General features: G+C 42.4%; 96 protein-coding genes, 1 tRNA gene, 1 other RNA gene and 2 pseudogenes (2 of these 100 only partly in view). 37 read left to right on the top strand and 63 right to left on the bottom strand.

The genetic code is table 11. From position 1 onward, the window contains the following. The 3 genes and pseudogenes from ACNOGP_RS09990 to ACNOGP_RS09980 form a co-directional block, all read right to left on the bottom strand. Positions 1-109 (bottom strand): annotated as a pseudogene (locus tag ACNOGP_RS09990) (DNA-binding protein); its annotated part reaches 278 nt to the left of the window's first position; the annotation flags it as partial. An 88-nt stretch (positions 110-197) separates the two neighbouring features. Then, a complete protein-coding gene (locus ACNOGP_RS09985; RefSeq protein ID WP_418214699.1) occupies positions 198-1,943 on the bottom strand; it encodes an SWIM zinc finger family protein in 1,746 nt (581 codons plus the stop codon). A gap of 86 nt (positions 1,944-2,029) precedes the next feature. Continuing rightward, the gene (locus tag ACNOGP_RS09980) at positions 2,030-3,259 is read right to left on the bottom strand and encodes a YecA family protein (protein ID WP_418214698.1); all 1,230 of its coding nucleotides are present in this window, start codon (positions 3,257-3,259) and stop codon (positions 2,030-2,032) included. A gap of 150 nt (positions 3,260-3,409) precedes the next feature. Here ACNOGP_RS09980 and bla point away from each other — a divergent pair, with 150 nt between their 5' ends. From bla to ACNOGP_RS09965, 3 genes are read left to right on the top strand one after another with little or no spacing between them, the layout of a single operon-like run. Continuing rightward, positions 3,410-4,297, top strand: a complete 888-nt coding sequence (gene bla / locus ACNOGP_RS09975; RefSeq protein WP_186968021.1) for a class A beta-lactamase, subclass A2 — start codon at positions 3,410-3,412, stop codon at positions 4,295-4,297. Positions 4,298-4,346: 49 nt separating this feature from the next. Beyond that, positions 4,347-5,720: a GNAT family N-acetyltransferase gene (locus ACNOGP_RS09970; RefSeq protein ID WP_418214697.1), complete on the top strand. Its 1,374-nt coding sequence runs from the start codon at positions 4,347-4,349 to the stop codon at positions 5,718-5,720. A 33-nt stretch (positions 5,721-5,753) separates the two neighbouring features. Continuing rightward, a complete protein-coding gene (locus tag ACNOGP_RS09965; RefSeq protein ID WP_272720091.1) occupies positions 5,754-6,278 on the top strand; it encodes a hypothetical protein in 525 nt (174 codons plus the stop codon). Here the strand turns inward: ACNOGP_RS09965 and ACNOGP_RS09960 are convergent. Continuing rightward, positions 6,275-7,819: a M20/M25/M40 family metallo-hydrolase gene (locus ACNOGP_RS09960; RefSeq protein WP_418214696.1), complete on the bottom strand. Its 1,545-nt coding sequence runs from the start codon at positions 7,817-7,819 to the stop codon at positions 6,275-6,277. The genes ACNOGP_RS09965 and ACNOGP_RS09960 overlap by 4 nt on opposite strands. Positions 7,820-7,952: 133 nt before the next feature. Between ACNOGP_RS09960 and ACNOGP_RS09955 the strand changes: the two genes are divergently transcribed. After that, a complete protein-coding gene (locus tag ACNOGP_RS09955) occupies positions 7,953-8,933 on the top strand; it encodes a linear amide C-N hydrolase (protein ID WP_418214695.1) in 981 nt (326 codons plus the stop codon). Positions 8,934-9,047: 114 nt separating this feature from the next. On the opposite strand, the gene ACNOGP_RS09950 is transcribed toward ACNOGP_RS09955, so the two are convergent. Together ACNOGP_RS09950 and ACNOGP_RS09945 are read right to left on the bottom strand one after the other, a co-directional pair. Continuing rightward, positions 9,048-9,512 carry a MaoC family dehydratase gene (locus ACNOGP_RS09950; protein ID WP_004301986.1) on the bottom strand — a complete coding sequence of 155 codons (465 nt, stop codon included), beginning with the start codon at positions 9,510-9,512 and terminating at the stop codon, positions 9,048-9,050. Positions 9,513-9,632: 120 nt separating this feature from the next. Beyond that, complete coding sequence (locus ACNOGP_RS09945; protein ID WP_195475105.1) at positions 9,633-10,160, bottom strand: SGNH/GDSL hydrolase family protein; 528 nt, start codon at positions 10,158-10,160, stop codon at positions 9,633-9,635. 75 nt (positions 10,161-10,235) lie between these two features. On the opposite strand from ACNOGP_RS09945, the gene ACNOGP_RS09940 reads away from it, so the two are divergent. Next, complete coding sequence (locus ACNOGP_RS09940) at positions 10,236-11,921, top strand: pseudouridine synthase (RefSeq protein WP_418214694.1); 1,686 nt, start codon at positions 10,236-10,238, stop codon at positions 11,919-11,921. On the opposite strand, the gene ACNOGP_RS09935 is transcribed toward ACNOGP_RS09940, so the two are convergent. Together ACNOGP_RS09935 and ACNOGP_RS09930 are read right to left on the bottom strand one after the other, a co-directional pair. Further along, on the bottom strand, positions 11,918-13,279 hold the full coding sequence (locus ACNOGP_RS09935; protein WP_007765579.1) for an MATE family efflux transporter: 1,362 nt from the start codon (positions 13,277-13,279) through the stop codon (positions 11,918-11,920). The two genes, ACNOGP_RS09940 and ACNOGP_RS09935, sit on opposite strands and share 4 nt — an antisense overlap. Before the next feature lie 124 nt (positions 13,280-13,403). Next, positions 13,404-13,610, bottom strand: a complete 207-nt coding sequence (locus ACNOGP_RS09930; RefSeq protein ID WP_007750505.1) for a hypothetical protein — start codon at positions 13,608-13,610, stop codon at positions 13,404-13,406. 68 nt (positions 13,611-13,678) lie between these two features. Between ACNOGP_RS09930 and ACNOGP_RS09925 the strand changes: the two genes are divergently transcribed. The 3 genes from ACNOGP_RS09925 to ACNOGP_RS09915 all read left to right on the top strand — a co-directional run bounded on the left by ACNOGP_RS09925 (position 13,679) and on the right by ACNOGP_RS09915 (position 15,117). After that, on the top strand, positions 13,679-13,978 hold the full coding sequence (locus ACNOGP_RS09925; protein ID WP_007765573.1) for a nitrous oxide-stimulated promoter family protein: 300 nt from the start codon (positions 13,679-13,681) through the stop codon (positions 13,976-13,978). Positions 13,979-13,997: 19 nt separating this feature from the next. Further along, positions 13,998-14,729 carry an SDR family NAD(P)-dependent oxidoreductase gene (locus tag ACNOGP_RS09920; protein ID WP_418214693.1) on the top strand — a complete coding sequence of 244 codons (732 nt, stop codon included), beginning with the start codon at positions 13,998-14,000 and terminating at the stop codon, positions 14,727-14,729. Positions 14,730-14,847: 118 nt separating this feature from the next. Next, complete coding sequence (locus ACNOGP_RS09915; RefSeq protein ID WP_004301976.1) at positions 14,848-15,117, top strand: zinc ribbon domain-containing protein; 270 nt, start codon at positions 14,848-14,850, stop codon at positions 15,115-15,117. Between the two features lie 83 nt (positions 15,118-15,200). Here the strand turns inward: ACNOGP_RS09915 and ACNOGP_RS09910 are convergent, their stop codons facing one another. Together ACNOGP_RS09910 and ACNOGP_RS09905 are read right to left on the bottom strand one after the other, a co-directional pair. Continuing rightward, entirely contained in the window at positions 15,201-15,476 is a 276-nt protein-coding gene (locus tag ACNOGP_RS09910) for a GNAT family N-acetyltransferase (protein WP_195475101.1), read from the bottom strand. 82 nt (positions 15,477-15,558) lie between these two features. Continuing rightward, a complete protein-coding gene (locus tag ACNOGP_RS09905; protein ID WP_007765558.1) occupies positions 15,559-16,872 on the bottom strand; it encodes a TIGR01777 family oxidoreductase in 1,314 nt (437 codons plus the stop codon). A 131-nt stretch (positions 16,873-17,003) separates the two neighbouring features. Here ACNOGP_RS09905 and ACNOGP_RS09900 point away from each other — a divergent pair, with 131 nt between their 5' ends. Both ACNOGP_RS09900 and ACNOGP_RS09895 read left to right on the top strand, forming a co-directional pair. Continuing rightward, positions 17,004-17,984: a lytic transglycosylase domain-containing protein gene (locus ACNOGP_RS09900; RefSeq protein WP_186968013.1), complete on the top strand. Its 981-nt coding sequence runs from the start codon at positions 17,004-17,006 to the stop codon at positions 17,982-17,984. 38 nt (positions 17,985-18,022) lie between these two features. Continuing rightward, positions 18,023-18,892, top strand: coding sequence for an ion transporter (locus ACNOGP_RS09895; RefSeq protein WP_004301970.1), 870 nt, complete (start codon positions 18,023-18,025; stop codon positions 18,890-18,892). 5 nt (positions 18,893-18,897) lie between these two features. Here ACNOGP_RS09895 and ACNOGP_RS09890 read toward each other — a convergent pair whose 3' ends face one another. Further along, complete coding sequence (locus tag ACNOGP_RS09890; RefSeq protein WP_195475099.1) at positions 18,898-19,266, bottom strand: DUF2809 domain-containing protein; 369 nt, start codon at positions 19,264-19,266, stop codon at positions 18,898-18,900. A gap of 174 nt (positions 19,267-19,440) precedes the next feature. Between ACNOGP_RS09890 and ACNOGP_RS09885 the strand changes: the two genes are divergently transcribed. Then, positions 19,441-20,109, top strand: a complete 669-nt coding sequence (locus tag ACNOGP_RS09885) for an MgtC/SapB family protein (RefSeq protein ID WP_004308274.1) — start codon at positions 19,441-19,443, stop codon at positions 20,107-20,109. Positions 20,110-20,141: 32 nt separating this feature from the next. Here the strand turns inward: ACNOGP_RS09885 and ACNOGP_RS09880 are convergent, their stop codons facing one another. The 5 genes from ACNOGP_RS09880 to ACNOGP_RS09860 form a co-directional block, all read right to left on the bottom strand. Continuing rightward, the gene (locus tag ACNOGP_RS09880) at positions 20,142-20,915 is read right to left on the bottom strand and encodes a TIGR03915 family putative DNA repair protein (RefSeq protein ID WP_418214692.1); all 774 of its coding nucleotides are present in this window, start codon (positions 20,913-20,915) and stop codon (positions 20,142-20,144) included. 21 nt (positions 20,916-20,936) lie between these two features. Further along, complete coding sequence (locus ACNOGP_RS09875) at positions 20,937-22,205, bottom strand: putative DNA modification/repair radical SAM protein (RefSeq protein ID WP_004304808.1); 1,269 nt, start codon at positions 22,203-22,205, stop codon at positions 20,937-20,939. A gap of 262 nt (positions 22,206-22,467) precedes the next feature. Continuing rightward, positions 22,468-25,077: a hypothetical protein gene (locus ACNOGP_RS09870; protein WP_418214691.1), complete on the bottom strand. Its 2,610-nt coding sequence runs from the start codon at positions 25,075-25,077 to the stop codon at positions 22,468-22,470. A gap of 374 nt (positions 25,078-25,451) precedes the next feature. Continuing rightward, entirely contained in the window at positions 25,452-26,390 is a 939-nt protein-coding gene (locus ACNOGP_RS09865) for a tyrosine-type recombinase/integrase (protein ID WP_418214690.1), read from the bottom strand. A gap of 273 nt (positions 26,391-26,663) precedes the next feature. Further along, positions 26,664-26,840 carry a histone H1 gene (locus ACNOGP_RS09860; protein WP_007750534.1) on the bottom strand — a complete coding sequence of 59 codons (177 nt, stop codon included), beginning with the start codon at positions 26,838-26,840 and terminating at the stop codon, positions 26,664-26,666. Positions 26,841-26,987: 147 nt separating this feature from the next. Here ACNOGP_RS09860 and ACNOGP_RS09855 point away from each other — a divergent pair, with 147 nt between their 5' ends. The 3 genes and pseudogenes from ACNOGP_RS09855 to ACNOGP_RS09845 form a co-directional block, all read left to right on the top strand. Then, positions 26,988-27,635, top strand: coding sequence for a helix-turn-helix domain-containing protein (locus ACNOGP_RS09855; RefSeq protein WP_143868313.1), 648 nt, complete (start codon positions 26,988-26,990; stop codon positions 27,633-27,635). Positions 27,636-27,887: 252 nt separating this feature from the next. Next, a complete protein-coding gene (locus ACNOGP_RS09850) occupies positions 27,888-28,520 on the top strand; it encodes a hypothetical protein (RefSeq protein WP_007765521.1) in 633 nt (210 codons plus the stop codon). Between the two features lie 11 nt (positions 28,521-28,531). Continuing rightward, positions 28,532-29,180, top strand: a pseudogene (locus ACNOGP_RS09845) (KamA family protein); the annotation flags it as partial. 76 nt (positions 29,181-29,256) lie between these two features. On the opposite strand, the gene ACNOGP_RS09840 reads toward ACNOGP_RS09845, so the two are convergent. From ACNOGP_RS09840 to ACNOGP_RS09825, 4 genes are all read right to left on the bottom strand, one after another. Beyond that, positions 29,257-30,579, bottom strand: coding sequence for a nucleobase:cation symporter-2 family protein (locus ACNOGP_RS09840; protein WP_418214689.1), 1,323 nt, complete (start codon positions 30,577-30,579; stop codon positions 29,257-29,259). Further along, a complete protein-coding gene (locus ACNOGP_RS09835; RefSeq protein WP_418214688.1) occupies positions 30,580-31,287 on the bottom strand; it encodes a DUF5020 family protein in 708 nt (235 codons plus the stop codon). A 76-nt stretch (positions 31,288-31,363) separates the two neighbouring features. Continuing rightward, complete coding sequence (locus tag ACNOGP_RS09830) at positions 31,364-32,959, bottom strand: SusD/RagB family nutrient-binding outer membrane lipoprotein (RefSeq protein WP_418214687.1); 1,596 nt, start codon at positions 32,957-32,959, stop codon at positions 31,364-31,366. A 16-nt stretch (positions 32,960-32,975) separates the two neighbouring features. Then, a complete protein-coding gene (locus tag ACNOGP_RS09825) occupies positions 32,976-36,110 on the bottom strand; it encodes a SusC/RagA family TonB-linked outer membrane protein (protein WP_418214686.1) in 3,135 nt (1,044 codons plus the stop codon). Positions 36,111-36,219: 109 nt separating this feature from the next. Here ACNOGP_RS09825 and ACNOGP_RS09820 point away from each other — a divergent pair, with 109 nt between their 5' ends. From ACNOGP_RS09820 to ACNOGP_RS09810, 3 genes are all read left to right on the top strand, one after another. Next, positions 36,220-36,798: a uracil-DNA glycosylase family protein gene (locus ACNOGP_RS09820; protein WP_007765498.1), complete on the top strand. Its 579-nt coding sequence runs from the start codon at positions 36,220-36,222 to the stop codon at positions 36,796-36,798. A gap of 41 nt (positions 36,799-36,839) precedes the next feature. Further along, positions 36,840-37,193, top strand: coding sequence for an arsenate reductase family protein (locus ACNOGP_RS09815; RefSeq protein WP_143868307.1), 354 nt, complete (start codon positions 36,840-36,842; stop codon positions 37,191-37,193). Between the two features lie 65 nt (positions 37,194-37,258). Next, positions 37,259-37,331, top strand: a tRNA-Trp gene (locus ACNOGP_RS09810). A 104-nt stretch (positions 37,332-37,435) separates the two neighbouring features. Here ACNOGP_RS09810 and ACNOGP_RS09805 read toward each other — a convergent pair. Then, positions 37,436-39,283 carry a YfbK domain-containing protein gene (locus tag ACNOGP_RS09805; RefSeq protein ID WP_418214685.1) on the bottom strand — a complete coding sequence of 616 codons (1,848 nt, stop codon included), beginning with the start codon at positions 39,281-39,283 and terminating at the stop codon, positions 37,436-37,438. A gap of 187 nt (positions 39,284-39,470) precedes the next feature. Here ACNOGP_RS09805 and ACNOGP_RS09800 point away from each other — a divergent pair, with 187 nt between their 5' ends. The 5 genes from ACNOGP_RS09800 to ACNOGP_RS09780 are packed head-to-tail and all read left to right on the top strand — an operon-like array spanning position 39,471 to position 43,467. Then, positions 39,471-40,127 carry a CDP-alcohol phosphatidyltransferase family protein gene (locus tag ACNOGP_RS09800; protein ID WP_418214684.1) on the top strand — a complete coding sequence of 219 codons (657 nt, stop codon included), beginning with the start codon at positions 39,471-39,473 and terminating at the stop codon, positions 40,125-40,127. Beyond that, positions 40,124-41,080 carry a phosphatidate cytidylyltransferase gene (locus ACNOGP_RS09795; protein WP_418214683.1) on the top strand — a complete coding sequence of 319 codons (957 nt, stop codon included), beginning with the start codon at positions 40,124-40,126 and terminating at the stop codon, positions 41,078-41,080. Before ACNOGP_RS09800 ends, ACNOGP_RS09795 begins: the two co-directional genes overlap by 4 nt. 24 nt (positions 41,081-41,104) lie before the next feature. Continuing rightward, positions 41,105-41,761, top strand: coding sequence for a lysophospholipid acyltransferase family protein (locus ACNOGP_RS09790; RefSeq protein ID WP_195534006.1), 657 nt, complete (start codon positions 41,105-41,107; stop codon positions 41,759-41,761). A 3-nt stretch (positions 41,762-41,764) separates the two neighbouring features. After that, positions 41,765-42,334: an RNA polymerase sigma factor gene (locus ACNOGP_RS09785; protein ID WP_195533994.1), complete on the top strand. Its 570-nt coding sequence runs from the start codon at positions 41,765-41,767 to the stop codon at positions 42,332-42,334. After that, positions 42,331-43,467 carry a carboxypeptidase-like regulatory domain-containing protein gene (locus tag ACNOGP_RS09780; RefSeq protein ID WP_418214682.1) on the top strand — a complete coding sequence of 379 codons (1,137 nt, stop codon included), beginning with the start codon at positions 42,331-42,333 and terminating at the stop codon, positions 43,465-43,467. Before ACNOGP_RS09785 ends, ACNOGP_RS09780 begins: the two co-directional genes overlap by 4 nt. 9 nt (positions 43,468-43,476) lie before the next feature. Here ACNOGP_RS09780 and ACNOGP_RS09775 read toward each other — a convergent pair whose 3' ends face one another. The 5 genes from ACNOGP_RS09775 to ACNOGP_RS09755 form a co-directional block, all read right to left on the bottom strand. Beyond that, positions 43,477-44,646: a DUF418 domain-containing protein gene (locus ACNOGP_RS09775; protein ID WP_418214681.1), complete on the bottom strand. Its 1,170-nt coding sequence runs from the start codon at positions 44,644-44,646 to the stop codon at positions 43,477-43,479. Positions 44,647-44,729: 83 nt separating this feature from the next. Then, complete coding sequence (locus ACNOGP_RS09770; RefSeq protein WP_143868302.1) at positions 44,730-45,602, bottom strand: pyridoxamine kinase; 873 nt, start codon at positions 45,600-45,602, stop codon at positions 44,730-44,732. A gap of 18 nt (positions 45,603-45,620) precedes the next feature. Beyond that, on the bottom strand, positions 45,621-46,202 hold the full coding sequence (locus ACNOGP_RS09765) for a LutC/YkgG family protein (RefSeq protein WP_418214680.1): 582 nt from the start codon (positions 46,200-46,202) through the stop codon (positions 45,621-45,623). Beyond that, on the bottom strand, positions 46,199-47,584 hold the full coding sequence (locus tag ACNOGP_RS09760; RefSeq protein WP_007765470.1) for a lactate utilization protein B: 1,386 nt from the start codon (positions 47,582-47,584) through the stop codon (positions 46,199-46,201). The genes ACNOGP_RS09765 and ACNOGP_RS09760 overlap by 4 nt, the downstream gene beginning before the upstream one ends. Then, on the bottom strand, positions 47,581-48,321 hold the full coding sequence (locus ACNOGP_RS09755) for a (Fe-S)-binding protein (RefSeq protein WP_007750584.1): 741 nt from the start codon (positions 48,319-48,321) through the stop codon (positions 47,581-47,583). Before ACNOGP_RS09755 ends, ACNOGP_RS09760 begins: the two co-directional genes overlap by 4 nt. 151 nt (positions 48,322-48,472) lie before the next feature. Between ACNOGP_RS09755 and ACNOGP_RS09750 the strand changes: the two genes are divergently transcribed. Further along, positions 48,473-48,832, top strand: a complete 360-nt coding sequence (locus tag ACNOGP_RS09750; protein WP_418214679.1) for a YbaN family protein — start codon at positions 48,473-48,475, stop codon at positions 48,830-48,832. On the opposite strand, the gene ACNOGP_RS09745 is transcribed toward ACNOGP_RS09750, so the two are convergent. Next, positions 48,802-49,368, bottom strand: coding sequence for a 5'-methylthioadenosine/S-adenosylhomocysteine nucleosidase (locus ACNOGP_RS09745; RefSeq protein ID WP_143868295.1), 567 nt, complete (start codon positions 49,366-49,368; stop codon positions 48,802-48,804). The genes ACNOGP_RS09750 and ACNOGP_RS09745 overlap by 31 nt on opposite strands. A 60-nt stretch (positions 49,369-49,428) precedes the next feature. Then, on the bottom strand, positions 49,429-51,141 hold the full coding sequence (locus ACNOGP_RS09740) for an AAA family ATPase (protein ID WP_418214678.1): 1,713 nt from the start codon (positions 51,139-51,141) through the stop codon (positions 49,429-49,431). A gap of 282 nt (positions 51,142-51,423) precedes the next feature. Between ACNOGP_RS09740 and ACNOGP_RS09735 the strand changes: the two genes are divergently transcribed. The 4 genes from ACNOGP_RS09735 (at position 51,424) to ACNOGP_RS09720 (ending at position 55,488) form a co-directional block, all read left to right on the top strand. Next, positions 51,424-51,780: an acyltransferase family protein gene (locus tag ACNOGP_RS09735; RefSeq protein WP_418214677.1), complete on the top strand. Its 357-nt coding sequence runs from the start codon at positions 51,424-51,426 to the stop codon at positions 51,778-51,780. Then, on the top strand, positions 51,717-52,427 hold the full coding sequence (locus tag ACNOGP_RS09730; protein ID WP_418214755.1) for an acyltransferase family protein: 711 nt from the start codon (positions 51,717-51,719) through the stop codon (positions 52,425-52,427). Before ACNOGP_RS09735 ends, ACNOGP_RS09730 begins: the two co-directional genes overlap by 64 nt. A gap of 841 nt (positions 52,428-53,268) precedes the next feature. Next, positions 53,269-53,682: an HU family DNA-binding protein gene (locus ACNOGP_RS09725; protein ID WP_418214676.1), complete on the top strand. Its 414-nt coding sequence runs from the start codon at positions 53,269-53,271 to the stop codon at positions 53,680-53,682. Between the two features lie 6 nt (positions 53,683-53,688). Then, a complete protein-coding gene (locus tag ACNOGP_RS09720; protein WP_418214675.1) occupies positions 53,689-55,488 on the top strand; it encodes a hypothetical protein in 1,800 nt (599 codons plus the stop codon). Positions 55,489-55,663: 175 nt separating this feature from the next. Here ACNOGP_RS09720 and ACNOGP_RS09715 read toward each other — a convergent pair whose 3' ends face one another. Together ACNOGP_RS09715 and ACNOGP_RS09710 are read right to left on the bottom strand one after the other, a co-directional pair. Continuing rightward, complete coding sequence (locus tag ACNOGP_RS09715; RefSeq protein WP_195475080.1) at positions 55,664-56,323, bottom strand: hypothetical protein; 660 nt, start codon at positions 56,321-56,323, stop codon at positions 55,664-55,666. A 10-nt stretch (positions 56,324-56,333) separates the two neighbouring features. After that, positions 56,334-57,470 (bottom strand): AAA family ATPase, encoded by a 1,137-nt coding sequence (locus ACNOGP_RS09710; RefSeq protein WP_195475079.1) that lies wholly within the window; start codon positions 57,468-57,470, stop codon positions 56,334-56,336. Positions 57,471-57,671: 201 nt separating this feature from the next. Here ACNOGP_RS09710 and ACNOGP_RS09705 point away from each other — a divergent pair, with 201 nt between their 5' ends. The 6 genes from ACNOGP_RS09705 (at position 57,672) to ACNOGP_RS09680 (ending at position 62,509) form a co-directional block, all read left to right on the top strand. Beyond that, positions 57,672-57,965, top strand: coding sequence for a hypothetical protein (locus ACNOGP_RS09705; protein WP_007750603.1), 294 nt, complete (start codon positions 57,672-57,674; stop codon positions 57,963-57,965). Positions 57,966-57,979: 14 nt separating this feature from the next. Further along, positions 57,980-58,279, top strand: coding sequence for a cell division protein ZapA (locus ACNOGP_RS09700; RefSeq protein WP_007750604.1), 300 nt, complete (start codon positions 57,980-57,982; stop codon positions 58,277-58,279). 119 nt (positions 58,280-58,398) lie between these two features. Next, positions 58,399-59,934, top strand: a complete 1,536-nt coding sequence (gene rny / locus ACNOGP_RS09695; protein ID WP_007750606.1) for a ribonuclease Y — start codon at positions 58,399-58,401, stop codon at positions 59,932-59,934. A gap of 126 nt (positions 59,935-60,060) precedes the next feature. After that, positions 60,061-60,831 (top strand): copper homeostasis protein CutC, encoded by a 771-nt coding sequence (locus ACNOGP_RS09690; RefSeq protein ID WP_418214674.1) that lies wholly within the window; start codon positions 60,061-60,063, stop codon positions 60,829-60,831. Positions 60,832-61,095: 264 nt separating this feature from the next. Then, positions 61,096-61,233 (top strand): hypothetical protein, encoded by a 138-nt coding sequence (locus tag ACNOGP_RS09685; RefSeq protein WP_004301914.1) that lies wholly within the window; start codon positions 61,096-61,098, stop codon positions 61,231-61,233. 97 nt (positions 61,234-61,330) lie between these two features. Continuing rightward, complete coding sequence (locus ACNOGP_RS09680) at positions 61,331-62,509, top strand: aminopeptidase C (RefSeq protein WP_007765440.1); 1,179 nt, start codon at positions 61,331-61,333, stop codon at positions 62,507-62,509. Between the two features lie 189 nt (positions 62,510-62,698). On the opposite strand, the gene ACNOGP_RS09675 is transcribed toward ACNOGP_RS09680, so the two are convergent. From ACNOGP_RS09675 to ssrA, 5 genes are all read right to left on the bottom strand, one after another. Then, positions 62,699-63,913: an IS256 family transposase gene (locus ACNOGP_RS09675; RefSeq protein ID WP_121765586.1), complete on the bottom strand. Its 1,215-nt coding sequence runs from the start codon at positions 63,911-63,913 to the stop codon at positions 62,699-62,701. Positions 63,914-64,065: 152 nt separating this feature from the next. Then, complete coding sequence (locus tag ACNOGP_RS09670) at positions 64,066-64,767, bottom strand: DUF4627 domain-containing protein (protein ID WP_418214673.1); 702 nt, start codon at positions 64,765-64,767, stop codon at positions 64,066-64,068. 49 nt (positions 64,768-64,816) lie between these two features. After that, a complete protein-coding gene (locus tag ACNOGP_RS09665) occupies positions 64,817-66,751 on the bottom strand; it encodes a heparinase II/III domain-containing protein (RefSeq protein ID WP_418214672.1) in 1,935 nt (644 codons plus the stop codon). A 131-nt stretch (positions 66,752-66,882) separates the two neighbouring features. Continuing rightward, the gene (dinB, locus tag ACNOGP_RS09660) at positions 66,883-67,974 is read right to left on the bottom strand and encodes a DNA polymerase IV (protein ID WP_418214671.1); all 1,092 of its coding nucleotides are present in this window, start codon (positions 67,972-67,974) and stop codon (positions 66,883-66,885) included. 158 nt (positions 67,975-68,132) lie between these two features. Continuing rightward, positions 68,133-68,529, bottom strand: a transfer-messenger RNA (tmRNA) gene (gene ssrA, locus ACNOGP_RS09655). A gap of 231 nt (positions 68,530-68,760) precedes the next feature. Here ssrA and ACNOGP_RS09650 point away from each other — a divergent pair. Beyond that, the gene (locus tag ACNOGP_RS09650; RefSeq protein WP_418214670.1) at positions 68,761-71,604 is read left to right on the top strand and encodes a glycoside hydrolase family 3 N-terminal domain-containing protein; all 2,844 of its coding nucleotides are present in this window, start codon (positions 68,761-68,763) and stop codon (positions 71,602-71,604) included. Positions 71,605-71,691: 87 nt separating this feature from the next. On the opposite strand, the gene ACNOGP_RS09645 is transcribed toward ACNOGP_RS09650, so the two are convergent. The 8 genes from ACNOGP_RS09645 to ACNOGP_RS09610 form a co-directional block, all read right to left on the bottom strand. Continuing rightward, positions 71,692-74,187 carry a hypothetical protein gene (locus ACNOGP_RS09645; RefSeq protein ID WP_418214669.1) on the bottom strand — a complete coding sequence of 832 codons (2,496 nt, stop codon included), beginning with the start codon at positions 74,185-74,187 and terminating at the stop codon, positions 71,692-71,694. Positions 74,188-74,192: 5 nt separating this feature from the next. Next, on the bottom strand, positions 74,193-76,535 hold the full coding sequence (locus tag ACNOGP_RS09640; RefSeq protein WP_418214668.1) for a beta-galactosidase: 2,343 nt from the start codon (positions 76,533-76,535) through the stop codon (positions 74,193-74,195). 35 nt (positions 76,536-76,570) lie between these two features. Continuing rightward, positions 76,571-78,082, bottom strand: coding sequence for a RagB/SusD family nutrient uptake outer membrane protein (locus tag ACNOGP_RS09635; RefSeq protein WP_418214667.1), 1,512 nt, complete (start codon positions 78,080-78,082; stop codon positions 76,571-76,573). Between the two features lie 12 nt (positions 78,083-78,094). After that, positions 78,095-81,187: a SusC/RagA family TonB-linked outer membrane protein gene (locus ACNOGP_RS09630; RefSeq protein ID WP_418214666.1), complete on the bottom strand. Its 3,093-nt coding sequence runs from the start codon at positions 81,185-81,187 to the stop codon at positions 78,095-78,097. A 12-nt stretch (positions 81,188-81,199) separates the two neighbouring features. Beyond that, positions 81,200-82,570, bottom strand: a complete 1,371-nt coding sequence (locus tag ACNOGP_RS09625; protein ID WP_418214665.1) for a hypothetical protein — start codon at positions 82,568-82,570, stop codon at positions 81,200-81,202. 12 nt (positions 82,571-82,582) lie between these two features. After that, on the bottom strand, positions 82,583-84,178 hold the full coding sequence (locus tag ACNOGP_RS09620) for a glycoside hydrolase family 53 protein (protein ID WP_418214664.1): 1,596 nt from the start codon (positions 84,176-84,178) through the stop codon (positions 82,583-82,585). 106 nt (positions 84,179-84,284) lie between these two features. After that, complete coding sequence (locus tag ACNOGP_RS09615) at positions 84,285-87,566, bottom strand: DUF5107 domain-containing protein (RefSeq protein ID WP_418214663.1); 3,282 nt, start codon at positions 87,564-87,566, stop codon at positions 84,285-84,287. Positions 87,567-87,584: 18 nt separating this feature from the next. Next, positions 87,585-88,967: a sugar porter family MFS transporter gene (locus tag ACNOGP_RS09610; protein WP_007765369.1), complete on the bottom strand. Its 1,383-nt coding sequence runs from the start codon at positions 88,965-88,967 to the stop codon at positions 87,585-87,587. Between the two features lie 171 nt (positions 88,968-89,138). Here ACNOGP_RS09610 and ACNOGP_RS09605 point away from each other — a divergent pair, with 171 nt between their 5' ends. After that, positions 89,139-90,029 carry a helix-turn-helix domain-containing protein gene (locus ACNOGP_RS09605; protein WP_418214662.1) on the top strand — a complete coding sequence of 297 codons (891 nt, stop codon included), beginning with the start codon at positions 89,139-89,141 and terminating at the stop codon, positions 90,027-90,029. Positions 90,030-90,044: 15 nt separating this feature from the next. On the opposite strand, the gene ACNOGP_RS09600 is transcribed toward ACNOGP_RS09605, so the two are convergent. The 14 genes from ACNOGP_RS09600 to ACNOGP_RS09535 form a co-directional block, all read right to left on the bottom strand. Beyond that, positions 90,045-90,710 (bottom strand): B3/4 domain-containing protein, encoded by a 666-nt coding sequence (locus ACNOGP_RS09600; RefSeq protein ID WP_007765366.1) that lies wholly within the window; start codon positions 90,708-90,710, stop codon positions 90,045-90,047. A gap of 18 nt (positions 90,711-90,728) precedes the next feature. After that, complete coding sequence (pgeF, locus tag ACNOGP_RS09595) at positions 90,729-91,544, bottom strand: peptidoglycan editing factor PgeF (RefSeq protein WP_418214661.1); 816 nt, start codon at positions 91,542-91,544, stop codon at positions 90,729-90,731. Continuing rightward, complete coding sequence (gene obgE / locus ACNOGP_RS09590) at positions 91,541-92,704, bottom strand: GTPase ObgE (protein WP_418214660.1); 1,164 nt, start codon at positions 92,702-92,704, stop codon at positions 91,541-91,543. The genes pgeF and obgE overlap by 4 nt, the downstream gene beginning before the upstream one ends. A gap of 44 nt (positions 92,705-92,748) precedes the next feature. Beyond that, positions 92,749-93,318 (bottom strand): adenylate kinase, encoded by a 570-nt coding sequence (locus tag ACNOGP_RS09585; protein WP_007765352.1) that lies wholly within the window; start codon positions 93,316-93,318, stop codon positions 92,749-92,751. Between the two features lie 33 nt (positions 93,319-93,351). Next, entirely contained in the window at positions 93,352-93,888 is a 537-nt protein-coding gene (hpt, locus tag ACNOGP_RS09580) for a hypoxanthine phosphoribosyltransferase (protein WP_007757958.1), read from the bottom strand. Between the two features lie 147 nt (positions 93,889-94,035). After that, entirely contained in the window at positions 94,036-95,376 is a 1,341-nt protein-coding gene (locus tag ACNOGP_RS09575; protein WP_418214659.1) for a hypothetical protein, read from the bottom strand. A gap of 94 nt (positions 95,377-95,470) precedes the next feature. Beyond that, on the bottom strand, positions 95,471-96,829 hold the full coding sequence (locus ACNOGP_RS09570) for a TlpA family protein disulfide reductase (protein ID WP_418214658.1): 1,359 nt from the start codon (positions 96,827-96,829) through the stop codon (positions 95,471-95,473). A gap of 22 nt (positions 96,830-96,851) precedes the next feature. Continuing rightward, positions 96,852-98,438: a PKD-like family lipoprotein gene (locus ACNOGP_RS09565; protein ID WP_418214657.1), complete on the bottom strand. Its 1,587-nt coding sequence runs from the start codon at positions 98,436-98,438 to the stop codon at positions 96,852-96,854. 1 nt (position 98,439) lies between these two features. Then, the gene (locus ACNOGP_RS09560; RefSeq protein ID WP_418214656.1) at positions 98,440-99,207 is read right to left on the bottom strand and encodes a DUF4843 domain-containing protein; all 768 of its coding nucleotides are present in this window, start codon (positions 99,205-99,207) and stop codon (positions 98,440-98,442) included. A gap of 34 nt (positions 99,208-99,241) precedes the next feature. Further along, on the bottom strand, positions 99,242-100,711 hold the full coding sequence (locus ACNOGP_RS09555; RefSeq protein ID WP_418214655.1) for a RagB/SusD family nutrient uptake outer membrane protein: 1,470 nt from the start codon (positions 100,709-100,711) through the stop codon (positions 99,242-99,244). Positions 100,712-100,747: 36 nt separating this feature from the next. Beyond that, positions 100,748-104,089 carry a SusC/RagA family TonB-linked outer membrane protein gene (locus ACNOGP_RS09550; protein WP_418214654.1) on the bottom strand — a complete coding sequence of 1,114 codons (3,342 nt, stop codon included), beginning with the start codon at positions 104,087-104,089 and terminating at the stop codon, positions 100,748-100,750. A 35-nt stretch (positions 104,090-104,124) separates the two neighbouring features. Next, positions 104,125-105,207 (bottom strand): FecR family protein, encoded by a 1,083-nt coding sequence (locus ACNOGP_RS09545; protein ID WP_418214653.1) that lies wholly within the window; start codon positions 105,205-105,207, stop codon positions 104,125-104,127. Positions 105,208-105,289: 82 nt separating this feature from the next. After that, positions 105,290-105,835, bottom strand: a complete 546-nt coding sequence (locus tag ACNOGP_RS09540) for an RNA polymerase sigma-70 factor (protein WP_418214652.1) — start codon at positions 105,833-105,835, stop codon at positions 105,290-105,292. Between the two features lie 155 nt (positions 105,836-105,990). Then, the gene (locus ACNOGP_RS09535; protein ID WP_186926821.1) at positions 105,991-107,535 is read right to left on the bottom strand and encodes a peptide MFS transporter; all 1,545 of its coding nucleotides are present in this window, start codon (positions 107,533-107,535) and stop codon (positions 105,991-105,993) included. Between the two features lie 407 nt (positions 107,536-107,942). On the opposite strand from ACNOGP_RS09535, the gene ACNOGP_RS09530 reads away from it, so the two are divergent. Beyond that, a complete protein-coding gene (locus ACNOGP_RS09530) occupies positions 107,943-109,454 on the top strand; it encodes an NAD(P)H-hydrate dehydratase (RefSeq protein WP_418214651.1) in 1,512 nt (503 codons plus the stop codon). A 73-nt stretch (positions 109,455-109,527) separates the two neighbouring features. Further along, positions 109,528-110,595 (top strand): DUF4831 family protein, encoded by a 1,068-nt coding sequence (locus tag ACNOGP_RS09525; protein ID WP_195475063.1) that lies wholly within the window; start codon positions 109,528-109,530, stop codon positions 110,593-110,595. Positions 110,596-110,625: 30 nt separating this feature from the next. Here ACNOGP_RS09525 and ACNOGP_RS09520 read toward each other — a convergent pair whose 3' ends face one another. The 6 genes from ACNOGP_RS09520 to ACNOGP_RS09495 form a co-directional block, all read right to left on the bottom strand. After that, positions 110,626-110,976 (bottom strand): PqqD family protein, encoded by a 351-nt coding sequence (locus tag ACNOGP_RS09520; protein ID WP_007765321.1) that lies wholly within the window; start codon positions 110,974-110,976, stop codon positions 110,626-110,628. 5 nt (positions 110,977-110,981) lie between these two features. Continuing rightward, on the bottom strand, positions 110,982-112,370 hold the full coding sequence (locus tag ACNOGP_RS09515) for an MFS transporter (RefSeq protein WP_418214650.1): 1,389 nt from the start codon (positions 112,368-112,370) through the stop codon (positions 110,982-110,984). Positions 112,371-112,557: 187 nt separating this feature from the next. After that, a complete protein-coding gene (secG, locus tag ACNOGP_RS09510; RefSeq protein WP_007765299.1) occupies positions 112,558-112,953 on the bottom strand; it encodes a preprotein translocase subunit SecG in 396 nt (131 codons plus the stop codon). Positions 112,954-112,959: 6 nt separating this feature from the next. Then, complete coding sequence (locus ACNOGP_RS09505) at positions 112,960-113,718, bottom strand: tetratricopeptide repeat protein (protein WP_195534267.1); 759 nt, start codon at positions 113,716-113,718, stop codon at positions 112,960-112,962. Positions 113,719-113,723: 5 nt separating this feature from the next. Further along, positions 113,724-114,251, bottom strand: a complete 528-nt coding sequence (gene lptE / locus ACNOGP_RS09500) for an LptE family protein (protein ID WP_007758308.1) — start codon at positions 114,249-114,251, stop codon at positions 113,724-113,726. Continuing rightward, a protein-coding gene (locus ACNOGP_RS09495; RefSeq protein WP_186966892.1) for a sigma-54 interaction domain-containing protein crosses the window boundary here: on the bottom strand, positions 114,238-115,343 show its 3' portion. The gene runs 124 nt beyond the window's last position; 1,106 of the gene's 1,230 nt are visible here — the last part of the coding sequence; its start codon lies off the right edge, out of view — the gene reads right to left on this strand; the stop codon is at positions 114,238-114,240. Before ACNOGP_RS09495 ends, lptE begins: the two co-directional genes overlap by 14 nt.

The following is a 115,343-nucleotide window of genomic DNA, read 5'->3' as shown; positions in this document are numbered from 1 at the left end:
CGAACAGGATAACCATCTGACAATTCCTGATGCTCTTACACACTAAATCCAGCAAGACTGTCAATTCTTCCTGCGTACGTTTGGGTAAACGTTTTATAGACTTTTTCATAATCAAGCTTATTTGATAACCTTACAAAGGTACGAACTTTGCTATCTCCAAACAACAGAGATACAGAAAAACTTATAATAAAGTATTTTTAGAATCTCCTTAATACTTCCATCATTGCCGGACGACGTTTATATTTTATCCGGAACTCTGCAACTAACCTTTTCACTGCTTCCTGTCCCCTATTAAGTTTCTTTGCACACAACAACGCCTGTGCTATCAATTCATAATGAGTCCGTCCCACATTCTGTTCCGCGTAATCATTCAACAAAGAGGTATATATAGCAATCAATTGCTCCGAATGAGTATCTTTCAGATGATAAGAATATTTCATCAATGCTTCCAACTGATTATACCTGATTGATGACAACAGTTTGAACAAACGCTCATAATCTCTTTCTTTCATATAAATTTCAGCCTCATCATTTCTACCAAAAGAAAAATATTCACTAAATTGAGTTTCTTTCATCATTGTATCCAGAAAGCTCTTCCATGCTTCTTTCGGAACAAGAGTTTTAAGTTTACTATAATATTCTAACTGATCTCTACCCGACACAAACAATAAACGATATGTATTAATGACTTCAGCAGTTTGATGAGTCATCTCGTAAATCCTCAACTTAGTTTTCAACCATTCCTCTACGGTTCCGATATGTTCTTCTTTTTCCGCAATCTCTATTCCTTCATTCAGCAAACGGATAGCTTCATCATATTGACAACGGGCAATCAATTTATCCACCTCCATTTCTCGAATTTCAGTTAAATAAAGGTATTGACGAATCGTATCAGCCGCTTTTTGCTCTTCATGCAGTTCGGTTAACAGATTGACTTTCCGAAGAACGATTTGATATAAGTCGTAAGTATCTTTTCTTTCTTCCAAGAGTTTGTCAATCAATTCCAACGCTTTTTCTGCCGGTTGAATGGAAAGATTTATTTGCATCAGCAATTCGTCTATATCATAAAGGTCATAATCACGATAAGTAGATAGTTTAGCCAGCTGACCTAGTTCCTGAAGAATCGCTGTCTTTTGCTTTTGGGTGGTCTTAGGGTGCTCGATTACTTTTATCAGCAAATCTCCTGCCTGCTCACAATAATCAGAAGGATAGAGATCATCATTATACAAAAGTTCATCCTCATAATTCTCACCGATTGAACGAAGAGTTTGAAGAGCTATATCAATAGTAGTATCTATGTTTCCCACATTCAAAAAGAAGTCTGCTTTCTCCAAAAAAGTGTCCATCCGATTGAAAACAGTTTCCCAATCACAGTCAAAATCATCATAACGATTATGATAACGAGACTTTTTGTTATAATAAGAGTCATTAAACACTTTCTGAATCTCTGCTCTGTAATCCTTTTCTTTTGATGTTGCAGACAACTCTTTAGCCATAAAACGATTCAAAAGGGCTGTTTTAAACTCCGGATGCATAGAGGCATATTCATATATAAATTGTGAAAGTTTTTGTGGGTTAACGAATGACAGCAATTGTTGCATGTCCACAGTTTCATTTATAACAACGGCTTCCTTTACCTCTACTTTCATCTTGGAAAAGGCACTGCGATTCACCTTTTTCTCATTATCACGAATTGCCAGTAAGGTTGCTACGACATGTTTACAAATCTCCCCATCATACGGACAATCACAGTACCAAGACTTTATTTCTTTTCCGTCCATAGATATCTCTACGCTATAATTCTCCGTACCCTCTACTGTCGCAGTCCATTCACCAGGCGAATCTTCTTCCAATTCAGAAACAGCCCCTATTTCATAATACTCTTCTCCGCGCAGTAATATTCTATATGGCACACAGCTCTCAAAATTATCCAATGCAATCATAATGAATATTTTACTCTTTTGTATAACCTTCTTATTCGTACCCTCTTCTGTATTTATGTCACATTCTTTTCACAATTATCTTCCGCTTAATTATTTCTTCCACAACACTTTTTATACTTCTTCCCACTTCCACAGGGACAAGGATCATTTCTTCCGACTGTGTGGCCGGTAGGTACAGCACGAAACATATTGTCCACCATCGCCTGCATTTCCGGAGTAATATCCATACCGGCAGCCTTCATATTCGGACCTGCGACAATACGGGGAGGATTATTTTTCAATTTTTCTTTTTCAAATAAAACGAATACCTCCTCTGAAGAATAACCTTTCAAGAACCAACGGGGAGAGTGATTCAAATAATCCATAAATATTTCAATGGTCTCTTGAAGTTCTTGCATGGAAGAAAGCTGACGGTTAATCATTGAATTGATAATAGACATTGGATTATCTACAGTTTGGGCAGTATACCACATATACAATAAACTGCTATCCGCCTTTTCTTCCGTATACCGCAACTTCTTCATCATATATCCCTTCAATTCATCCAAACACGGATTAGGAATGATACTCAATGGCATCATTCCCGCTGAAAAGGCTTCCTCTTTAGAAAACTTCTTCCTGTCCGGTATATCACGACGTAGATACAATTGTTCCTCCAGATATTCAAAATCATCCAAAAAAGGAGACTCTATGTAAAGGTTTGTATTATAACCATCTTCCACTTCAAAGGTTAGTCGCTGTATCAATGCCGAATTAGCCAAACTGTCAGCTATTTCTTCTCTTGTCGCCGAATGCTGCAAATAGCCTACCAATATATACAATAAGTCCGAATAAGAGAGAAAGCCATATAAATTTACGATCCCACAGGCATACTGTTCTACCATAAAACGGATAGATTGCTTTTTGGAAGTCAACAGTTTATTCAGATAAGGAGCTACTGCCTCACGCAATTCATCGCAGATCATATAACGGACTTTACTCTCATCCATGTGATTACAGTCCGTTGCTATGAAAGAAAGAATTTCCAAAGTAGTCACCAAAAAAGAATTTGTACATTCTACGTAACTACCAGATCCCGCTTTCACTAACTTATCAAGTAATGTCAATTCATAATGTGTCAACCGAGGAAGCCACATATCAGGACAGGCTAAAACCGCTTCTGCAAAATAAGTTACATACTCATCTTTGCGCAACTTGGTAGGAACAGATAAAAGCAGGATTTTCGCCATCCGCTTTAGTTCTTCTTTTGTACTCATCTTCAAGCCATCCACCAAATTTAATGACGGCTGAAACAATTCCGACTGGCATTTTAACATAACATCGACTCATTAATTGTTTAATTCACAAAAATAAGTATTTCTTGTCCGACATCACTATTTTTGAATAAGAATTTGTCTCTAAATTTAGTATTCATATCTTTGTGCTTTCAACAAGAAATAAGAAACCTGTTTAACAAAAAATAGATTATGCGCTCATTCATTATTCTTCTCTGTCTGATACCGACTCTCCTTTTTGCCCGACAGAGCCAGCTCAAGACACTGTTAGAACAAGCTATTAAAGGGAAAAAGGCGGAAATAGGGATTGCCGTTATTATCGATGGAAAAGATACGGTCACTGTGAATAACGACATCCACTATCCGCTGATGAGTGTTTTCAAGTTCCATCAGGCAGTGGCCTTGGCCGATTATATGGATAAAAAGAAATTGCCGTTAGGGACTCTGTTGTCAATTAAGAAATCAGATTTAAAACCGAATACATACAGTCCGTTGCGAGATCAGTTCCCACAGGGAGGATTCGAAATGAGTATTGCTGATTTATTGAAATACACCCTGCAACAGAGCGACAATAATGCTTGTGATATTCTTTTCAATTATCAAGGCGGACCGGATTCTGTCAACCGGTATATACAATCACTGGGGATTCGTGATTGCGAGATCACTCATACGGAGAATGATATGCACGAAGACTTAGACCTCTGCTATAGCAACTGGAGCACACCACTGGCTGCTGCCAAATTACTGGAAATATTCCGCCGCAAAACATTGTTCGATGAAGCCTACAAAGACTTCATCTATCAGACAATGGTAGAATGCCAGACCGGGCAGGACCGTCTGGTTGCTCCGTTACTGGACAAAGGGATAACCGTAGGACATAAAACAGGAACGGGAGATTTCAATGCGAAAGGGCAGCAGATAGGCTGCAATGACATTGGCTTCGTTCTCCTGCCCAACGGACACGCATACAGTATAGCCGTTTTCGTGAAAGACTCTGCGGAAAGTAGTCTGGAAAACAGTAAGATTATCGCCGATATTTCCCGCATTGTCTATAAATATGTAATCCGGACAACAAAGTAATATGGCAACAACGATAAAGATAAAGACAAAAATTAAAATCAAAATCAGCATGAAACTACATCATATCGCTATCTGGACTTTTCGTCTGGAAGAATTAAAAGATTTCTATGTCCGCTTTCTGGGTGGAACGAGTAATGAAAAATACATCAATCCGAAGAAAGGATTCGAGTCCTATTTCATCTCTTTCGGAGAAGGCCCTTCTCTGGAACTGATGAGCCGGACAGACATACAAAATACTCCGATAGAAGAGAATCGTCTCGGACTGACGCATCTTGCCTTCACCTTCCCCAGTCGGGAAGAAGTGCTTCGCTTCACGGAACAAATGCGCTCCGAGGGATACACCATAGCAGGCGAGCCACGTACTTCGGGAGATGGTTATTTCGAAAGTGTAGTTCTTGATCTTGACGGTAACCGGATAGAATGCGTATGCCCCCCGCAGGCAGACGAACCACAGGATGATTGTTCGTTTGAAACGGAACGCTTACTCATCCGGCCTTTCCGGGAAAATGATGCAGAAACATTCTTCGCTTGTTGCCAGAATCCGAATCTGGGCAATAATGCCGGATGGGCTCCCCATAAATCGATAGAAGAATCGCGTGAAATCCTCCAGAACGTGTTTATCGGTCAGGAGGATATCTGGGCTATAACACTGAAAGACACCCGACAGCTCATCGGCTCCATCGGCATCGTTCCCGACCCGAAGCGGGAGAACCCGCAAGTACGTATGCTGGGATACTGGCTCGACGAGGCTCACTGGGGAAAAGGATATATGACGGAAGCGGTACAAGCTGTGCTTAACTATGGTTTCAACGAACTTCAGCTCAGCCTCATCACCGCCAACTGTTATCCGCACAACAAGCGGTCTCAGCAAGTATTGGAGCGCAACGGCTTTATCTGTGAAGGTGTACTGCATCAGGCGGAACTTACTTACAACGGAAATATATACGATCACCTGTGTTATTATCTGCCTAATATATGCCGACCTGCTTCGGAAGACTACGACGAGATTCTGCAAGTATGGGAAGATTCCGTGCGCCATACGCATCACTTCCTCACGGAAGAGCATATCCAATTCTACAAACCATTGGTACGCAACCACTACTTATCGACTGTAGAACTGTATATCATCCGCAATACCAATGGGAAGATTGTCGCCTTTATGGGACTGAGCGACGAACTCATCGAAATGCTGTTCGTAAGCCCCGGCGAACAGGGAAAAGGATATGGCAGACGATTGCTGGAATACGCCATCCGGAGAAAACAGATGAACAAAGTAGATGTAAACGAGCAGAACGACAAAGCGCTCGGATTTTATCTCCGCATGGGATTCCGGATCATAGGCCGAGATGAAACAGACGGTATGGGCAAGCCTTATCCGATTCTCCATCTGCAACTGCCGGAGGCAGAGAACGGCAACAAGTAAAAACAACTCATTCCCCCAAAAAACGAGAGCCATATGAACCTGCGTGCAAGACTATCTGAGCGTGTACACATCGAGAATATCAGAGAGATACTTCATTACATACAAGACGATGAACGCCTCAGAGAAGAAATCTACCGGCTGATATATGATGAGGACAGCATCGTCTCTTACCAGGCACTATGGGTTTGTACCCATTTCTCGAAACCGGAAGTAGAATGGCTGAGCGGGAAACAAAATGAATTGATTGATGCAGCGCTTACCTGCCCGCATTCAGGAAAACGAAGAATGCTCCTGAACCTGCTATGTCAGCAACCGCTAGCCGACCCTCCACGTGTGGACTTGCTGGATTTCTGCATAGAGCGTATGGTATCCCGGCAGGAACCACCCGGAGTGCAGTCACTTTGCATCAAACTTGCTTACCAACTGACCCGTTCCATCCCGGAGCTTCAACAGGAATTGCGCACAATGCTGGAAATCATGGAACCCGAATTTCTGGTTCCCGCTATCCGCTCTGTGCGCAAAAACACGTTGAAGGCAATCAAGGCAAAGAAGAACTAATAATTCTTCATCAATTCCTTAAAATACCATTGCATCTTCCCGAAATTCTCCAGAGATATATACTCATTTTCGTTATGTATCGTACGCTGCTCGTACTGGTTCAGACAAATAGGCAAGAAACGGTAGATGTCATCGCTCACCGTCTGATATTTGTAGGAATCGGTACCCCCGATCGTAATATAAGAGGTAACGATAGCTGCGGGATATATTTTTGCCATCTCTTCCTTGATAATCTCGAAGCCTCTAACGTTTTCAGGAGAAATGTTTGAAGGCTCACGTTCCGATACCACATGGATGGCAACATCGTAACCTTCACACAACTTCTTTACATGCTCTATAACCCCGGCAACCGATTCACCGGGCAAAATGCGGAAGTTTACAGTAACCTCAGCCTCCGAAGCCAATACATTGGCCGCATCGCTGCCTTTAGCCATCGTGATGGCGGTTGTAGTGCGTACCAGCGCATTGGAGGCGGGAGATTTTTCCATAGTCTTCAGCAGTAACGGTTCGAGCAGCCATTGATTGGCTATCGCCATCCGCGAAAAGAATCCCATTTCCCCTCCTACATTATCGAAGAATGCAGCTATGGGAGAAATGATTTCTGCCGGGAACTGGTTGTCATTCAGCTTCTCTATGATTTCTGCAGCATACACCAGAGAACTCTTTGAAGGTGGCATCGAAGAATGCCCTCCCATCCCTTTTATCGTAAGGCGCAAGGTCAGAAAGCCTTTTTCTCCCACTCCCACCAATGCCAACGGTTCTTGTATGGATTCTATTGCTGAACCGGGAGCTGCAATGATGCCTCCTTCGTCATAAACCGCACTGAAACGCAGCCCTTTCTGCTTAAAATAATCAGCTATTTTGAAAGCTCCCTGACGTCCGCTCACTTCCTCGTCTTGCCCGAAAGCAAACCAGATATCTCTTTCCGGTTGGAAGCCTTCGGCTATCAGGTTATCCGCTCCCTCCATCAGAGAGAAGAGCATACATTTCATATCAAGTGTTCCACGACCGTATATGCGTCCGCCTGCAACAGCTCCCGAGAAGGGAGGATAATCCCACTTCTCCGAATAAGTACCGATGGGAGCTAACGGTTTGTCGTGAAACCGGAAAACCGTATCTGCAACAGTCGCCGTAGACGGATCATATCCGACAACCGGAACCACATCGTAATGGGACAAGAATAATATAGGTTTCAGATCACTGTTCTTGCCTTTCCAATGAAACACCAGCCCGTATGTATTAATGGTATCTGCATCCATCACCCTATATACCTCCGGATAAGAATCGGACAGGTACTTCATAAATTCATCAAAAGGCTTGAAATCAGTCTCTTCATACACTTCATTACTGATTGTCGGGATTCGTATTCCTCCGACAAAACGACGTACGGATTGCTCCGAAGGAGCTGTGTTCACCAGCTCTTTATCATCCGCATTCTTGGGCACTTTACCAAATTTATAGGTTACGGTCCGTACTACCAAAACCAGAACAAGTATAAGCAACAGGATTAACAAAACTGCTAAAATCTTTTTCATTTTCATATATCAATGCTTTATTATAAAACATAAATGGAACGTTATTGTTTTGAGAATATGCTTTTGCGAGAGGAATCCGCATCGGTTGGATACCCCGTGAAAGCAGCTTATAATAAACCTTTAACTAGAAATTAAAATTATGTGTACAAGAGTCGTTTATTCGGGAAAAAATGGAATGGTGGCAACCGGCCGGTCTATGGACTGGAAAACAGAAATGCACAGCAATCTTTGGGTATTTCCCAAAGGTATGGAAAGAAATGGAGAAACGGGAGCCAACTCCCTGAAATGGACGTCCAAGTATGGCAGCGTGGTGACTTCAGCTTTCGAGATTGCCAGTACAGACGGGATGAATGAAAAAGGGTTGGTTGCCAATCTGTTATGGTTGCCCGAAACGGAGTATCCGGTCAGAGATCAAAGTAAACCGGGACTTGCCATTACTGCATGGGTGCAATATATGCTGGATAACTTCGCCACCGTAGACGAGGCTGTCGCTTCCATTGATGAAAACACTTTCCAAGTGGTATCAGACCTGATGCCGGATGGTTCCCGCTTGGCAACCTTGCATTTATCTATTTCCGACGCAACGGGCGATTGTGCGATATTCGAATATACGGGTGGAAAGCTGACTGTCTACCACAGCAAGGAGTACAAAGTGATGACCAACTCCCCTACCTACAACAAGCAACTGGCACTAAACGAATACTGGAAATCAATAGGAGGATTGAGCTTCCTGCCCGGAACCAACCGACCGTCCGACCGTTTTGCAAGAGCCAGTTTTTATATCAATGCCCTGCCCCCAACAGATGATGTGAGAATAGCCGTGGCAAGTGTATTCAGCGTTATCCGTAATACTTCTGTTCCTTATGGCATATCCACTCCCGAATTTCCGGAAATTTCCACCACACAATGGAGAACGGTATCGGATAGTAAGAATCTGCTCTACTTCTTCGAATCAAGTCTGACACCTAATACATTCTGGGTAAACCTGCGGGAAACAGACTTATCGGAAGGAGCTCCGGTACTCAAATTATCTATCGCCAACGGCGAAACTTATCATGGAAATGCAACGAAAGAATTTCAACCGACACAGCCGTTCAGATTTATGGGAGTAAAAGGATAAAATTATCCCCGGAAACGATCCATCTGAAGCACCCCCAAAAGTTTTTGTATCTAACTTTTGAGACGTATTTCGATCATTTCCGGGGATAAAATCTGTTTCTTTAACTGCTTGCCATTAATTGAAATAATAAAGGAATACAGCAATTCCTTCCAGCGCCTTCTTTGGTTGGTCTTTTATTTCGATAGCAAACTTAATTTCTGCTTTTGCCACACCACGCAGATTGGTCAATGAGTGCAAAGTAGTCACCAGACGCACACTCTGTCCTGACAATACAGCCTGACCGAATTTCATCTTATCCATACCGTAGTTAATCATCATCTTCAGGTTATTTACCTGGATAATCTGATTCCACAGATAAGGAAGCATAGACAATGTCAGGTAGCCATGAGCAATCGTGCTATGATAAGGGCTATCTACTTTCGCACGTTCCGTATCTACATGAATCCATTGATGATCCAGCGTTGCATCAGCAAAAAGATTAATACGTTCCTGCGAGAGTTCCACATAATCGGAAACACCTATCTGTTGGCCTACTAGTTTTTCGAATTCTTCATACGAATTGATAATTACTTTTTCCATAAGTCTTATCGTTTTTATGGGGGTTATTTACTATTAAATTGGGGACAAAAATAGGAAAAATAAACTGATATGCCACCAAATTTATAAATAAAAGCAAGGAATGAAGTATTTAGGTATGTTTTACAAACCGGAAGCCCGTTTCAGTGCTTCTGACAAAATACTGTAACCCCTGCCATTCAAATGTAAATCGTCGAGAGTCAACTCCGGATTCAGCCTGCCATCCAGCAACAAACGGTCGAATATATCGAGATAGACAATGTCCGTCCCCTGCAATTTCTCGTATATCTTCCGGTTAAGGACACGAATGAATTGATTCACAGCCGTACTGTAATCATCGTAATCATTACGTGGAAAAATACAGAAAAGATATGTTTTCAGTGAAGGGATGGCAAGAACCGCTTTTACATAACGTTCCACATAATCGTCCATATTTTCATCATTCAACTGATAAATATCATTGGTTCCGAATTGAATGACGACTTGGCAATCGGAAGTGTCTACGGTAAAAGACTCCACATAAGCCAGCCCTTCACCGGGAGCACCATAGTTCAGACATTCCCATGAAGGAAAGTAGACATCCAATGCCCAAAATGCCATGTGACTGTTGCCAAGAAAGGCAAATTTAGGTTTCTCTCCCATTCTATTCATGTTACTTCATTCAATAATTCACGGATTTACTTTACTTTTGCAAAGGTAATCACATTCATTCATATATATAAACCGATGATACATTTTTTCAAGCAACCCATTTCTCACCTTGCGTTACCGGATAAATTCACTTATCCTTTCCACTATACGCCTCATCCATTGTGCGTGTTGGCAGCGGAAGAAGTGAAAAAACATATCGCGAGCCGGAAGGAATGGCAAGAAGAGTTAGCTTTCGGAAAAATGTTCGGGGTACTGATCGTACAAAAAGAAAATAAACAAGAGACTACAAAAAAAGAAGCAGTCAATGAAATTGGCTATCTCGCTGCTTTCTCCGGCAATCTGGCAGGAAAGAATCTGCATCCTTATTTTGTCCCTCCTGTCTACGACTTATTGCAACCGGAAGGATTCTTCAAAATTGAAGAAGAACAAATATCTTCCATCAATATCCGTATTCGTGAATTAGAAAACAATCGTTCTTATCTCGATTTAAAAGAAAAGTGGAAGACGGAAACAGAACAGGCTAAAGCTATTTTGAATCAGGCTAAAGCAGAACTCAAAGCAGCAAAGGAGGCGAGAGAGATTCGCCGCCAATCATCCTCTACCCTTTCCGAAGAGGAACAAGCCTCCCTGATCCGGGAAAGCCAATACCAGAAAGCGGAATACAAACGACTGGAAAAAGAATGGAAGAAACGATTGGAAGAACTCGAAACGGAAACGAGACACTTCGAGACTGAAATAGAACAACTGAAAACCGAACGGAAAGAACGTTCGGCAGCCTTGCAAAGAAAGTTGTTCGAGCAGTTCCGGATGCTGAATGCCAGAGGAGAAGTGAAAGACCTATACACAATCTTCGAGCAGACAGTTCAGAAAGTTCCTCCTGCCGGTGCGGGTGAATGTGCTTTGCCTAAGTTGTTGCAATATGCATATCTTCATCAATTAAAGCCATTGGCTATGGCCGAATTCTGGTGGGGAGACTCTCCCAAAAACGAAATCCGGCATCATGGATATTATTATCCTTCCTGCAAGGGAAAATGTGAACCTATTTTGCATCACATGTTGCAAGGATTGGAAGTAGACGAGAATCCGTTGCTGAACTCCATCCATGAGGATGAAGAACTGGAAATCGTATATGAAGATGAATGGTTAGTGGTAGTCAATAAGCCGGCAGGAATGTTGTCCGTTCCGGGAAAGGAGGAGGACAGAGATTCAGTCTATCATCGCCTGAAAAAGAAGTATCCCGATGCTACCGGACCTATGATTGTACATCGCCTTGATATGGCGACTTCCGGATTACTGCTCGTAGCTAAAACGAAAAAGGTACATCAACATTTGCAGGCACAATTTGCAAGCAGAAGTATCAAGAAACGCTATGTAGCCGTGTTGGATGGGGTAACAGGAACAGTAGAGAAGACAGCACTGCCGCCCGGAAGAACAGGAAGAATTGAACTCCCTCTCTGTTTGAATCCCCTTGATCGTCCCCGGCAAATCGTCAGTAGAGAACATGGGAAAGAAGCGATTACAGAATACCGAATCATCAGTAAATCAGAAAAACACACCCGGATTGCTTTCTATCCGTTGACCGGACGGACACACCAATTACGGGTACACGCCGCCCATCCGGAGGGATTGGGTTGCCCCATTCTTGGGGATGAACTTTACGGAAAGAAAGCGGACAGACTATACCTCCACGCCGAATATATAGAGTTCCGTCATCCCATCAGCGGAAAGATTCTACGCATACAGAAAGAGGCCGACTTCTAAACAGTAACCGTACTTGTGAACACCTGCTTCTTCAACCTGCGATAGACGTAGATAAATGCCGGTACGAGGAACAAATCTGCCGCTATCCAAGCCATCGGATCACCGTAGCAGACAGCAATAAAGCCGAATGCAGGCACAGCGTAAATGCTGACAAGGATACGCGCAATCATCTCCGCCACTCCCGAAAACATGGCAAGATTGGTATATCCCACTCCCTGAATCGTGTAGCGCAGGATGCATAACAATCCAAGCATCGGGAAGAACATACAGGAGATATGCAGGAATAACTCGGTATCCAACAGTATTTCCGTTTCCGACGGATCAACAAAGATCAATGCAAAATATTTGGCTCCCACCATCAGAAGAACGAACGTAAATGCCGCATAAACGATCATCATCAAAGCACTCGCTTTGATTCCTAACCAGACACGCTCCGGTTTCCCTGCCCCATAATTCTGTCCGCTATACGTAGCCATCGCAATTCCCAGACTCTCGAACGTACAGATAAAGAACATCTTGATTCGCATGGCAGATGTAAAAGCAGCCACACACGCCGTTCCCAACGCATTATTCGCACTCTGAAGCATAATACTGCCGATAGCCGTGATAGAGAATTGTAATCCCATAGGCACACCGATGTAAAGCAATGTCTTTGCCAGTTTCGACTGGAACCGGCGTTCCTTCGGAGTACCCTGCAATATTTCAAACTTCCGGTACATATAAATATAGCAGAGAACAGCCGACAGCCCCTGCGAAAAGACAGTAGCAATGGCAGCTCCCGCCACTCCCCAGCCGAGTACCAGAATACAGAACAAGTCGAGAATGATATTCAGAACAGCAGCGAACAGCAAAAACCAGAAAGGCGTCTTGCTGTCTCCCAACGCACGGATGATGCTTGAAAGAAGATTATAGAAGAAAGTGAAAGGAACACCAATAAACGTAACAAGCAAATAAGCATACGCCCCTTCGAAAATATTCTCCGGCGTGCGCATAATCCGGAGTATGTCCGCACAAAAGATACTGGTAACAAGAGCAATGACCACAGACATCCCCGCTGCCAGTTTCAAACTGACGGAAACGTAACTGCGCATCGTACTGTAGTCACGTGCACCAAACTTCTGCGCAACGGGTATCCCGAAACCTCCGCAACATCCATTGCAGAATCCGAGAATCAGGAAAACAACCGATGTGCTGGCTCCAACAGAAGCTAACGCGTTAATTCCCAAAAACTTTCCTACAATTGCAGCATCAACAAGCGAATACGTTTGTTGTAAGAGATTGCCGAGTAAAAGCGGCAATGTAAACTTTAAAATGAGAGGTAATGCCGGCCCTGCCGTCATTTCTTTAGAAGTTGCCATACGTCTATGTTCTAAAATCGGGCGCAAAGATACGGAAAATTCAATGAATTAGTTCTCGATTTGCGTTCCTCTTTTAGTTGACATAAATCAAAAAAATCAGCATGAGAGCATGAATGCCCCTGGTCTATCGTTTCACCAACCGTTTAGGTGAACCATGCCACGAGCATCCCAGGCAGAAGACTTCTGTCAAATCGAACCCCTCCATTGAATCTTCCGGATATTTGGGAACGACTTCACCATCTTCGAGCACATAAACCAGCAGCCTGTCACCCTGTTCATTCTTCACATACATAGCTGCAATCTTGCATTGCGGACACAATAACTTTTTCATGCTGCAAAGATACAAATTCTGCATAATCTTCGCTATCTTTGTCACTCCAAAGTGTAAAAAAGAAAGAGATGAAAGCATCACGCATTGCGCACGAAAAGAAAACGGTAGAGTTGATGATCCGCCTCTATTGCCGGAAAAAAGAAAAAAATACAGTTCTTTGTGCCGACTGTGAAGAGTTGCTCCGCTATGCCCACGCCCGTCTCGACCATTGTCCGTTTGGAGAGAAGAAGAGTGCATGCAAGGAATGCACCGTACATTGTTACAAGCCCGTCATGCGCGAACGAATGCGACAGGTGATGCGTTTCTCCGGACCGAGGATGTTGCTTTATGCACCCTGGCAGGCCATACGACATTTATTGAACCTATAACTTACTAAAAAAATCAGTAATGAAAAAAGCCATTATCATTGGCGCTACCTCCGGCATCGGGCAAGAAGTTGCAAAATGTCTGTTACTGGATGGATGGCAAATCGGAGTAGCCGGCAGACGGCAATCTGCTCTCGAAAACCTGCAACGGGCAGCACCGGATCAGATTCAAATTCAAGCGTTGGACGTAACCCAGGAAGATGCAGGCGAGAAATTGAATATGCTCATCGACAAGGTGGGCGGCATGGATTTGTTTCTTCTTAGCTCGGGCATCGGTTTCCAGAATACGAATCTGAACATGGAGGTGGAACTGAACACAGCATACACCAATGTAGAGGGATTTATCCGCATGGTGGATACCGCTTTCATCTATTTCAGGAAAAGCGGAGGAGGCCACCTGGCAGTCATCAGCTCCATCGCGGGAACGAAAGGACTTGGAGTGGCTCCTGCCTACTCTGCCACCAAACGCTTCCAGAACACTTACATAGATGCTCTCGAACAACTTTCATATTTACAAAAACTGAATATCCGTTTTACTGATATCCGTCCCGGATTTGTTGCCACCGACTTGCTCAACGACGGGAAACATTATCCGCTATTGATGGATGCAGCGAAAGTGGGACGTCACATCGCCTGGTCACTGGAGCGGAAACAACGGATAGTAGTGATCGACTGGCGCTACCGAATACTGGTCTTTTTCTGGAAAATGATTCCCCGTTGGATATGGAAACGGCTGCCCGTGAAAACCAATTAACACCAAAAGTAAACCAGGAAAGAAATAAATGAATAAATAGCAAGACCGGATCACTTCTTTTCCAATATTTCTACTTACATTTGTCTTGTAACATAAACTGATAATCTAACAAAAAAAGATGGAACAAAAATTTTGTCAAAGTTGCGGTATGCCGATAGACGACTCAACTTTTGGAAAAGAAGCGGACGGTAGCAAGAACGAAGATTATTGCCACTATTGCTATGCGGACGGACATTTCACGAAAGAGTGTACCATGGACGAGATGATCGAGCTTAATCTGAATTATCTGGATGAGTTCAATAAAGACTCGGAAGTGAAATATACAGTGGAGGAAGCACGGAAAACGATGAAAGAGTACTTTCCACAGTTGAAGAGGTGGAAACAGTAAATCAGTAATACAGAGATGCGTCGGAAACTATTAAGAATTATGTTTCTGACGCATTTTTAGCTGACAAAGTATCTTCTTTGAAATCAATCAACACCACCATTTATTTCCGGGTGTCTTTCCAACCACTTCACTGCATAAGAGCATGTTGCTTTCGGCTTCATCCCGTTAGCTAATGCATAGGCGTAAGCAGCTTTTACCAAAGCAGCGGCAATCCCCCGTCCTTCAATGGGTTGTGGCACAATTGTGTGGATAATATCAAGAGAATCACCTATCAGGCGATATTGTACAAAGGCGGTGCGACCGTCTACTTCTATCTTGAACAATTTTTGTTCGGGCTGATGAATAATTTCGTAATCCATAATTTCTGTTGTTTTAAAGTTGTCTCATTGTTCGTTAAGCACTCCGGCAAAATAATCTTAGGTTATCAGGCACAGATTGCGATCAGAGTTGCTCGATCCACTTCAACTGGCTCGTATCGTATCCACGACGTTCGGCAGCGGTGACGAGTTTCTTCTTGATTTCTTCCGGCAGTTGGGGTGTACGGCTTAGTATCCAGAGATATTTATCAGTACTGCTGCCTACCAGGGCATAATTGTAATTCTCTTCATCCAGTTCCAAGACATAATAATCAGAATAGAAACTAAGGAAGAAAGACACTTTCAGTTTGCCCGGCTGTGTGGGATCGGGTATTTTGGCGTGTCCGTTGGCAGTCTTGCAGATGTCGTAAGGAGAATTACGTTTGCATCCCCGGTTCTCCACACGAATCATGCCGTCGGGACGGAGCGTGTAAGTAGCCGTGACGTCTACAAGTCCGTATTCAAAGCGATTCTCGTAGCGGGCTATTTCATACCAAAGTCCCATATACCGGTGCAGGTCGAGAGAGGTAACCGTACTATGGTTTGTACCTCTGAAAAGACGTTCGACATTGGGAATGGAGAAATGAAATCCTGCTTCCGTCAGACGCGTTGGGCGGACTCTCTGGCCCGCAGTCAGGAAGGATGCCGCTTCACCATATAAGATACGGAAAATTCTTTGCGGGGCCACCATCGTCGTCCATGCCCGATAAGCCTTTCCCATCGCACGGGTGAAAGCATATTGCGAGATTTGCTGCGGAGCAACCAGATTATATACCCCACGTGTCTCTTCGTGAGTGATAAAAAACTCCATTGCACGGCAAAGATCACGTATCGATATCCACGGAAAAGCCTGCGTACCGGGACCGATGGCGGTAGCTATCTTGGTAGCTTGCAAAGGGCGAAGCATCTGCTGCATCGCTCCCCCGTCCGGAGAAAGCACTACGCCAAAGCGTGTGATAACGAGCCTTGTAGGTTCGGGACAGTGTTTCGCCTCTTTTTCCCACGCATAGCAAAGATCGGACAGAAAGCCTTCTCCACGGGTACGGGTATATTCGTCCACCTCCGCTTCCGAAGGATAATAACCTACGGCAGAAGCCGAAATCATCAGTTTCGGTTTCGTCTTGACTGCATTCAAAGCACGGATAATACGATTGGTTACGACAATACGACTGTTGAAAAGCTCCTGTTTATATTCCGGTGTCCAACGTTTATTGATAGGTGCACCTGCCAGATTGATGACAACATCACAATGGGTCAGTGTCTGAATCAAATAACCGGACATACCTTCGCGAAACATCGACCTTCCCAGAGGAATGATCCGATGTCCGCCCTTTTCTGTAAGATAATTAGAAAGATGTTTACCTATATATCCGGTAGCTCCGGTCATTGCTATATTCATCTTGATTCGTTGTTTATTTTAACTCTATTAGAAAAACGTATAAAATGCAAGAAAAGTTCTTTGAAAAAAGCAAAATGAGGTTATCTTTGCAAGATAGACGTAAACATTGAAGCATCCAAAAAGGTTATAAAATGAAAAGACAAATGAAAATCAACTATATTCTTACACTTATATTAGTATTTTGCATCGGTGCTTCCATCCCAATATTGACAGGCAGCAGCCAAGTGAACGAACAACATTCCGCCAAATCGGAAGTGCCTTATTGTGTCACTCCGCCTACTGTTCCCACACAGGTCACCTTCGACGGGGAAACGATCGACCTCCGGCGCTATGACCGCCGCGAACGGATGGACCGCGAGATGATGGCCTTCACCTATATGCACTCCACCACCATGTTATTAATCAAGCGTGCCAACCGTTACTTCCCCATCATCGAACCGATACTGAAAGCAAACGGTATTCCTGATGACTTCAAATACCTGATGGTCATCGAGAGCAATCTGAATAACATCGCACGCTCTCCGGCAGGAGCAGCAGGTCTGTGGCAATTTATGCCTGCCACCGGACGGGAATTTGGGCTGGAAGTGAACGATAACGTAGACGAACGCTATCATATCGAAAAAGCAACCGTTGCCGCCTGCAAATACTTCAAACAAGCGTATGCCAAATATGGCGACTGGATGGCTGTCTCCGCCGCCTATAACGCCGGACAGGGACGCATCTCCTCCCAACTTGAAAAACAGTTGGCAAGTCATGCCATGGACTTATGGCTGGTAGAGGAAACTTCCCGCTACATGTTCCGCCTGCTGGCAGCCAAAGAGATATTCAATAACCCGCAACGTTACGGATTCCTCTTGAAACGGGAACATCTGTATCCGCCTATTCCTTATAAAGAGGTAACCGTCAACACTTCTATCGACAATCTGAACGACTACGCAAAGTCACAGGGAATCACCTATGCCCAACTCCGTGATGCCAACCCCTGGCTGCGCGACACTTCATTGAAAAACAAGACCGGAAAGACATACATTCTCTATATTCCCACACAAGAGGGAATGTATTACAACCCGCAAAAGACCGTTGCCTACAATAAACAGTGGGTTATCGACTAAAGAGGCTTTTTCTTTAATTCCGGCCAAGCACTATTGATATGAAACTGAAAGAAAGAATCCATCGTTTTTTGCATGACGAGAAACTGAAACGAAAGTTATACGTCATCATCTTCGAATCGGACACCCCTGCCGGGAAATTGTTCGACGTGATTCTTATCGCCTGTATTCTGGTCAGCGTATTGCTCGTCATCATCGAAAGTCTGAAAGGACTTCCCACCTATCTGACGACTCCGTTCGTCATTATGGAATTCCTTTTCACCGGCTTCTTTACTTTCGAATACCTGACGAGGATCTACTGTTCACCCCGTCCCCGGAAATACATATTCAGCTTTTTCGGTATCGTAGACTTACTGGCCACGTTGCCTCTTTACATTGGTCTGCTCTTCCCGGGTGCCCGCTATCTACTCATCATCCGTGCCTTCCGCCTGATACGTGTGTTCCGCGTCTTCAAGCTTTTCAACTTTCTGAATGAGGGGGAACGGCTGCTCACTGCCTTGCGTGAAAGTAGTAAGAAGATTGCAGTGTTCTTCTTGTTTGTCGTCATTCTGGTGACTTCCATCGGAACGTTAATGTATATGATTGAAGGAACGCAACCCAACTCCCAGTTCAACAATATCCCGAACAGCATCTATTGGGCTATCGTCACCATGACTACCGTAGGTTATGGAGATATTACTCCCGCCACCGGCCTCGGAAAATTCCTTTCCGCCTGTGTCATGCTGATCGGTTACACGATTATTGCCGTACCCACAGGTATCGTATCTGCCTCCATGATGAAAGAGTATAAACGCAGGAGAGACAAAGAATGTCCCAACTGCCATCGCTCCGGACACGAAGATAATGCAGAGTTTTGCAAATATTGCGGCCACAGCCTGGACCCATCCGAAACCAAAGCGGAAGAGAAATAAATCCTCTACGATCTACGCCGGACGAAATACTCGAATAAGACAATGAAAACGCATCCCACAGCATAGCAGGCAATATCTCCCCAATCGAACGTAGAACCCAGCACAATTCGGGCTACGCGGTTCGTAATACCCAATGTTTCCACCAGCTGGAAGTATTGCAACACTTCTACGAAACAGGCAAAAAGAAAGACATAAAACGGCATCCGCGGAATCCCCGTCGGTAGAAAGATACGTACAAAGCTATATACCAGCACTACAACCAGCATATCTCCGACATAGGGACGTATGAAACGGTCGCGCACATACAAAGCTATCAACACCTCAATACAGAAGATCACCAGAAAGCTGATTATATAAAAAATTCTTTTCTTCATTATTTGCTCGGTCGCGGGATTAAACATTTATTTGAATCTGCGAATATACGATAAAATGAATTGGATACGTTCAAATATTACTAAATGATTGATACAAAAAGGGGAAATAATTGTATATTTATAGTCTTAAGCATTTTTCCACAAACAATAAAAAACAGAAAGGAGATTGAACACATGATGTTGAATATGGATTTTGTAATCCGTTTATTGGTCGCCGGAATACTGGGAACCATCATTGGACTGGATCGTGAATACCGTGCCAAAGAAGCCGGATACCGCACTCATTTTCTCGTGTCGCTAGGTAGTGCTTTGATTATGATTGTTTCCCAATACGGATTTCAGGAAATTATAAAAGAAAGTAGTGTCACACTCGATCCCAGTCGGGTGGCGGCACAGGTTGTCAGCGGTATCGGATTTATCGGTGCAGGAACCATCATCTTTCAAAAACAGATTGTACGCGGACTGACTACCGCCGCAGGAATCTGGGCAACAGCAGGTATCGGCTTGGCGGTAGGTGCAGGAATGTACACCATCGGTATTGCCGCCACGGTGTTAACCCTCGTCGGACTGGAACTACTTAGCTATCTATTTAAAAGCATCGGAATGAAAAGCTCGATGGTTTCTTTCTCAACTCCCAACAAAGACATACTGAAACAGATAGCGGACAGATTCAACTCTAAAGACTACCTGATAGTCTCTTACGAGATGGAAACGCAACACACGGGTGAAACAGAATATTATCAGGTTACGATGGTTATCAAGTCGAAGCGAAATAATGATGAAGGGCATCTGCTTTCGCTGATACAGGAATTTCCGGATGTAACGGTGCAGCGAATTGAATAGTCAGACTTCCGCTCCTCTCCCAAAATGGAAATCTACTTCTGCTTTTCCGTCAGATATTTCCAATAGCGTACAGGCATATCCTGCTTGTGCTTCCTCGGATTCATGCGTTCTTTGATACAAATGGCCTTGAAATATGTCTTCCAAAGTTGTTGGAAAAGCTTCTCATCCTTGTCCATCAGGCTTTCATCCAGCATCCCCGTAATCAAATGGGATTCACGGCTGTCATCATCAAACGAGATAGTTGTCACCTCCTGCAAATCATAATAAAATCCGTAACGGCGTTTCATGTCATAAATAATCCACTTCTGATCGGCAAAACGGTCTTTGAAATGGTGAACGGTCAGCGGGAGCGCATTATACTGCGGTTCGAAAGCGGCAAAGAATGTACCGTCAGCAGCTTTCTGGAAACGGACAAATTGCATCAGGTGTACGCGTTCGCCATCCACCTTCTTCCATATTTGCGCTAATTGCAAAACGTCCGGATCACCAAAATTGGTTTCAATAGAGCGGGAGGCATCGATTGCTTTACGGATATATCGAAAAATAAGTATTCCTATTTCCGGAAGTTCCGACAGCCAACTTTGCGTGAGGCAACCCAAAGCAGAAGAGGAAACTTTCTTCTGCAATCCCCGCCACACACGCCCGGCCTTTTCTTCATCGGTCACTACCGTATGCAGCTCATCACAAAATAAAGGCAAAGCATCTCCTTCCGACAACAAAGCATCGGGAAAAGTCTTGCGGAAATAGGCGTCGAACACAGCCGTCAGCAGCCCATCAAAGGTTTTATCGTAAATATAAACATTCATAAAAAACACCAAGCATATTTACTATTCGCCAAAATCAAGCAACAGCTGACGTTCATCCACTTTCTTTTTCGGTTTCGGCAACAATAAGCTGCGCACCCGTTGCGGAGAAAGTTCGTTCACTGTCTGCATCTGGAGAGGTAGTTCTTTGCAAGTGATGAAATATTGCGCTTTCTTCATCACCACTCCTATTTTCTTCAGTTCATAAAATCCCAGCCGCGAAAAACGACGGGAAGCAACAATCAGTTTCGCCGACTTCACCCCTACTCCCGGCACACGGAGCAACATTTCGTAGTCTGCCTTATTGATGTCGACAGGAAACTGTTCGGGATGGCGCAAAGCCCACGAAAGTTTCGGGTCTATTTCGAGATCGAGATCCGGATAAGAATCATCCACAATTTCATCTACCTTGAATTGATAAAAACGCAATAACCAGTCAGCCTGATAGAGCCGGTTTTCACGTACCAGAGGCGGCTGTTTCAATGCCGGAAGACGCTTATCATACGTATTCACGGAAACGTAGCCCGAGTAATAGACACGTTTCATGGTGGGGCGCCCGTAAAGTGCCGACGAAAGAAAAAGAATATCTTTATCCGATTCGGAGGTAGCTCCCACAATCACCTGGGTACTTTGTCCCGCAGGTGCGAAACGCGGTGCGTGACGAAACTTCTGCCGTTCTTCTTTACTCTCCAACACGCCTTGTTGAATGTATTTCATCGGAGCAAATACGCTTTTATGGTCTTTTTCCGGTGCCAGAAGTTTCAGGTTTTCTTCTTTGGGAATTTCGACGTTGACGCTAAGACGATCGGCATACAATCCAGCTTCATTCACTAATTCGCGACTGGCTCCGGGAATACTCTTGAGATGGATATAACCGTTAAAACGGTACACTTGCCGCAAATCTTTGGCTACACGCACAAGTCTCTCCATTGTATAGTCCGGATTACGGACCACTCCGGAGCTAAGAAACAGCCCTTCGATATAGTTACGACGGTAGAATTCCATCGTCAGCTCCACCAATTCCGAAACGGAAAAGGTAGCGCGGGGAAGATCGTTGCTACGACGGTTGACGCAATAGGCACAATCGTAAATGCAATAATTGGTAAGCATGATTTTCAATAGCGAGATACATCGACCGTCCTCGGCAAAACTGTGGCATATCCCCCATCCTCCCACAGTGTTTCCCAGCGTTCCCGGCTTATTGGAACGCACCGTACCACTGGAAGAACAGGAAACATCGTACTTGGCAGATTCTGCAAGTATCTTCAGTTTAGCTAAGACGTTTTCATTCATGATTTCCAATCTGATTATTGTCGCAAATATACGATTAATCTTAAGAATACAAAAAAACCAGACTTTCACAAGCCCGGTTTTTTCTATATTCTTAAAAGACATCTTTTTATATTAGGAAAATGAGGGCGCTAGTTTTCACCTAGCAACAAATCAAAAAGATGTTTTTAGAATACTATGCGGGATACCTGTGGGAAATAAGGGAGGTATCCCTTTTGTTGTTTCTTCTCGACATATTCTTCACATCATTAGTTGCGAAGAAATCTTATTTATTTTCGTTTTTAATAGGTACAGGAATCTTAACCGTAGAAGTTATACCCCAAGCGTCAAGAACCTTCATTTCGATGTAGCTCTTTTCTTCTGACTCAGGTGATAAGATGACACCTACGCTATTTTTCAAGGTCACTTTAATTGGAGTGCTTGCTTTGAAGTCAGTAGCAGATAAATCCATATATTTACCAGCTGTATAACTTGGAACTAATGTAATTGATTTAATTCTGTTTTCTGAATCTGAGCTCCATACTATAGATTCACCTTTATAATCCTTCCATACAAAATCTGTCAAATTCAATGTAAATTCCCTTACTACATTAGAAAGATACTTATTTGAAACAGTACCTTTTTCCGTACCCTCTGCGATTTCAGACAAAACTGTCAAATTAAACTCATCCAAGATAGCAGTTAAATTCTTATTCCCATAAGGTTGATAGCTAACTATCAATCCATGTGCCTTACTGATATTATCCGGCCCAACAGGTAATGACAAAACAGGATTTACATCACTTTGCAACCATTGAGCACCCTTCCATGCTTCCGAGTCATCTTCCGCATAAGAAATATTAGCCATACTATTCGTTACATTAGTGTAAAGTTTTGTCAAATCATAAGTAACCTTATCTTCACCTTCAGTAACAGCAACAGGAGTACCGTATGCTTTAGCTGTATTACCTTTTCCATTTTCACTAAAATAGCCCGGAATTCTATCAAATACAAAAACTGGAGTTTTAGACATTGTAATATTAACTTTCAGATCAATACCTTTCACCAATAATGTACCAAGATCGTCTTCGCCTTTTGCGTTTTTCACTGCTAAATGGATAGTATGTTCTGTTGCAGTAACTTTCGTTTCATCGAAAGTAGCCGTTAAATACCACTTCTTATCCTTTGCATCTTTTGCTACTGACAAAGCAATACCTCCATCTTCAGCTTTAACAACAGGAGCAACCGCATAATCAATATCAGTTTCAGCAGGAGTTTCATCCAAAGCAGCCTTACTTAGATAAACTACGCTATAATCTTCTTTATCCAGTAAGTCTTTGATTACTTCCAAAGATACCTTCTTCTCTTTACCATCCTTTGCATCTGTCACAGTCCAGTTAATAGGATCAACGGTTACCATTTCCAGTTTTTTCTTGAACTGAATGGTTAATGTAGAAGACTTTTCTACACCTTCTACTGTCAAATAATGTACAGTTACTATTACAGACTGACCAATCTTAGAAAGAATCTGCCATTTTCCGGTTTCCACATCTTTCTTAATCTCCACATTATCTGCTGTGTAATAATAATCTGCAACATAACCTAGGTTTGTCTCACCTGCCTCTTTAAGCAGGTCATCCAAAACATAAGTCTCATCACAATTCTTAATTGCAGCCAATGTCTGATCTGTTAATTCTGGAATATTCTGGTTGCTCAATGTAACCTTTACATCATAAGCGGACATAATTGTCTTATCCCAAGCATTCTTTGTAGCCAAAGCATAAACTGCCTGCGGCAATTCTGCAGATGAATTCAAACCGTCTTTTATTTTAACGGACAAATCATAGAGACCGATATTTGGAGTACTTTCAGCACGTGTCAATGCCTTAGGAGTTACATTCTGTACAGGTTTTCCAAGTTCAAGATAAGTATTTGTTCCCTTAGAATTCTGTAAAGTAAAAGTGTATTCCTCTAATGAAATGTCTACCGGATTCACCATCACATTAATTACGGCATTGTTACTGGTCAAAACTTTATCTTTAGAATAAATATTTTGGTCCTCTTTAGGACCAAATTTTACCTCATTTTGTAATATTCCGTAATATAATGTCACTTCTTTAGTTCCGTCAGTAGATATCTTTCCATCATCACTAATAGCTACTCCTTTTATGTTTATCAAATTGTCAGCTGTAGGCAAAATAACCTCTTTAGTCTCATCACGGTCAAGCTGTGTCAAAAGCCAACATGGTCTATCCTCAATCTTTGTAAGGGTCGTTGTTGCATCAGTGAAAGCTCCTTTCACCCAACCTTTCAAGTCACCACTAGTAATGGCATCTTTATTGTCCGGTTCGTAGAAGTACCAATATCCTTTATCACCATTAGTACCGTTTGCTATATAAGGAGAGAAACCATTAGCACCTGCCGGCCCCTCTTCTCCCTGTTCACCTGTAGCTTTATCTCCTTTCACAAATTTACCAGCTTCTTTGCTCCAGTAGTACCAATATCCGTCTTGAATATAAGGAGCCTTTGCCGACCATCCGGTCTTTTCACCGTTAATCAGCCATTCGCCTGTAGTAGGGTCAACAGTCAAAATAGAGCTTTGACCTTCTGCTCCAGTTGCTCCAGTATCTCCTTTATCCCCCTTTGCTCCATTTACAATTTCATAGGGTGTTCCGTCATTAAAGGTAATTTTGAAACCTCCGGTGATTGGCTCAACGCTTTTAACCCATTTCCCCTCTTTAACAAATTTCTGCAGCTCAGCAATACTGGCTTTGTTTGCATCGATTTGTGTCTGCAGATTGTCGATGTCATCGTCGTAGTCCTTACAGCCTACATAGGTGACTGTGGACAAAGTCAACGCTCCAAGGAACATCACTTTTACAAATTTTCTTTTCATAACTACTTAAAAATTACATTAATAATATATTATTAAACACTAAGTTTCAATAATAGCATCCCCGTTACTTTGTAGGTAACGGGAGAACCTTTGTTCCTGCTCTTTTGAGTAGTCTATATGGAAAAAGCATTTCAAATGGAGATGAAACTTTTTTACCCCTGCTAGTAAAAACGGCAGAGGGGAAGGAAATCATTATATCAATTACTCAGATCATAAAAAGTCCGGTAGAAAGAAATCCTCAGTTTTGCCCTATTATTTTCTTTTTTTTAGTAGTTTCTCCGAAATAATATTATTTTTGTTTGCTTGTTTCCGGAAATATATGCATCTTTGCAGCGCTGTTTAATGCCGTTACCTACAAAGTAACAGGCAATATATCAGATGATTACACAATCGGAAGAGCGTTTAATAAAATCAATAATAAGTTTGTTGGCTTCATCAATTTTCTTATTCTGAAAAGGCTTTAAATACGTCTCGGTCACAGTAATGGATGAATGCCCCATAGCCTGTGAAATAATTCCAGGATGCACCTCGCAATAATAAGCGGTAGTAGCCCAAGTATGCCGGGCGGTGTACGAACTTAATCTGTTCGGTATTCCCAAAAACTCTCCTAATATCAATAATTGGCGATTGAAACTGCGTAGTGCCAACTGATACTCCCGATAAGCTTCCATTGTCCCTTCAGGACTTCTTAGGAACGAAAACAGATAGGGTGAATGTACATCCTGATTCATATACATTCTTACTATTCTCATCGCCTCATTAGTCAAGGTCACCGAAAGGGGACGTCCTGTTTTCCGTCTGCGGTAAGTGATGACATTGCCATGCAGATCACTTTTACGAAGATAAGCCAAATCAACGAAAGGCATACCGCGCATCAGGAACATAAGAATAAAAAAGTGTCGTGCGCGTTGCATGGCTGGATTTACTCCGGATAATAAAATTAATCCGGCAAATATATTTTCCACATCCCCTGTCTCCAAAGCACGTTGGTGTTCCGCCCGGGTTCCGGTATAAACGTAACGGAACAAACGAGGGATATATTTCGCCTCATTGTTGTCGACAGCACGATTATACACGGCACGAAGTATGCGCATATAAGTGGACACTGTATTCCAACTGCACTTGCGCTTACGAAGATGAATCTCGAACCCCTTTAACCACTCCGGCGTGATCTCGTTAAATGTAAAATCTTCACCCCCACAATAAGCGATAATGGCATTGAGACTGCTGCGATATACATGGGCGGTCCCAAAGTTTCCTCCCATTTGTAACCCATCGGCTACTTCTTTCATAAATGTCAGTACGTTCAACATCTTATTCCTCCTTAATTAATTAAACAAATAAACATACATACTGCAGCTATAAAAAGTTGTATAGGTACAATCATTATTATAGTTATTTTCAGATTTAAGTTTCTAGGAGGAAATTTATTTAATAAAAGTGCTATTTTCAGAACGAATACTTACTATCATTTTATGAATTATCAGTACATAAGTTACAAAAAGAGAAGCTTAAAAAATAAAAAGAGGATATATCGTAGATGATATACCCTCTCATTTCTTTTGATATCTTAGTAGTTTCTAATCTTACTTTTTAGAAGCTTCCAAAGATGCTTTACGGAATTCTTTCATTGCTTTTTCGATTTCCAAAGAAGCTTTACGAGCGCGAGTTCCTGCTGCTTTGTTACCGTTTTCAATCTGAGCGTTAGCATCTTTTGCGAAGTCAGCATACAGAGCTGCTACTTTTTCTACCAATTCTTTCATAATCCTTTTATTTTTTTCGTTAATAATGTGTCGCAAAAATACACTGTTTCCCGAAATAAACGCATAAAAACAATATTTTTTTTGAAATATTCTTTGAAAATAATGCAAAAAAAGGTCTTTTCGCCATTTTTACCTACCTTTGTAGCCATGAAACCGCTTACAGATACCGATTATATACATACTTTGATTGCTGAAGGAGAGCATCAACAACAGGACTTCAAATTTGAAATTTCCGATGCACGCAAGATAGCCAAAACCTTGTCCGCTTTTGCCAACACCGACGGAGGAAGATTGCTTATTGGCGTGAAAGACAATGGAAAAATAGCAGGCGTACGTTCCGAAGAGGAGAAATATATGATTGAGGCGGCCGCACAACTTTATTGTGTGCCCGAAGTGGAATATACAATGCAAACATACATAGTAGAAGGACGACAGGTATTGGTAGTCACTATCGAAGAGACCCTTCACAAACCGGTGTATGCCAAAGACGAAACCGGAAAACCGCTCGCCTATCTCCGTATCAAGGACGAAAACATATTGGCGACACCTATACATCTCCGCGTGTGGCAACAGAGCGACAATCCCCGTGGCGAACTAATCCGTTACACTGAACGTGAACAGCTTTTGCTCGATCAACTGGAACACGGTACTTTACTATCACTCAACCGTTATTGTCGTCAGACAGGAATCTCACGCCGTGCCGCCGAACATCTGCTTGCCAAATTCGTTCGTTATGGTATTGCAGAACCTGTATTCGAAAATCATAAATTCTACTTCCGGATGAAAGGTGAATGATCGCAATTACATTAGAGACTTTATGCTAAACAATGATGGTACTTTTCGGCTCATCGCAGAAGAAAGTCGGCATTCAGAATCCTGTTTTCAGAAAAGAGATAATGCCGGATATTGAAAAGGAGTTGGAATGTTGGTGAAACCCAACTGTTTTTTGTACCTTTGCACACGAAATATCAGCTTGGTTGGTATGCAACAAAGCTATCACACACGTTCAATTAGTAAATTGTAAATAATAAAATTGTAAATACAACAATGGGCTTATTTGGTTTATTCAAGAAAAAATCCGATGAAACAAAAGTCGGCAATGTAGAAGATTTCATTTCTCTGACCCGGGTCTATTTCCAGTCAGTTATCGCCACTAACCTTGGTATCACAAATATCCGCTTCCTGCCGGATGTAGCCAACTTCAAACGTTTATTCAAGGTACCTACACAAAATGGCAAGTTAGGATTGGCCGAAAAGTCAGCTTCGCGCAAAATGTTGATGCAGGACTATGGATTGAATGAGAGTTTCTTTAAAGAAATCGATTCTTCCGTAAAACGCAACTGCCGTACTCAGAATGATATTCAATCTTATCTGTTTATGTATCAAGGATTTTCTAACGACTTGATGATGTTGATGGGGAATCTGATGCAATGGAAGTTCCGTATGCCGTCTATCTTTAAGAAAGCACTTTATGGCATGACTCAGAAAACGGTCCACGATGTTTGCACAAAGACTGTATGGAAAGCTGATGATGTGCACAAGACTGCAGCGGCTGTACGTCAATACAAGGAACGTCTGGGATACTCGGAACAGTGGATGACGGATTATGTGTATAATATTGTCTTATTGGCAAAAAAAGAGCCGAAACGCAAGAATGATGACACGGAAACGAAAAAATAAGTTGCTCTAAAATGCAACGATTTCTGGAGACTTGCAGAATGGAGAATAAGACTGCGAAAGAGGCTAGGGAGCAAATTCGACTTTTACTCCATTATGATGGACAGGATGTCCATGAACTTGTCTACGGGACAGGATATGTCAATACAGACAATACGGTTGCTTTATGATTTTCTGACGGGAACATTAGAAGACATGGAGTTACCGACAGATTTATTCATAGAACTCTTTCAAATGTTCAAACGATTGAAAGGGGATGTAATACCTTTACCGTCTCCGCAACGTATCAAAAACCGGAATGACCGTTGGGAAACAGGATTGGATGAAGAGGTACGGGAAGTGCGGGATGAGAATAAGGAGCGGATGTTACATCTACTGATTCAAAAGATTGAAAACAAAAAGTCGAAGCCTTCGGCACGTTTTCATTTTGAAGAAGGGATGAGTTATGAAGAGAAATACAGACTGGTGAGTGAATGGTGGAATGACTTTCGCTTTCATTTTTTTGCCATTCCTTATTACCTGTCATTACTCAATGTTACGGGATATGGATATAACAATGAAGCGATCCGGAGCTATATTCTTTACTCGCCACGACTGGTAGAAACTTATGGAAATATCCGCGCATGGGAGAAAGAAGATATTGTAGAGACGGGGAAACCGAACCTCGTTTCAATCTCTACGAATATCCGGATTTCCCCTTCCATATAACTGACAAAATGAGTAATCTGAGTATTAAAGATTAATCTTTCTCCTCTTTTACACGTATTACTATATTTGCAATAATTGCAGTCAGGCCTCCGGTAGTGATTCCCGATGAAAAGATACTTCGAATCGCTTCGGGGGCTTGTTGCAGTACGTCCGGCATTAATTCTACTCCCAAGCCAAGAGAAAGGCTGACTGCTAATACCAACGTTTCTTTACGACCGATCTCCTGAGAAGAGACAATGCGGATACCTGCGGCGGCTACCGTACCGAACATCAACAAGGTTGCGCCACCCAATACAGGATCGGGCATTAGTGAAAAAACAGCCCCTACAATGGGGAACAAGCCCAAAAGTACAAGCATTGTAGCAATATAATAACCTACATAGCGACTAGCTACTCCAGTCAGTTGAATAATACCGTTGTTCTGCGCAAAGATAGAGTTTGGGAAGGAGTTAAAAACTCCGGCAAGGAAAGAGTTGAATCCGTCTGCCATTACTCCACCTGAAACTCGTTTCAGATAAGAATCACCTTCAATCGGAAGACCGGATATCATAGAATTGGCAGTCACATCGCCCGTCGCTTCAATAGCCGTAATCAAGTAAACCAGCCCAATAGCTATAAAAGAGGAAACATTGAAGTCAATGCCGTATTTAAAAGGTTGAGGAATATTGAAACTCATCAGCATTTCTACATTCAGAGAACTCATATCGACTTTTCCTAAGACGAAAGCCAAGCCATAACCAAGACAAAGCCCAAGAACAATGGAACTCATGCGCAGGTATTTATTTCCGCAACGATTGAAAAACAATACACTTAAAAGCACCAGTGCAGCAATAGACAGATTTTCCCAAGTTGCAAAAGTTCCGTTATCCATAGCAGAATATCCGCCTCCGCAAGACACGATCCCGACTTTTATCAGGCTCAATCCGATAAGTAACACAACAATGCCGGATACTAACGGAGTGATGATATTACGCAAGTACTTAAAAGTACGGCTGACAATCATCTCGATGGGCGCGGCAGCCATACAGGAACCGAAAATTAGAGGTAATCCACCGACAAGCCCTGTGGCAATGATAGGCCCTATAAAAGAGAAACTGGTTCCCTGAATACAGAGCAGCCCCGCTCCTATCGTTCCGAAACGGCGACATTGAATGAAAGTTGATACTCCTGAGGCAAAAAGAGACATAGAGACCAGAAAGCTCGTCTTCTCCACATCCAGTTTCAAAGCACTCGCAATGATAAGTGGCGGTGTAATGATGGCAACAAAGATAGCCAACAGATGTTGCAAAGCGGCAAACAGCGCATCCTTAAAAGGAGGACGGTCTTCAACACCGTAGATTAAATCTGTTTTCATTTAATTCAATGTCCATTTTAGGGCTAGTGTCGGGATTGCATAAAAGCCATCACGATTACCGAAGTTATTACTTAATTCCACTTCCGAGCCTACACTTAAGTTGAAATTCTTATTTACTCCTTTAATACGGTTCAGGTTTACCCAAAACTGTGGTTCGGTAAGGAAGATCGTTTTCCCATAATCCGTTTCCTCGCGCCACCAGTCGGCAAACCCGGAGAAAGCCAGCAAGTTATGGCAAAAATTAATATACCAAGTACCTGTCAATTGGAAATTGTTAGGTGATTTATGCTTCTGAATGTACTTATACATGGCGCTCACAGTGAAACCTTTTGAGAAAGAAGCATTGTTATAAGTATAGGTAACACCGGCCAGATAAGCATTATTGTAAGAAAATCCTTTTGCCAAACCACCGTTATATTCGAGATGTGCGGAAAAAGGAGCTTTCCAGAATTTCAGCTCACGGGCAATCTCCCAATAAGCGGAAGCCACCCCGTCGGAAGTATAATCCATATCAACAAAGAAATAGGTACTTCCCCAAGCATCGGGATGGAATTTCTCTACGGTAGAAGTCAGCAAAGGACGACCTTTTAAATCTTTATCATACAGGGAACGTCCGAAATCATAATGCAACTGTATGTTTTGAGCCCGCAATCCCGGCACGGCCCAAAGCAACATACAAAGGAAAAAAGCAGCAATAATCTGTTTCATGAATAAATGTGTTTTTTAATGAAAGCGCAAAATTAGTTAAACCTGCACATATACACACATTACTTACACAGATTTTTTATTTCAAATTATTATTTCCTGTGTCCCACCATAGGCGTGTACCTTCATGATCTTCTCCATCCAAAGCTTTCACAAGGGCAGAATATTGCTTCGGATCTTCTGTTTGCAAAGTACCGGGAAAGTGAAGTCGACGTACCATCGTCTCCGAATCTATACATCCGTTCCTGCTATGATTGAAACGTACGGGAAACAAGCGGGGATATCCCGTACGTCGTTGTTCAGCCCAAGCTTCACAGCCTTCGGGAAACATGGCAATCCACTTTTGGGTAATAATCTTCTCCAGCTTTTTCTCCTTATCATCCGACGGATTCCATTTTGGTGATACCTTACAACGAGCTTCCACATTATTCTCCGTTTCATAAGTGTCTACAAAATTCGAAGCTATCCGTTCGCTCTTCAAGTAATCTTCTACTCCATAGACACCCCATTGTTCGAAAGAAGTCATCACTCCGTTCCGATAGCAGTTTTCTTCATCTTCGTCTGTCCAACCGCGTAAAGCGGCCTCAGCACGTAAAAACCAGACTTCAGAAGCCGTCATCAGAGGTGCATCCGTAGCCTGTGTGACCGACAATCGGGACAGCCCTGCATAATGATTATGTGCAAAACAGGTTCCCTGACGAATGCCACGATACTCTCCCCTAAACTTTTCATCCGTACAAGGAACGAAATAGGCTTTGAGTCGGGGATCATCGTATCCCGTAAGTATAGACTCCATTGAAGCATTCATATACGTTTCATTCCACACCAGATTAAGTTCTCCCAACGGATTAGTATATCCCAATTTTGTAGAAACCGCAACTTTTTCCGATCCTCTCTCAAAGAAACCGTAATCATTTTCCTTTATCTTCTCTATTTCCGAACGTGCCTTGTCGGGAGCAATTGATGCAAGACGCATAGCCAAACGCAAGCGTAAAGAATTGGCAAACTTCACCCAAGAGGAATACTTGCCATCCAGCAGAATATCAAAACGGGCGAACCCATTGGATTCCGGTTTTTCTTCTATATAACCGGTAAGAGCGACAACGGCAGAATCCAATTCATTAAAAAATTCATAATAGACCTCTTTCTGTGTATCAGGTTGATAATGCTTTTCCGCATTCGCAAAATACCTGTAAATAATAGGGCCATAGTAATCCGTCACCCGATGCATTACTTCCACTTTCAATATTTTCGTAATGCCGAACAGGGCTGGATGGGTGTCACGGGTAGCATTCTCCGACTGATATATCTGTGGAAAAATATACGAATACATATGTGTCCACATCGCACTGTTCCAACCGTCCTGCATATTATAATCGGAATTATTGGAACCGCCGTTCAGAGGTTTGGCGTCATGCATATATCCACTGAACATATCCGCATTCAGGTTCTGTATCAACTGGAAAGGCCAGTTCTTCCCCTTTCCGTAATCGTAATTAAAATAAATGCCTTGTTGGATAATCCCCAGACGGATTCCATAACCATTATCGTCAATGATCAGATCTTCATTCGTAATGCCGGACAGATCGGTATTATAATCGCGGAAGTTACCCGTGCATGCTACGCAAAAAAGCCACCAGCCTATCAAATATAAATATATGTATCGTTTCTTCATTTTCCCTTTTCAGCTTTTAAAACTCACATTTCAGCGTAAAACCCAGGCTACGGGTAGTAGGCATTCCGAACACCTCGATACCTTGATTATCATTTCCTGTAGAAAGTACCAGATCCGGGTCAAAAGGTGCTTCCTTATACAAGAAACACAGATTACGGGCTACAAACGAAAGTTGCACATTCTTCAATACTTTAGTTTTCTGCATCCATTCCTTAGGGAAATTGTAACTCAGCGACACTTCACGCAAACGCAGATTAGTGGCATCGTACATATAATATTCCGTCACTCCGGCACGTCCGCCTACCACATTCTTATAGAATCCTTTCACATTGTCTATCCGTTCCCCTTCCAACACAACATATCCTTTATCACGAGCATCTGCAGTTATTTCCGACACTCCATAAAGATCCATTTCCGCCTGCGTTTGCGAAAGGACTTTACCGCCATAACGCCAGTCGAGCAAGAAGTAAAAACTGAATCCCTTGTAAGAAAACGTATGATTCCATCCCATCAAAAAGACCGGATTGGCATTTCCCACTTTCACCGTATTACCATCTCCTTCCACCAACGGCAGCTCTTTATGGTCTCCTTCCGTCCCATAAGCAATCTTTCCCTTATCATCGCGCACAAAAGCTTTTCCATATATATCCCCGATAGAACCGCCTTTCACCAATTTCATAGCATAGCTTGAAGAAAAACTTGTAGGTCCGTAAACAAACTCCTTCAAGTCATCATGTAACTTCACAATCTTATTCTTATTGGAAGAAAAGTTGAGCGACGTCTTCCATGTGAAGTCAGAAGTTAACACCGGAGTAGCATTCAGCGTAATTTCCCATCCCTTGTTTTGAATATTTCCGGCGTTCACATACCGATAAGCAAACTCATCACCGGCGAGAGCAGGAAGTTTGAAAAACTGATTATACGTATTTGTGCGATAATAAGTCAAGTTAATTCCCAAACGGTGTCGGAAGAATTTCCATTCCGTTCCGAATTCCATAGCATGAGTCATTTCCGGCTCCATTTCTTTAAAAGGCGCAGCATCATTTGCCTGTACTTCACCACCGGCATTGACGTGCGAAGTGGAATTTGTGATGTACAAAGGGATATCATTTCCCACTTTACTGTAAGCCCCGCGTAGCTTTGCAAAAGAAATCCATTCAGGCAATTTCAGCCATTTATCAAGCAATATGGAAAGACCGACGGACGGATAAGCAAATCCTGATTTTTCATGTTTGGTATAGGACAACGTGGACGACCAGTCATTACGGGCTGTCAAATCAAGAAATATCTTTTCCTTATAACCTATCTGAGCCGTACCGAAAAGTGATTGCAACTGCCGGTGTGCATCTATCTTCTGATCAATACTGGCAGAGCTGTTCATCACGATATTGGCAATATTAAACACATTGGCATATTTCAAAGAAGCATTCTTCGAGTCGTAACGGGTTGAGTTCACCACCTTATCATTGATACTGCCGCCGATAGCCGCATCCAGAGTAAAATCACCCCATGTTTTCTTAAACATAGCCATCACGTCACCATACATCTGCGTTTCCTGATAGTCCATTTCAAGATAACGCCCGTTCACTCCGCATAAAGCAGTTGCGGTAGAAGCATAGAATTTCTGACGCAATTTGTCAGCCCAATAATCCATATTGCCACGTGCTTGTATCGTCAGCCAACCACTCACTTTGAAAGTGGCGGAAAGAGCAAGAATGACACGTGTGCGTGTTTCCTTGCTTTGGATGCGATTCACTATCCAATATGGATTCTGCTCGAAATCTTCGGTAAACGTATGCCAATTCTGCACATTCAAATTACGCTCTTCATTATAAGTTTCAAAATGCTCCTTATAATAAGACAGATCTTCGCCACGCGGAAAACGGTAAAGCCCTACTAACGGATTCATATAGAAACCTCCTGAGACGGGCTTATTCTCAACCGTTTGTTTCATAACATTGACATTGCCATCCAACTTCAGACGTTTGTTGAACATGGCAGCCGTTTCACGCAGATTGATGTTATGCTTCTTTAATTTATTCCCTTCAATAATACCCCGTCCGGTAGTATTGGCATAAGAGAAATAAGTTTGCAGATTTTCATTTCCGTGACTGACGGATACGGAAGTCATCGAAGTAAGTCCGGTACGGAAAAAATCATTCAGATTATCATGCACCTCCAAACTTTCCTTTTCACCCCAACTATCTATCACATCACTCACCCCATAGCTATTTTGCATCCGTGGCAAGCTGAAAGCCTTTTCAAAAGTAAGTCCGGTAGAGAAGTGGATACTTCTTTTCCCTGTAGAATTTCCTTTTTTGGTAGTGATCAGGATTACTCCATTGGCAGCCTGACTTCCATACAAAGCCGCTGCCGGGGCGCCTTTCAAGATACTGATACTTTCTACATCCTCCGGATTCAGATTGGAGATACCATCTCCTCCATCCCGGTTTCCGGCATTTGCCGTTCCGCCAATCGCCGAATAAGCCTGTTCCGAAGAAGTGTTGGACATCGGCACACCGTCTATTACATAAAGCGGCTGATTATCTCCGGATACCGAACGGACTCCCCGGAGAGTGATTTTGGCAGAACCACCCATACTGGAAGAATTCTTGTTGACCTGCACTCCTGCAGCTTTTCCGGCAAGGGCTGTTATCATATTTATCTCCTTTACCCGATTCAGTTCTTCTCCTTTTATTTTCTGAGTCGAATAGGCCAAAGTAGATTCATCCTTTTCAAGCCCTAGAGCAGTCACAATTACATTATCAAGCATGACCGTATTTTCCCGAAGGGAGATTTCAAGCATTGCCCTACCCGCTACTTTGACTTCCACTGTCTCATAACCGATAAAGGAAACTTGCAGAATAGCGCTATCCGGAACGGACAAAAAGAAGCTACCGTCTATATCACTGACAGTTCCGTTCGCTCCTCCTTTCTCACGAATGGTTGCCCCGATAAGCGGCTCGCCGTTGGTATCGACAACACGTCCCCTTACCGTTGCCGTCGCATTATCCGTAGGGGTTTCTATGGTTTCTATAAACGTAACTTGTTCCGAAGCGTAACCATTCTCGCTTAAAAAGAAGAATGAACTCAATAAACAACTTACAACAACTTGAACTCTCAATGATATTATAAAAGACTGTCTATTCATTATGCCACAAAAATACGTAAATATTTTATATATTGCATTTTTTCACATTGATTTTGAACGAAATAAACATTATCACTATTTTTGCATGAAATTAAAATGATACATAATGATGGAAATCGAGAAACATCCACTAGAACCATTTCTTCCGGCAAAAGCCAAACTGTTAATGCTGGGAAGTTTTCCACCGCAGAAAAAGCGTTGGTCTATGGACTTCTATTACCCGAACCTGAATAATGATATGTGGCGTATTTTCGGTGTGTTATTTTTTAATGACAAAGACTACTTTCTAAATCCTACACGGAAAGCGTTTTGCCGTGAACGGATTATAGACTTTCTAAATGAGAAAGGAATTGCACTGTTCGATACGGCCTCGTCCGTTCGCCGACTACAAGACAATGCATCCGATAAGTTTCTGGAGGTTGTGGAAGCCACCGATATTGCCGCAATGCTTCGTCGGCTTCCCGAATGTAAGGCCATCGTTACTACCGGTCAGAAAGCTACTGACACACTCCGGCAACAATTGGATGTAGAAGAACCGAAAGTCGGCGATTATTCGGAGTTTGTTTTTGAGAAACGTGCAATGAGGCTGTATCGTATGCCTTCATCATCGCGAGCATACCCATTGGCATTGGATAAGAAAGCGGCTGCCTATCGAATCATGTATCAGGATTTACAGTTACTACCCTAAATGTGAAACAACAAATATCAAATAATAAATTAGAAATGAGTATGACACCTTTATTTTTGCAGTACCCGGCATGCAGCACATGCCAAAAAGCCAAAAAGTGGTTAACAGAAAATAACATTGAGTATACAAACCGGTTGATTGTAGAAGAAAATCCTACAGTAGAAGAGCTAAAAGCATGGATTCCCCGTAGCGGTCTGCCTATAAAGAAATTCTTCAACACTAGCGGACTCGTTTATAAAGAACTGAAACTGAGTGAGAAGTTGCCAAGCATGAGCGAAGAGGAACAAATAGAACTGCTGGCTACAAACGGTAAGTTGGTGAAACGTCCCCTAGTAGTAACAGACAGTTTTGTATTGGTCGGTTTCAAGCCCGATGAATGGGAAAAATTAAAATAGTTCAAAACTTATTTACCCGAATGTTTGGAGATTCAGAAGTTTCTACTACCTTTGCAGCCGCAAACACGGGAGTAGCTCAGTTGGTAGAGCACCGGTCTCCAAAACCGGGTGTCGGGAGTTCGAGCCTCTCCTCCCGTGCAAAAAGAAAACCGCAAATAGTCGTCAAGCCATTTGCGGTTTTCTTATTATTGCCTCACAGATAAGTTACTACTCTCGGCTCAGTTTGAAAACTCTCTCTTATACTAATTCTTACTCGTCTTTTCCAATCCTTTAGCAGCCTCAACCAGTCGAATAAACTCTCTTCGATATCCTCTTTCATCATTATTCAACCCCTGTTTAGCCAGCTTAATGACTTTGTCATAATCGGCAATTCCTTTAAAGTCAGAATCACGAAGCAACTGTCCGAACATGGCTACTGCCGAAGCGAAACGGAAGTCGGAAGAAACACTATCTCCTTTGTTATCTACAAAAGGAAGTTCCATTTTCCTGCTGACATCCTTATCCGGAGCTTTGTAGCGCAATTTCACAGTAAGGAGTTCATCAGATCCGGTCGGCTTCAGCGTCATTTTTTCTTTCTTTTGGTATTTCAAGTCGTCTACTTTACCTACATATTCATTCTTCACACCTGCGGGAATCACTTCATAAAAAGCTGTTACCGTATGTCCTGCTCCCATATCTCCGGCATCTTTCGCATCATTATTGAAATCTTCGTCTTTCAGCAGACGGCTTTCGTAACCAATCAGACGATATGCCTGGACTTGAGAAGGATTAAATTCCACTTGCAGTTTGACATCTTTTGCCACAGTATGCAATGTAGCACCGAATTCGCCTACTAAAACACGGTTGGCTTCCTGCAAGTTATCTATATAGGCATGATTCCCATTTCCTTTTTCAGCCAATACTTGAATTTTCTTATCTTTGTAGTTACCCATTCCATAGCCTAGTACAGTAAGATGTACGCCACTTTTCCGTTCTTTTTCTATCAATTGTTCCAATCCTTCGGCAGAAGAAACACCGACGTTGAAATCACCATCGGAACAAAGTATGATACGGTTATTGCCATCAGAGATAAAGTTCTTTTTAGCTATTTGATACGCCAAATGAATACCCGCGCCTCCTGCAGTAGCTCCGCTTGCGGTCAATTCATCTATCGCTTCACGGATTTTCTGTTTATCACCGCCCGAAGTAGCTTCCAGTTTCACACCGGCACTGCCTGCATAAGTCACGATTGCCACCTTATCTTTATTCCGCAGATTATTCACCAACAGTTTGAGCGATGACTTTACCAAATCCAACCGATTAGCCCCCCACATAGAACCGGAAACATCAATCAAGAATACAAGATTGGACGCCGGCAACTGCTCCGTCGGAATTTCTTTAGCTTTCAATCCGATACGAACAAGCCGATGAGCTGTATTCCAAGTACAAGTTCCGGCTTCCACAGTTATCTTCACAGGATCGTTACCCGTTGGTTTCGGATAGTCGTAAGAAAAGTAATTCACTAATTCTTCCGTACGGATTGCATCGGCAGGAGGCAATTCTCCTCTATTGATAAAACGACGCATATTGCTATAAGAAGCAGGGTCCACATCAATAGAGAAAGTAGAAAGCGGAGTATCCGCTACACTCTTGAAACCATTCTCCTGAATCCGGCCATACTCTTCCGTATTCATTCTCGCATCCATATCATACATGGCAGTCGGACACACCGCTACATACGCACCGGTCACTGCCTTTGTTTTCATTGTACCGTATCCCACTACGACACACTCCTCCAACGCCACATCATCAGTCTTCATTTTAACATCCAGTTTGGCCGACTTAACCACTCTTTTTTCTTCTTTATACCCGATAAACCGGAATAACAATACGTCCCCTTTTTGGGCCTGAATGGAATAACGACCGTTCACATCTGTGATTGCCCCACTTTTGGAACGGTTATTCACTACCGAACAACCGGTAATCGAAGTTCCATCCGCTGCGTCCGTCACAATACCGGTCACGGTAATAGTTTGCGCATTCATTGTTCCTAAGCAAATAACTGCCATCAGCAGTACGAGCATGATTGCTCTGAATTGGTTTGTTCTCATAACTTCATTATTTTAAAATGTTACTATTCATCGCTTTTACTATAGAGATGCGGATTTCACACAGATTCCATAAATTACCTGAACTTTTTTTATCCGGGCGGAAAAAAGTCACTTAAAAATTCCTGCTTATTCCTTTGTAACTCTTAATATGATATGTATATTTGCCAAACATAAACATATCATAAATATGAAAAACGAAGTTGATGGAAGGCGGGAAATAGCCTCACGAAACACGGTCTGGGCTACTATTATCGCCCGCAAACTAACTCGTTGGGGTATCACTCCCAATCAAATTTCCATGATGAGCATATTCTTCGCTATGGTGGGATGCCTTCTGTTGATCGGCACAGTCATTGATCCCGGTTTTAACAAGTATGTAGCCTACATTCTGTTCATCGTTTGCATGCAGTCGCGGTTACTCTGCAACCTGTTCGATGGGATGGTAGCTATCGAAGGAGGGAAGAAAAGCGCCAACGGGGATCTCTACAATGATATGCCCGACCGATTCGCCGATGCTTTGTTCATCATTCCCGTCGGATATGTAGCAGGCGGATTCGGTATTGAACTAGGATGGCTGGCTGCTCTTCTTGCTGTGATGACAGCTTATTTCCGCTGGATAGGAGCCTACAAAACGCACCAGCATTTCTTTAACGGTCCGATGGCCAAGCAACACCGCATGGCATTGCTCACGCTTGCCTTTGTAGTAGCCACCTGCACCATTCATGCAGGATACGACCGGATGGTATGTCTCATAGCCCTGATAATTATAAATGTCGGCCTTGTCGCAACACTGATACACCGTCTGTACCTCATGTCACACACAACAAACAATGAAATAAAATGAAAGAACTACTGGATACCATATTTCCTACGCTAAGCGATGAACTGATTATCGTCATTTCGCTCATCATCGGACTGCTCATTACGGCAAGCCTTATTCTTTTTCTCGTAAAGAAGATCTCTCCAAAAACAAATATCAGCGAACTCTCCGCCCGCACACGTTCATGGTGGATCATGGCGGGCATGTTTATCGGCGCTGTATTTATCAGCTATAACATTTCTTATTTCTTCCTTGCCTTTCTCTCTTTCATTGCTTTCAGAGAACTGTATTCGGTGTTGGGATTCAGAGAGGCAGATCGCGGAGCATTGTTTTGGGGGATACTGGCCATTCCCATTCAATATTACCTTGCTTACCTTGCCTGGTATGGAGCATTCATCATCTTCATCCCGGTAGTTATGTTTCTCGTATTACCTTTACGACTGGTTTTGAAAGAAGACACTCACGGAATCACCAAGTCGATGGCTTTGTTGCAGTGGATTCTAATGCTTTCGGTATTCGGTATCAGCCACCTCGCTTATCTCCTGTCACTTCCCGAACTGCCGGGATTCAATGCGGGAGGACGAGGCCTGTTATTGTTCCTTGTATTCCTTACGGAAATCAACGATATAATGCAATTTATCTGTGGCAAACTTCTCGGACGACATAAGATACTTCCGAAAGTAAGTCCGAACAAGACATGGGAAGGATTTTTAGGTGGTGTAATCAGCACTACCGCCATTGGTTACTTTCTCGGTTTTCTGACTCCCCTCTCCGCTCCTAACGTTCTTCTGGTAAGCGCTCTTATTGCCATTGCCGGATTCTCGGGAGACGTAGTCATCTCCGCCATCAAAAGGGATAAAGGAATTAAGGACATGGGGAACAGTATTCCCGGTCATGGAGGAGTATTCGACCGGATAGACTCTCTGTCCTACACCGCTCCCGTCTTTTTTCATTTAGTTTATTACATTGCATATTAAACGGAAAGAATGGAAAAGAGATTCATGCAAGCTGCTATCATGCAGATTATATATAAAGGTATATGCCAATGGTTCTTGAAACTGATCGTAGGAGTTCAGTTCACCGATTGCCGATTCCTCAAGAAAGAAAAGCAGTTCATCATTCTTGCCAACCACAACAGCCATTTGGACACTTTAAGTTTATTATCTTCTCTGCCCGGAAAACTTTTATGGAAAGTCAAACCTGTAGCAGCAGAAGATTATTTCGGTAAAAACCGCTTTCAGGCTTCCATAAGTAACTATTTCATCAACACACTGCTAATCAGAAGGAAAGGAGAAAAAGATTCGGAACATGACCCGATCCGCAAAATGCTTGAAGCCATCGATGCAGGATATTCACTGATTCTTTTTCCGGAAGGAACCAGAGGAAAGCCGGAACAGATGGGAAAAATTAAATCCGGCATAGCCCGCATCCTGTCTCTGCGACCTGAAGTAAAATATATTCCCGTATTCATGACCGGCATGGGACGTTCTCTTCCCAAAGGCAAAATGATACTGTTACCATATAAAGCATCTATCTATTACGGTATGCCCACATTGGTAAAGAGCACGGATATACATGAAATATTGGAACAGATTGCAAATGATTTTGAAATAATGAAAGAAAAATATCAAGTCATTATTGACGACGAAGAAGAATAGGCATTGTTTTTTAAAAGAACCATATCCAAACTGTCGGACGAGGAGCTACTCACACACTACGCTCAGTCCGGTGATACGGAATATTTCGGTGAATTATACAACCGCTATATCCCGTTACTGTATGGACTGTGCCTGAAATATCTGCAAGACGAAGACCGGGCACAGGAAGCAGTCATGCAGTTGTTTGAAGATTTATTGCCTAAGCTGGAAAATTATGAGATCAAAGTGTTCAAGCCCTGGCTCTACCGGGTGGCAAAAAATCATTGCTTGCAACTTCTGCGGAAGGAGAATAAAGAAATTCCGTTAGATTATACCATTAATATTATGGAATCCGATGAATTTCTGCATCTATTAAGTGAAGAGGAAAGTTCGGAAGACCGGTTAAAAGCATTACATCACTGTCTCGAAAAGTTGCCCGAAGAACAACGGACGAGCATTACACGTTTCTTTTTAGAGGAAATGTCGTATGCGGATATTGTCGAGCAGACCGGATTTACTCTGAATAATGTAAAAAGCTATATCCAGAACGGAAAGCGAAACTTAAAAATCTGTATCAAGAAACAAACCCTATGAGACTATCGGACTACATACAAGGACTCCGCAAAGGAAAAGAAGCACATCGGTTGGAAAAAGAGTCGATGAAAGACCCTTTCCTGGCTGATGCGATAGATGGATACAACCAAGTGGAGGGAAATCACGAACAACGAATTGAGCAACTGCGGATACAAATCTCTGCCCGTTCTACAAAGAAAAGAAATACCTACGCTATCATTTGGAGTGTTGCCGCCTGTCTGGTGATCGGATTCGGAATCAGCAGCTATTTCCTGTTCCTGAAAGAGACACCAGAGCCTGTCATTCCGATAATTCCACAAAAGGAAATCACACTAGCTCCCACAAAGACAAAGACGGATTCCACTCCTATTTCCCCAGTCTCCACGAAACAAGCGGATAAGAAAGATATCATCGCCAAAAGCCGGACTACCATTTCCAAGTCTCAAAGTGCTCCCATTACAACAATGCCTATGGAGGAGGAAACTTCGGATCAAACGGTTGCAGCGACAGACGAAGAAGTAATAATGACAACAGGAGCTTCTGATCCCGAATCCGCCAAAAAGATGAGAATAGCTAAAATGGCAGTTATTCCCACCAATGATATGATCAAAGGAAAAGTGACCGACCCAAAAGGGGAACCGCTTATCGGCGCCAGCGTAATGTACAAAGGAACGAATATCGGAACCGTTACAGATGTGAATGGAGAATTTTCATTACTCAAAAAAGCAGAGAACAAGCAGTTGACAGCACAGTATATCGGATATGACCCGGTAGAAGTTCCGGTAGATACCAGCCGGACAATGCTCATTGCCATGAACGAAGACCCAAAAGGACTCAGCGAAGTGGTAGTAGTGGGATACGGAGTCAATAAAAAGGCAAATAAAGATAACACTCCGCAACCCGTTGACGGAAAACGTAAATATCAGAAATATCTGAAAGAGAATCTGGTCCGCCCGACGGACGAAACGTGCGCACAAGTGAAAGGAAAAGTAGTATTGACCTTTTTGGTCAATAGGGACGGACGGCCTTTCCACATTAAAGTAAAGAAGAGTCTCTGCGAATCTTCCGATAAAGAGGCAATCCGTCTGGTTCAGGAAGGACCAGACTGGACATACGGAAATAAGCAGGCGGAGGTAACCGTCAAATTCGATTAACGCAAACCACTAAATCCAGGTACCCTTGCGCCATAAGAATTCAAGTGGTCCTTGCCTGTGTCGAACAAGCCACCAACGGCTGAAGACCAACTGAACGGTAAAGATAAGCAATGCAATAAGCAGGCTTGCCGTTGCTCCGGCATATTTGTACATAGACAACCCGAATCCATAATAGATAGTGACTCCCATAATAGATTGGGAAATATAATTCGTCAGACTCATGCGCCCGTAAGGAATCAGCAGGCTTTGCCAGCTATATCCTGTCTCTTTCTTAAACCAAAGCAGGGTGAAGAGAGAAACCAGAATCACCATGAACGCAAAATTAGCATAAGACGGAACAGCTATATTATAAGGAATCAGTGCGGAGGAATCCGTAATAAAATCCGGAATAAAAACTCTAAGGCAATAGAGAGGAATGAAGGCAATGACAGCACCTATCAACATTCTTTTCCAGAAGCGTACGGACTCTTCACTCTTTATCAAATATTTCCGGCGTCCCAACAACATCCCGAACATGAACAGAGCAGCCGTCTGGAACAAGCGTCCATTTTCCACCTGCCAGATATTGCTATACAACTGTCCGTCAATGATATTAGACTGTAATACATCAAAGAAACTGCCGTTGGCTGTCGCTGCCTCAGCACGCATAGCATAAGGAATAAAATGACCGGTCACCGCCACATAATCCGGATTTATCAGCGCATAGATGGCACGTCCCCACTCGTATGGCTGTAAAAGCAGAATCAAAGCAATCCAGAAAACCGTCTTATCCTTCAACTTACAAACCGGAATCAGTGCAAACCCGACTACCGCATATAGCAAAAGAATATCACCGTTATAGAACAATGCGTGCAACTGTGCAAACAGGAGAAGCAGGCACATCCGCCATGCAAATCGTCCCCTGAAATCGATTCCCCGTTTCTCCGCATTGTGAAACTGAATATAAAAGCTAAACCCGAACAACAATGAGAAAGTCGCATAAGCCTTTCCCGCAAACAAGAAAAATATAGTATCCCACGCATACTTATCAATTGTTTGCAACCATGCGGGTACATTCTCCGGCATAAAAAACAGATTGTAATGCTCCAGATTATGTAATAATACAATAGCTAACAAAGCGAACCCACGCAGAGCGTCCACTACTCCAAGCCGTTCAGTCGTTTTCAGTGTTTGAGTCATTAGATATAATTATTTCAGATTAATTCAACGACCGCAAAAATAAAAGAAATACCTGAAAGACAAAAGCTTACGAGTGTTAAATATTAAATCAGTTCATAACTGGCCATTTGTATCGGCATATCCAGATTATGGAGTACTTTTTCCAACAAAATACCCTCGCGGTTATCATACTCATATCCGAAAGTAGCGCGAATACCCTGTAGAATAAACTGCGTGGCACGGTCCAACGCCATTGGCAAACTGTCACCCTGCATCAAAGACCCCGTGATAACACTTGTAAAAGTATCCCCTGTACCCGGATAATGGGCAGGCAGATAAGGACAAGTCACCTTCCAATAACGGTTTCCCTGACGGTTATAAGCATAAACAGAAGTTTTATGAGGTTCACCATGTACGGGAACACTGGTTATGATAACCACATCAGGACCTTTATCAGACAAGAGCCGAAGATATTCTTTCAACTCCTCATCTGTATTGTCCGCTTTATAAGGCCTGTCCAACAGATAAAACAGTTCTGTCAAATTCGGGGTAACTACATCCGCTTTTGTAATCAAGTGACGCATCTCCTTCACCATCTCCCCATCAAAATTAGCGTACAGCCGACCGTTATCTCCCAACACGGGATCAGCCACGATTAAACTATCCGGTTGCCGGAAGTCCCTGATAAAATCGGAAACGATCTGAATCTGCTTCGGAGAGCCCAGATATCCCGTATAGATAGCATCGAACTGCACTTCCAGTTTTTTCCATTCGGCAATAATCTTCGGCATTTCGTCCGTCAGATCGAGAAAAGAGAAACCGGGATATTGCGTGTGATTGGACAGCACAGCCGTAGGCAGCGGACAGACTTGAAAGCCCATAGATGAAAGAATAGGGATAACGACCGTGAGAGATACGCGCCCCATCCCCGAAAGGTCATGAATGGCAGCTATTTTCTTTACTTTATTGGCATACATATCATTTACATTTAACAACTACATCAATATTACCAATACGTCCTTTGCTCCATGTGCTCCCATCACCAAAGCCTGTTCGATATCAGCAGTCTTTGAAGGACCGGAAATAAACGTGCCGAATTTATATTCCTGCCCGTCCAATTCACGGTAAGCGTCATACATCGTATCTACTATTCTATTCCGGTCGAGCAAGATAACCAACTTCTCCGAAATGAAATAAACAGCTTTATACTTTACTGTTTGCGGAATCCAGACAGCCCCGTTCTCAGCAACTCCGATTTCCCCTTTCACCACAGCCACATCCGTACCATCCAACTCTTTCGGGTCATCCAGATTATCGGGATTGAACGTCGCGCACGAAATATCCGGCAACACGGAAGCAATGCGCATAGCCTCCGGATAGGTCCGGCGAATCACCGCATTCACATCTTCTCCCTCACCCAATACAACAGCCAGACCTCCCACCGCACGGCTGATAGCACAAAACTGTTCTATTTTATCGGGATATGACAACCGTTTCATATCCGCAATATCCGGCTTATCATAACGAACTTGCGTATTTTTGCGGATACTGGCTAATATTTCTTCTCTACTGCTCATTTAGATTCCTCCTTTCCCTGCACTTTGTTCTTCTTCCACATCTCATTAAACGATTCTTTGGCAAATTCCGGCAACTCGCGTCCCTTTCCCCAATCATCGAAATCATTGTATTTCATAAATCGTGGCAGGCTGTTTATCATCGGAGCCGCCCACAAAGCAGCATTGAACAATGCCGGACGCTCCATCAGGAACTTCATTCCACCGGACATGATCTTCTTTCCCGTATTCGCCTTGCCCAGTCCGTCCAAATCCTGACGCCACTTATAAATCTGTTCGGCAAGATCCACTTTCACCGGACAGACATCAGAGCAGGACATACACAGAGAGCAGGCAGAAAGATTATCATAATATTTCTCCGGATCATGGGCCATACCCAGATTGATCCCGATAGGACCGGGAATAAAATAAGTATAAGAGTATCCACCGCTTCGACGATATACGGGACAAGTATTCATACACGCACCGCAACGAATACAATTCAGTGTCTTGATATGGTCGGTCTTGGACAGCAATGCACTCCGGCCATTGTCCACAATAATGATGTGATATTCACCTCCTTCGCGAGGGCGACGGTAATGGGAAGTGTAGGTTGTAACCGGTTGTCCGGTAGCCGAACGTGCCAGCAAACGGGTAAATACCCCCAACGCCTCCAGGTCCGGCACAATCTTTTCCATACCGAAAGCAGCAATATTCAACTTCGGATATGAAGTTCCCATATCGGCATTTCCTTCATTGGTACACACCACGATATCACCGGTCGAAGCTACGGCAAAGTTAGCGCCAGTCATGGCAGCTTCGGCATTCAGAAAAAGATGACGCAGGTTCTTACGGGCGGCATGAGTCAGATAAGTAGGATCAAAGTTACCTTTTTCCGTTCCCATCTCTTTCTCAAAGAGTTCACCCACCTGTTCCCGTTTGATGTGGATGGCAGGCAACACGATATGACTCGGTTCGAGATGCATCAATTGCAGAATACGCTCGCCCAAATCGGACTCCACAACATCGATACCACGCTCCATCAGGAAAGGATTCAACCCACATTCCTCTGCAAGCATGGATTTACTTTTGATGAAATGATGCACATTATGTTCATTCAGTATCTCGTACACAATGGCACAATATTCATCAGCGTCTTTCGCCCAATGCACGATAGCGCCATTGGCGGTAGCATTCTTTTCAAACTCCAGCAGGAGCTCTTCGAGATGGCTGTTGGAATATAGTTTCAGTTCACAGGCCTTGTTGCGCAACTCTTCCCACTCGGGAACTTCCTTACTCATCTTATCCCTCTTGGCACGGACCATCCAAAGGGTTTCGTTATGCCATGCTGCCATCTTGCTGTCCTGCAAGAACTTCTCGGCAGCCTTTGAATGTTTTGTACTCATGATTGCGATGCTAGAATTTCTACAATATGGATAATCTGAATGGGCAGATGTTCCCGTTTGATAACGCCTTGCATATGCATCAGGCAGGAACTGTCCGCTCCGACAATATACTCGGCTCCGGTAGCCATGTGGTCTTTCACCTTATCGCGCCCCATACATACGGAAACAGCTTGCTCTTCTACGGCAAACATTCCGCCAAAGCCGCAGCACTCGTCAATGTGGCTGGGTTCGAATACCTCGATTCCTTCTACCAGATTGAGCAAATCACGCAATTTATTGTAATAAGGGATATTTAATTCGCTGGGGGCGGAGTTGAACAATTCACGCACACCGTGACAACTGTTGTGAATACTGACTTTGTGCGGAAAGCGTGCAGGCAGTTTCGTGGGTTTGATCACATCGTGGATGAAATCGCAAAGGTCATAAATTTTTCCCGCACTCTGACAGACATGACCTTCTTTCTCTAAAATACCCGGATGATTCTCTTTCACAAAAGCGACACAACTGGCGGAGGGACCGACAATGTAGTCATATTGTTGAAACAAATCATCAAAACGGAGTGCCAGCTTCATTGATTCATCTTCAAAACCGGCATTCGCCATCGGTTGTCCGCAACAAGTCTGATCCAACGGATAATCGACGTCTACTCCCAAACTTTTTAATAGCTTATACGATGCCACTCCCACATTGGGATATATAGCATTGATATAACAAGGAATAAACAAACCTACTTTCATAATATATCATGTAATAATTTAAGCTTCTTCCGCTACATTGTTTATCCAATTGAGCAGTATTATTACAACAAGGCCGGAGGAAAAAATGTTCGCCACCGCACATATACTTTTATGATATTGCAGAATCCCTTTTTTACACTATCTTTGCCGCATGAAGACTCTATATATTGTTATAGGAACGATTTCCCTGACACTCGGCATTCTCGGCATTTTTCTGCCGCTATTGCCTACCACGCCTTTCCTGCTACTTACTGCAGCCCTTTATTTCAAAGGGTCGTCCCGTCTCTATAACTGGCTGCTCAATCATCGTTATTTTGGTCCTTATATCCGCAACTACCGTGAAAACAAAGCGATTCCTCTCCGCGCCAAGATAGTTTCCCTCGTACTAATGTGGGGAACCATGCTTTATTGTATTTTCTTCCTGATTCCCCTGACATGGGTAAAGGTTCTCTTGGGACTGATTGCCGCAGGAGTCACTTATCATATCCTTTCTTTCAAGACATTGAAATAATTAGATAGCCCCTGGCGTGCATCTGCAAGTTTATCTTCCCAATGTTTCACAGAATTCTGACCGATGATGTCCGTCACGTATTTCACGGAAATAAAAGGAATCTCTTTCGAACGGCAAACGAATGCCTGTGCATAAGCTTCCATATCTACAACGTCTCCATTTACATGGGTTAATTCCGTCAGGAACCCGTCTCCGGTATTACAAATCCCGTTTTCCGTCCAATGTTTACAGAAACCTTTTTCTTCGAGCAGAGCCGATGAATCAATCTCGCACTCCAATCCGAACTCTTTCATCTTCTGCATATCACGATCCACAAACTTACGGCAGACAAAGATATCTCCTACCTGATGATTGACTGTCCCGGCACTTCCCATATTCAACACCAAATCCGGCTGTACCTGGCGGATTGCTTCTGCCAGATGAAAAGCCGATTTTACTTTTCCAATGCCTGTGCGCACATAATACGGTTCGACATCAGGCCATTTTATCTCTACAAATTCGCCTTGGACGGCGTAGGTCACTAATATTTTCAACATATATTCTTTAATCGTATAAAATTAGAATTAGATTCAGTAAAGCTAAATTATATCATGATGCTATACTTCCCAGCATTTCCAACCTTTATTACTACATATATACACTACATAAGAACGGACATTATAATTAGGAAATTTTCTTTTGGTATCCGCAGCATATGCTCTTACTTGCTCCACGTGTTGTGGGAACGGTTCAGTAAATGATAACATTTTATCAGCTTCTTTACCACGATAATATTTAAACTCCACGACTCTATCATCCTTATAATAATCCGTACCGGGAATACCCGTCATCTCAAAATCCGAACGACCGGCAGTATTATTCTGCTCGATGGCGAAAGTATAACTGCTGCTTAAATAGCGGGAGATAAGTTCATAAAACGAACAACGGATAAAGTTCTCATTTATTTTATCAAAAACTTGCGCAGGGAACTGTCCCAAATATTGTTCAAAATAATTTTTTATCAATGGTTCCAAACGACGGTCAATATCGTACTCTCGATATACAGGGACATAGCGTTGGGCATTTCCTTCAATTTGATTCAACTGATTATAATAATCCATATAAACACTACGCATAGTCATATTAGGTAAGGTTGTCACATAATTATCCTTAAGCGTAGTCATGCCCAAATAGAACAAACTTACCGGATAAAACTCCTTATCAAAGAATTTTTTCTTATTAAATTTGCTGGAAAGATCAGCAACATTATAAGGTAACTCGTCATCTATAATCAGCGCATCAAGCATAGCCTTTGCATTATCCAAAGACAAAGTAAGACGACGTATCCAGTTAATATCCGTACGTAAATTCTCATCTATCAGTTCATCAGGAATACTTCCTGCATTAGCAGCAAATTTTTTGAAAAAATAAGTAAGAATAGTAGCATTGAAAAGCCGTTCTCCATTAGGACGGAAGCGATATCCATCATAATTACTGACTATGAGTTGCCAAATTTCATCATAACGGCCTTGCCCAGTCGCATATTTGTCTAGTACATAACGCAAATAAGTCCTCGCTTCTTCGTATGTAAAACCAAGCATATTCAAAAAGTTAGGTTCCAACGTCAGTATCTCGGCAATATTATATCCACTAGTCAAATCATCCATAGTAACAGGCAGCACCCCCGTACAAAAACAAGTGCGAACGCTTCCCTCCCCTATACCTTTCTTTATTACCTTGAAAAATGTTCGCAAAAAACTATCATTGGTAGTTACTTCTTCATAAAGAGGATCATTATAAGCAGTAAGCAATTGATTGGTGAAATTATCGTATTCATCAATCAAAATATAAACTTTCGGCAATCCATGAGAACGAATGTATGTAAGAGCCTCCTCAAGCATTTTCGAAGCCTCCCCTCTATTAGTAAATTGAAAGTTACCGAATAAATCACGGTTATGTTCCACCATTACCTCTACCGGACCGCAATTCAAATCATTAAAATTCTGTGCCAACCCTTCCATACTATCAGCCATCACCATCGCCGAAAAATCGTATCTGATAATCATATAACGATTATGTTCCGATGTGGGATGACTTCCGATCCAAGTTTCACTAAATAACTCATCAAAACGATGCGTCATAGTGCGATCATAATAACAAGCCAATGTAGAAACCAACAAACTTTTCCCGAAACGGCGAGGACGCAGAAAAACCGGAGCATTATAATTCTCAAGAATAGAAATATATTCCGTTTTATCTACATAATAAAAACCTCTCTCACGAAGATCTACAAAGTCGGCCACTGCATAAGGTATTGTTATTTTTGTCATATTCACTCCATTATTCGTTATATACAGGCAAAGATACGAAATAGTTCATAATTAGAGGAAAACTAAGACAATTATAAATACGAGAATGGCATTTAAAATCTTTGGGGCTATTTTGACCAAAAAATTATTAAAAATATAGTATAGACCAGCCTGTAGCAGTAAACCTAATCTCCAATATTTTCAATCAAAAAAATTGCATTTACTAATATTTAGTAATATCTTTGACACAAAATAAAACAAACAATATAAAACATACTATAATTTAACAAAACACATCTAATTATGGAAGACAGGAACCACATCATAGATACCGCCAAAGGTTATGGAATGATTTTAGTAATAGCAGGTCATTTATTCACATATGGTAGCTATCCATTTAATTTTATTTTTAGTTTTCATATGCCTTTATTCTTTTTTTTATCTGGTTTTCTCTTTACACTAGAGAAATACCCCAATTCCCGATACTTATTTAAGAAAATATTCCGAACAATGATAGCTACCTATCTATTCTTCATAATAATAGGTTTTTTCCTCTATGCCGTATCCGGAAGATTAAATTTAAATGAGCACTTTCTATATTCTACTTTTTTAAAGGACAACCAGATGTTTGTGGTTCTTTATGGTTTATCACCTGCCTAGCATTCGTATATACATCTTTTTACTATATTAGCAAAATACTTAACAATACACATTCTAGACTAATACTCCTCATACTTGCCAGTTGTCTATTAGCAGAATATCTACTAACAAAAGTGTCAACACAATATATTCCTTTTAAATTTGAATCAGTTCCAATAGCACTATTTTTTTTCACAATAGGCTATTATTGTAAATTAAATAATTGGATTCATACTATTAAATATAAATGGGGAACTGTCGCTTTAGTCTTAACTATATTTTTCTCATATACAAATTCCACGGTAAATATATGCATACCAACTTTAGGCAATATATTATATTTTTTAGTTGCAGCTTTAGGAGGAATTTATTTCATTTTAACGGTTTCTAAAGATAAAAGCAATTCATTTATACGCTTTTTAGGTAAAAATAGCCTAATCATATTCCTTATGGATGAATTTATACGATATTATTATCTAGAATTCATAAGTCTTATAGAACAAAAGACATATATCGCCATGGAGAATATCCCTACTTCATTCTGTATAATTGGCACTATATTAGTTACACTAGGGTGTGCAAGCAGTATATACATCATATCACCTCTTTACAATAATTTTATAAAGAAATTAATTTCATTAACTAGAGTAATGAACAAACAAACTTAATTAACCGATCGTTACTTTCTATGCGGTAAAACAATACATTTTTACAAAAAATATCATTTTACTGAATATTCTCCAAATTAAAGCAATCTTGTTCTCTAGGGAAAGAGTTTTATTTAATAGAACCAACAGAATATCAGAAAGTTGACAGCAATGAAAAAAGAAAATTTATTCTGCTTTCTTTTCACTCATCTAAACAAAATGATATCAACCAAAAGTGTTTAATATACAAAATATGCCTAACGGAGAATATATATCATGGATTACACACATGAATACAATACTTATTACTCATCATATAAAAAATATCTATAAATAAAAATCACAGAGATATAACCGAAGAAAAAGTATTTCTTCAAGCTTCAAAAGACAGAGGATTGTACTTCTATCAAAACTAGTAATAAGTTTCTAGACATCAGCTATTAGCACGCTGTATCTTAGAAAAAAAAATTAGTTTTCCAAACATTAAGTAAGGTAAAAGTAGTATCAATATTGAAAAATGGTAAATTATTGACATAGTAAACCGTGATAGTCCAAAAGATGTCACAGATTAAATAATGCTCATATAAAAATGAATTATCATACCTATTTATAATAAGAAAAGTCCTATCTTTGTACCGTCGCAACCGACAAGATGTTTTTACCGACTCATAAGGAAGATTTAATAAATTCTACTGCACAGATTAATAACTTCCCCTTATCTTTTAGCAAAATCATCCGCACGAATTAATCTGTTGCACTTGAGCAACCATCCAGCCGCACTTGTGCAACTCGCCAGCTACACTTGTCCTACTCGGAAGTTACTCAACTGCAAACAAGTAGTAACCATAAAAAACGATCACTCGTGAGCATACTTTATAAACCAACCCGTTTTGCAGATACCTTTACGGGTAACAAAGAAACGAACGTACGCGTACAGCTCCTGTCATGGGATACATTGGACACCAAAGCCTTCGTTGAGTACCTGGCGGACAAGAACAATCTATCGAAAGGGGATGCATACAAAAATCTTACTATGGTATTGGAAGGTATAGAAGCTGTTCTGAAAAACGGAAACATCCTCAATCTGGACGACTTCGGCAGTTTCTCACTGAACGGCAGTTTCTGCAAGGACAAACAACCCGGCGAAAATCATCGGGCGGAATCCATAGAAATAAAGAATGTTGTATTCAAAGCTGAAAAACAACTGAAGAAACGTATAGCAACGGCCGGATTTGAGAAGTACAATCCCGAAAGACACAACAAACGCAAATACTAGAACAAAATGGAATACACCAGAACTTACTCCACCCGGAAAGGCGAATACTTTGCGGATGCGTTGAAGCGTGCCGGGAAAGAATTTATACCGACTAATTGTATCATCAACAAGCTACTGCCCGGACTGGGTGCTACGCATTGCGAACTGATAGCTCCACGAAAATCAATCATCATCGAGCCTAATGTGCCCGTCATCGAATCAAAAGCTAAAAAACATAAGAATGCATTAGCCGTCTACAAAGGAGTGACTGTCCGGAAAATTATAGATTTCTTGGAAGATAATCACGACAGGCATTACAAACTGCTGACTACTCCCGAAGGTTTCGCCAAGATAAAAGAGGCGATGCAAACGGTAGGCATAAATATGTACGAGGAATGTTTCATTTTATTCGACGAATGTGAGAAATTAGTGCAGGACGTACATTACCGTGACTCTATCCGCGAACCGATGAACGATTTTTTCCTCTTCCAAAATAAGGCGCTGATTTCCGCAACTCCCATTATTCCCGAAAAAGACAACCGTTTCGACGGCTTCGCACGGGTACTGATCCAACCGGACTATGCATACCGGCAGAAATTAAAACTAATTACTACAAATAATGTGCTGGAGACACTGCAGGAAGTAATCGAAGCCAAACGAGGAACAGTCTGCATTTTCTGCAACAGCATTGACTCGATAGACAGTTTCTACCGTCTGATTCCGGAACTGAGCAACGCCTGTACCTTTTGCAGTGAAGACGGGCAATATAAACTTTGGAAAGGCAACCACCGGAAAAAGTCAATGATGATTACCGAACTGGAACGTTACAATTTCTTCACCTCAAGGTTTTACTCGGCCGTAGATATCATCTCTCCCAACCCTCCGCACGTGATTTTCATTAGCGATTTGTTTGGTGCTACCCAATCGGTTATCGATCCTGCTACCGAAGCGATTCAGATTATCGGTCGGTTTCGTGGCGGAGTAAATAGCGTGACACATATCGCTTCCATCCGTCCGGATCTGGAATGTATGTCATCCACAGAAATCGACGACTGGATTCGTGGCGCTTCCACCGTCTACAACAACTGGAAATCCCAACTGACACGTACCTCTAATATTGGCGAACGGACTCTATTGCAGGAAGCGATCGGAGAAAATTCATACCTCCCCTATCTGGACGACAAAGGCAAACCGGATCCGTTCCTGATTGCCAACTTTTACGAAAAGGAACAGGTGAAACGACTATACACTTCTACTGACCTGCTTTGCGATGCCTATCGGCAGACCGATTATTTTGTTTTCTCTCATGAAGAGCGTCTAATGCCTGTTTCCGACAATGAACGCATGGCGATACAACACCGGCTGGCAAAGAAAAAAAGGGCGGAACTTATCGTCCGTAAACTGGAAGAGATGGAGAAGATGAGTAGGACAACTGATAAAAAGCTACAAAAACGCTACCAGCGTATGCTAGGCAACCTGATTACTTCGACTGCCGACAGATACATATACGATTGCTTCTGCTGTTTCGGAGCGGATTTTATCCGCCAATCCGATTATAACGAGAATAAGTTGCGCACGGCATTGAACGTAAGCAGCGAACACACCATCAAGAAATCGGCACAAATGCGTATATCTATCCAACGAACTTTCCCCATAGGCTCCGAACTTTCCGTTCAGGAAGCGAAAAGTATGCTGAAGCAAGTATATAAAAAAATGGGACTGAATACGGGAAGAGGTATCACGACAAAGGAGTTGGAACAATATGCGGAGATAGAAAATGGATGGAAACATGACTGTAGAACAGTCAAGATATTGAATTTCAAATAATTGAGAGAGAAATGCATTTTTTTCTTTCCACAAGGCAAAAACTCTATATATATTTCGTGTAAACTTCTCTTATTTTAAGTCATTTTTATATGATAAGTCACTGATTATAAGCTATGCCACATTTTTGTTATTCCCCGTATAAACTTAAAAATAAATACAAAAATGTGGCAATAAATCATCCAATTTCCTTTAATTGCTCAATGAACCTTATAAAACCATAATTATGCCGGGCACATTCCTCTATATCCCTAATCTTTCTAAGATCACGCAATAAAGTATTATATATTCTAACACCTTGAAACCTATTCTTATTCTCCTTAGTCAGAACTCCTAATCTCTTTTGCGAAGTTTTATTATTTAAAAGACTTATACATTGAGTCGTTTTATCACAATGATGATCATTATAAACCAAAGGAAGTAACCAACACTCTATTTCATTAATGCAGATAGCCAATATAATCCTCCCTTTTTCTACTTCATTGATATTAGGAATGTTATTTAGAATTCTGTCTTTTGTTCGTTTCCAAAGTTCTTCATCACCACAATATTGACCATTAGCCCCTATTTTAGAAACTGAATAAGGCTCGGTTTCGGAAAGATCAGTATCTATTTGAATTACGATATAATCATTATCCACTAAAGCGTCTTTTATACTGTTTCCTTTTTCAAATGTCTGTATTACTCTATTCCATCCCCCTTCGGTAACCTGCCGCCCTTGCATATTTGTTTGTGGTTGAATTTCATTCAAATTATGCTCTTCACCAAGATAACGTCCTAGGATGTGTTTCAAGACTGTCAATTCCGAAGCACCTTCCGCAATCAATCCAATATTCATATTATATAAATTAAAAATTGTCAGGAAGCCCTCCAATATATCCTTTCATCCAAACATCAGACAGTTTATTAACGCGCTCTCTTTTATAAGGTATCCTTGTAACACGAGTATGTCCGTCAAGATCTCTCCGAGCCACAAATAAACGAACCTCATCATCTGATAAATCCAAACCATCCAATATATATGGATTATGTGTTGTCAATATCACTTGTTTGTTATTTTTCTGAGCCGCACTAATCAAATACTCCGATAATTTGATACACAACTTGGGATTAAATGAAGTTTCAATATTATCTACCGCAAAAAAAGAGGGAGTTTCTTTAGAATTAAACAAGGTCAAATAAAACAATAGATAAAGAAATCCTTCATTTGTACTACGCTGGTCAAAATAATGTAATGATTCATTTAGATATCTGTCACCAATGGACAACTTATATTCATTGGACAATAAATCATCGGGAATATTGAAGCCATCAAACCAATCCAACATGAATAAGCCTTCATTAATATTTTCTATAAGGCTCTTATATTCAATATTTTGACTAACCTGTTTCAAATACTGCAATAACCCTTCTCCTCTTATCCCTAAAGGTTGTATGGGAGATTGTGTATTTGCCTCTCTCAATACATTTTCAATAGGACGATAAATAAGAAACGAAGCCAAAGAAGGCTTTTCTATTAATAAATCCTGCAATGATTGAAACAGATCCGGATTATCATTCTCTATTCTAGCAATGTCACTTATTTTATACCCATCTTGAGTTAGTGCAGATAAAAAGGCCTGTATTTTATCACGATTTACTATATTTCCAATATTAAACCATTCCTTTTTAGATTCATTATAAAGTATACAAGCATTGGTCGACGCAGCTTTATTATCTCCTTCTACATCAATTTGGATCGGAACATTATTATTAGCATCATCAAAAGCGTTCATCATATATTGAGGTGCTGTTATCCTCACGCCTCTGTTGAAAAGATATTCATTACCCAATTTATCCTGCCCAGCCATTGAAGCAAAAGTAATAGCTTCCAATATGTTGGTTTTACCACAACCGTTTGCGCCAATAATAACATTGACGCGCCCTAAATCTAGAGTTAAATCAACAATAGATTTAAAGTTCCGTATCCTAATCTTATTAATCATAACAGCAGCTCGTTTTTTATTGGAAAATCTGACCAATGACGCAAAGGTACAAAATGTTTTGAAATATTTGATTTCGCAAGAGAAATCTACTCCCATTTACCGCATAATAACACCATTTTAAAGAAAAAACAGCATTTTATCCCGAAAAGTTTTTGTAATATCAGAGTTAATCGTATTTTTGTGTACAATTTTGGTGTAGTAATGACAGAAGAAGAAAAAAAGTTATTGAATACCTTTGAAACGCGGCTACGGCATTTGCTCTATTTGCATGATGAGTTAAAGCGTGAGAATGTCGAGTTGAAAAAGCTTCTTGATTTCGAAAAATTGAAAAATGAGAAGATACAGGCTCAATACGATGAATTGGAAGTCAACTATACGAACCTAAAAACAGCTACGGCAATCAGCCTTAACGGCAGCGACGTAAAAGAGACGAAGCTGCGATTGTCAAAATTAGTGCGTGAAGTCGATAAATGCATCGCTTTGTTGAATGAATAAGAAGGAAAGGATGTATGAGCGATAATATAATAAGAATAAACCTGCATATGGCAGATGCGTGTTATCCGGTATTTATCAATCCAGAGAATGAGGAGATAGTACGGGCGGCCGCCAAGCAGGTTAATACCATACTTGGTGAGTACCGGGAAAAATGGGGGCATCTGAATTTGGAACCGGAAAAAATTATAGTTATGGTAGCCTATCAGTTCTCATTAGAGAAACTGCAATTGTTGCAACGTAATGATACCGCTCCCTATACGGAAAAGGTAAAAGAACTGACTGAATTGCTGGAGGATTATTTCAAGAAAGAATAAATTTTATCCGGTTATTCGCTGATAAGAGAAAACAACCACGCACTGCACAATATCCGAGCAAGAACTTGCTTAGATATTTGGTGGTGCGTTTTTATTTATATACTTAAATTAAATGTAGAATGATAGTAATAATAGCAACAGCAATTGCTTGCTTCATCGTAGGTGGAGTGCTCTCGTACATACTGTTCAGGTATGCTTTAAAGTCCAAATACGACAATGTCCTGAAAGAAGCAGAGACGGAAGCGGAAGTAATTAAGAAGAACAAGCTGCTGGAAGTGAAGGAGAAATTCCTGAACAAGAAAGCAGATCTTGAAAAAGAGGTAGCACTCAGAAATCAAAAGATTCAGCAAGCGGAAAATAAGCTGAAACAACGCGAAATGGTACTCGGACAGCGCCAGGAAGAAATTCAACGCAAGAAGATGGAAGCCGAAGCTGTCAAAGAGAATCTGGAAGCGCAACTTGTCATTGTAGACAAGAAAAAAGAAGAACTTGACAAACTGCAACAGCAGGAAATCGAGAAGTTGGAAGCAATCTCCGGATTGTCCGCCGAAGAGGCTAAAGAACGCCTGGTGGAATCATTGAAAGAGGAAGCTAAAACACAAGCCCAGTCCTATATCAACGACATCATGGATGATGCGAAACTGACTGCTAACAAGGAAGCGAAACGTATCGTAGTACAGTCTATCCAACGGGTAGCTACAGAAACAGCTATTGAGAATTCCGTTACAGTATTCCATATCGAGTCGGATGAAATCAAAGGACGTATTATCGGACGTGAAGGTCGCAATATCCGTGCATTGGAAGCTGCTACCGGCGTTGAAATCGTTGTTGACGATACTCCGGAAGCGATTGTTCTTTCCGCTTTCGACCCGGTTCGCCGTGAAGTAGCCCGTCTGGCTCTCCATCAGTTGGTAACCGACGGACGTATCCACCCTGCCCGTATTGAAGAGGTAGTGGCGAAAGTACGCAAACAAGTGGAAGAAGAAATTATCGAAACCGGTAAACGTACAACAATCGACTTGGGTATCCACGGTCTGCATCCTGAATTAATCCGTATTATAGGTAAGATGAAATATCGTTCTTCATACGGTCAGAACCTTTTGCAACACGCACGCGAAACTGCCAATCTTTGTGCAGTGATGGCTTCGGAGCTGGGATTGAACCCGAAGAAAGCTAAACGCGCAGGTTTGTTGCACGATATAGGTAAAGTGCCCGACGAAGAGCCGGAATTGCCGCACGCATTGCTGGGTATGAAGCTTGCGGAAAAGTATAAGGAGAAACCGGATATCTGCAACGCTATCGGTGCCCACCATGACGAAACGGAAATGACCAGTTTACTCGCTCCTATCGTACAGGTTTGTGACGCCATCTCAGGTGCACGTCCGGGTGCTCGCCGTGAAATCGTAGAGGCGTATATCAAACGTCTGAACGATCTTGAACAGTTAGCTATGTCTTATCCGGGTGTGACAAAGACGTATGCTATTCAGGCCGGTCGTGAACTTCGCGTTATCGTAGGTGCGGATAAGATTGACGACAAACAGACTGAAAACCTGTCCGGTGAAATCGCCAAGAAGATTCAGGATGAAATGACTTATCCGGGGCAAGTGAAGATCACCGTTATTCGTGAGACACGTGCGGTTAGCTTCGCTAAATAAAAAACAGAGAATAATTTCACCACAGATTACACAGATTCTCACAGATTATTCTCATTAAAAAAACAACAGTTTAATGATTAATCTGTGAGAATCTGTGTAATCTGTGGTGAGTAGTCTTATTAAACTATGAAAGAGTATCAATTCGAGGTCTGTGCCAATTCCATAGAAAGTTGCCTAGCAGCTCAGACAGGAGGTGCCAATCGGGTAGAACTATGTGCAGGTATTCCGGAAGGCGGAACTACTCCTTCTTACGGAGAAATAGCAATGGCACGTAAAGTTTTGAACACTGCTCGCCTGCACGTTATTATCCGTCCACGAGGCGGAGACTTTCTTTACTCTCCCTTAGAAACAAAGATAATGCTGGAAGATATAGAGATAGCCCGCCATTTGGGAGTGGATGGAGTGGTTTTCGGATGTCTGACGGCAAACGGAGATATTGATACTGTTGCCATGAAAGAATTGATGGAAGCTTCGCATGGATTATCCGTCACTTTCCATCGTGCTTTTGATGTCTGTCGCAATCCCGATGAAGCATTGGAACAGATTATAGAACTGGGATGCGAACGGATTCTGACCTCCGGTCAACAACCTACAGCCGAACAAGGTATTCCTCTACTCAAAAAACTACACCGTCAAGCCGCAGGAAGAATCACCTTACTCGCCGGATGTGGCGTAAATGAAAAGAACATCTCCCGCATTGCCGGAGAAACCGGAATACAGGAGTTTCATTTCTCTGCCCGCGAAAACATTCCAAGCGGGATGAAGTATAAGAATGAATCGGTATCTATGGGCGGAACCGTACATATCGACGAATACGAACGAAATGTAACTACCGTCCGGAGAGTAATGGCTACAATCCACGAATGCTCTTCATCAGTTGCTCGCCAAGACCAATAGTATACCCTTGCGAGACAAAGACTACCCGATTGAATGTGTCGGCAATAATGAATACGGAATAACTCTCTGTAAATGTATGTAATACGTTTGTAACATCCACCGTGTTCGAACCTCTTATAAAAAGTTTTTTTAAAGGATAAAGAAGATTTTTATGTTTTACAGCATATAATCCAAAAACATTTCGTACCTTTGCAGTGTTAATAAAGAAAACAAGATGTAAAACCGCTCTTCAAAACGTGGAGGGCAAAAAAGAGGAAACGAATTATGAAAAAGAATGCAAATGAAAAGATTATGATGTTACAGTACCGTATCAAACGCTATCAAGCAATGGGAAACGGCGCTATGTGCCAAACCTTGAACGGTAAACTTCAAAAACTGCTGTCACAGCAGGTAGCCATGTAAATAAACACACTAATTATATTGAAAAAAGCGAGGAACTTTCGAGTATCCTCGCTTTTTTTATACATTTGTACTCAATAAATAATAAAACACATAGATTATGAAGAAACTATTGATGTCGGTTGCAGTACTTTTATTAGCCGCAACCACCTTTGCACAAACACCCGGTTATGAATTCACAACCATCGTATCGCACAAAACGACTCCCGTCAAGGACCAGGCTTCCACCGGAACCTGCTGGTGCTTTGCCACCGCTTCTTTCATGGAATCCGAATTACTTCGTATGGGAAAGGGGGAATACGACCTCTCGGAAATGTTTATTGTCCGCCAAAAATACATGAACCAAATGGAAGACAACTACCTCCGCCGGGGCAAAGGAAACATTGGAGAAGGAAGTCTGGCACATACTTTCAAAAATGCCTATAAACAAGTGGGGATCGTACCGGAAGAAGCCTATTCCGGTCTGATCAATGGTAATACGGATCATAATCACGGAGCGTTATGCCGCTACTTCAAAGCTTTGGTCGATGCCAATATCGCTTCCAAGAAACGTACACCACAGTATTATTCACTTATTGATAATCTATTCGATACGTATCTGGGCAAACTACCGGAGAAGTTCACTTATAAAGGAAAAGAATATACACCGCAGTCTTTCACTGAAAGTCTGGGACTGAATATGGATAATTATATCGAGCTGACCAGTTTTACCCACAAACCTTATTATGAAACTTTCTCACCGGAAGTACCCGATAATTGGGAAAACCAGCCAATGTATAACCTCCCTCTGGATGAATTGATAGAAGCCATCGACTATGCACTAAACAAGGGGTATACCGTATGTTGGGATGGGGACGTCAGCGAACAAGGTTTCTCTTTTAAGAACGGAATTGCCATCAATCCGCAAGTGGAAGATATAAAAGACTACTCCACTACCGACCGTGCCCGTTTTGAAGAGATGCCTAAATATCAACGTCTGGATGAAGTTTTTAAGTTTGAACATCCTTATCCGGAAATCAAGGTAACACCGGAAATCCGCCAAGAAGGCTACGAGAAATTTGTAACGACAGATGACCATTTAATGCACATCACCGGTATTGCCAAAGACCAAAACGGCACTAAATACTATATAACTAAAAACTCTTGGGGAGCGGACGGTAATAAATTCGGGGGATATCTTAATATGTCCGAAAGCTATGTACGCGCTAAAACAATCTGCGTCATGGTACACAAAGACTCCCTGCCGAAAGAATTGAGAAAGAAACTCGGAATCAACTAAAAGATATAAGTCCTATAATTGAGATAAGGATATCCTGAAATAAAAAAAGCAACTACTTCATTGCGAATTAGTTGCTTTTTTTAGGGGGCGTAAAATAAACTGTGTCATGCTCTATTTTCCTTTCAAACTCATCGGTCGGGGAGCGGCCAGCGCCAAGGGGCGGGACCACCCGTCCCGACGAGCGTAAAATTACAATAATTTAAATCTATCTCCAAACTTTATCGCTAATTGCCCAGCGATGGCCGCCCAATTAGCAATGGGCATGGTCCATTTCTTGCGTATGTTGCGGTAAGCGAGGTAGACAAGCTTCTCAAGGGCGGTATCATTAGGGAATACGCCCTTGTTTTTTGTAACTTTCCGTACTTGGCGATGATAGCCCTCGACAGTATTGGTGGTATATATCATGCGGCGTATATCCGGTGTAAACTGGAAGTATTCAGCAAGCCTTTCCCAGTTGTCCTGCCATGACCTGATGACAATCGGATATTTCTCACCCCATTTCTCATCCAGATTAAGAAGCTCTGTTTCCGCGGCTTCCTTGCTTACAGCGCCATAGACACGTCTCAGGTCTTTCATGAACTCTTTTTGATGTTTGCTGCCGACATACTTGACGGAATTGCGTATCTGATGGACGATACAGAGTTGGACGACGGTATTGGGGAACACGCTTTGGATGGCATCGGGGAAGCCTTTCAAACCGTCGACACAAGCTATGAGGATGTCACGCACGCCACGGTTCTGTAAATCGGTCAACACATTCAGCCAGAAGTTTGCGCCCTCATTTTTAGAGATATACATGCCAAGTAAGTCCTTACGTCCTTCCTTGTCTATAGCCAGGACATTGTAGATCGCACGGCTGACGGCACAACCTCTGTCATCCATTACCTTGTAATGAATGGCGTCGAGCCAGACTATCGGATAAACCGGGTCCAGACTCCGGGAACGCCATGCCTTTATCTCCGGAAGTACACGGTCGGTGATGGAACTGATTGTCTCGGCAGATACACGGTTACCCAGATTCTCTTCCATCCAGTCGCTTATCTCACGTGTGCTGTTTCCCAAAGCATAAAGCCCGATGATGCGGTCTGCAACACCCTCGGCAAGAATGGTCTCACGCTTCTTTATAAATTGAGGCTCAAACGTGGCATTGCGGTCACGCGGAGTAGATACGGTCACTTCACCCATGGAAGTCTGTACCTGCTTCCGCATCTTTCCGTTACGACGATTGCCACTCATACGCTCTTCATCGGAGAGATGGGCATCCATCTCGCCTTCAAGGGCCGCATTTAAAATACTCTCCAATAAGGGAGCAAACGCTCCATCCTTTCCCAACAAGGGCTTACCGGCTTTTAGCTGTTCGATGGCCTTGTTCTTGATACTTTCAAAATCAAATTCTTCGCTCATAAATAAACTGTGTTTGCAAAGTTAATATTTTATTCATTCCCTTTGTTGACACAGTTTAATTTACAACCTCTTTTTTTAGGGATATTCAGTAAATGTCCTTGAAATAATCTGTGATAATTTGCGTTAATCTACGCTTTAACCACTTTTTCCTCTTATTTCTTTCTTAATGTGACATCACTGATTTCTACAACGCCACCTTTATTCTGAGCAAGAATAGCTACATAGCAGTCTTTCAAGATAGCAGCGTCATCATCCGTATCAGATACTTCCAAATTTGCATTCGCTTTCTTACTGCTGATAGCGTTCACAACTTGTCCCATATCGTAATAAACTACCACTTTCGTCCATTTGTCTGCATCCTTAATTTTGAAGTTGTACTGTGCTCCCGAAGCATTCGGTTGAGAATCAGCATCATAATCACGACGCATAAAGAAGGTGGTATTGTACTTGCCATTATCATTCTTTTCTTCATTCGTCTGCTTGATATATACACTTACCGGAGTACCGGCTTCTTTTGCTTTCGCATAAAAAGTAAGGACATAGATACCTTTCTGCAACCCGTCTGTAACACGCTGTCCCAAGAAAGCCTTGTACCAGGAAATGTTCTTTGCAGCTCCGGAGTTGTCTATCTTCATGGCATTAGGATATTTGGCATCACCCGTCTGTTCCCAAGCAATGGTAGTTGCACCGTCAGCTTCATTATTCATGATGAACCATTCACCGGCTGTCGCCTTATTCGGATTGGTCACCTTGTTCGTTACTTCTGTTGCGAATTTCTCGTTTTTAATCAGATTCTGAGCGCTTACGCTTACTCCTGCAATAGCCAAAAGGCCGGCAAATACTACTTTTTTCATCTTACTGTGATTTAATTGTTTAATACCTTTATAATTCTAAGTTCTTATTTTACTTCACTTGTTGAATGACAAACTTATAATTCCCAGTCGCTTTCTTCTCCTCTGTCTTCAGTGTGATGCGATAAATCTCCTTGCCCCAAACATTAGAAAGGCGGGGATCATCCAATTTAATAGTTTCCAGTTCTGCTTTAAACTGAGACGGATAATCCAACTCTACTTTCTGTCCTTTCACTTCAACACGCACTTTGCCGGGAGAAGGAAAGCTAACCTTTCCCCAAGTCAGGAAATTAAGTTGATTGGGAGCCAGTGCCTCATTCAACGTATAGTTGTCCGTAATCATCAGTTTACGGTCGTCCAATGCATACGAACGAATCCAACTCTTTACTTTTGCTTCTGCCGGATAAGCTGTGGCAATATCTGCAGAAAAAGTACGCTTCTTTTCATTGCAAACAGTATTGGTCGCTTTATATTGTTGACCGAATTTCTGCGGAACTCCGTTTATCATCGGTAAGTTATGATAATTGCTTTGCATTGTCCAGATAGTATAACGGTCTTTTCCGAACGTCTGCTTGGTATAGGTACCGACTCCGGCATCAATAAATACAGGAATCGTGTTTACATACAAAGAGAACGTTCCTACATCATTATGGTTATGGCTTTCGTTATTGAATCCGCCTTTGGCAGCGAGCAGCATACCATTCTTATTTTTCATGTAGCAGAATTCAGTTTCGGGATACCAGGTAACATCCGGCATATCGTGTTTCGGGGTCGCTTTTTCCAGGTCATTACAGCAAAGCAGGGATTGAAGGGAACGGAAAGCGTCATTGCCCATAGTAGCATACGGCTTTCTGCCATTCAGCAAGTAAGCTGCAAAATGCATCATTTCATCACTGCTGACCGCTTTACCGAAACGGTAAATCAACAGAGGGTCACCCCCACCCTGTGCCGAAGCATCGGCGAAGTTCACTACCCAGCCATTGCCTACGTAGGAACGGGACATATATTCACCCATCCGGCGAATCATCGGTTCATTAAACAAGGATATCTTGCCTCCTGTACCATCGGAAAGAATTTGGAGATAATCATAGAGTTTTCCGGCAGCATGTCCCCAATAAGAGGTTCCTTCTTCACAAGCGCCATCGGACTTTACGAAATTAATGAATTTATCCACTGACTTCATAGAACGATAAACGGCTTTGGCCAGCTTGTCCTTATTATTTTCCATCAAGAGGAAACATTGCAAAGCATTGGAATTACACCAAGGATTCCAGTTATTGATAATTTCCCCCGGTTGCCAGTTGAAAGCCATCCACCACATCTCATCATCATTCATATAAGGATCGAGAATACGTTCTTTGATTGCTTTACGCATTTGTAGGGATACTACAGGATTGATCTTATCGAATGGCTTACGGAAAAAATAGTGTACCCACGCCATCAAGGCTCCATACCCCCCTGAGCCCAAATCAATAATCTGTTCGCGGAAATCGGGAAGCGAACGTTTACTGCTCTGACGGGGCAAGTGTGCGGATAAAACCCATGAATTCATTTCGCAGCTCATATAAGCTCCATTGAGCAGTTGGTCGATAAAGCGTCCTTTTCCCTCCGCCAGTTCGGCAAGCATCAGGGTATTAAGTGCTCTACGATTATCGTCGTAAGGAACCTCCATCACTTTCCGGTTGCCGCTACGCTCGTATTCCAAATAAGCGGTGGCAGGAATCAGTTGCCATTTGTAGTTGAGAAGTTTTTCACCGGCTTCGATAAGACGTTGTTTGTTGGGACCCATCAGCGAATCCCAAGCGGCACGATCCGTATAAGCAGGATAAGGCACCCACGCTTGTTTCATCACTAACACATTTTTCAATGTAGATTCGTTTGCCGCTTTTTGCAGCATATTGCGTTCGGTGTAAGCATTGGCTTTGAAAGTGAAACTTCCTAAAGCGGCTACTAAAAGAACACAAAGCAAATGTTTCATTCGATTCATGGTATTTTTGTTCATTTAAGTAAGGCAAAGATAGTGTATATCTTATAAAATAAGGTGAGTAAATCATACGAACCTAATGACAAAAAAGTACATACCTCCAAAATCGTACTCATCATTGCCTTATTTTAAGTTCAATCCCAATCACTAAATTCAAAACTCAATTGTTCCCAAACGCCGTGTTGTTCATCGGCTTCCTCCTTCGGATTAGAGATGGAAAGTCCGATAAGGCGAATCGGGTGCTGTTCATATTCTACACTTTTAAGCAATTCTTTTGCAAGCGGAAGTATACGGTCCAAGGTTGTTAACTCTTGCGGCTGGGTAAGACTTCGGGTTATCTGACTAAAATCATGAAACTTGATTTTCAGCGTTAGGGTGTTTCCTTTGAAATCTTTATGGTTGAGTCGTTCGACGAGCTCCACCGCCACATGATATAGTTCGATAATCACCGATGAACGGGTAGAGATATCCCGCTCCAATGTACGTTCGCATCCGATAGATTTACGAATACGGACAGCCTCCACCGGACGTTCATCAATCCCCCGTGCACATTCGTAATAAAGAGCCCCTACCTTTCCAAAATGCGCTGTCAGCATTTCCAAAGAGCATTTCCGTAGTTGGAGCCCGTTGCGAATGCCGAGTAGATGCATTTTCTTGGCGGTCACAGGGCCTACTCCCCAAAATGATTCGATAGGGAGACGAGCGATAAAATCAAGCGCTTGTTCCGGATGAATGGTACATAATCCGTCCGGTTTGCGATAGTCTGAAGCTATTTTAGCCAGGAATTTATTATAAGAAACTCCGGCAGACGCAACGAGATTGAGCTGTTCACGAATCTTTTGCTTTATTTCTTTGGCTATGTCCACTGCCAATGAAATGCCTTTCTTATTCTCCGTCACATCCAGAAAAGCCTCATCCAAAGAAAGAGGTTCAATAATATCCGTATACTCATGGAAGATTTCATGTATCTGCCGGGAAACTGCTTTATAGACATCCATTCGCCCATGCACAAAGATCAACTGCGGGCAAAGACGTTTCGCCTTTTGGGAGGACATCGCCGAACGGACACCATAACGCCGGGCTTCATAGCTGGCAGCAGCCACAACTCCCCTCTCCTCTGCATGACCTACCGCCAAAGGCTTGCCACGAAGTTCAGGATTATCACGCTGTTCTACTGAGGCGTAAAAAGCATCCATGTCGATATGTAGAATCTTTCTATGAGTCATTTATTCAATTATTACAGCAAACTTATCAAAATATTCTTAGAAGCAAGAATTATATATAAAAAACATACGATACAAAACAAAAGATCCGACTTTACTACATTTCTGTATGTAAAATCGGATCTTTTATTTCCACCAATTCATTGACTACCAATGTTTTTTTGTGGAGCTGGAGGGAATCGAACCCTCGTCCAAACGAGGAAATCATAAGCTTTCTACATGCTTATCTTTGCCTAGATTTTCGAACAGGAACAGAACCAAAGCCATCAATTCCTGCCTTATCCTCTAAAGTTTCATCAAAAGTGCGAGGCCACTTCCAACTATCCCCGATGTAACTGCACCACTGAACCGGAACGCTTCGGAGCAACAGCTTCCGAGTGATGTCTCGTCCTGGCACCTTGTGCCTGGATTAAGCTAATCTACTATGATTCGATTAAGCAGCAAGAGCGTAATTAGTTTCGCCAGATAAAATTTTGATAACTGAGATTTAAGTGGAAATTACCGACCCACTGCATGCTTACCTACCATTTCTGCCCGCTGTCAAATCCAGTCAACCCCATGACTTTGCAACAAGCTGAAAATTCTGCTTTATTGGATGCAAAGATAGAAAATGTTTTGGTATCGTTCATCATTCTTTTGCAATTATTATCACTTTACTCCTACCTTCCCCTACCACAACCAGATATAAAAGACAAGAAACATTTTCTAAATAACGAAAAGACATTGGTGAATATTATATCAAAGCATTATCTTTACCGGGCAAATTTATTCTTAACACGAGAAAATACCATGAAGAAACTTTTACTCATTAGCCTGTTTCTAGGAAGTTGTGCTACCCTCCCTGCACAAAAAACATCCAAGATTCCTACTGTTTATAAGCCTGTCCGTACAGAAATGTACAAAAAAGGATGGATAGATTTCAATAAAAACGATATTAAAGATGTATATGAAGACCCATCCGCACCCATTGACGCACGTATAGAAGATTTACTCAGCCAGATGACACTGGAGGAGAAAACGTGCCAGATGGTAACCCTTTATGGATATAAACGGGTACTGAAGGACGACTTGCCTACACCCGAATGGAAAAACCAACTATGGAAGGACGGAATCGGTGCTATCGACGAACATCTGAATGGTTTCCAACAATGGGGACTTCCTCCATCGGACAATGAATATGTATGGCCTGCCTCCAAACACGCTTGGGCATTGAATGAAGTACAACGTTTCTTTATTGAGGAGACACGTCTCGGCATTCCGACGGATTTCACCAATGAGGGAATTCGCGGAGTGGAGAGTTACAAAGCTACCAACTTCCCCACCCAACTGGGGCTAGGCCATACCTGGAACCGCCAACTGCTCCGTCAGATAGGACTAATCACCGGACAGGAAGCTCGTATGTTGGGATATACCAATGTATATGCCCCGATACTTGATGTAGGACGGGATCAACGTTGGGGGCGTTACGAAGAAGTTTACGGAGAATCACCTTATTTAGTCGCTGAATTAGGTATCGAAATGGTAAAAGGTATGCAACATAATCATCAAGTAGCGGCTACCGGAAAACATTTTATCGCATATAGCAACAACAAAGGCGCACGTGAAGGTATGGCACGTGTCGATCCGCAGATGTCTCCACGCGAAGTAGAGATGATTCATGTCTACCCTTTCAAAAGAGTAATTCGTGAAGCCGGACTGCTCGGTGTCATGAGTTCTTACAACGACTATGACGGTTTCCCGATTCAGAGCAGTTATTATTGGCTGACCACCCGTCTGCGTGGTGATATGGGATTCCGTGGATATGTAGTATCGGACAGTGATGCGGTGGAATACCTTTACACCAAACATGGTACGGCAAAAGACATGAAAGAAGCGGTCCGCCAAAGCGTAGAAGCAGGTTTGAACATACGGTGCACATTCCGTTCACCGGATTCGTATGTACTGCCTTTAAGAGAATTGGTGAAAGAAGGTGGACTCAGCGAAGAAATTATCAATGACCGTGTACGCGATATTCTGAGAGTGAAATTCCTTGTCGGTCTGTTCGACCATCCTTATCAGACTGATTTAAAGGGCGCAGATGAGGAAGTAGAGAAAGCCTCTAATGAGGAAATAGCCTTACAGGCCTCCCGTGAGTCTATCGTGCTCTTGAAGAATGATAAGAATGTACTGCCGTTGAATGCCTCAACTATCAAAAAGATAGCAGTATGCGGTCCGAATGCTGACGAACATTCATACGCACTTACCCATTACGGTCCTTTGGCCGTTGAAGTGACATCCGTACTGAAAGGAATTCAGGAGAAACTGGGAGGGAAAGCAGAGGTTCTTTATACGAAAGGCTGCGAACTAGTAGACGCCAACTGGCCGGAATCGGAATTGATGGAGTATCCCTTGAGCGAGAACGAACAAGAAGAAATAGAGAAAGCCGTCAGCCAGACAAAGCAGGCAGATGTAGCAGTGGTCGTGTTGGGCGGTGGACAACGTACCTGCGGAGAGAACAAATCCCGCAGCAGTCTTGCTCTTCCCGGTCGTCAGCTTGATTTGTTGAAAGCTGTAGTTGCTACCGGCAAACCTGTTGTACTAGTGCTAATCAACGGACGTCCGCTTTCCATCAACTGGGCGGATAAATTCGTACCTGCCATTCTCGAAGCCTGGTATCCTGGATCGAAAGGTGGAAAAGCGGTAGCAGACGTACTTTTCGGAGATTATAATCCGGGCGGCAAACTGACTGTTACTTTCCCAAAAACAGTGGGACAGATACCTTTCAACTTCCCTTGCAAGCCTTCCTCTCAAATTGACGGCGGCAAGAATCCGGGATTGAACGGTAATATGTCACGCGTCAACGGTGCTCTATATCCTTTTGGCTTCGGATTAAGCTATACTACTTTCGAATATTCCGATTTGAAAATATCTCCAGCCATCATCACTCCTAATCAAAAGACGTATGTCACTTGTAAAGTGACGAATACCGGCAAACGGGCAGGAGACGAAGTTGTCCAACTCTACGTACGTGATGTACTAAGCAGTGTCACAACATACGAAAAGAATCTGGCAGGGTTCGAACGGGTACATCTGAAACCGGGAGAAACAAAAGAAATTACGTTTCCAATAGACCGTAAAGCATTGGAACTGCTGAATGCCGATATGCACTGGGTGGTAGAGCCGGGAGAATTTACGCTAATGATAGGAGCCTCCTCTACGGATATCCGACTAAATGGAACATTAACCGTCTCCGGATATGGTGACAATGTAATATCCAAAAACACAAAAGATGATTCGCCTATCAGTGCAAGTACCAATCAAGGAACTGTCAATCATGTTATTGATAATGACTTATCCACTTTCTGGGAAGGAAATAAAGGAGATTACATTACTTTCGCTTTAGAGAATGAAGCCAAGATAAACAGTATATCTATTACTTTCAACCGTGAAAACAAAGTAAGTACCGATTTCGAGATTCAATTATCCAGTGGCGGAGGGCAATTCCTTACTGTATACTCCGGAACAATCGACACTTACAGCCGACCACTCACTTTTAACTTTAAAGAAACAATTGCCAGTGATTTACGTATCGTATTGGGCAGTGACCGGGTGGGAATAGCAGAAGTAAAATTACCTCAACTCAGAAAAAACTGATTAAGTTATCGACTATCAGGAATCCACTCGGAAAATGCTATTGTCACTTTCCGAAGTGAATTCCTGATAACGATTTATGAATTATTATTAAAACAACAATTCTATCTTCTCCACAATTACCCCTTTATTCTTCTGATTACTTGTGTCATACAATTCATTCCGGAGTGAAACCTGAACAAATTCCGCAATCGTCCAATCCAAAGGAATAGTATATGTTTGCATAGAAGCCGGATACCAATAAGAATTTACTCCCGGCCAATCTTGGGGCAACATAGCAGCTTTTGTCGGAACAAGAGAAGAAACAGGTATTAATATATCAGATACTTCTTGCCCCAGTTGAAATACAGCGCCATATCCTCTGCCATCTTTATCTACAACATTACAAATAGCCTTATCAGTACCATTCAACCCATAAGCTCGAACTTTGATAAATGAGGGAGATACTTTACTCATATCACGACAAGCAATCTTATCACCGATAAAATGAGAAAATGTCGCATCACAAGGAGTCACATATGTATCATTTTTCCCTAAATCTGTAACAGAGAGTTGAAATGCAGGAATCAATTCTTCACCACAAGAGACTGATCTGAACGTCGTTTCCGGACTTAAATAGGTACGCGAGTATCGTATACGCTTCCAGCTATCCTGCTCTCCCAAAAGTGATAAAGGTGTAGTGGGAGACACTAGACGAAACGCATAAGTATCCTGTTCGTAATAATCCCACCTATCCGGTAAACAATCTGTTTTTGCCGGAAAAAGCAACGTTTCATCACCGGTTTCTACTGCATAATGATACCGGTAACTATCTTTCTCAAGCCAATTCAAGTCTACTTGCGCCTCATAATAAAATCCGTCTTTCGCCATCATCGGAATACGTTTACAGCCCCACGGATTCAACATCAGATAAAGAGATACCTCTTTGGGGTGCTCATCTCCAAACACTTCGCATCTGAATGTCATCGGTTGTCCCGATACAAACTCCGTTGCAGTCCGATTAGCGACTTCCCATTTCTTCATCGGCTCCTGATACAAATCCTTTGCCGGAAGCTCTTCTTTACTTATCAGTTTTCCCGCTGATAATTTATATTTCCCGGGTAAAACGGTCAGTACCGTATCTAGTCCCGGTAATTTTATCCTCATTGTACGACTATTACAACCGGCTTTTCTCACCATCCGATTAGGATTAACCATCTTAAAAGGATCATCCAGTTCCATAATGTCAGGATACACTTCCAACAACCAAGTAGTATCCGATTGTTTATCCAGAAAATAAATACCGGTTCCGGAATAATTTACCACAGGAGAAGAACCGACGCCGGCAATATGAGCTAACGATTGTAAGTTCTTCGGGCGGGTAGTTGTCGTATTGGAATAATAAAACATATCATCCGCATTCAACTCACTCAACCGCTCGTCATAACTTACCCGAAAATCACCAAAAACATTATTCTCCGGATAGTAGCCGAAATGCTTGCCACGAGGAATACGGCGCATCACTTCAGCCGCAATCATTCCACTGACTGCTTTCGAGGGGGTGTATACCATATTGAAATATTGGGTCTGCCATCCTAGATTTGTCGGAGCCGTGCGCAACATATCATACGAGAACATCGTAGCAAACTGAATACCTCCCCGACGGAACTCACGCACCATAGCCGGATACATATATCCTAAAGAATTATCAGTAGAATCAAATTCATAAACGATCTTCGCTTTACCTTTCAATTCCGGATCCATCATCTGTTCATAACGGTCAACAAACAACAAACCGTTTCCTTGAAGACTATAACCATTATTCAATGCTCCGGGATACCATGCATGTGTAGAACCTTGCACTTTTGATTTCCGTATAGCAGGAGCCACTCCGAAGTTCTGACTCACATTATAAAAGGTTAGTTTTTTACATCCCGTACTCCTCACAGCCTTATACAGACGGTTGATATAGTTCACCATTCCGGGTATGTCATCCGGAAACTGACTCGGCTCGTTTATAAACTCTACAAACAAGATATTCGGCTCATCTTTCAAACAACGTCCCGTATAAGGATTGCGGTGTTGGAGTATTTGTTTCAAATAGTTCTCCTGCACCCGGATAGCTTTCTCATCGTGAGTAAGCGTATTTTTAGGATAATATTTAGCAAAACCCGTATTGGTTGTATCAGTCATTTCAGGCCACTGCGAATTATAAGTAACAATTGGACTCAACAACATATAAATATTCCGTTTGTCAGCCTCAGCAATCAAACAGTCCAATAAATCCAAATGCTCGTTTTCCAGCAAATTTCCGTCGCGGTCGGTATTCTGAAAATCTCCCCAGAAGCATAAGCGCAGAGCATCCCAGTTCATTCGTTTGAAATGATCCATATCTTCCGCAATCATTTGCTTGCGATCACCTCTCATGTAAGCTGCCGCACGGAAATCACAAGCGGAAGGCAAGCAATAGTTGGCCCCGAATAAAGAGACCTCCTGTTTATTTTTCTTCCAGCGAATAGTTCCCGCCGCATCAGTGTATACCAATTCCTGTGCTTGCAGAACTGCCGTAAACGCAAGAAATAAATTGATTATTATAAATCGATACATCTTTGTCAGAATTTGAGCGTTGTTATATATTCAGGAATAATCTCTACATTGTTAACTGTGCAAACCGAACCTTTTGAGAAATCGGGAATTGCTTCTTTGGGCAAATCTATCAGAAATGGAGCGTCAGAGCGCAGAGGGCGGAAATAGAAACCTAGCTCCTCTTTCTTCATTTGTTCGGTAAAACGTTTCAAACCTATTGTCCACGGCGCACCATGATAGAAATGATCAAGAACCATTTTACCATTTATAAATGCCATCGCTACATCTCCTGTATAGTTCAGACGAAGGAAATACTCCTGTACTTGTGGAAACTCTCCATTATCCTCGAAACGTACCGTCAGACGACGCGCCCCCACCTTTTTGAAAGAAAATTCCGGTTTTACTGTTCCAACCTCAATAGTTTGCGTCTTAAACCCCTGTTTGGAAGGATAGAGTATATAATCGAATGCAGGATTGCCAAGACTTAATAACTGTACTCTTTCCTTATCCGGAAGAACTGTCGCTTTGGTAATCAGCAGCTTTCCGTTCACCTTACAACTATTCAAAGCCTGCTCGCGAGTCAAGGTTGTGATTTTCACTGTTTTGCCACTTCTTGTTTTAATACTGAAAGTGCTCTTTATGCCGGGAAGTGGTGTAAATACATTTGTGCCACGCACAGTTGCCTTATCAAATACATATTCGGTATTCATACCATCAGGAGTGAAAAAGAAATAATGTTCTTTACCGTTATCATCTATCTTCATCAACAGTTGGGCGGTAGCGTATTTCAGCACAGCATCTCCCATTGGGAAATTGAATGGCAATATAACACTTTCATCTTTCGGTAGAGTAAATGTTCCTTTGGCGGGAATTTGCAATGTTTCATTCGTCAAATTGAGACGAAGTTGCAAATTCTTTTGGTCGATCCGCCCGGTATCATGATCTTGAAAGTTAACCATAAAGATAAAGCCTGAATCATCTTTCATACGGGCGGCATAGCGCAAAGTTTCACGGTTACCGGGAGTCATCTTTTTATAATCTTCAGGAAGAACTGTTTCCATCGGAGCCAAACGTTCGGCAAAGTCCGCAAGGAAAGAATGCAGCAAACGAAGTGTACGATAGGATTCGTGCTCCAACCCAAACTCACCTAATGGCGCTTGATAGTCATAAGAAATTTTAGGCATACCCATCGGCTCATCATTGAACGAGGTTATACCGCCTGCCATTCTCGGTGTAGAACCACCATGATACATATAGTAACCAATGCAATTAGCACCACTACCCAATGTGCGTACCATCAAGGCTTCGGCAGCTTTTGCCGTGACAATGGGACGACGTTTGTAAATCATCTGCATGCCAGCTCCCATCTCCGCACAGAAAGAAGGAAATTTGTCGGTATCGTAACGCACCGGAGCATAATCGGGATTCCTTTGGATATCCTTAAACATACAGAAAGGAGACATTTCCGGTTCCGCCCAAAACGGATAGGTATAAGCAGCGGTCACAGGAATAGCTTCATTACCGATAACAGCAGCGTTTCCCCACCCCGTAGCTGTATAGATAGGAGTAATAATACCCGCTTCTTCCGCCATCTTTTTTAGTGTTTTCATGTGAAGATCACCCTGTTCGGCAGTAGTAATCTGTTTATCCTGCACGCTTACTCCAATCATCGTAATCGAAGAATCATAAGTAGCGGTAGTCATATCCATCGGTTCACCCGGATAATTTACGCCCCACGGAGCAGCCGAATGTTGATGCTCATTTTCTATCTGCGTACCAATGATCGGACCACCATCTTTGTAGTAAAGTCCCTCAAGCTGTTTAGCTATCTCTCCATAAAGACGTTTGGCGTAGAAGAGGTAGTTCTCGTCATTCGAACGGACTTCCAATGGCTTGGCAAAAAGCCAATCGGGTAGAGCACCGTTGCGTATCTCACCGTGTCCGAAAGGACCGATACGAACAATGACATTCATACCGTGTTTTTTACATAGTTCAAAGAACTTGCGTATATTAAGATTGCCGCTCCAGTTGAATACACCTTCCTGTTCTTCATGAAGACTCCAGAAAACATAGGTCGGAAGGACGTTGACACCTCCCGCTTTCATCTTAAGAATCTCTTCTTCCCATTGTTCGTGCGGATAACGGCTATAATGGAACTCGCCCGTCACCGGGATTACCGGTTTTCCATCAATAGACATATAATAGCTATTCACATCAATGCTTCCACCTGAGGGGCTGGTTCCCCCCATCTTCAAATGACCTGTGTAAATAGTCTTCTCTTTTGCCGGTGCCGAAAGCTCATATACTTGCTGAGCCATACTTATTGTAGTAATAGCACAAAGTGCTGATGTTATTATAATATTCTTCATAAGTTTAAATCTTTCAATCTATTTGTCATTTACAATCATCTGTCATAGTTATTTTGCTTGATAGCCCCTTTGGACTCATCTATGAAACTCTGGGGAATCCAAAAACGGTTGTGTCCGTCGTGCACATTGAAATAGCCACGTCCTTCCTGTTTATTGATAGTATCAATACGCTTATTGGCATATTCCACATACTTACCAAAGCGGATAAGATCCTGGCGGCGAAGCCCCTCAAGATAAAATTCATGTCCGCGTTCCAAAAGCAAAGCCTCATTGAACGCTTCTGCTGAAGCAGTCTCCGAATCATCCAAAGCAAGCAATCCGGCACGGTTACGAACACGATTCACCAGACCGATGGCTTCTGTAGTCGGTCTGCCTTCATTACGGTTGATACATTCGGCAAGTGTAAGCAGCACATCCGAGTAACGATAGATCACTACATCAATGCCACTCTGACCATCTTTCATGTCGGGGTCTTTCCCATATTTAAGAGGTAATGCGCCTTTGGCCAACTGCGCACTATTCGTACGGTCTATCTTTTCACCTTTCTTATTAGTATATGTCGTTATCACATTCTTCAAACGCTTATCACCGGCTTCAAACGTATCATAAAAGTCCCAAGGCATTACATAACCGCCCCATCCGGTCGCTTTCTCCGACCAGGGATAATCGGCCGGAAGCACTTCGGCTGTCATATAGTTCGAATACCAACTGGCAGTACTGTTGCAGGCTAGTTGCAGAATCACTTCATTATTGCCTATTCCTTCTTTCGAGAAAATATAGTTATAATCGGTCTGCAAACCATATACACGTCCTTCCATCTCCATCAGTTCCCGCGCCAAAGTTTCCGCTTTATCAAAATACCCCTTTATCATATAATACTTCAACAAAATCATGCGTGCGGCACCTTTTGTCATACGTCCACGAGCATCGGGTATTTCAGGCAGATCACGGATAGCATCCCGCAAATCTGCTTCCATCATTGCATCATACTCTTCTTCTGTCAGTCGCGGCAGATAAACAAATGTCTGGGGATCATCCAAGACTTCATCCGAAGCTACAGGTACAGGCCCGAACATATCATAAAGATAAAGCCCCATCCATCCACGCAGCGCCTTTGCCTCACCCGAATAAAGTGATTTAGCCTCTTCACTTACCGGAGAAGCTTCGATGCGGCGAATCGTATTCCGTGCTTTCGAAAGATAATTATACCGTTCAAAATTTGAATAAGCATGGTTCTGTATATCTCCACCCACAGTTGCGTACCATTGTTGGAAATAAAGTTCATCCGATTCCCATGCCCAACAAGACCAAAGCACGTCAGTAGTCATATCCCCTATTATCTGATAACCGGAATAGTCCGCCGAATAAACAGACTTGAAATCACCGGGATTAAAATCATAATAAAGCGAATTAACAGCCAGCTTCAGGTCGGTTTCTGTCTTGAAAAAGTTATCAGGAGAGATTTCCGTATAATCCAGTCGTTCCAGTTCACAAGAAGTCACGGACAACATCAACAAAGTTGCAGCGATATATTTTATTGTTTTCATACTCATCATATATTAGAATTTCACATCCAAGCCAATAGCAAATGAAGCCTGATTAGGGTAAGCCCCGATACCGTTTCCCGTTTCAGGGTCCATCCCTTTATAAGGAGTAAATATAGCAAGATTACGTCCTGCGGCATACACCCGGACCGAACGAATCTTATTCTTAAAGCACTGTGCAGGGAAGGTATAGCCAACAGACACATTATCCAAACGCAGATACCAAGCCTTCTCCAAGAAAAAGTCACTCTTGCTAGGATTGACTCCCGAAGAAGCTTCGGCTACACCCGGCATCGTTCCGGAGGGATTAGCAGGAGACCAACGGTTTTTCACCTCATCCAATACATTAACTCCGTACGTGATATCCTCAATTCCATAGATAGACTGCAACTTGATATCGTTCACTTTCCATCCATTCAACGAACCGTACAGATAAATATTCGCATCCCAGTTCTTCCACCGGAAAGTATTGTTAATACTAAAAGGAATCGGAGTGTTATTCGCCAATACCACCATATCAGCATCATCCAGAATACCGTCTTCTCCCGCAATGCGAATATAACGGCCTTCACCATCACGCATTTTCTCATCATTTTCATCGAGTTGGTAACCATATAAGTCCTGATACAAGATGGCACCGGCACCGGATTTCTGTAAATGTTTGTAAGACTTATCCATTTGAATTAGACCATTGGTCTTATATCCATAAACATTTCCCCAATCTTCCACGTAATCTTGATAGACGGCGGGAATGAAATCCGGATCACGCTTAGTAGTATGATTACGATAATATGAGAAGTTCAAATCTGTAGTCCAACCAAACTTCTTATTATCAAAGTTCACACTGTGAATACCTACATCAATACCACGAGAACGATAGACCGTTGCTGAATTATAATCAATTGTCTTTACCTCATGATAGGACATCAAGTCTTTAGACATAATGACATCTTTACGTAAACGCTGATACAGATCGACCGAGCCGGACAGACGATTATTAAAGAAACCGAAATCAATACCGAAGTTATAATCAGTCAGTGTCTCCCACTTCAATTTTTCATTTCCTATCTTGGAAATAGCCATTCCGTTTACCAAACTTCCATTCGGTGCAAAAGCTCCTTGCGAAACGGAATAATAGGTATTGATTCCTGTCAAGTTACCGGCGTTACCGGTCTGCCCCACGCCGACACGAAGTTTCAAGTTACTCAGCCAACCGATATTCTTCATCCAATTTTCTTCATTCATGCGCCAAGCCGCAGATACTCCGGGAAAAGCTCCCCATTGATGTTCTTTCGAAAAATTGGATGAACCATCTACACGGAGATTGACAGTCAGAATATATTTGGAAGCCAACGAATAGTTCAGACGTGCCAGGAAAGACGCCATCTCATTAGCACCTTTATACGAACTGATAGTAGGTTTCTCTTGTTCACTCGTTCCGATATTGTTCATTTGAGAACCGTCATAAGGAAACTGGGAAGCTACAATCCCCATCCCTTCCCAAGACGATTTCTTATATTCGAAACCTGCCATAAGATTTATATCATGAATTTCATTGAAGACTTTCGTATAGTTGGCAATGGCATTAAACAGATTCATTTGAGATTTCGCATTCTGCTTGGAAGCCTGACCGTCCATGCTATATCCTTTCTTTGTGGTAGTAGGGATGTATTGGTCAGCCTGAACATCTTTCATATCAAAACCGACAGTGGCTTTCAACAACAAATCTTTGATAGGTCTGAATTCCAAATAACCACTGACAAAGAGGTCACGACTAACCGTCTGATCGGTAATATCCAATAATGAGACCGGATTGGGATAAATATCACGAATCGGATTCACGGAATATTTACCTTCTTCATCATATACCGGCACAGTAGGAATAAATGTCATGGCCGAATAGATCAAAGCCGAATTATCCTGACGTTCATTTCCCAACGGCACATCGTGATACTTGATTTGTGAGAAAGTAGAATTAATTCCGGCTTTCAGCATACGGTTAATAGTCTGATCCACATTCAAGCGTCCTGTGATACGGTTCATAGAATTGTTTTTCGCAATTCCCTGATGATCGTAATAACTCAAGGAGAACAGATATTTCGTAGCCTCCGTACCCGCGGAAACAGAAAGGTTGTGTTCATTCACAATTCCCACACGAGTTACCTCATCCATCCAATCCGTTCCGTCTCCTACAAAGTTGGCTATTTGTCCATCGGTATACTTCTTTTCATCTCCGCGCCCCAGTTCATCAAACACTTTATTCTGTTCAATCATGAAATCACGTGCTTTCAGAAAATTCGGTTTGTCTTTCATGTACTGGAAAGCCACCGAACCCGAATAAGAAATATCCGGTTTACCGGTTTTTCCACGTTTGGTAGTAATCAGTATCACACCTCCCGAAGCATCTGAACCGTAGATAGCAGCAGCCGAAGCATCCTTCAAGATATCTATAGTTTCGATATCATTCGGGTTTAAATTTATCAGACCATTGTCTTTTTCACCACCACTATAAGCAGTACCTGCCGTTACTGTTTTAGAAGAAACCTGAGGAACTCCATCAATCACAATCAACGGGTTTTGCCCGGAAAGGCCGCCGCGGATCGAAATATTCATCGACGCACCCGGATTTGCACTATTCTGCGTTATATTCATACCCGACGAACGTCCACGCAACATAGAGCCAACCGAAGCGGACGCGGCGGTCGGTAATTCATCGGCTTTTACAGAAGCTACCGCACCGGAGATACTGCTCTTTTTAGCAGTACCGTAACCGACTACGACAATCTCGTCCAACGTTTTATTATCTTCTTTCAAAATAAATTCCATCGTAGTAGTCGCTTTCTTTTCTTGGGAAACATAACCAATATAAGAAACAGTTATCACTGCTCCCGAAGGTACATCCGAAAGATTAAAATGCCCATCCAAATCAGTGATAGAGCCATTGGTAGTTCCTTTAACAACCACACTTGCACCGATGATAGCTTCACCGACCGGGTCTTTTACAACTCCTTTCACATGAATCGAGTTCTGTGCCATCAGTGAAACAGCCAGCAACAGGAAGGATAAAAGCAATCCCGCCTTTTTACTTATTGAATATATTGTTTTCATACCTATTTCGTTTTATTCGGTTATTTTCTTGATTGTAGCCCAAAGAATAGCAGTATCAAAAGTGATTTGTACCTCTCCGTCATAATCGCTCGTATAACTGCATACAGCTCCACCTGCATTTGTGGTGTCTTCCCACCAACCGCACCCCTCATCACTAGTCCAATAACGAAGAATATATCCCCAATCAGACACACAAGCCGCATAATATTGGCGTGTAGCAGTATAACCGCCAATTTGATTCAAAGTACAAGTATAACGATAACCATCACGTGCCATTTCTGTAGCAGACGTACCCCAATCTGCAAAATCACTGAAGCCACAACCGGATATAGTAAGCGAACCCGTATAAGGAGTTGTTGAAAATTCTAGTTTCCATACACTGTAAGTATGTGCCTGCAGGTCAATCCACACACCGTAATAACCGGGTTCAGCAATCGTGACAGGCACTACATAACCGTTTTTATTCATAAGCTTCGAATTGACATAAGGACTCACACCAAAAAGGTCACCGTTCATTGTCTTCCCGGAAGTAAAGAAAACCTGAAAATCTTCCTTATCAGCATAAAATTTCCCCTCATATTGATATTCTCCCTTGTGAATCATCGGAGCATAGTAACCATCTAAATAATCCTCTGCTTTCTCTGAAGCATTGACTACCCACATCACAGGATAATCTTCAAACGGATCTTCTTCCTCCGCCAACATGACAACTACCGTAGTATTGACAATAGTTTCATTTCCTCCTGCATCAGTAACAGTCAAAGTAACAGGAAACTCTCCAGTAGTAAAGTCAATGGTACGTTTCAGTTCTCCACTGCGACCGCTAACTGCTACAGTTTCATCTATTTGCATATCCGGTATTTGCATACGAACACTTTTTAAATCGCGATCGTCCGTAAATTTCAAATTCAGGTTCCAACTACCTTTATTCGTAGCCGTATTAAAGTCCACCGCTATTCGAGACGGAAGCTGTGTTTGCATGACCGGACTTTCCATATCCGCAATATAAGTTAATAACACATTCTTCTTTGTTTCCCATCCGTTCACATCACAGATTGTTATTAACAGATTCTCTTCAAAAGCAGCAGTCTTCGGTACAACCAGCCGATAATCATAATTAAAGACCTTGGGTTTCTGACCATTCAAGTCGTAAACTTTATGTATTCCCCAGCCTTCGCAACTCAATGTAATGCTTGCCAATCCGGCATAGTTAGAAGCTGTTCCCGATACAAGTACCGTGTCACCGGGAAATGTTTCTATTTCTTCACTTGCCACATAAAGACCGGGAGCCACATCCTCCTTATCATCATCACAGCCAACAGCAAAGCAAATGAGCGTCAGCAACAGATATAGTTTTCCGATTGTTATTAAAACGTTCTTCATGGTATATTCTTTTTAGTTATTATATTTGAATGCATCCAGAACTTCCATTCTATTTCCTGAAAAATCGAACAGAGTGGTATTGCTTACATAATTTTTAGCACCCAATTCCCATCCCATACCTTCAACTTCAATAAAAATAGGATCCCAATAGAGGAAACCAAGTATACGACAATCCTTCGCTTGTTTTATCTCTTTGATAAGTTCGAGCATATAATTTTTTTGTCCAAGCGGGGAGAAATCTTTATATGGTCCATTATCAGATAATTGTCCCGGAGTTCCGTCAGGCAAAGTCTTGTTCCAACTATAACCGGTTTCCATAATCAATATGTCTTTATCAAATTTTGCAGAGATATAGTCCGCCCACTCACGCATCTGTGCAGCGTTTTTCTGTGTCCAATAAGGATAGTAGGAAGCTCCGATCACATCATATTTCGTATTTCTATTCTTCAGTTCACCAAAATACCAGTTATACAGATCTTTATCTCCGGCTGCATTCAGATGAATGATTACCTTTGAATCTTGCGATACTGCCTTTACTGCATCATAACCTGCATTATACAGTTCTGAAAGTTGTGCAAAGTTTTCATAACTCCCGTCAGGATACAACATTCCGGATTGAGTTTCATTACCCAGTGCCACAAATTCGGGAATCGTACCTTGTGCTTTCATTTTATTCATAAAACCGGAAGTAAAATCATAGAGTGCCTGCTTCAATGCAAGGCGGTCCAATGACTCCCAATCATGCGGCTTGGTCTGTGTTTCTCCATTTGTCCAGTAATCGCTATAATGAAAAGTCAGCAAAATCTGCATCCCCGCCTCTTTTGCACGTTTAGCCAGACGCAAAATATCTTCCGGTCCTGAGATTCCTTCCGGCAAACGATTGGATGGCGCATAATCCGGATTTCCCGGATCATTATACAAACGGAGGCGGACGATATTAAAGCCATTGTTTTTAAGAATTTCAATGCAGTCTTTTTCCTCTCCATCCTCATAGAACTTCCCTCCCATTTGTTCTACATAAGTCAATTGCGATATATCGCCCCCTTTCAGTAAATCATACGCATTATCTGTCTTTTTCAGGCGAAGCGCATCGAAGCGGCTCCAATTCGTTCCGGCAGACTGACTGTGTAATTCAATATCACATTTTCCTTCTTCTACTTTAATACCGCGTACATAAGAACGAATCCAGGTAGTCGGAGATGCCTGTAGAGAAGTCATTTTCCTATTATCCATATCAGTACCTGCCGCAACATAGCAGGCCGTCTGTCCACCACTACTTTTATAATAAAATTCAAGATCGTAAATCCCGTCTTCCAAGCCATCGACTGTTTGGGTAGTGGTTACAGTATATGCGGAAGCTGACTCGTAATGCAACGCATAATTACCCTCACATCCACCCTCTACGACCTTTGCCGCAGAACGCTCTCCACTAACTGTCCAGCCTTCAGGAGAAACCGTTTCAGCAGCATTGTCTTCGAAACTTCCATTAGGAACTTTTACAACTACAACTGAGGGTTCGGGATCGCCAACAGCCACAGGATCATCCGAGCAAGCTGCCATACCGCAAACAACTTGAAATCCAACCACAATAAGATTTGTGATTTTCATAATTGAACTGTTTTTAATATTTCTCATATTCTCGCCATTTAAGGTTTATATTATACAATTTAAACAGGATTTTGTGACGATACGAATGTATCGCCACAAAATAGCCTTATCCTATCAGACTGCGCAGAGCCTGAATCCCCTGATGATTAATATCCAATCTTTCTACCTCCACTAATAACCGGACAGATTTTTCCTTTTGGTCCAGTCCCCAATATCCTAACGCCATCATATATTTGCAATGGATAATATTCCGTACAGTTAAATCATCTTCCCAAATCAACAAGTCTGGTAGCGACACTGCAAAATAATCCATTTTAATCTTGTCAAACAAATGCTTTTCACCGTAAGAAGTCAACTTATGGAAGCGCCCGTTAGCCTCATCCATACGTCCGAGCTTCACCAAAGCCAGTCCTTGATAGAATATCTTATCAGGTTTTGCGTCGTTATAATACATGGCAGCAGCTGGTTCGGTAGGACCGAAAGTGGCTTGTTCCCAACATTCAACGGCTTTTGCCTTGTTATCTAAAGCTTCGTAAGCACAACCCATAAAGTAGTAGAAATCATTTTCTTGTGCACCGTACAGTTTTCCTTCTCCTAAATGATGCGGATATTCCAGACATTCTTCCAATAATGCAATTGCTTCTTCATTATTGCCGGCAACCAATGCTTTTTTAGCCAATTCAACACGTGCAAACTGATACTGAGCTGGTACCTTACCTTCTCCTCCTTCCCACGGATGGAAGATATGTTCGTCAAGCAATGTTTTTGCTTTTTCGTATTCACCTATTTGATTCAATAAAGTAATTTCCTCCAATATTAAATCGTCACGTTGTGCAATTAATTCCGGATATTTCTGTAAGAATGCCAAACGTTCGACGTGAGAACGATGCACACGTTTATAGAGTTGATCCAATTCCATAAGAACACGCGCATCAGTTACATCAAGCAGGAAAGCACGTTCCATGCATTCGATGGCTTTTACTTCTTCGTCTTTTTTATTGAAGTATGCCAAAGCCAGATTACGCCATACAGTCGGGAATTTATCATCCAGTTCAGCAGAAGTCTCCCATGCTTCCATAGCCAAATCATACTGGCGCTTATCATAATACAAATTACCCAGATAATAAGGTGCTTTCGCATCCTTCGGATTTTGCTCCATTGCACATTGCAAAGCGAGGATGGCTTCCAGACGATTCGGGAAACAATAATCGGAACAAGTGGTGGATGCGTCTATGAATGCCTGTTCTGCTCCGGCAAGATTTCCTTGAACCAGACACCATCCTAAATAATAATAGGTCATCGGAGTGACAATTCCCTCACTAATAGCTACATTCCATAAAGAAGCAGCTTCCTCCCAACAACCGGCGGCACAATAATCAAGAGCTATTTCATCATAGTTATGAGCTTCACCACGCATCATTGTTTTCAGAATTGCCAAATCATCCGCATTACTGGTCAATAGATACTTCTCATATCGACAACCGAAATTGAACTTATCAAGAGCCAACGAGTCTTCTATCAATTGCAAAGCTTCTTCCGTTTTATTCATCTGACGAAGAACCGTTGCTTTCAAAGCACGCGCTTTATGATTATGCCAGTTACGAATCAATGAACGGTCTATTTCGTCCAAAGCATCCTCCAAACGACCTTGCATAGTAGAAATCTGAGCACAGGCAAAATAGCCTGCATCTTGCCAAGCGGCATTCCAACAAGATTTATAGAAACGGTCGTAAGCCTCATTGTAACGTCCTTGATACTTCAAGGCAAGTCCCAGATTATAAAGAGGCTCACCGTCATAAGGATTCGGATTCCGCTTTTGCAAGGTCTTCACTGCCGTAAGCAGATATTGTTCCGCCTTATGGAAACGTCCTTTACGGATATACCATAAACCCAACGCATTGTTATTGCGCACATCAATCGGATCACGGCGTAACGCTTCTTCGTAATAGTCCACAGGATTGTAGGTAGCGTGTCTGTATTGCTCCAAATGCAATCCCGTCAGATAAAGCTGTTCGGTAGTCTTTATCTCCTCCGGCAATAAGGCCGCTTCGGCTGCATCGGGAATCGGTTTTACTTCTTCCGGTTCAGCGTGCCAGTAAAGCAGTTCTTTTCCGTTGGCGGTAATTTCCAGATTCAGTCTATTAAAACACTCTCCTGACACATTGATTGTTTCGTCCAACAAATTTTCCGGAGTAATCGTGACTTCTTTACTATAATAAACTTTACCGTCCTCACCTTTCAAGACAATATTTACAGTTTGCCTGGAGGTCGCAAAAACCTTCAAACGCACACTGTCTTCACCTTCGGGATCAATGTTCATCAATAGATCTCTGCTTGCATTCTTTATCACACCCAGCTCACGATACGGCAAGAAGTATTGCACAAAACTCTTTTCTTCATAAGGCTGCAACCAGGTGAAGTCCGGTTGATTCTCGGTATACACCCCTGCCATCAGTTCGATATACGGCCCGTCCTCATCCGTCAGATTACGGTCCCATGCACGTCCGAAGTCCCCATTTCCCCATGTCCACTGCTTCTTGCCTGGAGATATATGATGATTGGCTATATGCAGCATACCGGCATGAGTGTCATTTTCATAACCTCCTTCAAAGTTGAAACGGGAGTTTACCGCCATATAGGAAGTAGGAACTTTGATATTCTTGTAGTTTGAAATATCCACTCCGGCAGAGTAATCCATTTTATAATAAGTACCCGTAGCGATGGGGAAACTGGATACAGCCCGCTTTCCATGATCGAACACCGCATTGATATCAGGCGGGAAGACACTTTGATAATAATCGTTCACAGCAACGGCAGGATTTGCCCACCATAAGAAAGTCTGCGGCACCTCCGTACGGTTATAAAGCACTCCCTTGATTTCGAGAAATGCGTGTCCCGGACGGAGTGTGAAGCCCGCCATTCCTTTCTGGTGGAACATACGTTCCATCTCACTTACCCATACCGTGACGCTACCATCGGCATTTTCTTCGATCATCGTATCCACAGGCATATAAGTACTCGGCCGGTGATGTTGAGGCCAGTTGAACTCGATACCTCCCGAAATCCACGGACCTGCAAGTCCTACCAAAGCCGGTTTTATCACATGATTATAATAAATGAAATGACGCTCCTTTATCTTGTCATAAGCCATTTGTACACGTCCACCTAGTTCCGGCAGAATCATGACCTTGATATATTCATTCTCAATATAAATCGCTTCATATTCCTTATCCGTCTTTTCATTGGAGATGGACTCTATCACAGGATAAGGATATACTACACCGCTACTACCTTGATACACACGTTTCTCTAAGAAAATAGGATTCTTTTCAGGTTTCCCCACTTCATAGGTGGGAATGACAACCTTTTCTTTCCATGCTTTTACCATAATATTCTGATTATATATTTACTTTATCAATTCTTTTTCGAGTGTTTCCAACGATTTTCCTTTCGTTTCGGGCAAGGAACGGAAGAGGAATATGAATCCCGCTACGCAGATGGCCGAATAAATCCAGAATGTACCATAACTGCCCAAAGCACTATTCAATAAAGGGAAAGTATATGTCAACGTGAAACTGCCTACCCATAAAGCAAAAGTGCAGGTTGCCATTGCTACGCCACGTATACGGTTCGGGAAGATTTCAGCAAGCAACACCCATGTGATAGGACCCAAAGACATCGCATAGCAAGCGATGGCGAGTACCACCAAGACAACCATGAAGAAACCGCTTACCTCGAAGAAATAGCACGCACCCAAAATGAGATAGATACCCGCCAGCCCTCCGGCTCCCAAAAGCATCAGCGCACGACGTCCCAAACGTTCGACAGTATAAATCGCTACAAATGTGAAGATTACATTCGCCACTCCGGTCACTACAATATTAAAAAGTACATCCCCCAAAGAATAGCCTGCCGATTGGAATATTTCTTGTGCATAGTTGAAAATCACATTCGTGCCACACCATTGCTGAAACACGGCTACCACAACACCCAATACCAATACCTTGCGGAACGGACGACTGAATAATAGTTTCAGTCCGCCTTCTGACTTTGAGTTACCCGCAGCTTCAACCATCTGAAGTTCCTGCTCTGCATAATCATCCCCGCCTATCTTACTTAATACATTCCAGGCCTTGTTATCCTTTCCTTTCATAGCCAGCCAACGAGGACTTTCCGGTATAAAACAGGTCAGTAATAAAAAGATAGCCGCCGGAAATGCCGCTCCCCAAAACATCCAACGCCATCCCATCTGCCCATTCCACGAAGCGCAGATATCAGCGGAAGTAAAATCGGCAGGGATAGGTTCCGCTATCAGCCAGTTAGTGATTTGCGCTCCCAGAATACCTAGTACGATGGTTAATTGATTCAATGAAACCAGTTTGCCGCGAACAGAAGTCGGAGCCACCTCAGCGATATACATCGGTGATAATCCCGAAGCAATTCCAATTCCGATCCCTCCTAAGAAACGGGCTACCAAAAACCAGCTGAATGTCGAGAAAGCTCCGGTTGCGTATGCGGAAGAGAAAAAGATAAACGCGGAAATCAACAAGAGCGGTTTACGTCCGTAGCGGTCCGCCATCATGCCCGCTACCATCGCACCGATCAGACAGCCCAGCAAAGCCACGCTCATTGCCAGCCCTTGCATTGTCGGTGAATCGGCTATACCGAAATAAAGTTCATAGAAAGGTTTCGCTCCTCCTATTACTACCCAGTCGTATCCGAAAAGTAAACCGCCCATTGCGGAAACCAAACAGATAAAATAGACGAATTTCTTATTATAACTTTTCATACCATTAGAAGATTGATTAATTGATATTGCAAAGATAGAGGTAGCCGGGCACACAAAAAATAGAATTTCATTTTATAAAGATGGACAATCTTATTTTTAATGTATTATTTGACAGATTACGTACATTGTTATATATTTGCGTCCAACAGTCAAATCATATACTATGAGATTATGGTAAAGTTAAAAGATGGATTTACCGGAGAAAGAGCTTTGGTGCTTCCCCGTATGATCGTCGACAGGATGGAAGAAGATCCGTTGACCTCTATGCTGCACATCACTGACATTGGTTATTATCCGAAAGCCAAACATCACTTCCGGGAACGGAAAGAACCGATCAACCAATATGTATTTATCTATTGTATAGACGGCGCCGGTTGGTATCGGATCGGGGAACAGGAATACACGGTATCCGCCAACCAATATTTTATTCTTCCGGCTGGCGTCCCTCATGCTTATGCTTCCGACCAGTCCTCCCCATGGACTATTTACTGGATACACTTCAAAGGAATCCTTGCACCGTTTTATGCGCAGGAAGCCGGTCGGCCGATGGATATCCGACCAGAGCTACATTCTCGCATCAGCACACGGATCAATTTGTTTGAGGAAATATTCAATACATTGAAGAACGGATACAGCAATGAAAACCTCCGATACGCATTCTCGATGTTTCATTTTTATCTGGGCACACTGAGATATGTACAGCAGTTCCGCAATGCGGCAAGTGACGGACAGACGGAAGACGAGAATATAATCGAGCTGGCCATTCATTATATGAAAGAAAACATGGAGAAACATCTCAGCCTGCAGGACATAGCAGATCAGATCGGGTATTCTCCATCACATTTCTCTATGCTGTTCAAAAAGAGAACGGGACACAGCCCGCTCACCTATTTCAACCTGCTAAAGATACAACAGGCCTGTCTGCTGCTGGACACAACCGACATGAAAATAAATCAGATATGCTATAAGATAGGTATAGAAGATACCTATTATTTCTCACGACTATTCAGCAAGATGATGGGAATGTCACCACGTGAATACCGTAAGTCAACGAAAGGGTAATACAGGCAAAGCGGATTATTCAAAGAATAGAAGTTCGCCCCCGTCCGATTCCGCATAGTCTCTCAACAACGATTGAATCATTCCGGCAGCTTCTTTCAAACCTTCTTTGCCATTATAACCGTTGACAATAGCAAGAATATGGGTAGTATTGATATCCATTTTCGTACGCTCATGGTCACTGGTCGGTGTTCCTATCCCTCCGAAAGAATCACGATACACAGGCAATCCTTCGATATTCAGCACACCGCGCCCGATTCCCTCAAAGGGCTCTCCCGCCTTACCAATCCCCAGTTCAAGGCACGTGCCCTGTATCTTATCCGCATCGAACCCTCCGATAGAATGTCCCGTACGGAGAGAAACGAGATTTATGAGATCTACCAACGTATCAATCTGATATAAAGGAATCCCGCGCATCAGGCGACGGCGCAAAGCCTCTGCCGACGGGCGATAACGTCCGGGGTCCTTGCCACAACGCTTATATGCCTCACGAGTGGCTGCAATCACAGGCTGCCGTTTGATATCCTCCATCTGCGTTGTGGAAGTCAGCTGCCCGGTGAAAGCATTGATTTCACGCCAGAGCCCTTCACTATAACTTGTGTTTCTGACTGTTGCATATACAGCTGCTCCGGCAAATACCGGACAAGCTTCTTTAATCTCTTGAGAAATGGAAATAGTATACATATTCAATGACAATAGTTTTTATACAGTGTCCAACATGATTCCAGACAAAATACGTCCGGAACGAATCCCTAAACGGCGGGCGGAGAAGAACTCGTCACAATGGGTATAAGTGCAGATACCGGACAGTTCTATCTGACTGTCAGGAATGCCAAACGATAACAACTGTATCCGGTTAGCCTCCCACAAATCCAGATGATGTTTACCGGTTTGCCCGTTCCACGTCGAAATACGGAGCATATCAAAATCTTGTTCTTTGAATGCTTCGTATACTTCTTCACCCACTTCAAAAGACTCCAATGAGATGCTCGGACCTATGCAGGCTGTAACATCCTTACCTTCCGTTCCGAAAATACGGCGCATTTTCTCTAAAGTACTGCGAAGGATATGTGCCACTGTTCCCCGCCATCCGGCATGCACTGCCGCAATGGCTTGATGAGTACGGTCATACATCAAGACAGGCACACAGTCCGCCGTAGAAATACAGATGCAATATCCGGGTTCGGCAGTTATCAGCGCATCGATTCCATACAACGATTTTTCTTTCTGTTCCGGAGATAATCCGGTAAAAGTGTCCTCAATATGCAAAATCTCCGTACCATGTGTTTGCACAGGGACTACCAGTTCAACAAGAGACTGCGGCAATGCTTCCAAAAGTAGCTTCCTGTTAAGGCACACCCGTGCCAGTTCGTCCCCACTGTAATGCGAACAGTTGAAAGACGCATAAGCCCCTTCACTGTACCCTCCCCGCCGGGTAGTTACAAAATGAGAAATGTTGGAATATGAGCTTAGCGACTCATATCCCAACATTCTTTTATCTTCTGTGAGTGAAATCATTTTTCTTCCCAATCTTCTTCTTCGTACTCATAGTCGATGTCCTCGTCATCATCCGCATCTTCCTCATATTCATAAACGATGTCTTCATCCTCGCCCATGTCTTTGAGTTCCTGTTGCAAGCAGGTCACGTCTTTCGGCCGGTGGACAATCGCCTCTATCTTGTTACTCTCCTTATTCAGTTCTTCCCAAAGGATGTCTTTCAACACCGAGATTCCTAAACCGGAAACAGAAGAGATGAATACGTGCGGTATGCCTTCGGGCAATGTAGGCTCGATTTCGTCCATCAGTTCCTGATCGAGCATATCGCTCTTGGTAATTGCCAACACCCGTTGTTTGTCCAGCATTTCAGGATTGAATGTACGCAGCTCGTTCAGCAAGATATCATATTCTTTACGGATATCATCGCTGTCCGCCGGAACCATAAACAACAACAAGGAGTTGCGTTCGATATGACGCAGGAAACGGAGTCCCAAACCTTTACCTTGACTGGCTCCCTCGATAATTCCAGGAATGTCCGCCATTACAAAAGATTTCCCATCATGATAGGAAACGATACCCAGATTCGGTTCGAGTGTCGTAAACGGATAATCGGCAATCTTCGGTTTGGCAGCCGAAATGGAAGAAAGCAAGGTAGACTTTCCCGCATTCGGGAATCCTACCAGACCGACATCGGCAAGTAGTTTCAACTCCATGATAACAGTCATTTCCTGCATCGGTTCTCCCGGCTGCGCAAAACGCGGAGCCTGGCGGGTTGCCGTCTTGAAATGCCAGTTACCTTGACCGCCGCGACCACCTTTAAGCAGAATCACTTCCTGCCCGTCTTCAGTCACATCACAAATGTACTCTCCGGTTTCGGCATTGTAAACAACCGTTCCGCAAGGTACTTCAATTATCTTATCCTCACCGTCTTTGCCGAAACTACGTCCTTTACTTCCCGACTCTCCATGACCTGCCATCGCATGACGGTCAAACTTCAAGTGTAGCAAAGTCCAGTAGTTACGGTTACCGCGCAAGATGATATGGCCTCCTCTTCCGCCATCGCCCCCGTCGGGACCTCCGTTAGGACAATATTTCTCGCGCCTCATGTGCGTAGAGCCTCTTCCGCCCTTACCCGAGCGACAGTATATCTTTACGTAATCAACAAAATTCGATTCAGCCACGTTGGTTAATGATTAATTGGTTAGTGATTTATATTTAAAGAAGACTACAGTCCGTCCACCGCTCCACAGATATCCGCAAAGATACCCTCCATAGTGCCTAGACCGTTGATGTGTTGGTATTTCTTTTCGTTCTTATACCAGTCAATCAACGGAGCAGTCTGCGAGTGATATACGTGCAGACGTTTCTTGATCGTCTCTTCATTATCGTCAGCACGGCCGGAATCCTTACCGCGTTTGATAAGACGTACCATCAGTTCATCCTCCGGAACATCCAAATCGAGCATTACAGAAACATCCTGTCCTCTTTCCGCCAACATTTTCTTTAATGCTTCCGCCTGTGCAATTGTTCTTGGGAAACCATCGAAAATTACACCTTTGCTATCTTTAAAGCTATCAAATACGCTTGCCAGAATATCAATCATCAATTCGTCGGGAATCAATTGGCCTTGATCGATATAACCTTTAGCCGTTTTACCCAGTTCTGTGCCGTTCTTGATTTCAGCACGCAATACATCTCCGGTTGAGATGTGATTGATTCCATACTTTTCTACAATACGTTCGCTCTGCGTCCCTTTGCCGGAACCCGGAGCACCGAAAATTACAATGTTCAACATCTTTTTTACCTAAAAATTAATTTGTATTTGAAATTAGTCTACTACTGTATAAATGTCGGGATAGTTACGTCCGAAGCCGTCATAGTCCAGACCGTATCCCACGATAAAGTCATTCGGTATCTCCATCGCTACATACTCGATGTTGAGGTCTACCTTCAACTTCTCCGGTTTCACCAGCAGAGAAGCGATGTGAATTTCTTGCGGATTGCGTGTACCTAATGTATCCAGCAGACGTTGCATGGTGAGCCCCGTATCCACAATATCTTCTACAATGACAACCGTACGTCCGGCAATGTCTTCATTCAAGCCGATTACCTCTTTGATAACTCCTGTGGAAGTTACTCCCTGATAAGAAGCCAGCTTCACAAATGAGATCTCACAAGGAATCGTAATATGCTTCAATAGGTCGGCGGTAAACATAAAAGAGCCGTTCAACACACTAAGGAAAAGCGGATTCTTACCTGCCAAATCGCGATTGATTTCGTTCGCTACACGAATCACTTCTTTCTGAATATCCTGTTCCTTAATAGAAACGGTAAACTGTTTGTCTTTTATCTGAATGGTATCCATAACCGGTTATTTTAAAAAAGTTGTCGCAAAAATACAATTTTTATTCTACTTAGTGAAATCTATATGAACGTTTTTATAAAGAAGCGAGGAGATGTGCTCTTGCAAACATACCTCCTCGCCCTGACTTGTTATATTACAAATATCTTATTAATCATCTATATTTTCATAGGTAATTGATAAATTGGGAATTCCAATTTCGGCCATAGCATTGCCGCAATCTATTGACAACACATTGTTATTCATCACTGCTGTAACAGTATAAGTCTGATAAATTAACTCTCCTGTTGTTTCATCCTGACTAACAGGGACCTGAAATGAATCAGGGATCTTTTTCGATATTTTTCCTATCTTATTCAACAAGAATGCTAAAGAAGCATCTTCTTTACCATAAATAAGATTTGGCAAATGGATTGCGATAGCAGGATCAATTGTATTAGGCACAGTCAATATAGAAGTCTCTCCATAAGTATAATGTACATCGCTGCCAAAATTAAAATCTTCCAAGTTGCCATCCGCATTATATACAAATGTCATATCCATCCCTTCATACTGTTCTCCAGGATTTACAATAGAAGATAAATAATCACCTGCATAACTCCAATCATTAAATTTTTCAGTTTCCTCGTACATATCAGCAGCAGTAGCTTTTACAATTTTCCCGTCTTTTAATGTATAAATTAAATCAATGCCAGCTGTACAACTAACTGTCTTTATCGTATTTCCATCATACTCAAAGTCCCAATTAAATTCCATATCACCTACTGCGGCATTACTCAGCCGTCCTTCCGCATCATATTTTAACTCTAAAAAAAGAGTACCCATTCCTCCTGCATCCATAAAGATTGATTTAACCCTCTTAGCCTTTTGTACCGTCAATACAACATTATCCAATACCCAAGAACTTGTTCCACGAATCAAACTTACAGTATAATCTCCTTCGGGACAGTCAGCCGGCAAAGTGAATGTCAGTCCATCAGTAGAAATCGTAACCTCAGAAATTTCAATATTACTTGTGCTCTCAGCTTTCAATACAATTTTATCCCCGCTCTCGTATCCACTACCACCAAGTGTCACTTTTTTTCCCGGATTAACAACCACTTCTGGCAAAGAAGGACTTATAATCGGACTATCTGCATCCGTCAAAGTAATAGAACCAAGTGTCCATTCATTGCCACTTTGTGTCAATATCACATTATAAACTCCTGCTACTAACGACATAGGGACAGTAAATGTAACTCCTGCATTAGAAAAAGCAGCATCTATTACTGTTTTTTCTTTAGAAGAGTTCTCTAAATACAAGCTAATACCAGAAGCCGTAAATCCCGTACCTCTAATAATAACTTCACCACCAACTGCTGCTGTAGCAGGGATACTCACACTGCTAACCGGAAGTTGTGGAGTTGGATCACCATCATCATCAGATGAACATGCTGTAAATGTACCGATCACTGTACATACCATCAACATCAATAACCAGATTTTTTTCATAACCAGTAAATTTTAAATTAGTAATTAGTTGCACAAATATTTGTAAAGTATATCAAAATATTCTCATACAGATTTTTATGTTAATCCAACAAATTTAAATGTCTTCCAAAGTATTCAATATACGTTCTGTATCATCTGATGAAGGACGCAACATATCATTGTTTATAATCTTTCCTTCCTTATCCAAAAGCAAGAAACGGGGAATTCCCTCAATATTGTATGCTCTTTGGAAAGAGCTTCCACGCCCGATAAGCAACTGAACACCGGACAAATCTCCACTTTTTACTTTTGCCTCCCACTTTGCCTTATCATGATCTATCGAAAGACTCAAAAAAGTAATATTCTTCCCCTCAAACTTTGACTCCAACTCTTTTAGGAAAGGTAATTCCCTCTGACATGGACCACACCAGGTAGCCCACAAGTCTATATAAAGATACTTTCCTTTAAAATCAGCTAGAGAATAAGACTTTCCATTTATATCAACCGCCTGAAAATCCGGAGAAGGCTTACCGGGAGAAGACAAATTCCATTTCTCATATTTATCCTGATAATCTGCCAAAAGCACAGTATCCTTCACATAAGTATGATAAATATTTTCCAAATCTGTAATATTCTTAATACCAAACCTTTCTACATATTCCGTAGCCAGACTGTTCAGCAACACTTCTTTGACTCTTTCATTCTTGAAATTATCTGCAATGTACCGCATTTGAGCAACGGTTTTCGGATAATAGTCGGTAACTTCCCGATTAGGAGTATCAAGTATATGAGACAGTTCCACAACAAAGTCACGGTACTCATCCATATCCAGCCAATCCTCATCTTCCACCATATACTTCCGGAGAGTATCGTAATAAGCCTCATCCGGGCGATAAGTACTATCTTGCGTCATCATAATATGTCCCATCGGATACATGACTACTCCTGTTCCATAAGAATAATGAATACGCGCCGCCTCCATTTTGTTAAAATCACCAATGCCATCCAGTCCGCGAACATTCAGCAATTTATATGCTTCCTGTTCTTTCTGCTCTACTTTCTGCATATACTCATTCAGAGGAAGAGCATACGTTTCATCCGGCAACGACGTGAGTGTAACAGTATTCAGATAATCAATTACTGGTGCCTTTTCACCTTCAAACTTAAACGTTCCGACATAATCATTGCCATCAAAAGTAATGTGTACACGATCTCCTTTTTCCAAATATATTTTCCGTTCGTTCTGGCCATAGAACAAATTAGCATATAAAGCATTTACACCGGAAATTGTATCCGCTCCATATCCCTGCTCATTCAGAGGAACTGAATTTACCGTTCTATGATACACCAATACAACTTCGGTAGCTGTAGGATTCTTAACATCAAACGTAACCACAATGTTATCTGGCTTACCGGAAGAGGTACAAGCACTTACCAAACCGGCCAACAACACTACAAATAAACAATTTCTCATATATTTCCTTTTTAGTAAAAATTTAATTATTCCTTTCACGATAGGTAGCGTCTACGATTCGAGCAAAACCAGTATACTTTTCCGGTGTAACAGAACTGAAATCGCCTTCTGACTCCAATCCTTCATAAACCCGTAATATTCCCTTTCCAGCACCGTCTACACTTCCTACAACCAAATCATATGAACGAGAGGTATTGGCACTTTCCCGATAAAGATTAAATTTGAGGCAAGTAATAGTTTCCCCATCCAATGCAAATTGCTGTTCTGCTTCCAAAGGTGAAACAGATAAGTCGACCCGGTAAACCGTATTGTCCACAGCATAATACATATAATTTTTCAAAGAGCTAAAAGCATACAAAGTGCCCTCTTCCACTATTCCCGTACAACCGGACAAGTCACCATAATAGGATTTTCCCAACACATAAGTGCAATCTGCATATAAAAGTAAATCCCCCAACTGAATGCCATAAAGATAAGACCTGCCATCCTTAGTCAGAATAGTATAAGTTGTCCCCATTTTGGCATTACCCGGATCATATTTCGTATTCTCCATATAAACATAATCATACCCTTCAGGATAATCATAAGACACACTATGCACCACTCCATTATCACCTTTAAAACTGGTAGCTATTTCTTCCATTTTATCCATCGTCACCAAAGGTTCAAGACTACCTAAATCTTCATAAGCCATCATCGGACAATACGCCATAAAACATTTATTAGTCGTATCATACAGTAAATACACAGCTACATACATTGATGCTGCCACATTCGCCCCCACGTAGGGAGCTACATCAAAAGTCTTATTCACCACACTCTGATACAGACCATCTATCCCCATCCCCCTTTCACAGTAATAGGCTTCTTTACCACTGACAATCATTTTACCCAAACCGGCAGCAGTAATAGAATAAGGACGCAAAGATGCACCGTTTGCAGCTGCTTCATAAGCGAAATTATATTCTTCCTTCCACTCGAAATTATTCTTTCCCAAACGAGTAGCTCCATCATCTGTCAACAAGTAAAAAGGAGACTGGGCATCCGTCATTGTCGATGAAAGAGATTGAATCTTTCGCGGACCTTTCCATTGAGAGATTTCACTATAATTTTTCAGAAGATCAAAGTATGTATCTCCTGTAACCTTAGAAACCATATCCAAACGTGCACGTCCTTCTTCATCTGAACAAAGCACCATCCAACCTTCAGAAGTAGTATCGCTGACAGTCAATGTATAACTTTTTTGCCAATATATACCCGTATCCTTCTCCGTCACCGTAAAATACAGGATGTATACATCAGCGTTCAGAGCTACTTCATAGTCCAAATTGCGAGTATTGCCAATCACAGTCTCCACTTCATTCTCTATATCCTGATTGATTACCTTCCACTCAAATTCATACCTGTCGTCAAGAAGAGTAGAAGTACCAAAATCCGGTGTCAATTGTAACCGGTTATGCGTCAAGACAGAAATATTATCATCCACTCCGGAAATTTCAAGTTCTGTCAGATTACGGTAATCATAATTTCCTTTATCTTCCGTACAAGCCACCAATAGAAAGCCTGCTACCAGAATCCTCCATAAATTATTATACAAATTCTTCATCATATCAGTTCTTTTTAAACGTCAAAGGGTCTCCATTTCCATCAAAGGCATTTTCATCAAACTCTTCACCTGCATTCTTCTTTCCCTCTTGTTCCTTCACATACTGAGTCATTTCCGAACTAATATATACCTGCATGGCAAAGGTCATTACCGACACGTCATTAAAATCAGCCGGTGCAACATCCAGCACATCACATATCAATTCAAACTTCTGTTGCGAAAATGCTCCTAACAGATTTTCTTCCCATGCTACAGGAGCAGAGGTAAACATATCTGAAAATATAATACGGTAGCGCAAGGTAGATACTGTATCTCCTCCAGCTTGTATCTCTTCCGTTACAGGAAGTGCAAAATAGTCGTTCGCACGAAGCTCCATATAAATAGTCTTTTTCATTGTTTTCAAAGATTCCGTGCGTTTTAGAGTAACTATATAATTTATACTTGAAGCTCCGGCCGGTATCTCTACCTTATCCGACAACACATAATCCGTTCCCTCTACAGCATTTTCGGAACTAACACGGATATCTACCGGGCGGGACTCATCTACAGGACGTCCCAACAATTGGATCTTCACAGGAATTTCCATATCATCTCCACTCTCGTAGACAAAAGTAACATCTATGCTATCCTGCAAAGCACTCGCAGAAGAACGGTTATTAAAATAAATACCGCTAATATTCTGAAAAGTACCGGGCTCGCGTTCGTCACAGGCCGACAGACCAATCAGCAGGCTAAGAAAAACCACGATATATCTATTTTTCATTTTCATCATACATCTTATTTTGTTCATTTAAAAGCATTTACTTTCAATTTTCTGTTTCCGAATCAGGAAGAGGGACTACGAATATCTGATCACTTGCTTCCGGATTTTTACTAGATACGGACGAGAATAAAACAGGTCTGTACAATCTCTTATAGAGATAAAAGAGTTGCCCTTCACCGTATAGCTCACGTATATATTCATACACAAGCAAATCTTGGGTCAATGATGAAACAGTAGTTACCCCACGATTCCGTCGCAACGTATTGACATAGCTGGAACCTGCCGTCAAAGAAGCAGACTGGCTCTCGGCTGCAATAAGATACATCTCACCTATACGTAACATTGGAATCATTGTATTTTCTATTTTTCCGGTATCCTCCATATCCGCATATTTATAGAAATACCTGTTAGAACCTGAAGCCACCCAATTCACTCGATAACGGTAGTCGTCCTGGTTGCCTCCGGTAGCTGTACCTCCGAAAATGAGATTATTCATCAGATCATTATCCATTCTGAATACATAGTTAGGAACACGAGTCGGGTCAAAATAATTTTTAAACAATTGGTTACGGCTTGCATGAGAGAGAGCAAAGATCACTTCAGAAGAGAAAATACGGTCCGGATCATCCGGTGAACCGGTAACCAGTTTTTTATCTACAAACGGAAAAATACCGCTATCTACCGCTTTTATGATTTCCGTAGAATAGTTGAATGCTTTCTTTCTTGCACTTCCACCTTCCTCATCATTGCTACTTGCATACAGACAAACACGTGCTAATAATCCTGTCACCGCATAATAATTCATCCGTAAAGCACGATAGCGCAAAAAGTTAGAATTCTGATTTACATCTCCACTCATCATCGTACCCTCCGTCTTTACCGGATCATTCACTAATAAGATTCGCGCTTCCTCTAGGTCGGTTATTACCTTTCGAATCACTTCTGAAGCAGGAAGCTGTTCTTCCGGCAAATTGGTCTGCGCTGTATAATAGGGGATACTCAGCTTATCTTTATTGCGTGAATACACCGGGCCAAACAGTCGAAGCATGTCAAAATGTAGCATAGCCCGCAGGGCAATTGCTTCTCCGCGTATAATATTATAATTATCACCGGTAAAAAGAGATGTCCTGCTCTCCATATTCTCAAGAATCTCATTACAATTCAAGATCATCGCATACGCTTCATTCCACGTCTCGCTCAGTCTTCCACGCCAATATTCCGTTTCATATTGATAGTCGGCGAGATCTTTGTAATTTCCCCACACGGAATTGTCCGTCCCTATTGTATAAGCACCTCCCATTATTTCAATCATTTCCACAGTCAGAGCGCATCCGTATAGCTTGTCATTATTCAGTTCCACATATACGCCATTCAATAATTTTTGGAATCCCTCCTCCGTAGAGAACAGTTCGTCATCCGATATCTTATCATAAGGCTTCACATCCAACCAGTTACTACAGCCACATAGCAGAAAGCAACCGAGCAACATACCTGTATATATTTTATTCTTCATAACTCATTCGTTTTTATAAGTTTTCTCTTCCATTGTTTAAAAGGTGGCACCGATAGACAAAGAGATCGTTCGTGCAAAAGGATAATCAATTCCACGTTCCGCCTTAACGGTAGACCAACGGAATATATCATTCATATTTGCCTGTAAAGATAAAGCTGCCAAACCTAGCTTCTTGACAAATCCTTGATTGAACTCATAGCCCAGACTGACAGACTCGCAAGTCAGTGTGTTTTCATCCATCACAAAACGAGAAGATTTCTCAGTAGTCTGCACCATAGATATACCTTTGAACTGCGCTTCACGGTTGGACTCCGACCAACGATTGTATAGCGCACGCTTATCTTGATTGTTGTACACTTCTTCTGTACCTATATTCTCTACCTTGTCGAAAAGAGAAGTGTTGAATAACTGCCCGCCTATTTGATAACGGAAAAAACAGCTGAGTGAAAAGCCTTTATAATAGAATGTAGTCCCGAACAATCCTTCTATATCAGGTTCCGTATCTCCTACCACTACTTCGTCATTCACATCATACGAAAAAGAATATGTACCATCCTTCTTTATAAAGAGCTCTTTACCGGTAGCCGAATCTATTCCGGCAGACCGCACAGCCCAGATAGCCGTAGGACTTCCCCCGTCATAATAACGGGTAGTACCCGCCAATGAAGCCTGTCCACTCTTATTCAAAGCACTAAAAGAGTCACCGATATTGGCATATTTCGAACGAGAGTGCGTTGCATTCACGCTCAAATTCCAATTGATTCCCTGTTCCGGCAGATAAATAGGAGAAAACTTCAATGTAGCTTCCCAACCTTTTGTTTTTTGCATACCGGCATTCATTGTCAGGCTTGTCACTCCCATAGAACCCGGAGTCGTGATGACAGCCAGCAACGGATCGGTATTCTTCCAATAATAATCCAGAGTCACATTGATCCGGTTATTCCACATCGTAATATCGGTACCGATATTATAATTGATTGTTTCCTGCCATCCCAAGTCTTTGTTTCCCAATGCATTCAGGATCACACCTGTTCCGAATACATTCGTCATCCAGCCATTGAACTTGTAAGTCGAGAATGCCTGATAAGCAGCAAAATTCTGGTTTCCCGGATTTCCGACAGAAGCTCTCAGCTTGAGAAGTTGAAAGAAGTCTTTATCTCTAAGGAACTTCTCATTATGAATATTCCAACCAAGCCCGACAGACCATGTATTCCGGAAACGGTTATCCGTGCCGAACATAGACGCGCCATCACTACGATAATTAAAATCAAGCAAGTAGCGATTATCATAAGCATAACCGCCATTGACATAAAAACTTGCCGCACGTTTCTCCGTCCGGCTGTAATCCGGACTTTCCCCGTCTGGATAGCTATTGGCAAAAGATGGAGAATCAAACTGGTCATCCGTAAAACCATTGGCTGAGAATCCATAATTTTCTCTTTTGGTACTACTAAAATTGAATCCGGCCACAGCATTAACCATGTGTTTATCGGCAAATAAACGACCAAATGTAGCAGCCAGATCCCCTTCATATACTAATCCTTTGGTTTGTGTGTGCGTATATAACCCTTTCTCCGTATCACTTACATCATCAAACTGTGAATGCAACGGAGACAAACGGACATCCGACGTATCATCCGATTTCGTCAGGCCGAATTTGGCTCTTAAACGAAAATCATGTGTAGCAAACCACTCGATGATAAAGTTGTTGGTAAATCCAAATTCCTGCCCTTTATTATAATTGTTCAGATGAGCGTTCCATAACGGATTGGAAACAGGAGAATCATTTGTGCCATCCTCCGGATAATACAGGTATTTTTCTATCTCACCTACCGAATTATATTTCCGGTAATAAGGATTCGCCTGCGCATATTCCGAGAAGGAAACAGTTGGGTCGACCGTCTCCAAATAATCAATTGTCAGTTTATTGCTGAACTGAAATTTTCCCGTACGATATATCAAATCGATATTTCCTCCAATCGTCTGGCGTTCGGATTCTTTCATTACTCCATTCACATGGCCTATGCTCAATCCTATTCCATAACGTATCTTTTCTTCACCACCTTCTGCGTAGATATTGTGTTTGTGCGTAAACCCGTTACGTACCGGTTCTTTCAGCCAATAAGTATCTACCCCTCTTTCTATTTCCTTCAGCCGCTCGTTCCGCAAGCTATTTAAACGCAACTGATTGGAAGGACTGTTGGTGTTGTCCTCATATACTCCTGCCAATGTTTCAAACTGTAACTTTTCACGGGCATTCATCAGGTTATAGTCAGACAAGTCGGCTATATCTACTCCAAAATCTCCTTTATACGAAAGCTGAAGACGTCCTTTCTCCGGTGTTTTAGTTTCAATTACCACTACTCCATTGGAAGCTTTCGAACCATAAATAGCCGTAGAGGCAGCATCTTTCAATATCGTAACAGAAGCTACACGGTTCATATTCAGGTTCATCACAGTTTCCAGCGTAGTCTCGAATCCATCTAAAATAAACAACGGCTGGTTGGGATCTGTACCATATTCTTCCTTCAACCCTACTACACTGCTCTTTCCCCGTATCTCGATATCCGGCATTTGATTAGGATTGGAACCGAACTGATTATTTTCCATGATCTTAAAAGAAGGATCGAGTGTCCGCAAACTTTGCAAGACATTCTGCGAACCTACCGATTTCAACTCTTCCCCCTTAAATGTTGTAGAAGAACCTGTAAAACTTTCTTTTTTACGTTGATAGATTCCCGTAACCACCACATCTTTAATCTCCTGCAACTGTTGTTGCATTACGATATTTGCAAAAGATGAAGCATTCTTTCCGTTAAAATGTCTCGTAATCTTTTCATAACCGACAAAAGAGAAAGTTAGGTCGCAGCCTTCTATCGGTAACTTTATACTGAATTCTCCATTCAGATCCGTGGTCGTGCCGGACATTCCCGGTTCTGTTCCTCCTACTATTACCGAAACTCCGATCATCGGAGATCGGTCACTTCCATCAATAATCCGTCCTTTAAGTTCCATTTCTTTCTCTTCTTCCCGCAGTTCCTGTTTTCCGGAAGCAGGTCGCGGAACAATAATGATAGTACGATTCTCAACCTTAAAAGTGAAATTTGTACCGGACAGAATTTCTTGAAGTGCCTGTACCAAAGAAATATTATGATAATTAGCTGTTATCCTCTTCGGACATTCCGACAATTGTTTTGAATTATAAAAAAATTCATACCCTGTGACAGCACTCATCTTCTTCAATGCTTCCGCCACTGTCGCTTTTTTCAGCTCCACACTTACCGTTTGAGCATACACAGTACGACAACAGACTGAAAACACAAGAAATATAAGCCCTATCTTCCAATCAATGTGAATAAAACTTTTCTTCCTTTTCATACTCTTATCTCATTCTTTTTATATTGTTGTATCTCTCATCTCAACCAGAGCACCCCATTCTCAACCTCACAGACAACCCCATTGGTTTCCTCCATCAGGCGAGTAATATAGTCAACGCCACGTTCATAACTGATTTTCCCGGAAAAGGAATAGTTTCTCAATCGCTCGGCAACCTTTATTTCAACCCCATATACCCTTGAAAGGCGTTTTGCCAAGTCCGGAAGAGTTTCATCCTCAAAATAAATCCAGCCATCCTTCCATGCCGTAAAAGCCGAAGCGTCTACTTGTGCCACCTTCATATCTCCAAACACACAATCGAAGCTCACTTGTTGATCAGGAGATAAGATGATAGGTTCTTTCCCCTCCTCTACCTGATAACTGATTTTTCCCGTTACAAGCGTAGTGAAATGTTTACTATTTTCTGGATAGGCATTTATATTAAAGCTGGTTCCCAATACCTGTACAGACTCCTGATTACCAGTTTCTACATAAAACGGACATTTCTCATTACGACAGACTTCAAAAAACGCCTCTCCCGTCAGTCTCACCCTACGTTCTTTCTTACCTTCAAACGAAGCAGGATACTCCAATGTAGAAGAAGCATTCAGCCATACTTTCGTACCGTCCGACAGAGTCATCTGAAAGTGACGTCCGGCAGGAACTTCTAGTTTCAAGATACGCTCACTTGCTAACGCCAGCTTTTTACCGGCAGCAGTTTGTAGAGCCACATTATCTGCTGTATTCTGCTCAATACGTGCTGCACTGTCAAGGGACATAACAACCTCATTCCCCATCTTTAATATAACTTGATCATCAGATATAGTGACCCCCATATCCTGTAACTGCGCAATGGCAGTAGAAACCTGTTCCGACGGAATAAGTGTCCGAAAAATCAAAACGCCCGTAATCAATGCCGCAGCAATACTACCGGCTGTCAATATACGAAACCTGCGTTTTATACGAAGTTTTCTCTGAATCCGACCTTGCAAGTCTTTAAACCCCTGATCGGCTATAAAAGGATCTTCCTGAGAATCGGGCAACTGCTTCCACAATTGTTCCAGCAGTTCATCGTCTTGTTCACCTATCTCCCGGTACGGGATATCGTGTTTTGTATCCATATATAATGAAATTTACTCATTATATATAATACTGCACCTGATGAATTTACGTATCCGGTTCGATATTTTTTTTGAGAAAAGGTTATTTTTTCTTGATTTCCTTCCGCAACTTCTTCTTTACTTTATATAAAATAGTCTCAACTGTACGGATAGATATTGATAGTTCATCAGCAATAACTGCATTTTTCTTTTCTTCCCAATAACTCATTTGAAGTACTTTGCGGCTCTGTTCCGGCAGACGTTCTATGGCAGGAATCAACAATTCGTTTCTTTGTGAAGAAACAGGCACTTCCTCCCAATCCATCATTTGTTCCTCCATAGCTTTTTCTTCACGGGCCCTCCGTATTTCTTCCGCTTTAATCAATCTTAATGAATTATTATGAACCGCTCTTAACAGATAATTCCGTAATGATTTCGTGTCATCCAACGATTTACGATTTAGCCAAATAGCCATGAAAGCATCTTGCACCACTTCATAAGCCGCATCGGTATCTTGTAAAATATTTGTTGCATAAGTACGCAGCAAACCACTATATGCTTTATACACAGCCTCAAAAGCCGTTGAATTTCCTTTTTTCAACGCTTTTACAATCCGGCTGTTATCTGATAAATCATATAGTTTTGCCATAAGCTATTTGCTCTTAATTAAAGAAATCAAGAGCAAAGTTAATAAAAAATCATTTCGGCATATATATTATGTTAGTTTTTTCTATCCTATAAAAGAAATAGTATAATAAAATGAGGCAATCACTTTCTTTTTGCACATTGTCTACATATAATACCTTATTCTACTCCGTGCATCATCTTCTGTAATTTCTTCGACAGCAGGAACAGAATCAGTGAGGCGACGCCCGACATTACCACAAATACCATAAAGAAATCGTACATCGTTGCAATCTGGAAGCCCAGAATGGTCTTTACTTTTCCGTCTTCGGGATAAAGACCGCTCAACATACCGGCAAATTTGTTGGCGGTGGCAGTGGAAAGATACCATATACCCATCATCAGGGAAGCAAAACGCAACGGACTCAGTTTGTTCACCATAGAAAGCCCGATAGGCGACAGGGCAATTTCACCCATAGTGTGGATAAAGTAAAGTCCCGTCAGCCAAATCATACTTACTTTCACTCCCGGAACCGCATCTTTCACTCCGAAACAGATGAAAAGATATCCCAAAGAGAGTAGCAGGAGGCCGATAGCCTGCTTGGTAGGGGAAGAAGGTTCCATTTTCCGTTTGTTCAGGAAGCTCCATACTCCCGGCATAATGTAAGCCAGTACAACAACGAAGAGCGGATTGAAGGATTGAAACCAGGAAGCAGGCATTTCCCAACCCAGAATATCGCGGTTGGTCTGTTCGGAGGCAAAAAGGGTCAGAGAAGCTCCCGCCTGTTCATAGGCAGCCCAAAAGAAAATCACAAAAAAGGCGACGATATAAATGACAAAAATACGGCTACGCTCTATCTTTGTCAACGAACCATCCAACAGAATAAGTACCGGAAAGACGATACAAGCCGTGAAAATACCGACACTAATCCAGTCACCTGTGAATATGTAGCCGAAGAATGCCAATAGAACAGCAGTCAAGACAGTTATTATTATGAGATTACGTATTTTTGTCCGTGCATCCATCTTCGGGTGAGAGATGTGATCGGCCTTATCTTCTTTCTTCTCACGTTTTGCATCGGGGATGATACCGATAGCTTCACCGGATGGAGAGAAAAGATATTTATTCTTTTGGGTTTCAAAAAGTACGACGGTAAATAGCGTCATGATTCCGGCTGCCAGAAATCCCCATTTAAAATCATGCGGATCGCCGGTGTCTCCCAAGTAACCGCAAATCAACGGAGCGGCAAAAGAACCGACATTCACTCCCATATAGAAAATGGTATATGCCGCATCCAACCGTTTGTCGCCCGGCTCGTAAAGTTGTCCAACCAGCGATGATACCGTCGGCTTAAAGCAACCGTTACCCAGAATCAAAAAGCCGAGTCCGCCATACATCAGCCAATGTGCCAGTTCGGTATTGTTCAATGTGGAAGCACTCATAAACATCAGGAACTGCCCGACGGCCATCATCACCGCACCCCAGAACACTGAACGGCGAATGCCCCAATATTTATCGGCTATATATCCGCCAATCAACGGAGTCAGATAAACCAATCCGGTATAACTGCCGTAAATAGACGCGGCCGCTTCTTTATCAAACAGTAAAGCTTGGGTCAGAAAGAGAATGAAAATCGCACGCATACCGTAGTAGCTGAAACGTTCTGCCGTGCTTGTTGCAAAAATCAGATAAAGGCCTTTAGGATGCCCTTTCAATGCACTCATGAGTTTATGTTTTAGTAGTTTATGGAGCGCAAAGGTACAAAAAACTAAATAAAATGCCTTAAAAAAGTTACTCTCTATTGAATGTAAACTTACTAACGATAGGTTATAAAGTTCTTTTCTACTACTCCTAAACTATAAACGAAGCTTGCGTTTATAAAAACAAAGGCTTTGATTATATAAACGAAAGTTTCATTTATATAATCAGAGGCTTCGTTTATAGTTTTATTACTGATAAAAGAAAGTTTATTACCTATACAAAAGAACTTTATATCCCGTAGAAAAGAACTTATCGACCTATATTCTGACGGTCGTCTACCTACAATAAATATGTTTTCTTCCTATAACAAACCGGAAAAGTCAGAAGAATCATGTACATTTGTGGGTAGAAAACTAAAAAGAACATCACAATGAAAATATTTCCAAGCAGCAGTATCAAGAAATTGGACACTTATACCATTGAGCACGAACCGATTGCATCAATTGACCTGATGGAACGTGCGGCAACAGTACTGACAAAAGCCATCACAGACAGATGGAGCACGGATACCCCCGTCACCGTTTTTGCCGGACCGGGAAACAATGGCGGAGACGCGTTAGCCATAGCCCGCATGATGGCTGAAAAAGGATATAAGACAGAAGTATACCTCTTTAATACTAAAGGAAATCTTTCACCCGACTGCCAGACGAACAAGGAATTGGTGGAAATGATGGAAGAAGTTACATTCCACGAAATCAGTACGCAATTCGTACCGCCGACTCTGACACCGGAACATTTGGTGATTGACGGGCTATTCGGGTCGGGACTGAACAAGCCGTTAAGCGGAGGTTTCGCAGCCGTAGTAAAATACATCAATGCTTCTCCCGCCACAGTCGTTGCCATCGATATTCCTTCGGGGCTGATGGGAGAAGAGAACACGTTCAACGTGAAAAGCAATATCATCCGCGCAGACGTTACTTTCAGCCTGCAACTGCCGAAACTTGCCTTCCTCTTTGCCGAAAACACAGAGTTTGTCGGTGAATGGGAATTGTTGGATATCCAGTTGAGCGAAGAAGGAATCGAAGAAACGGAGACAAACTACGAAATGCTGGAGATAGAAGAAATCCGTTCACTTATCAAGCCACGCAAACAGTTTGCACACAAAGGGAACTTCGGTCACGCACTGCTGATAGCAGGGTCAAAAGGAATGGCGGGAGCCTCCGTACTTGCCGCCCGCGCCTGCCTCCGTTCCGGCGTAGGATTACTGACCGTACATGCCCCGATATGTAATTATGATATTTTGCAAATGTCCGCACCGGAGGCTATGGTAGAGACGGACGCCAGCGAAAACTATTTCGCCGTGCCGACCGACACCGATGATTACCAAGCAGTCGGCATAGGTCCGGGACTGGGGCGGAACGAGGAAACAGAAGCTGCCCTGATAGAGCAACTGGAACATTGCCAGACTCCCGTAGTATTGGACGCCGATGCACTGAATATCCTTGCCAATCATCGCCATACACTCACACATCTGCCGAAAGGCTCTATCCTCACTCCCCACCCGAAGGAGCTGGAACGCCTGACCGGCAAATGTCAGGATTCTTACGAGCGATTGACGAAGGCTTGTGAGCTTGCCCATACCGCCCATGTTCACATCGTTCTAAAAGGTGCCTACTCCGCCATCATTACTCCCGAAGGCAAATGTTTCTTCAATCCGACCGGAAATCCGGGAATGGCAACCGGAGGTAGCGGCGATGTGCTGACAGGAGTGATTCTGGCTCTGCTTGCACAGGGGTACTCCAGCGAAGAAGCTGCCAAAATAGGTACGTACATTCACGGATTGGCAGGAGACATCGCACAGAAGAAACAAGGTATGACCGGGCTGATTGCAAGTGATATTATCACCTGCCTGCCCGCAGCTTGGCGGCTTGTAAGCGAATAAAAGTTAAGAACTTAGTGTTTATTTAAATAACTTCATTAACTTTGTTTTCAAAACAGTTTAAAAAGAACCGAATATGAAAAAACTGATTATAGCGGCGGGCCTGCTGATGACGACTTCCGCCTACGCACAGACCGAAGTATTGACAGGAGTCACTCGTGGAAAAGACTACGGAGTGGTATATAGTCTTCCCAAGACTCAAATAGAGCTTGAAATAAAAGCGAATAAAGTGAAGTATACTCCGGGTGAATTCAGTAAGTACGCCGACCGCTATTTACGGTTGAACAACATCTCTACCGATCCCGAAGTGTATTGGGAACTGGCAAGCGTAAAAGTGAAATCCGTAGGAGTGCCCAATGGCGACGCTACTTACTTTGTAAAATTGAAAGATAAAACGGTAGCTCCTCTTATGGAACTGACTGAGGATGGTATCGTAAAGTCCATCAACGTGCCTTACAGCCAAAACGGTTCTGCAAAGAAGAATACTCCGACCGCTCCTGCCGGGCAAGTGAACGCCAATCCCCGCGACTTCTTGACCGAAGAGATTCTGATGGCAAACTCCACCGCTAAGATGGCGGAACTGGTAGCCAAAGAAATCTATAATATCCGCGAAAGCAAAAACGCATTATTACGCGGACAGGCCGACAATATGCCGTCGGACGGCGCACAGCTCAAAATCATGATAGACAACCTGAACTTGCAGGAAGAAGCCATGACCAAAATGTTCTCCGGCATACGGGAAAAAGAAGAAAAGACCTTCACCGTACGCCTTACACCGGATAAAGAGTTCAGTAATGAAGTAGCTTTCCGCTTTTCCAAGAAACTGGGCGTGGTTGCCAACAACGATTTGGCAGGAACTCCGTTCTATATCAGCTTGAAAGACTTGAAAACGGTAAAAATACCGCAGGAAGACGGAAAGAAGAAAAAAGACTTGGAAGGAATCGCTTACAATGTACCCGGACAGGCATTGGTTACACTGACCGACGGAAAGAAGAAACTTTATGAAGGTGAACTCCCTGTCACTCAGTTTGGTATAATAGAGTATCTGGCTCCGGTTCTATTCAATAAGAACTCGACTATCAAAGTGTACTTTGACCCGAATACCGGAGGATTGCTTAAAGTGGATAGAGAAGAAGGAAAATAGAAGGAACGCATTATCCATATTTTCTTCTCTTTACTCAATCGGCTTCATTAATTTTATAAATCCGTCTTTCTGCATCTGAGAAAGATAGATAGTGATACGCGACTCGTAGCCCGCTTCATGATGGAAGTGGTCTGCGAGTTTCTCTATAATCTCACGTACCGTACGTTTCCCATCTATCAGTTCCCATACAGCCGTACCGTGTTCCTCCAAATATATCCGACGCTCTTTCGACATCCCTTTCGGTACAAGAAAGCGTTGCATCCACGAATACTTAAAACGGGGAAAGGAGAGCACAATAGTCTCCCCTTCCCGTTCTGCCGTTATATGTTCACTGCGACAGGGAATAACCTCTAACAGGTTTGTTTTCTCTTTGGCAGCCATCGTTTTTATTTCTGAATATTTGCTTCTTCCAAACCGTAACCTTTCTTTCTGTTCTCTGCTTTCAACATCAAAGCAACGATCAAAGCCAATATGCCAAAGAGAGCAAAAATACTCATCGGCAATGTATAGTCATAGGTTTGCGCGCCATCCACTACCGGACCTTTGCAATAAGAATTCAGTACCCATCCGATCAACAAAGGCACACCCATCAATCCCCAATTCTGTACCCAGAAGATCAAGGCATAAGCCGTACCCAATTGTTTTTCCGGAATAATCTTCGGAACAGAAGGCCACATGGCCGAAGGTACCAACGAGAAAGCAAATCCCAAGATAATCATGATAATCGTAGCAAACCACCATACATTCAGGATAGGCAGAGCGAACATGGTATGCACGAATATCAACATGACAGATCCGACAACCATCAATGTAGCCCCCTTACCGATACGGTCATACAAGGAACCGAACAACGGTGTCAACACAATAGCGCCGATCGGCAACAGTCCGGGAATAGTTCCCGCCAATTTCGGGTCCACGCTATACTTCTGAACCATCAAATCGGCGGCATACTTGATGAACGGGAACACAGCCGAATAGAACAGCACGCACAGAAGGGCAATCAACCAGAATCCCTTGTTGGTAATGATATACACAATATCTTTCATACGGAACGGCTCTTCCGGTTCCAATCCTTCCGCATCCAACGACGCATCCAGTTTCTTATCGTAGAAAGTATAAATGAAGAAGGCGATTGTACCTACACACAACATTATGAGACAAAACAAAATAGGAGCAGGAATATTGGTATGGAACGCCCCGCCTTCGTCCGTATATCCGAAGAAGTCCGCCAAAGGAACAGTCATCACCATGGCCAAAGTCGTCCCGATACGTGCCGTAGCCATTTCAAGTCCCATAGCCAACGCCATTTCTTTACCCTTAAACCATTTGACGATAATCTTGGAAACAGTAATTCCCGCAATCTCGACACCCACACCGAAGATGGCATATCCCAATGCGGCAAGAGTCACTTGGGTCTTGAAGCCGAAAAGCATGGCGCCTTCGGGGAAGGTAGTAGAAATGGCATAGTATTTCAATCCACAGCCGAACACCATCAACAGACATGCCCCCATTCCGGTAAAACGGACACCCATCTTATCCAGAATGATACCGCCGAAGATCAACATCAACAAGAATACGTTAAACCAGCCGTATGCACTTGTGAAGAAACCGTAATCAAGGCTATCCCATAATAATTCTTTCTCAAGCATGGGTTTTAGCGGAGACATTACGTCAGTGAGGAAATAGCCGCATAGCATAGTAAAAGCGACCAATGCAAGAACACTCCAGCGTAACACTGCGGAGTCATTCAATTTCTTTTTTAATTGTTCTGTCATTGTTATATTTAAAAAGTGATTAATAATCTAAAACAATTAAGCGCGGATTACACTGACCACCCGGAACATTGAGAATCCGTGTAATCCGCGTAATCCGCGCCTAACAATATGTTAATGTGACAATATGCTAATATGCCAATGTACTGCGAAACGCCGAACGAAAACTGGCATAACGGCAAATTATTAATTATTCTGCTGCAGGAGCAGGAGTTTCAGTAGCCGGCGCCGGAGTCTCGGTAGCTGGCGCGTCAGCAGCAGGAGCTTCTGTTTGCGGTGCAGCTGTACCTGCGGGCAAGTTATACGGGTTAGTTTGTTGTTCCTTCTGTGCCTGTTCCAACACTGCGTCTGTAGCAACAGCCGAACTAGGAACCACATAAGCGGTAGCAATGCTCATTACAACCATAAAGATAGCCAAACCCCATGTTGCTTTTTCAAGAAAATCTGTAGTCTTGCGCACGCCCATAATAGCGTTAGATGAAGAAAAACCGGAAGCAAGTCCGCCTCCTTTTGAGTTCTGAATCAACACGATGAAGCACATCAACAGGGCTGCAATCACCATTAAGATAACGAATAATAAGTACATTTTTAGTTATTTTGAATTAGCGTTAATAATCAATTTCTCCAAAAATCTGATTTGGTCTGCAAAGTAAGCATTTTTTTTTGGATATTTCAAGCTTAATTTTTTAATTATTTCAAGAGCTTTTGAATATCGTTGCTGTTTAACATAGATTTTAGCCAAAGTTTCTGTAAAACAGCTATCATCTTCCTCTTCTTCCCCACTCACCGTATCCGATTCATCACTCATTGCATCCGATTCCTCCCGCAAAGGTTTTATATGCAACGGAGCGTCGCTTTCACTCTTTTCTATGAAATCGTCGATCAGCTCAAATCCCTTTAGCTTAGGCGCTTCCTCCGCCGATTCATCCGTTCCGGGAGTCTCCTCAAGCAGATAGGAAGTATAGTCCATCGAATAGTCGAAGCCGGTTTGGGCGGTCACTTCCTCCGGTGCCGTAGCCAGGAAAGCGTCAATCAAAGCCAATGTACGGTCTACCGAAGGCTCGTCTTTCAGCACCTCAGTCAAAGGAACTCCTTTTTTCCGCGACTGAAGATCGAAACGGCTGCCTTCAATCAGTTGAAACAACTTCCGTCGGTCGGCTATATAGAGAACGGCCTTTCTCAGCTCCCCGCCGAAACTGATATCATGGAGAATATACAGATTTTTGAGGTACAACAGGCGAAGCGACTGAAAATACGGATACCTCGCAAGCAGATTGCGCAACTCGTACAAAGTATCCCTATTCAGCGTCTCCGGATGCTGAATCCATTGTTGAAAGTTAACAGAAGTCATTTATATTACCAGTTTGCTACGGTTGCATTGAATATTTGGTCGGTGATCTCTTTTGACATTTCAGCTATCAGCCCGTCCTGCACGGCCGTCAGCAATTGACTGGAGTCGTAGGTACGGAAAGCGGAGAACTGCTGTTCAAAGTCTTCGGCATGATTTGTGTTGTTGACAAAACGGACGTTCACCGTGATGGTCAGCTTCGTTTCCGAAGAATAACCATCGGCGGACACCGCCTGGTTATACTGATTATATCCCGTGATCTCACCGTCAATCTGCAAGTCCGCGTTCTGATTCGGCTTCAGCAATTGCAGACGGGTCTGGCGGATAAATATATCTTTCAGGTCTTCATTGAACTTCGTCGCCAACGGGGCATACACATACTCCGACTTTATCGGGAAATCGGCAATGGAAATCGTCTTCACCTTATCATAGTTGATAGATGAGCCGTTAAACTTATAGGAAACAGTGCACGCGATGACCGCCAATGGCAAAACCGCCAGCAGCAGAGGGCGTGTTATCTTTTTAATCCAAATCATATTCTTTTATTTTTCTATAAAGTGTACGCTCGGAAATGTTCAAATCCTTAGCCGCACTCTTCCGTTTTCCATGATGTCTCTCAAGTGCTTTGCGTATCATTTCTTTTTCTACTTCATCCAGCGACAGGGACTCTTCCACATATTCTTCCGTGTCCTGAATATCGTCATCATCTTTGCAGACAGCCGGTTGCTGCACCGGATGAATAATGGCAGGAACCGAAGGTTGCGCCGTCACTACCGGAGTGGCAACTACCGCACTGACCGGGCTTACCTGTCCGGCACGTTCAGCCATCAGATTGTGCACCATCTTTTTCAGTTCCGCCACTTCCTGCCGCATATCGAACAGAACGGAATAAAGAATCTCCCGCTCGCTTTCAAAACCCTTGCTCTCACGTGTACCCAGCAATGCGGGAAGACGTTGTGTATTCTGCGCGGGAAGATAAGTTTGCAAGATGGCAGCGTTAATCTCCCTGTTAGTTTCAATAATCGAAATCTGCTCGGTGATATTCTTCAACTGGCGCACATTTCCCGGCCACGGATAGGCCAGCAATTCTTTCTTAGCGTCTTCCGTCAACTGAATGGCCGGCATTCTGTATTTCTCTGCAAAGTCGGCGGCGAACTTACGGAACAACAGGAGTACATCATCTCCGCGTTCACGAAGAGGCGGTATCTGGATAGGCACGGTATTCAAGCGATAGTACAGGTCTTCACGGAAACGTCCCTCCGCAATGGCTTGCGTAAGATTGACGTTGGTAGCCGCCACAATACGCACATCCGTCTTTTGTACACGTGACGAACCGACTTTGATAAACTCACCGCTCTCCAGTACACGGAGCAGCCGCGCCTGAGTAGGCATGGGCAACTCCCCTACTTCATCAAGGAAGATTGTCCCTCCGTCGGCTTCTCCGAAATAACCTTTCCGCTCGCCGATCGCACCGGTAAACGCACCTTTCTCATGTCCGAACAGTTCGGAATCAATTGTGCCTTCCGGAATCGCTCCACAGTTGACAGCGATATACTGTCCGTGCTTTCTCCGGCTATATTGATGAATAATCTGCGGGAAACTTTCTTTTCCGACACCACTTTCTCCGG

It is taken from the genome of Bacteroides difficilis, assembly GCF_048319815.1.
GTDB lineage: Bacteria > Bacteroidota > Bacteroidia > Bacteroidales > Bacteroidaceae > Bacteroides > Bacteroides zhangwenhongii.
This window is presented reverse-complemented; position numbering and strand designations above follow the sequence as displayed.

What these genes read in the sequence shown, in the direction of transcription:
- ACNOGP_RS09665 (WP_418214672.1), bottom strand. Translation starts at nt 66,751, where the DNA reads ATGAATCGAATGAAACATTTGCTTTGTGTTCTTTTAGTAGCCGCTTTA.
- ACNOGP_RS09735 (WP_418214677.1), top strand. Translation starts at nt 51,424, where the DNA reads ATGGAAGACAGGAACCACATCATAGATACCGCCAAAGGTTATGGAATG.
- ACNOGP_RS09545 (WP_418214653.1), bottom strand. Translation starts at nt 105,207, where the DNA reads ATGGATACAAAACACGATATCCCGTACCGGGAGATAGGTGAACAAGAC.
- ACNOGP_RS09860 (WP_007750534.1), bottom strand. Translation starts at nt 26,840, where the DNA reads ATGAAAGAATTGGTAGAAAAAGTAGCAGCTCTGTATGCTGACTTCGCA.
- ACNOGP_RS09570 (WP_418214658.1), bottom strand. Translation starts at nt 96,829, where the DNA reads ATGAGAAATTGTTTATTTGTAGTGTTGTTGGCCGGTTTGGTAAGTGCT.
- ACNOGP_RS09630 (WP_418214666.1), bottom strand. Translation starts at nt 81,187, where the DNA reads ATGAAAACAATATATTCAATAAGTAAAAAGGCGGGATTGCTTTTATCC.
- pgeF (WP_418214661.1), bottom strand. Translation starts at nt 91,544, where the DNA reads ATGATTTCACTCACAGAAGATAAAAGAATGTTGGGATATGAGTCGCTA.
- ACNOGP_RS09675 (WP_121765586.1), bottom strand. Translation starts at nt 63,913, where the DNA reads ATGAGCGAAGAATTTGATTTTGAAAGTATCAAGAACAAGGCCATCGAA.
- ACNOGP_RS09755 (WP_007750584.1), bottom strand. Translation starts at nt 48,321, where the DNA reads ATGAAAGTAGGTTTGTTTATTCCTTGTTATATCAATGCTATATATCCC.
- ACNOGP_RS09955 (WP_418214695.1), top strand. Translation starts at nt 7,953, where the DNA reads ATGTGTACAAGAGTCGTTTATTCGGGAAAAAATGGAATGGTGGCAACC.
- secG (WP_007765299.1), bottom strand. Translation starts at nt 112,953, where the DNA reads ATGTACTTATTATTCGTTATCTTAATGGTGATTGCAGCCCTGTTGATG.
- ACNOGP_RS09890 (WP_195475099.1), bottom strand. Translation starts at nt 19,266, where the DNA reads ATGAAGAAAAGAATTTTTTATATAATCAGCTTTCTGGTGATCTTCTGT.
- ACNOGP_RS09560 (WP_418214656.1), bottom strand. Translation starts at nt 99,207, where the DNA reads ATGATGAAAATGAAAAATAGATATATCGTGGTTTTTCTTAGCCTGCTG.
- ACNOGP_RS09700 (WP_007750604.1), top strand. Translation starts at nt 57,980, where the DNA reads ATGAGCGATAATATAATAAGAATAAACCTGCATATGGCAGATGCGTGT.
- ACNOGP_RS09940 (WP_418214694.1), top strand. Translation starts at nt 10,236, where the DNA reads ATGATACATTTTTTCAAGCAACCCATTTCTCACCTTGCGTTACCGGAT.
- ACNOGP_RS09605 (WP_418214662.1), top strand. Translation starts at nt 89,139, where the DNA reads ATGGTAAAGTTAAAAGATGGATTTACCGGAGAAAGAGCTTTGGTGCTT.
- lptE (WP_007758308.1), bottom strand. Translation starts at nt 114,251, where the DNA reads ATGATTTGGATTAAAAAGATAACACGCCCTCTGCTGCTGGCGGTTTTG.
- ACNOGP_RS09960 (WP_418214696.1), bottom strand. Translation starts at nt 7,819, where the DNA reads ATGAAAATGAAAAAGATTTTAGCAGTTTTGTTAATCCTGTTGCTTATA.
- ACNOGP_RS09535 (WP_186926821.1), bottom strand. Translation starts at nt 107,535, where the DNA reads ATGAGTGCATTGAAAGGGCATCCTAAAGGCCTTTATCTGATTTTTGCA.
- ACNOGP_RS09765 (WP_418214680.1), bottom strand. Translation starts at nt 46,202, where the DNA reads ATGAGCAGTAGAGAAGAAATATTAGCCAGTATCCGCAAAAATACGCAA.
- ACNOGP_RS09520 (WP_007765321.1), bottom strand. Translation starts at nt 110,976, where the DNA reads ATGGCTGCCAAAGAGAAAACAAACCTGTTAGAGGTTATTCCCTGTCGC.
- ACNOGP_RS09895 (WP_004301970.1), top strand. Translation starts at nt 18,023, where the DNA reads ATGAAACTGAAAGAAAGAATCCATCGTTTTTTGCATGACGAGAAACTG.
- ACNOGP_RS09650 (WP_418214670.1), top strand. Translation starts at nt 68,761, where the DNA reads ATGAAGAAACTTTTACTCATTAGCCTGTTTCTAGGAAGTTGTGCTACC.
- ACNOGP_RS09635 (WP_418214667.1), bottom strand. Translation starts at nt 78,082, where the DNA reads ATGAAAACAATAAAATATATCGCTGCAACTTTGTTGATGTTGTCCGTG.
- ACNOGP_RS09715 (WP_195475080.1), bottom strand. Translation starts at nt 56,323, where the DNA reads ATGAATATTGGATTGATTGCGGAAGGTGCTTCGGAATTGACAGTCTTG.
- ACNOGP_RS09885 (WP_004308274.1), top strand. Translation starts at nt 19,441, where the DNA reads ATGATGTTGAATATGGATTTTGTAATCCGTTTATTGGTCGCCGGAATA.
- ACNOGP_RS09915 (WP_004301976.1), top strand. Translation starts at nt 14,848, where the DNA reads ATGGAACAAAAATTTTGTCAAAGTTGCGGTATGCCGATAGACGACTCA.
- ACNOGP_RS09820 (WP_007765498.1), top strand. Translation starts at nt 36,220, where the DNA reads ATGGAAATCGAGAAACATCCACTAGAACCATTTCTTCCGGCAAAAGCC.
- ACNOGP_RS09555 (WP_418214655.1), bottom strand. Translation starts at nt 100,711, where the DNA reads ATGAAGAATAAAATATATACAGGTATGTTGCTCGGTTGCTTTCTGCTA.
- ACNOGP_RS09750 (WP_418214679.1), top strand. Translation starts at nt 48,473, where the DNA reads ATGAAGACTCTATATATTGTTATAGGAACGATTTCCCTGACACTCGGC.
- ACNOGP_RS09825 (WP_418214686.1), bottom strand. Translation starts at nt 36,110, where the DNA reads ATGAATAGACAGTCTTTTATAATATCATTGAGAGTTCAAGTTGTTGTA.
- ACNOGP_RS09935 (WP_007765579.1), bottom strand. Translation starts at nt 13,279, where the DNA reads ATGGCAACTTCTAAAGAAATGACGGCAGGGCCGGCATTACCTCTCATT.
- ACNOGP_RS09900 (WP_186968013.1), top strand. Translation starts at nt 17,004, where the DNA reads ATGAAAAGACAAATGAAAATCAACTATATTCTTACACTTATATTAGTA.
- ACNOGP_RS09910 (WP_195475101.1), bottom strand. Translation starts at nt 15,476, where the DNA reads ATGGATTACGAAATTATTCATCAGCCCGAACAAAAATTGTTCAAGATA.
- ACNOGP_RS09710 (WP_195475079.1), bottom strand. Translation starts at nt 57,470, where the DNA reads ATGATTAATAAGATTAGGATACGGAACTTTAAATCTATTGTTGATTTA.
- ACNOGP_RS09780 (WP_418214682.1), top strand. Translation starts at nt 42,331, where the DNA reads ATGAGACTATCGGACTACATACAAGGACTCCGCAAAGGAAAAGAAGCA.
- ACNOGP_RS09830 (WP_418214687.1), bottom strand. Translation starts at nt 32,959, where the DNA reads ATGAAGAAACGATACATATATTTATATTTGATAGGCTGGTGGCTTTTT.
- ACNOGP_RS09505 (WP_195534267.1), bottom strand. Translation starts at nt 113,718, where the DNA reads ATGACTTCTGTTAACTTTCAACAATGGATTCAGCATCCGGAGACGCTG.
- dinB (WP_418214671.1), bottom strand. Translation starts at nt 67,974, where the DNA reads ATGACTCATAGAAAGATTCTACATATCGACATGGATGCTTTTTACGCC.
- ACNOGP_RS09720 (WP_418214675.1), top strand. Translation starts at nt 53,689, where the DNA reads ATGGAATACACCAGAACTTACTCCACCCGGAAAGGCGAATACTTTGCG.
- hpt (WP_007757958.1), bottom strand. Translation starts at nt 93,888, where the DNA reads ATGGATACCATTCAGATAAAAGACAAACAGTTTACCGTTTCTATTAAG.
- ACNOGP_RS09625 (WP_418214665.1), bottom strand. Translation starts at nt 82,570, where the DNA reads ATGAAGAACGTTTTAATAACAATCGGAAAACTATATCTGTTGCTGACG.
- ACNOGP_RS09875 (WP_004304808.1), bottom strand. Translation starts at nt 22,205, where the DNA reads ATGAATGAAAACGTCTTAGCTAAACTGAAGATACTTGCAGAATCTGCC.
- ACNOGP_RS09745 (WP_143868295.1), bottom strand. Translation starts at nt 49,368, where the DNA reads ATGTTGAAAATATTAGTGACCTACGCCGTCCAAGGCGAATTTGTAGAG.
- ACNOGP_RS09870 (WP_418214691.1), bottom strand. Translation starts at nt 25,077, where the DNA reads ATGAAAAGAAAATTTGTAAAAGTGATGTTCCTTGGAGCGTTGACTTTG.
- ACNOGP_RS09690 (WP_418214674.1), top strand. Translation starts at nt 60,061, where the DNA reads ATGAAAGAGTATCAATTCGAGGTCTGTGCCAATTCCATAGAAAGTTGC.
- ACNOGP_RS09950 (WP_004301986.1), bottom strand. Translation starts at nt 9,512, where the DNA reads ATGGAAAAAGTAATTATCAATTCGTATGAAGAATTCGAAAAACTAGTA.
- ACNOGP_RS09740 (WP_418214678.1), bottom strand. Translation starts at nt 51,141, where the DNA reads ATGACAAAAATAACAATACCTTATGCAGTGGCCGACTTTGTAGATCTT.
- ACNOGP_RS09760 (WP_007765470.1), bottom strand. Translation starts at nt 47,584, where the DNA reads ATGAGTACAAAACATTCAAAGGCTGCCGAGAAGTTCTTGCAGGACAGC.
- ACNOGP_RS09835 (WP_418214688.1), bottom strand. Translation starts at nt 31,287, where the DNA reads ATGAAACAGATTATTGCTGCTTTTTTCCTTTGTATGTTGCTTTGGGCC.
- ACNOGP_RS09685 (WP_004301914.1), top strand. Translation starts at nt 61,096, where the DNA reads ATGAAAAAGAATGCAAATGAAAAGATTATGATGTTACAGTACCGTATC.
- ACNOGP_RS09985 (WP_418214699.1), bottom strand. Translation starts at nt 1,943, where the DNA reads ATGATTGCATTGGATAATTTTGAGAGCTGTGTGCCATATAGAATATTA.
- ACNOGP_RS09805 (WP_418214685.1), bottom strand. Translation starts at nt 39,283, where the DNA reads ATGAGAACAAACCAATTCAGAGCAATCATGCTCGTACTGCTGATGGCA.
- ACNOGP_RS09640 (WP_418214668.1), bottom strand. Translation starts at nt 76,535, where the DNA reads ATGAAGAATATTATAATAACATCAGCACTTTGTGCTATTACTACAATA.
- ACNOGP_RS09645 (WP_418214669.1), bottom strand. Translation starts at nt 74,187, where the DNA reads ATGTATCGATTTATAATAATCAATTTATTTCTTGCGTTTACGGCAGTT.
- ACNOGP_RS09795 (WP_418214683.1), top strand. Translation starts at nt 40,124, where the DNA reads ATGAAAGAACTACTGGATACCATATTTCCTACGCTAAGCGATGAACTG.
- ACNOGP_RS09525 (WP_195475063.1), top strand. Translation starts at nt 109,528, where the DNA reads ATGAAAAAACTGATTATAGCGGCGGGCCTGCTGATGACGACTTCCGCC.
- ACNOGP_RS09610 (WP_007765369.1), bottom strand. Translation starts at nt 88,967, where the DNA reads ATGAAAAGTTATAATAAGAAATTCGTCTATTTTATCTGTTTGGTTTCC.
- ACNOGP_RS09670 (WP_418214673.1), bottom strand. Translation starts at nt 64,767, where the DNA reads ATGAAAAAAGTAGTATTTGCCGGCCTTTTGGCTATTGCAGGAGTAAGC.
- ACNOGP_RS09930 (WP_007750505.1), bottom strand. Translation starts at nt 13,610, where the DNA reads ATGAAAAAGTTATTGTGTCCGCAATGCAAGATTGCAGCTATGTATGTG.
- ACNOGP_RS09855 (WP_143868313.1), top strand. Translation starts at nt 26,988, where the DNA reads ATGAAACCGCTTACAGATACCGATTATATACATACTTTGATTGCTGAA.
- ACNOGP_RS09530 (WP_418214651.1), top strand. Translation starts at nt 107,943, where the DNA reads ATGAAAATATTTCCAAGCAGCAGTATCAAGAAATTGGACACTTATACC.
- ACNOGP_RS09815 (WP_143868307.1), top strand. Translation starts at nt 36,840, where the DNA reads ATGACACCTTTATTTTTGCAGTACCCGGCATGCAGCACATGCCAAAAA.
- ACNOGP_RS09865 (WP_418214690.1), bottom strand. Translation starts at nt 26,390, where the DNA reads ATGTTGAACGTACTGACATTTATGAAAGAAGTAGCCGATGGGTTACAA.
- ACNOGP_RS09565 (WP_418214657.1), bottom strand. Translation starts at nt 98,438, where the DNA reads ATGATGAAGAATTTGTATAATAATTTATGGAGGATTCTGGTAGCAGGC.
- ACNOGP_RS09705 (WP_007750603.1), top strand. Translation starts at nt 57,672, where the DNA reads ATGACAGAAGAAGAAAAAAAGTTATTGAATACCTTTGAAACGCGGCTA.
- ACNOGP_RS09945 (WP_195475105.1), bottom strand. Translation starts at nt 10,160, where the DNA reads ATGAATAGAATGGGAGAGAAACCTAAATTTGCCTTTCTTGGCAACAGT.
- ACNOGP_RS09540 (WP_418214652.1), bottom strand. Translation starts at nt 105,835, where the DNA reads ATGGCAAAACTATATGATTTATCAGATAACAGCCGGATTGTAAAAGCG.
- ACNOGP_RS09925 (WP_007765573.1), top strand. Translation starts at nt 13,679, where the DNA reads ATGAAAGCATCACGCATTGCGCACGAAAAGAAAACGGTAGAGTTGATG.
- ACNOGP_RS09905 (WP_007765558.1), bottom strand. Translation starts at nt 16,872, where the DNA reads ATGAATATAGCAATGACCGGAGCTACCGGATATATAGGTAAACATCTT.
- rny (WP_007750606.1), top strand. Translation starts at nt 58,399, where the DNA reads ATGATAGTAATAATAGCAACAGCAATTGCTTGCTTCATCGTAGGTGGA.
- ACNOGP_RS09880 (WP_418214692.1), bottom strand. Translation starts at nt 20,915, where the DNA reads ATGAATGTTTATATTTACGATAAAACCTTTGATGGGCTGCTGACGGCT.
- ACNOGP_RS09790 (WP_195534006.1), top strand. Translation starts at nt 41,105, where the DNA reads ATGCAAGCTGCTATCATGCAGATTATATATAAAGGTATATGCCAATGG.
- bla (WP_186968021.1), top strand. Translation starts at nt 3,410, where the DNA reads ATGCGCTCATTCATTATTCTTCTCTGTCTGATACCGACTCTCCTTTTT.
- ACNOGP_RS09970 (WP_418214697.1), top strand. Translation starts at nt 4,347, where the DNA reads ATGAAACTACATCATATCGCTATCTGGACTTTTCGTCTGGAAGAATTA.
- ACNOGP_RS09980 (WP_418214698.1), bottom strand. Translation starts at nt 3,259, where the DNA reads ATGTTAAAATGCCAGTCGGAATTGTTTCAGCCGTCATTAAATTTGGTG.
- ACNOGP_RS09615 (WP_418214663.1), bottom strand. Translation starts at nt 87,566, where the DNA reads ATGGTAAAAGCATGGAAAGAAAAGGTTGTCATTCCCACCTATGAAGTG.
- ACNOGP_RS09920 (WP_418214693.1), top strand. Translation starts at nt 13,998, where the DNA reads ATGAAAAAAGCCATTATCATTGGCGCTACCTCCGGCATCGGGCAAGAA.
- ACNOGP_RS09550 (WP_418214654.1), bottom strand. Translation starts at nt 104,089, where the DNA reads ATGAAAAGGAAGAAAAGTTTTATTCACATTGATTGGAAGATAGGGCTT.
- ACNOGP_RS09770 (WP_143868302.1), bottom strand. Translation starts at nt 45,602, where the DNA reads ATGTATGCCAATAAAGTAAAGAAAATAGCTGCCATTCATGACCTTTCG.
- ACNOGP_RS09620 (WP_418214664.1), bottom strand. Translation starts at nt 84,178, where the DNA reads ATGAAAATCACAAATCTTATTGTGGTTGGATTTCAAGTTGTTTGCGGT.
- ACNOGP_RS09515 (WP_418214650.1), bottom strand. Translation starts at nt 112,370, where the DNA reads ATGACAGAACAATTAAAAAAGAAATTGAATGACTCCGCAGTGTTACGC.
- ACNOGP_RS09800 (WP_418214684.1), top strand. Translation starts at nt 39,471, where the DNA reads ATGAAAAACGAAGTTGATGGAAGGCGGGAAATAGCCTCACGAAACACG.
- ACNOGP_RS09575 (WP_418214659.1), bottom strand. Translation starts at nt 95,376, where the DNA reads ATGAAAAAAATCTGGTTATTGATGTTGATGGTATGTACAGTGATCGGT.
- ACNOGP_RS09850 (WP_007765521.1), top strand. Translation starts at nt 27,888, where the DNA reads ATGGGCTTATTTGGTTTATTCAAGAAAAAATCCGATGAAACAAAAGTC.
- ACNOGP_RS09680 (WP_007765440.1), top strand. Translation starts at nt 61,331, where the DNA reads ATGAAGAAACTATTGATGTCGGTTGCAGTACTTTTATTAGCCGCAACC.
- ACNOGP_RS09775 (WP_418214681.1), bottom strand. Translation starts at nt 44,646, where the DNA reads ATGACTCAAACACTGAAAACGACTGAACGGCTTGGAGTAGTGGACGCT.
- ACNOGP_RS09965 (WP_272720091.1), top strand. Translation starts at nt 5,754, where the DNA reads ATGAACCTGCGTGCAAGACTATCTGAGCGTGTACACATCGAGAATATC.
- ACNOGP_RS09600 (WP_007765366.1), bottom strand. Translation starts at nt 90,710, where the DNA reads ATGTATACTATTTCCATTTCTCAAGAGATTAAAGAAGCTTGTCCGGTA.
- ACNOGP_RS09585 (WP_007765352.1), bottom strand. Translation starts at nt 93,318, where the DNA reads ATGTTGAACATTGTAATTTTCGGTGCTCCGGGTTCCGGCAAAGGGACG.
- ACNOGP_RS09840 (WP_418214689.1), bottom strand. Translation starts at nt 30,579, where the DNA reads ATGAAAACAGATTTAATCTACGGTGTTGAAGACCGTCCTCCTTTTAAG.